Origin of the sequence: Paenibacillus uliginis N3/975, from assembly GCF_900177425.1 — a bacterium.
GTDB lineage: Bacteria > Bacillota > Bacilli > Paenibacillales > Paenibacillaceae > Paenibacillus_AQ > Paenibacillus_AQ uliginis.
In genome coordinates, this window is the sequence record NZ_LT840184.1 from 2437681 (window position 1) to 2553023 (window position 115343).

General features: G+C 43.7%; 111 protein-coding genes, 2 pseudogenes and 3 riboswitches (2 of these 116 only partly in view). Of the genes and pseudogenes, 83 read left to right on the forward strand and 30 right to left on the reverse strand.

Translation table 11 applies throughout. From position 1 onward, the window contains the following. The 4 genes from B9N86_RS11600 to B9N86_RS11615 all read right to left on the reverse strand — a co-directional run. Nucleotides 1-187: the start of a spore germination protein gene (locus tag B9N86_RS11600; RefSeq protein ID WP_208920249.1), read on the reverse strand. Its footprint begins 1196 nt before the window's first position; 187 of the gene's 1383 nt are visible here — the first part of the coding sequence; its start codon is at nucleotides 185-187; its stop codon lies off the left edge, out of view. A 297-nt stretch (nucleotides 188-484) separates the two neighbouring features. Beyond that, nucleotides 485-1303, reverse strand: a complete 819-nt coding sequence (locus B9N86_RS11605) for a MerR family transcriptional regulator (protein WP_208919359.1) — start codon at nucleotides 1301-1303, stop codon at nucleotides 485-487. 268 nt (nucleotides 1304-1571) lie between these two features. Next, the gene (locus tag B9N86_RS11610; RefSeq protein WP_208919360.1) at nucleotides 1572-2759 is read right to left on the reverse strand and encodes a cytochrome P450 family protein; all 1188 of its coding nucleotides are present in this window, start codon (nucleotides 2757-2759) and stop codon (nucleotides 1572-1574) included. 92 nt (nucleotides 2760-2851) lie between these two features. Beyond that, entirely contained in the window at nucleotides 2852-3559 is a 708-nt protein-coding gene (locus tag B9N86_RS11615) for a TioE family transcriptional regulator (RefSeq protein ID WP_208919361.1), read from the reverse strand. A gap of 380 nt (nucleotides 3560-3939) precedes the next feature. Between B9N86_RS11615 and B9N86_RS30235 the strand changes: the two genes are divergently transcribed. Beyond that, nucleotides 3940-4185 carry a GNAT family N-acetyltransferase gene (locus B9N86_RS30235; RefSeq protein ID WP_244563039.1) on the forward strand — a complete coding sequence of 82 codons (246 nt, stop codon included), beginning with the start codon at nucleotides 3940-3942 and terminating at the stop codon, nucleotides 4183-4185. A gap of 150 nt (nucleotides 4186-4335) precedes the next feature. Beyond that, entirely contained in the window at nucleotides 4336-6786 is a 2451-nt protein-coding gene (uvrA, locus tag B9N86_RS11625; protein WP_208919362.1) for an excinuclease ABC subunit UvrA, read from the forward strand. 171 nt (nucleotides 6787-6957) lie between these two features. On the opposite strand, the gene B9N86_RS11630 is transcribed toward uvrA, so the two are convergent. The 3 genes from B9N86_RS11630 to B9N86_RS11640 form a co-directional block, all read right to left on the reverse strand. Further along, nucleotides 6958-7659 carry an HAD family hydrolase gene (locus tag B9N86_RS11630; RefSeq protein ID WP_208919363.1) on the reverse strand — a complete coding sequence of 234 codons (702 nt, stop codon included), beginning with the start codon at nucleotides 7657-7659 and terminating at the stop codon, nucleotides 6958-6960. Nucleotides 7660-7694: 35 nt separating this feature from the next. After that, nucleotides 7695-8477, reverse strand: coding sequence for an arylamine N-acetyltransferase family protein (locus B9N86_RS11635; RefSeq protein ID WP_208919364.1), 783 nt, complete (start codon nucleotides 8475-8477; stop codon nucleotides 7695-7697). Between the two features lie 358 nt (nucleotides 8478-8835). Beyond that, nucleotides 8836-9492: a cupin domain-containing protein gene (locus B9N86_RS11640; protein ID WP_208919365.1), complete on the reverse strand. Its 657-nt coding sequence runs from the start codon at nucleotides 9490-9492 to the stop codon at nucleotides 8836-8838. A gap of 182 nt (nucleotides 9493-9674) precedes the next feature. On the opposite strand from B9N86_RS11640, the pseudogene B9N86_RS11645 reads away from it, so the two are divergent. Both B9N86_RS11645 and B9N86_RS11650 read left to right on the forward strand, forming a co-directional pair. Beyond that, a pseudogene (locus tag B9N86_RS11645) lies at nucleotides 9675-9860 on the forward strand (PEP-utilizing enzyme); the annotation flags it as partial. A gap of 305 nt (nucleotides 9861-10165) precedes the next feature. Further along, nucleotides 10166-12232: a stalk domain-containing protein gene (locus B9N86_RS11650; RefSeq protein ID WP_208919366.1), complete on the forward strand. Its 2067-nt coding sequence runs from the start codon at nucleotides 10166-10168 to the stop codon at nucleotides 12230-12232. A gap of 331 nt (nucleotides 12233-12563) precedes the next feature. On the opposite strand, the gene B9N86_RS11655 is transcribed toward B9N86_RS11650, so the two are convergent. Further along, a complete protein-coding gene (locus tag B9N86_RS11655) occupies nucleotides 12564-13433 on the reverse strand; it encodes a LysR substrate-binding domain-containing protein (RefSeq protein ID WP_208919367.1) in 870 nt (289 codons plus the stop codon). A 128-nt stretch (nucleotides 13434-13561) separates the two neighbouring features. On the opposite strand from B9N86_RS11655, the gene B9N86_RS11660 reads away from it, so the two are divergent. The 14 genes from B9N86_RS11660 to B9N86_RS11725 all read left to right on the forward strand — a co-directional run bounded on the left by B9N86_RS11660 (nucleotide 13562) and on the right by B9N86_RS11725 (nucleotide 25184). Continuing rightward, nucleotides 13562-14236, forward strand: coding sequence for a VOC family protein (locus tag B9N86_RS11660; protein ID WP_208919368.1), 675 nt, complete (start codon nucleotides 13562-13564; stop codon nucleotides 14234-14236). Between the two features lie 193 nt (nucleotides 14237-14429). Beyond that, the gene (locus B9N86_RS11665) at nucleotides 14430-14636 is read left to right on the forward strand and encodes a sporulation protein Cse60 (protein WP_208919369.1); all 207 of its coding nucleotides are present in this window, start codon (nucleotides 14430-14432) and stop codon (nucleotides 14634-14636) included. A 39-nt stretch (nucleotides 14637-14675) separates the two neighbouring features. Then, nucleotides 14676-14984, forward strand: a complete 309-nt coding sequence (locus tag B9N86_RS11670; RefSeq protein WP_208919370.1) for a 50S ribosomal protein L25 — start codon at nucleotides 14676-14678, stop codon at nucleotides 14982-14984. Between the two features lie 218 nt (nucleotides 14985-15202). Continuing rightward, a complete protein-coding gene (locus B9N86_RS11675; RefSeq protein ID WP_208919371.1) occupies nucleotides 15203-16684 on the forward strand; it encodes an aminotransferase class I/II-fold pyridoxal phosphate-dependent enzyme in 1482 nt (493 codons plus the stop codon). A gap of 36 nt (nucleotides 16685-16720) precedes the next feature. Next, nucleotides 16721-16909: a hypothetical protein gene (locus B9N86_RS11680; protein WP_244563040.1), complete on the forward strand. Its 189-nt coding sequence runs from the start codon at nucleotides 16721-16723 to the stop codon at nucleotides 16907-16909. Between the two features lie 224 nt (nucleotides 16910-17133). Further along, nucleotides 17134-18120, forward strand: coding sequence for a DUF4179 domain-containing protein (locus tag B9N86_RS11685; RefSeq protein WP_208919373.1), 987 nt, complete (start codon nucleotides 17134-17136; stop codon nucleotides 18118-18120). Between the two features lie 259 nt (nucleotides 18121-18379). Continuing rightward, the gene (locus tag B9N86_RS11690) at nucleotides 18380-19309 is read left to right on the forward strand and encodes a COX15/CtaA family protein (protein ID WP_342193812.1); all 930 of its coding nucleotides are present in this window, start codon (nucleotides 18380-18382) and stop codon (nucleotides 19307-19309) included. Nucleotides 19310-19473: 164 nt separating this feature from the next. Then, nucleotides 19474-20388, forward strand: coding sequence for a ubiquinol oxidase subunit II (gene cyoA, locus B9N86_RS11695; RefSeq protein WP_208919374.1), 915 nt, complete (start codon nucleotides 19474-19476; stop codon nucleotides 20386-20388). A 36-nt stretch (nucleotides 20389-20424) separates the two neighbouring features. Beyond that, on the forward strand, nucleotides 20425-22407 hold the full coding sequence (locus B9N86_RS11700; protein ID WP_208919375.1) for a cbb3-type cytochrome c oxidase subunit I: 1983 nt from the start codon (nucleotides 20425-20427) through the stop codon (nucleotides 22405-22407). Beyond that, nucleotides 22407-23006 (forward strand): cytochrome o ubiquinol oxidase subunit III, encoded by a 600-nt coding sequence (gene cyoC / locus B9N86_RS11705; protein ID WP_208919376.1) that lies wholly within the window; start codon nucleotides 22407-22409, stop codon nucleotides 23004-23006. Before B9N86_RS11700 ends, cyoC begins: the two co-directional genes overlap by 1 nt. Before the next feature lies 1 nt (nucleotide 23007). Further along, nucleotides 23008-23334 carry a cytochrome o ubiquinol oxidase subunit IV gene (gene cyoD, locus B9N86_RS11710; protein WP_208919377.1) on the forward strand — a complete coding sequence of 109 codons (327 nt, stop codon included), beginning with the start codon at nucleotides 23008-23010 and terminating at the stop codon, nucleotides 23332-23334. A gap of 11 nt (nucleotides 23335-23345) precedes the next feature. Continuing rightward, nucleotides 23346-24209, forward strand: a complete 864-nt coding sequence (gene cyoE, locus B9N86_RS11715) for a heme o synthase (protein ID WP_208920253.1) — start codon at nucleotides 23346-23348, stop codon at nucleotides 24207-24209. Between the two features lie 47 nt (nucleotides 24210-24256). Then, nucleotides 24257-24595, forward strand: a complete 339-nt coding sequence (locus B9N86_RS11720) for a c-type cytochrome (RefSeq protein WP_208919378.1) — start codon at nucleotides 24257-24259, stop codon at nucleotides 24593-24595. Between the two features lie 13 nt (nucleotides 24596-24608). Then, a complete protein-coding gene (locus tag B9N86_RS11725; RefSeq protein ID WP_208919379.1) occupies nucleotides 24609-25184 on the forward strand; it encodes an SCO family protein in 576 nt (191 codons plus the stop codon). Between the two features lie 77 nt (nucleotides 25185-25261). On the opposite strand, the gene pdxR is transcribed toward B9N86_RS11725, so the two are convergent. Next, nucleotides 25262-26707 carry a MocR-like pyridoxine biosynthesis transcription factor PdxR gene (pdxR, locus tag B9N86_RS11730; RefSeq protein WP_208919380.1) on the reverse strand — a complete coding sequence of 482 codons (1446 nt, stop codon included), beginning with the start codon at nucleotides 26705-26707 and terminating at the stop codon, nucleotides 25262-25264. Between the two features lie 247 nt (nucleotides 26708-26954). Between pdxR and B9N86_RS11735 the strand changes: the two genes are divergently transcribed. The 5 genes from B9N86_RS11735 (at nucleotide 26955) to B9N86_RS11755 (ending at nucleotide 30903) form a co-directional block, all read left to right on the forward strand. Next, entirely contained in the window at nucleotides 26955-27902 is a 948-nt protein-coding gene (locus B9N86_RS11735; RefSeq protein WP_208919381.1) for a carbon-nitrogen hydrolase family protein, read from the forward strand. 95 nt (nucleotides 27903-27997) lie between these two features. Then, nucleotides 27998-28453: an RrF2 family transcriptional regulator gene (locus tag B9N86_RS11740; protein ID WP_244563041.1), complete on the forward strand. Its 456-nt coding sequence runs from the start codon at nucleotides 27998-28000 to the stop codon at nucleotides 28451-28453. Between the two features lie 124 nt (nucleotides 28454-28577). Beyond that, entirely contained in the window at nucleotides 28578-29216 is a 639-nt protein-coding gene (locus B9N86_RS11745; protein WP_208919382.1) for a nitroreductase family protein, read from the forward strand. A 119-nt stretch (nucleotides 29217-29335) separates the two neighbouring features. Then, complete coding sequence (locus B9N86_RS11750; protein ID WP_208919383.1) at nucleotides 29336-30028, forward strand: helix-turn-helix domain-containing protein; 693 nt, start codon at nucleotides 29336-29338, stop codon at nucleotides 30026-30028. Nucleotides 30029-30042: 14 nt separating this feature from the next. Beyond that, complete coding sequence (locus B9N86_RS11755) at nucleotides 30043-30903, forward strand: IS3 family transposase (protein ID WP_210190665.1); 861 nt, start codon at nucleotides 30043-30045, stop codon at nucleotides 30901-30903. A 664-nt stretch (nucleotides 30904-31567) separates the two neighbouring features. On the opposite strand, the gene gcvPB is transcribed toward B9N86_RS11755, so the two are convergent. The 3 genes from gcvPB to gcvT are packed head-to-tail and all read right to left on the reverse strand — an operon-like array spanning nucleotide 31568 to nucleotide 35477. Continuing rightward, entirely contained in the window at nucleotides 31568-33025 is a 1458-nt protein-coding gene (gene gcvPB / locus B9N86_RS11760; protein WP_208919385.1) for an aminomethyl-transferring glycine dehydrogenase subunit GcvPB, read from the reverse strand. Beyond that, nucleotides 33022-34371 carry an aminomethyl-transferring glycine dehydrogenase subunit GcvPA gene (gene gcvPA, locus B9N86_RS11765; RefSeq protein ID WP_208920257.1) on the reverse strand — a complete coding sequence of 450 codons (1350 nt, stop codon included), beginning with the start codon at nucleotides 34369-34371 and terminating at the stop codon, nucleotides 33022-33024. The genes gcvPB and gcvPA overlap by 4 nt, the downstream gene beginning before the upstream one ends. After that, complete coding sequence (gene gcvT / locus B9N86_RS11770; protein ID WP_208919386.1) at nucleotides 34371-35477, reverse strand: glycine cleavage system aminomethyltransferase GcvT; 1107 nt, start codon at nucleotides 35475-35477, stop codon at nucleotides 34371-34373. Before gcvT ends, gcvPA begins: the two co-directional genes overlap by 1 nt. 102 nt (nucleotides 35478-35579) lie before the next feature. Further along, nucleotides 35580-35691, reverse strand: a riboswitch (glycine riboswitch). Nucleotides 35692-35694: 3 nt separating this feature from the next. Further along, nucleotides 35695-35792: riboswitch (glycine riboswitch) on the reverse strand. Nucleotides 35793-35963: 171 nt separating this feature from the next. Further along, nucleotides 35964-36079, forward strand: a riboswitch (glycine riboswitch). Between the two features lie 167 nt (nucleotides 36080-36246). Here gcvT and gcvH point away from each other — a divergent pair. Continuing rightward, nucleotides 36247-36636, forward strand: coding sequence for a glycine cleavage system protein GcvH (gcvH, locus tag B9N86_RS11775; RefSeq protein ID WP_208919387.1), 390 nt, complete (start codon nucleotides 36247-36249; stop codon nucleotides 36634-36636). A gap of 625 nt (nucleotides 36637-37261) precedes the next feature. On the opposite strand, the gene B9N86_RS11780 is transcribed toward gcvH, so the two are convergent. Together B9N86_RS11780 and B9N86_RS11785 are read right to left on the reverse strand one after the other, a co-directional pair. Further along, entirely contained in the window at nucleotides 37262-38776 is a 1515-nt protein-coding gene (locus tag B9N86_RS11780; RefSeq protein ID WP_208919388.1) for a response regulator, read from the reverse strand. Beyond that, nucleotides 38773-40509, reverse strand: coding sequence for a cache domain-containing sensor histidine kinase (locus B9N86_RS11785; protein WP_208919389.1), 1737 nt, complete (start codon nucleotides 40507-40509; stop codon nucleotides 38773-38775). Before B9N86_RS11785 ends, B9N86_RS11780 begins: the two co-directional genes overlap by 4 nt. A 190-nt stretch (nucleotides 40510-40699) precedes the next feature. Between B9N86_RS11785 and B9N86_RS11790 the strand changes: the two genes are divergently transcribed. The 4 genes from B9N86_RS11790 to B9N86_RS11805 all read left to right on the forward strand — a co-directional run bounded on the left by B9N86_RS11790 (nucleotide 40700) and on the right by B9N86_RS11805 (nucleotide 47881). Then, entirely contained in the window at nucleotides 40700-42019 is a 1320-nt protein-coding gene (locus B9N86_RS11790) for an ABC transporter substrate-binding protein (protein WP_244563042.1), read from the forward strand. A 179-nt stretch (nucleotides 42020-42198) separates the two neighbouring features. Then, nucleotides 42199-43038 (forward strand): carbohydrate ABC transporter permease, encoded by an 840-nt coding sequence (locus B9N86_RS11795; RefSeq protein ID WP_244563135.1) that lies wholly within the window; start codon nucleotides 42199-42201, stop codon nucleotides 43036-43038. Then, on the forward strand, nucleotides 43035-43841 hold the full coding sequence (locus B9N86_RS11800) for a carbohydrate ABC transporter permease (protein WP_208919391.1): 807 nt from the start codon (nucleotides 43035-43037) through the stop codon (nucleotides 43839-43841). Before B9N86_RS11795 ends, B9N86_RS11800 begins: the two co-directional genes overlap by 4 nt. A gap of 38 nt (nucleotides 43842-43879) precedes the next feature. Then, on the forward strand, nucleotides 43880-47881 hold the full coding sequence (locus B9N86_RS11805; RefSeq protein WP_208919392.1) for an Ig-like domain-containing protein: 4002 nt from the start codon (nucleotides 43880-43882) through the stop codon (nucleotides 47879-47881). 125 nt (nucleotides 47882-48006) lie between these two features. Here B9N86_RS11805 and B9N86_RS30760 read toward each other — a convergent pair whose 3' ends face one another. After that, a complete protein-coding gene (locus B9N86_RS30760; RefSeq protein ID WP_342193817.1) occupies nucleotides 48007-48201 on the reverse strand; it encodes a hypothetical protein in 195 nt (64 codons plus the stop codon). On the opposite strand from B9N86_RS30760, the gene B9N86_RS30955 reads away from it, so the two are divergent. Both B9N86_RS30955 and B9N86_RS30765 read left to right on the forward strand, forming a co-directional pair. Next, nucleotides 48133-48435 (forward strand): glycosyl hydrolase family 95 catalytic domain-containing protein, encoded by a 303-nt coding sequence (locus B9N86_RS30955; RefSeq protein WP_425298609.1) that lies wholly within the window; start codon nucleotides 48133-48135, stop codon nucleotides 48433-48435. The two genes, B9N86_RS30760 and B9N86_RS30955, sit on opposite strands and share 69 nt — an antisense overlap. Further along, nucleotides 48348-48626 (forward strand): glycosyl hydrolase family 95 catalytic domain-containing protein, encoded by a 279-nt coding sequence (locus tag B9N86_RS30765; protein WP_425298584.1) that lies wholly within the window; start codon nucleotides 48348-48350, stop codon nucleotides 48624-48626. Before B9N86_RS30955 ends, B9N86_RS30765 begins: the two co-directional genes overlap by 88 nt. Here the strand turns inward: B9N86_RS30765 and B9N86_RS11815 are convergent. Next, nucleotides 48567-48848, reverse strand: a pseudogene (locus tag B9N86_RS11815) (ABC transporter permease subunit); the annotation flags it as partial. The gene B9N86_RS30765 and the pseudogene B9N86_RS11815 sit on opposite strands and share 60 nt — an antisense overlap. Between B9N86_RS11815 and B9N86_RS30240 the strand changes: the two are divergent. The 7 genes from B9N86_RS30240 to B9N86_RS11845 all read left to right on the forward strand — a co-directional run bounded on the left by B9N86_RS30240 (nucleotide 48790) and on the right by B9N86_RS11845 (nucleotide 52796). Beyond that, nucleotides 48790-49020, forward strand: coding sequence for a hypothetical protein (locus tag B9N86_RS30240; protein ID WP_244563043.1), 231 nt, complete (start codon nucleotides 48790-48792; stop codon nucleotides 49018-49020). The pseudogene B9N86_RS11815 and the gene B9N86_RS30240 overlap by 59 nt on opposite strands. Before the next feature lie 48 nt (nucleotides 49021-49068). Beyond that, nucleotides 49069-49269 (forward strand): AraC family transcriptional regulator, encoded by a 201-nt coding sequence (locus B9N86_RS30245; protein WP_244563044.1) that lies wholly within the window; start codon nucleotides 49069-49071, stop codon nucleotides 49267-49269. Nucleotides 49270-49347: 78 nt separating this feature from the next. Next, nucleotides 49348-49980 (forward strand): FMN-dependent NADH-azoreductase, encoded by a 633-nt coding sequence (locus tag B9N86_RS11825; protein ID WP_208919393.1) that lies wholly within the window; start codon nucleotides 49348-49350, stop codon nucleotides 49978-49980. Between the two features lie 132 nt (nucleotides 49981-50112). Further along, nucleotides 50113-50565: an NUDIX domain-containing protein gene (locus tag B9N86_RS11830; protein WP_208919394.1), complete on the forward strand. Its 453-nt coding sequence runs from the start codon at nucleotides 50113-50115 to the stop codon at nucleotides 50563-50565. A 145-nt stretch (nucleotides 50566-50710) separates the two neighbouring features. Further along, a complete protein-coding gene (locus B9N86_RS11835; protein ID WP_244563045.1) occupies nucleotides 50711-51109 on the forward strand; it encodes an LSm family protein in 399 nt (132 codons plus the stop codon). 288 nt (nucleotides 51110-51397) lie between these two features. Further along, the gene (locus B9N86_RS11840; RefSeq protein WP_208920263.1) at nucleotides 51398-52276 is read left to right on the forward strand and encodes a M15 family metallopeptidase; all 879 of its coding nucleotides are present in this window, start codon (nucleotides 51398-51400) and stop codon (nucleotides 52274-52276) included. 4 nt (nucleotides 52277-52280) lie between these two features. Next, nucleotides 52281-52796: a VanZ family protein gene (locus B9N86_RS11845; protein ID WP_208919395.1), complete on the forward strand. Its 516-nt coding sequence runs from the start codon at nucleotides 52281-52283 to the stop codon at nucleotides 52794-52796. Nucleotides 52797-52909: 113 nt separating this feature from the next. Here the strand turns inward: B9N86_RS11845 and B9N86_RS11850 are convergent, their stop codons facing one another. Then, on the reverse strand, nucleotides 52910-53794 hold the full coding sequence (locus tag B9N86_RS11850; protein ID WP_208919396.1) for a pentapeptide repeat-containing protein: 885 nt from the start codon (nucleotides 53792-53794) through the stop codon (nucleotides 52910-52912). A 569-nt stretch (nucleotides 53795-54363) separates the two neighbouring features. Between B9N86_RS11850 and B9N86_RS11855 the strand changes: the two genes are divergently transcribed. Both B9N86_RS11855 and B9N86_RS11860 read left to right on the forward strand, forming a co-directional pair. Then, nucleotides 54364-55005, forward strand: a complete 642-nt coding sequence (locus tag B9N86_RS11855; RefSeq protein ID WP_208919397.1) for an NAD(P)-dependent oxidoreductase — start codon at nucleotides 54364-54366, stop codon at nucleotides 55003-55005. Nucleotides 55006-55188: 183 nt separating this feature from the next. Next, nucleotides 55189-57621 carry a WG repeat-containing protein gene (locus B9N86_RS11860; RefSeq protein ID WP_208919398.1) on the forward strand — a complete coding sequence of 811 codons (2433 nt, stop codon included), beginning with the start codon at nucleotides 55189-55191 and terminating at the stop codon, nucleotides 57619-57621. Between the two features lie 82 nt (nucleotides 57622-57703). Here B9N86_RS11860 and B9N86_RS11865 read toward each other — a convergent pair whose 3' ends face one another. Both B9N86_RS11865 and B9N86_RS11870 read right to left on the reverse strand, forming a co-directional pair. Continuing rightward, entirely contained in the window at nucleotides 57704-58495 is a 792-nt protein-coding gene (locus tag B9N86_RS11865) for a cytochrome c oxidase assembly protein (protein ID WP_208919399.1), read from the reverse strand. Further along, a complete protein-coding gene (locus B9N86_RS11870; RefSeq protein WP_244563046.1) occupies nucleotides 58488-58994 on the reverse strand; it encodes a DUF2243 domain-containing protein in 507 nt (168 codons plus the stop codon). Before B9N86_RS11870 ends, B9N86_RS11865 begins: the two co-directional genes overlap by 8 nt. Nucleotides 58995-59251: 257 nt before the next feature. Between B9N86_RS11870 and B9N86_RS11875 the strand changes: the two genes are divergently transcribed. Then, nucleotides 59252-59869 (forward strand): uridine kinase family protein, encoded by a 618-nt coding sequence (locus B9N86_RS11875; RefSeq protein ID WP_208919400.1) that lies wholly within the window; start codon nucleotides 59252-59254, stop codon nucleotides 59867-59869. A gap of 87 nt (nucleotides 59870-59956) precedes the next feature. Here B9N86_RS11875 and B9N86_RS11880 read toward each other — a convergent pair whose 3' ends face one another. Then, a complete protein-coding gene (locus B9N86_RS11880; RefSeq protein ID WP_208919401.1) occupies nucleotides 59957-60823 on the reverse strand; it encodes an alpha/beta hydrolase in 867 nt (288 codons plus the stop codon). Nucleotides 60824-61091: 268 nt separating this feature from the next. On the opposite strand from B9N86_RS11880, the gene B9N86_RS11885 reads away from it, so the two are divergent. From B9N86_RS11885 to B9N86_RS11945, 13 genes are all read left to right on the forward strand, one after another. After that, a complete protein-coding gene (locus B9N86_RS11885; RefSeq protein WP_244563047.1) occupies nucleotides 61092-62774 on the forward strand; it encodes a PucR family transcriptional regulator in 1683 nt (560 codons plus the stop codon). Between the two features lie 169 nt (nucleotides 62775-62943). After that, nucleotides 62944-64176 carry an allantoate deiminase gene (gene allC / locus B9N86_RS11890; protein ID WP_208919402.1) on the forward strand — a complete coding sequence of 411 codons (1233 nt, stop codon included), beginning with the start codon at nucleotides 62944-62946 and terminating at the stop codon, nucleotides 64174-64176. Nucleotides 64177-64230: 54 nt separating this feature from the next. Further along, nucleotides 64231-65475: an MFS transporter gene (locus B9N86_RS11895; RefSeq protein ID WP_208919403.1), complete on the forward strand. Its 1245-nt coding sequence runs from the start codon at nucleotides 64231-64233 to the stop codon at nucleotides 65473-65475. Nucleotides 65476-65531: 56 nt separating this feature from the next. Next, complete coding sequence (allE, locus tag B9N86_RS11900) at nucleotides 65532-66296, forward strand: (S)-ureidoglycine aminohydrolase (RefSeq protein WP_208919404.1); 765 nt, start codon at nucleotides 65532-65534, stop codon at nucleotides 66294-66296. Between the two features lie 43 nt (nucleotides 66297-66339). Next, nucleotides 66340-67389, forward strand: a complete 1050-nt coding sequence (gene allD, locus B9N86_RS11905; RefSeq protein WP_208919405.1) for an ureidoglycolate dehydrogenase — start codon at nucleotides 66340-66342, stop codon at nucleotides 67387-67389. Nucleotides 67390-67431: 42 nt separating this feature from the next. Further along, nucleotides 67432-69174 carry an acyl-CoA synthetase FdrA gene (gene fdrA, locus B9N86_RS11910; RefSeq protein ID WP_208919406.1) on the forward strand — a complete coding sequence of 581 codons (1743 nt, stop codon included), beginning with the start codon at nucleotides 67432-67434 and terminating at the stop codon, nucleotides 69172-69174. 48 nt (nucleotides 69175-69222) lie between these two features. Continuing rightward, nucleotides 69223-70488: a YlbE family protein gene (locus tag B9N86_RS11915; protein WP_208919407.1), complete on the forward strand. Its 1266-nt coding sequence runs from the start codon at nucleotides 69223-69225 to the stop codon at nucleotides 70486-70488. 33 nt (nucleotides 70489-70521) lie between these two features. Continuing rightward, on the forward strand, nucleotides 70522-71442 hold the full coding sequence (locus B9N86_RS11920; RefSeq protein ID WP_208919408.1) for an oxamate carbamoyltransferase subunit AllH family protein: 921 nt from the start codon (nucleotides 70522-70524) through the stop codon (nucleotides 71440-71442). After that, entirely contained in the window at nucleotides 71424-72383 is a 960-nt protein-coding gene (gene arcC, locus B9N86_RS11925) for a carbamate kinase (RefSeq protein ID WP_208919409.1), read from the forward strand. The genes B9N86_RS11920 and arcC overlap by 19 nt, the downstream gene beginning before the upstream one ends. Nucleotides 72384-72632: 249 nt before the next feature. Then, nucleotides 72633-73058 carry a DMT family transporter gene (locus B9N86_RS11930; RefSeq protein WP_208919410.1) on the forward strand — a complete coding sequence of 142 codons (426 nt, stop codon included), beginning with the start codon at nucleotides 72633-72635 and terminating at the stop codon, nucleotides 73056-73058. Nucleotides 73059-73112: 54 nt separating this feature from the next. Then, nucleotides 73113-73811 (forward strand): Crp/Fnr family transcriptional regulator, encoded by a 699-nt coding sequence (locus B9N86_RS11935; protein WP_208919411.1) that lies wholly within the window; start codon nucleotides 73113-73115, stop codon nucleotides 73809-73811. Nucleotides 73812-73892: 81 nt separating this feature from the next. Continuing rightward, nucleotides 73893-74354, forward strand: a complete 462-nt coding sequence (locus tag B9N86_RS11940; protein ID WP_208919412.1) for a DMT family transporter — start codon at nucleotides 73893-73895, stop codon at nucleotides 74352-74354. Further along, nucleotides 74351-75064, forward strand: coding sequence for a YjjG family noncanonical pyrimidine nucleotidase (locus B9N86_RS11945; RefSeq protein ID WP_208920269.1), 714 nt, complete (start codon nucleotides 74351-74353; stop codon nucleotides 75062-75064). Before B9N86_RS11940 ends, B9N86_RS11945 begins: the two co-directional genes overlap by 4 nt. A 60-nt stretch (nucleotides 75065-75124) precedes the next feature. Here the strand turns inward: B9N86_RS11945 and B9N86_RS11950 are convergent, their stop codons facing one another. Then, nucleotides 75125-75613 (reverse strand): hypothetical protein, encoded by a 489-nt coding sequence (locus tag B9N86_RS11950; protein ID WP_208919413.1) that lies wholly within the window; start codon nucleotides 75611-75613, stop codon nucleotides 75125-75127. Between the two features lie 491 nt (nucleotides 75614-76104). Here B9N86_RS11950 and B9N86_RS11955 point away from each other — a divergent pair, with 491 nt between their 5' ends. The 5 genes from B9N86_RS11955 to B9N86_RS11975 all read left to right on the forward strand — a co-directional run bounded on the left by B9N86_RS11955 (nucleotide 76105) and on the right by B9N86_RS11975 (nucleotide 79704). Further along, nucleotides 76105-77778 carry a ribonuclease J gene (locus B9N86_RS11955; RefSeq protein WP_208919414.1) on the forward strand — a complete coding sequence of 558 codons (1674 nt, stop codon included), beginning with the start codon at nucleotides 76105-76107 and terminating at the stop codon, nucleotides 77776-77778. Between the two features lie 127 nt (nucleotides 77779-77905). Beyond that, on the forward strand, nucleotides 77906-78163 hold the full coding sequence (locus B9N86_RS11960) for a hypothetical protein (protein WP_208919415.1): 258 nt from the start codon (nucleotides 77906-77908) through the stop codon (nucleotides 78161-78163). Nucleotides 78164-78165: 2 nt separating this feature from the next. After that, nucleotides 78166-78705 (forward strand): hypothetical protein, encoded by a 540-nt coding sequence (locus B9N86_RS11965; RefSeq protein WP_208919416.1) that lies wholly within the window; start codon nucleotides 78166-78168, stop codon nucleotides 78703-78705. Between the two features lie 72 nt (nucleotides 78706-78777). Beyond that, nucleotides 78778-79134, forward strand: coding sequence for a hypothetical protein (locus tag B9N86_RS11970; RefSeq protein WP_208919417.1), 357 nt, complete (start codon nucleotides 78778-78780; stop codon nucleotides 79132-79134). A 21-nt stretch (nucleotides 79135-79155) separates the two neighbouring features. Beyond that, nucleotides 79156-79704: a GrpB family protein gene (locus B9N86_RS11975; protein WP_208919418.1), complete on the forward strand. Its 549-nt coding sequence runs from the start codon at nucleotides 79156-79158 to the stop codon at nucleotides 79702-79704. 104 nt (nucleotides 79705-79808) lie between these two features. Here B9N86_RS11975 and B9N86_RS11980 read toward each other — a convergent pair whose 3' ends face one another. After that, complete coding sequence (locus B9N86_RS11980) at nucleotides 79809-80480, reverse strand: DUF4097 family beta strand repeat-containing protein (protein WP_208919419.1); 672 nt, start codon at nucleotides 80478-80480, stop codon at nucleotides 79809-79811. Between the two features lie 221 nt (nucleotides 80481-80701). Here B9N86_RS11980 and B9N86_RS11985 point away from each other — a divergent pair, with 221 nt between their 5' ends. From B9N86_RS11985 to B9N86_RS11995, 3 genes are all read left to right on the forward strand, one after another. Continuing rightward, nucleotides 80702-80845: a hypothetical protein gene (locus tag B9N86_RS11985; RefSeq protein ID WP_208919420.1), complete on the forward strand. Its 144-nt coding sequence runs from the start codon at nucleotides 80702-80704 to the stop codon at nucleotides 80843-80845. A gap of 89 nt (nucleotides 80846-80934) precedes the next feature. After that, nucleotides 80935-81714 (forward strand): MerR family transcriptional regulator, encoded by a 780-nt coding sequence (locus B9N86_RS11990; RefSeq protein WP_208919421.1) that lies wholly within the window; start codon nucleotides 80935-80937, stop codon nucleotides 81712-81714. Further along, on the forward strand, nucleotides 81711-82367 hold the full coding sequence (locus tag B9N86_RS11995; RefSeq protein WP_208919422.1) for a GAP family protein: 657 nt from the start codon (nucleotides 81711-81713) through the stop codon (nucleotides 82365-82367). The genes B9N86_RS11990 and B9N86_RS11995 overlap by 4 nt, the downstream gene beginning before the upstream one ends. A gap of 140 nt (nucleotides 82368-82507) precedes the next feature. On the opposite strand, the gene B9N86_RS12000 is transcribed toward B9N86_RS11995, so the two are convergent. Next, a complete protein-coding gene (locus tag B9N86_RS12000; RefSeq protein ID WP_208919423.1) occupies nucleotides 82508-82876 on the reverse strand; it encodes a stalk domain-containing protein in 369 nt (122 codons plus the stop codon). 262 nt (nucleotides 82877-83138) lie between these two features. Between B9N86_RS12000 and B9N86_RS12005 the strand changes: the two genes are divergently transcribed. From B9N86_RS12005 to B9N86_RS12045, 9 genes are all read left to right on the forward strand, one after another. Further along, nucleotides 83139-84509, forward strand: coding sequence for an amino acid permease (locus tag B9N86_RS12005; protein ID WP_208919424.1), 1371 nt, complete (start codon nucleotides 83139-83141; stop codon nucleotides 84507-84509). Between the two features lie 148 nt (nucleotides 84510-84657). Beyond that, nucleotides 84658-85449: a hypothetical protein gene (locus B9N86_RS12010; protein ID WP_244563048.1), complete on the forward strand. Its 792-nt coding sequence runs from the start codon at nucleotides 84658-84660 to the stop codon at nucleotides 85447-85449. A gap of 150 nt (nucleotides 85450-85599) precedes the next feature. After that, nucleotides 85600-86790 carry a phosphoenolpyruvate hydrolase family protein gene (locus B9N86_RS12015; protein ID WP_280174984.1) on the forward strand — a complete coding sequence of 397 codons (1191 nt, stop codon included), beginning with the start codon at nucleotides 85600-85602 and terminating at the stop codon, nucleotides 86788-86790. Between the two features lie 143 nt (nucleotides 86791-86933). After that, nucleotides 86934-88145, forward strand: coding sequence for a Tm-1-like ATP-binding domain-containing protein (locus B9N86_RS12020; RefSeq protein ID WP_208919425.1), 1212 nt, complete (start codon nucleotides 86934-86936; stop codon nucleotides 88143-88145). Nucleotides 88146-88217: 72 nt separating this feature from the next. Further along, nucleotides 88218-89042, forward strand: coding sequence for a phosphoenolpyruvate hydrolase family protein (locus B9N86_RS12025; protein ID WP_208919426.1), 825 nt, complete (start codon nucleotides 88218-88220; stop codon nucleotides 89040-89042). 150 nt (nucleotides 89043-89192) lie between these two features. Continuing rightward, the gene (locus tag B9N86_RS12030; RefSeq protein ID WP_208919427.1) at nucleotides 89193-89360 is read left to right on the forward strand and encodes a hypothetical protein; all 168 of its coding nucleotides are present in this window, start codon (nucleotides 89193-89195) and stop codon (nucleotides 89358-89360) included. Nucleotides 89361-89389: 29 nt separating this feature from the next. Then, entirely contained in the window at nucleotides 89390-90460 is a 1071-nt protein-coding gene (locus B9N86_RS12035; protein WP_208919428.1) for a hypothetical protein, read from the forward strand. A 202-nt stretch (nucleotides 90461-90662) separates the two neighbouring features. Then, complete coding sequence (locus tag B9N86_RS12040; protein WP_208919429.1) at nucleotides 90663-91622, forward strand: AAA family ATPase; 960 nt, start codon at nucleotides 90663-90665, stop codon at nucleotides 91620-91622. A gap of 12 nt (nucleotides 91623-91634) precedes the next feature. Beyond that, nucleotides 91635-92270, forward strand: coding sequence for an RNA ligase family protein (locus tag B9N86_RS12045; RefSeq protein ID WP_208919430.1), 636 nt, complete (start codon nucleotides 91635-91637; stop codon nucleotides 92268-92270). A gap of 66 nt (nucleotides 92271-92336) precedes the next feature. On the opposite strand, the gene B9N86_RS12050 is transcribed toward B9N86_RS12045, so the two are convergent. Further along, entirely contained in the window at nucleotides 92337-92771 is a 435-nt protein-coding gene (locus tag B9N86_RS12050) for a DUF4259 domain-containing protein (protein WP_208919431.1), read from the reverse strand. Nucleotides 92772-93064: 293 nt separating this feature from the next. Here B9N86_RS12050 and B9N86_RS12055 point away from each other — a divergent pair, with 293 nt between their 5' ends. From B9N86_RS12055 to B9N86_RS12095, 9 genes are all read left to right on the forward strand, one after another. Continuing rightward, nucleotides 93065-93214: a hypothetical protein gene (locus B9N86_RS12055; RefSeq protein WP_244563049.1), complete on the forward strand. Its 150-nt coding sequence runs from the start codon at nucleotides 93065-93067 to the stop codon at nucleotides 93212-93214. An 82-nt stretch (nucleotides 93215-93296) separates the two neighbouring features. Further along, entirely contained in the window at nucleotides 93297-94871 is a 1575-nt protein-coding gene (locus B9N86_RS12060) for a HEAT repeat domain-containing protein (protein WP_208919432.1), read from the forward strand. A 110-nt stretch (nucleotides 94872-94981) separates the two neighbouring features. Further along, on the forward strand, nucleotides 94982-96646 hold the full coding sequence (locus B9N86_RS12065; RefSeq protein WP_208919433.1) for a DUF6138 family protein: 1665 nt from the start codon (nucleotides 94982-94984) through the stop codon (nucleotides 96644-96646). Nucleotides 96647-96674: 28 nt separating this feature from the next. Further along, the gene (locus B9N86_RS12070; RefSeq protein WP_208919434.1) at nucleotides 96675-97211 is read left to right on the forward strand and encodes an SMI1/KNR4 family protein; all 537 of its coding nucleotides are present in this window, start codon (nucleotides 96675-96677) and stop codon (nucleotides 97209-97211) included. Between the two features lie 84 nt (nucleotides 97212-97295). Further along, nucleotides 97296-97715 (forward strand): ubiquitin family protein, encoded by a 420-nt coding sequence (locus B9N86_RS12075; protein WP_244563050.1) that lies wholly within the window; start codon nucleotides 97296-97298, stop codon nucleotides 97713-97715. A 19-nt stretch (nucleotides 97716-97734) separates the two neighbouring features. Beyond that, a complete protein-coding gene (locus B9N86_RS12080) occupies nucleotides 97735-102726 on the forward strand; it encodes a DUF4132 domain-containing protein (protein ID WP_208919435.1) in 4992 nt (1663 codons plus the stop codon). A gap of 58 nt (nucleotides 102727-102784) precedes the next feature. Further along, nucleotides 102785-103249 carry an SMI1/KNR4 family protein gene (locus tag B9N86_RS12085; RefSeq protein WP_208919436.1) on the forward strand — a complete coding sequence of 155 codons (465 nt, stop codon included), beginning with the start codon at nucleotides 102785-102787 and terminating at the stop codon, nucleotides 103247-103249. Nucleotides 103250-103555: 306 nt separating this feature from the next. Continuing rightward, complete coding sequence (locus tag B9N86_RS12090; RefSeq protein ID WP_208919437.1) at nucleotides 103556-104038, forward strand: SRPBCC family protein; 483 nt, start codon at nucleotides 103556-103558, stop codon at nucleotides 104036-104038. After that, nucleotides 104035-105510, forward strand: coding sequence for a protein adenylyltransferase SelO (locus B9N86_RS12095; RefSeq protein ID WP_208919438.1), 1476 nt, complete (start codon nucleotides 104035-104037; stop codon nucleotides 105508-105510). Before B9N86_RS12090 ends, B9N86_RS12095 begins: the two co-directional genes overlap by 4 nt. A 101-nt stretch (nucleotides 105511-105611) precedes the next feature. Here B9N86_RS12095 and B9N86_RS12100 read toward each other — a convergent pair whose 3' ends face one another. Genes B9N86_RS12100 through B9N86_RS12110 form a run of 3 tightly spaced genes read right to left on the reverse strand, consistent with a single transcriptional unit; the run spans nucleotide 105612 to nucleotide 109229 of the window. Then, entirely contained in the window at nucleotides 105612-106748 is a 1137-nt protein-coding gene (locus tag B9N86_RS12100; RefSeq protein ID WP_208919439.1) for a glycoside hydrolase family 18 protein, read from the reverse strand. Nucleotides 106749-106751: 3 nt separating this feature from the next. Next, nucleotides 106752-107843: an acyltransferase gene (locus tag B9N86_RS12105; protein ID WP_208920277.1), complete on the reverse strand. Its 1092-nt coding sequence runs from the start codon at nucleotides 107841-107843 to the stop codon at nucleotides 106752-106754. A gap of 33 nt (nucleotides 107844-107876) precedes the next feature. Further along, on the reverse strand, nucleotides 107877-109229 hold the full coding sequence (locus B9N86_RS12110; RefSeq protein WP_208919440.1) for a glycosyltransferase family 2 protein: 1353 nt from the start codon (nucleotides 109227-109229) through the stop codon (nucleotides 107877-107879). A 521-nt stretch (nucleotides 109230-109750) separates the two neighbouring features. Here B9N86_RS12110 and B9N86_RS12115 point away from each other — a divergent pair. Next, nucleotides 109751-110731, forward strand: coding sequence for a phosphotransferase family protein (locus tag B9N86_RS12115; protein WP_208919441.1), 981 nt, complete (start codon nucleotides 109751-109753; stop codon nucleotides 110729-110731). Nucleotides 110732-110903: 172 nt separating this feature from the next. After that, nucleotides 110904-111068: a hypothetical protein gene (locus B9N86_RS12120; protein ID WP_208919442.1), complete on the forward strand. Its 165-nt coding sequence runs from the start codon at nucleotides 110904-110906 to the stop codon at nucleotides 111066-111068. Between the two features lie 53 nt (nucleotides 111069-111121). Here the strand turns inward: B9N86_RS12120 and B9N86_RS30630 are convergent, their stop codons facing one another. Beyond that, nucleotides 111122-111310 (reverse strand): hypothetical protein, encoded by a 189-nt coding sequence (locus tag B9N86_RS30630; protein ID WP_280174985.1) that lies wholly within the window; start codon nucleotides 111308-111310, stop codon nucleotides 111122-111124. 272 nt (nucleotides 111311-111582) lie between these two features. Here B9N86_RS30630 and B9N86_RS12130 point away from each other — a divergent pair, with 272 nt between their 5' ends. Together B9N86_RS12130 and B9N86_RS12135 are read left to right on the forward strand one after the other, a co-directional pair. Further along, nucleotides 111583-112329, forward strand: a complete 747-nt coding sequence (locus B9N86_RS12130) for an ABC transporter ATP-binding protein (protein ID WP_208919443.1) — start codon at nucleotides 111583-111585, stop codon at nucleotides 112327-112329. Beyond that, nucleotides 112326-114299, forward strand: coding sequence for an ABC transporter permease (locus tag B9N86_RS12135; protein ID WP_208919444.1), 1974 nt, complete (start codon nucleotides 112326-112328; stop codon nucleotides 114297-114299). The genes B9N86_RS12130 and B9N86_RS12135 overlap by 4 nt, the downstream gene beginning before the upstream one ends. Here the strand turns inward: B9N86_RS12135 and B9N86_RS12140 are convergent, their stop codons facing one another. Together B9N86_RS12140 and B9N86_RS12145 are read right to left on the reverse strand one after the other, a co-directional pair. After that, nucleotides 114300-115292 (reverse strand): sensor histidine kinase, encoded by a 993-nt coding sequence (locus B9N86_RS12140; protein WP_208919445.1) that lies wholly within the window; start codon nucleotides 115290-115292, stop codon nucleotides 114300-114302. It lies immediately after the preceding gene. Then, nucleotides 115289-115343, reverse strand: the 3' portion of a protein-coding gene (locus B9N86_RS12145; protein ID WP_208919446.1) for a response regulator transcription factor. 620 nt of this gene lie beyond the right edge of the window; the window shows 55 of its 675 coding nt (coding positions 621-675); the start codon falls outside the window, past its right edge — the gene reads right to left on this strand; it ends in the stop codon at nucleotides 115289-115291. The genes B9N86_RS12140 and B9N86_RS12145 overlap by 4 nt, the downstream gene beginning before the upstream one ends.

Consider the following 115343-nt stretch of genomic DNA (forward strand, 5'->3'; position numbering starts at 1 on the left):
TTGTAAAAAGCTCGTCCAGTTCTTTGTCTTCTACACTTCTGCTCAATGGTGTAATAACGTTTCGCTCTATAAGTTCAGCATCTGCTACGGATTCGAGATACAGAAGTATTCCGGAAGTTCCTTTAAAAGCTTGAGTTCTAGTTTTTAGATCACTCGTTTGAAACAGGGCGTTTTGGATGTACTGCATATTTTGATTTATAGAGGAAAATGATACAGCGGTTTGAGTATTCATAATTAGATCGCTCGCCTTCCGATGATTAATACCCAATAAATTCCCCTGAACATTTGAAAATTATTCCGAGAACAGGTCATATTATCCTGGGACATCCCTTTGTGTGTTGTAGGGCACTACGAGCCTGAACGAATGAGCGAGTTTGAAGTAACTAATGAAGATACATTGGTTACAAAACCAAGTAAGCCACCCAAGGATGATGATTCATCGGGTGGCCTCTCCATGGATATAGTAAGTGTGGAACACAAACTCTTATTGCTTCCTCACTGGATAACATATCTCTGTTACCCACTGGTCGGGGTTGGCTTCTGTGCCAGGTCCGACATGATAAATGGTAGACATAGGCCCGTTCATTTCATATTGATTGCCCGAGATCCAAGCTGCAATCACCTCATTCGCAGCTCCCAATTGATCGTAGTTTCCCTCAATGATTGTAGAAGTCACGAGCAATTGAGGAACATGCTTGAAACGGACATGTTCCGTGTCCTGATACTTGCCAGTGACAGAAATCTGAATCTCAACGTCAACATCAGCTTCCTTATAACCTTCATCGTGAAAGACCGCAAGGCTCATGCAAGGTTCTGCAAATTGCAGTTTTTGTGCTGCCGTTTCTTCCATCAGTTGGTTCCATAAGAGCCCTTCTTGATTGTACGAAGGTATGATTTGACGAAGGCTCGCTACATATCTTGAACTAATCTCTTTTAGGGTGACATTATATTTCATAGGTAAACAGTCCTTTCCAAGTTGTTGGATAGTTGTTTGAAGCAGTGAGAGCTTGTTCTGTAACAATTGCTCTTGTTCTTTCATTTGTGCGTGTTGAATCATGAGATGCTTTCGCAAACTCTCCTCATCGCCGTATTCCTTCAGAATTTGCCCGATTAACGTAAGACTAAAGCCCATATCCTTTAAGGAGTTGATTCGGTTCGCAAGCGAGAGCTGCCCTGGCTTGTAATAACGATAGCCCGTCATTTCATCAACGTATTCGGGAACAAGTAAACCTAAATCATTGTAGTGTCGCAGCATCCGTATACTGATCCTGGACAGCTTGGAGAAATCACCTATTCGAAACATTGTTATCTTCCTTTCACCGCGGTGTTATTGAGCTCATCTTGAGTATGGGGTATACCATAGTGGTAGAGTCAATAACGATGAACATCTTTTTTTAAGCCTGATTATTGAGGGAAACTCGGCATCGCATGTAACCTATGAAAATTATTGATTCATCGCTATGCTGAAACCTTACTTGACGAAAGGTAGCATGTCTAAGAAGTATAAAAAAACACAATCCCATAACAGTAAAACTGCTGTAAGATTGTGCTCTGTTATGAAAAATATTAGGTCATTTGATGGAAAGAGGAATCTCTTTCACACCCCGAACAATCATGCCGGGTCTCCATTCGAGTTCTTGAATGTCACTACGGAGTTCGATATTCGGAAATCGCCGCAATAGCGTGTTTATTGCAATTTCACCTTCCAGACGGGCGAGCGGGGCGCCAAGGCATAGGTGAATGCCTTTACCGAATGCCAGATGCTTGCTTTTATTCCTTGTAATATCAAAAATATCAGGATCGTTAAATTGTTCTGGGTCGCGGTTGGCGGAATCCAATGCTACGATGACCAGATCACCTCTTTTCATCATCTGGCCTCTAAATTCAAAATCTTCAGTTGCCCAGCGGGATGTACTGAATTCGACAGGGCCGTTGTAACGGAGCATCTCCTCAATCGCGCCATGAATAAGGTCTGGTTGTTCTTGCAGTAATTTGCGTTGTTCTGGATGCTCCAGAAGTGCAAGCACACCATTGCCGATCAGATTGACCGTCGTTTCATGGCCGGCAATGATCATCAAGGTGACGACACCGTACAACTCCTCTTCTGATAAGCGGTCTCCTTGTTCTTCGGAAATAATCAACTGACTGATCATGTCGTCTCCGGGATTTTCGCGGACATTTGCAAACCATTCTCCCAGATACTGAACGAATTCGTTCATATGTTGATTCACTTCTTCTCCAGTTTCCTGATTGGAAGCTCCGATAATGGAGTTGGACCAGATCCGGAATTTATCCCGATCCTCGAGAGGAACCCCGAGTAATTCACTGATCACGATAATCGGTAGGAGGAAGGCATAATCATCGATAAGATTCATGCTGTCTTGTGAGGACACAGCGTCAAGAAGTTCATCAGCAATGTCTTGAATATGGTCTCTCATTCCGGCAATGATTTGCGGAGTAAACCCTTTTTGTACAAGTCCACGAAGTCTTTTGTGATCTGGTGGGTCAGAGAATAGCATATTACTTGTAAAAACGCTTGCATATTCGTTACCGTATATTTTCGTTATGTCTTTGATAAATCTAGGATCCTTTAAGACCGCTACTGCATCTTCATAACTGCTGACAAGCCAGCCGTAAGAACCGTCCGGAAACATCAAATTAAGCAGGGGATCGCTTTTCCTTAATTTTTCGTATACCGGGTATGGGTTCTGGGTGAATTCATTCGTAAACAGATTTTTCGGGGATTCGCTAGCGGTCATTGAAATGGTCTCCTCTCGAAAAAAAAGATTTGATCTAATTATACGACAGAAAAACATGAAGTATGAAATGTTCAATAATCGAACTGTCTAAATCAATCGATTAATTCCAATACATCGCAAAGCTCAACCAATTGTTGAACGCCTCGAAACTGCTGGCGATTACGCTGGTTAATGCTTATCAGAGCATCTTCAGTAACTTTTTTTGCTTTTTCGATGCTGTGATGTTCCACAGCCTGAACAATCTCCTTCATATTTTCCAAAAAGTAAACCGTTCTTCGCAATGTACGAATGAGTAGGATTTGCCGAATGTGCATGGATGTGAAAATCCGGTATCCATTCTCGGGGTCTCGCAATGGCGAGATCAGTCCTTCCTTTTCCCAATGCCTGATGGCTGAATCCTGTACATCGGTCAGGGCTGCGACTTCGCCAATGGTCATATGACTTTTCAGTTTTTTATTTGGGATGAGAGGTAGCTCCGGGTCCTGAAGTAGCGCAAGCGTCTGATCCGCAACCATTTTTTCATGCTGAAGTTTGGCTTGCTCATGATTAACGATCCAAAAGGCTTTATCCACTTCAGCGTTTTGTATATGCCGAAGCACATCACATGTGATGCCTACACCGAATCCAGGAAACAAGGCTCGAAGGCAGCGAAAGTAAGCTAAATGTACTTTTGTATACAGACGGTAGCCATTTTCTGCACGAGCGGGTTTCGGGATGACTCCCCAATCCTCGTAATGTCGCAAAGCGCTCGTACTGATGTTAAGTTCTTTGGCAATCTCAATCGGTTTGTAATAGCGCATCTCGGGCACTCCTCTTAACCGTAGTAGGTTCCAGGTTACCACTATACCAAATGCGTTCCACACAGACAAACATTAAATAAAAACCCTAAAGTGCATAGACATACTTTGCATCTTATAGAGCTTCTATTCTAAGTATCGTGGAGCAACACCTTCTCACTTGCATCAATGTTATAAAATGATTGTGAAGGTCTTGATTTCACTCCCAATAGAGGAATAGGTGATTGAATGAACATTTCGCATGAGACTCCTAACAGCAATGAGTATATAAAATTGAGAAAAGCTGTAGGGCTTGGTTCCATGGATAACTCCGTGGCCGATGTCGCACTAAAGAATTCGTTGTTTCGGTAATTGTACGAGGAGAGGACTCTAGGCTTAATGCAATGGGCAGAATCATTGGTGATGGAGCTTGTTATTTTCAAATTGTAGATATCGCAGTTCATCCCTCGTATCAAGAACAGGGATTAGAGGAAATGATCATCAAAGAGTTATTAGCTTATTTGGCTAACAAAGCCTCAAAGGATGCTGACATACTAGTGATTGCAGATGTGGCGAAAATTAAAATGTATCAAAGACTGGGCTTTAAGCTCATCTATCCTGAATTTTATGGCATGTCCATCAAGATGTAAAACATTCTAAAAAAACATTAAAGTTTCATGACGGATATCAAGCTCTGATTATGCTTCATATTAACAAATCTTTATCTGAACCTTATCACTTGCATCAATGTTGTAAAGTGGTTGATGTAGTACAATTTTCATTCAATATTGGAGGGTTATATGACAGATTTCATTCGTATTACTGGAGCGAGAGAGAATAACTTAAAAAATATAACGCTTAACATTCCCAAACATCAGCTCGTGGTAGTTACAGGTCCATCAGGATCGGGAAAATCCACACTTGCAATGGATATTTTGCAGCGGGAATGCCAACGGCAATATATGGAGTCGAGCGGGATGTCATCAGAATCGATATCAAAGCCTAAAGTCGATTCCATTGTCGGGCTATCCCCGTCCATCTCCATTGGTCAGCATGTGACAAACCGGAATCCACGTTCAACGGTCGGAACAGTGACGGATATGTACACCTATCTGCGTTTGGTGTTTCAGAAAAAAGGCGAACGAAAGTGTAGGCAATGCCAACAGGTGATCCCACCGGCATCTGCTGGAGGAGAAGAAGAGGTTATTTATTGTTCCGCTTGTAAATTTGCTTATCCCCCTTTGACCAAATCGGATTTTTCCTTTAATACACCAAGTGGTGCTTGTCCAACCTGTAGTGGGCTTGGGACTGTAGTTGATATCGATGTCGAGGCTGTGTTTGATAAAGAGAAAAGCATTCGCGGTGGGGCCGTAACCTTTTGGTATGACGCAATCAATGAATATTACTCGAGTATTCTTAAAGCTGCGGGTAAGCATTATGGTTTTGAAATGAATTCGGATCAGCCGTTGAATACCTACAGTGAAGTCCAGTGGGACTTACTCTTTTATGGTGTTGAAAGTGAAGCCTTCTCACGACATTTTCCGGATATGAGTCCACCTAAAACGGCGGGAAAAGGGAACTTTAAAGGTGTTTTGACTGGCATGTGGCAGCGTTATAAAGAGAAGGAAGGTCAGTCCAGTGAAGCTGCGTATTTTCAGACCCAGACCTGTCATGATTGCGGAGGAGAAAGACTAAAAGAAGAAAGCCGCCAAGTCACTGTAGAAGGGAAAACACTGCCGTCTTTATCAAGATGTTCGTTGGATGAGTTATGCGATTGGTTAGAGGGCGTTCACGCCAAGTATCAGCAAGAAGGAGATACACTCTTTGATACGGTTCTAAATGATTTATTGATTAAGATAAAAAGGGTAATCAATGTAGGACTCGGCTATTTGTCTCTGGATCGACAGACCATTACCCTGTCCGGAGGAGAATCACAAAGGTTAAGACTTGCTTCTATTCTTGGTTCTGGACTTACTGGGGTGCTGTATTTGCTGGATGAGCCTACTTCGGGACTGCATCCGAAAGACACAGACGGTCTGATTCAAGTTATGAAGGAACTGCGTGATCTCGGCAATACAGTCCTTCTTATTGAGCATGATGAACGGGTCATTCAAGAGGCTGATCATATTATTGATGTTGGACCGGGTGCAGGACGTTTTGGGGGAGAGATCGTTGGACAAGGAACGCTTACTGAACTTATGAATCAAGAACAGTCTGTCACGGGACGATACATGAAGGAAGAGGGAAGTATTCCATCATCCGGGCGTAGGGGCGATGGTGACGTCATCACCATTCATGAAGCAACACGCCACAATCTGCAGAACATAACAGTCGAGTTCCCGCTCGGATGTTTGACGGCAGTTTCCGGTGTATCGGGTTCAGGTAAATCCACACTTGTCTTTGACCTGCTTGCTTCTGCGAACCAAACCGTTTCAAAGATCGAAGGATGCCGGGACATCACAGGACTGGAACCTATCCAAAGTGTGATCAAAGTGGATCAATCACCGCTTTCTCGCATGCAACGCTCCAGTGTTTCCACTTACGTGGATTTGTACACTTTACTACGAAAGACTTTTGCAGCATTGCCCGGAGCTAAAGAGAGTGGTCTTGAAGCTAAACATTTCTCATTCAATACACCGGGAGGAAGATGTGAGAGATGTGAAGGATTGGGACAAGTCATGGTGGATATGCATTTCTTATCTCATCTGCAAGTTGTCTGTCCGGATTGCAAGGGACAAAGATTCAATCAAGAAGTGCTAGAAGTAACTTATAAAGATCATTCGATTTCGGATATCCTCGAGCTGGGGATTGAGGAGAGTCTTTCTCTGTTCGCTGAACATAAGAAGATGAAAAAACTGCTTGAGTTATTATGCGAAGTGGGGCTTGGATACTTACAGTGGGGACAGTCTGTAACAACACTCTCCGGTGGGGAAGCGCAGCGGTTAAAGCTTGCAAAAGAGTTAAGCGCAACTTCCGGAGGCCACACTTTGTACTTGCTCGATGAACCGTCTACTGGTCTGCATCCGCTGGATGTTCAAAAGCTGCATGTGCTGTTGAACAAACTTGTTGATGCTGGGAATACGGTCATTATGGTTGAGCATAACACGAGTTTAATTGCAGCTTCCGATTGGGTAATCGATATGGGTCCTGGTGGTGGAACTTCCGGCGGACTGGTGGTTGCTTACGGTAGCCCACATGACATCGCATCTAATCGCGAGTCACACACAGGGAAATATTTATTTACGAAATAACTAGTAATATACTAGTGTTCTTATAAGTATTAAGATAACTAAAAAAAGCATCTGCATCGTTTAAACGGTGTGGATGCTTTTTCGATTGGGGGGCTTTCCGTTAAGTACAGCTCAGTCAGCTGTCATTCAATACTGAGGTTTTTGGTAGGGAAGTGAATCTCCTCTTCGTATTTACCCTAAAAGTTTTTGCGTTATTTCATAAAAGTCATGTACTTGATCAATATCATCTCTCTTTTCATGAAATTTATTTAACCATAGTGAATTCATCCCAGATTTCCTTGGAGCAACGTAATCGTTCTCATAATCATCACCAATGAAAAGAATCTCCTGCGCCTCACATCCAGAGTTATCAATAGCGTACTTATATATCCTAGGATCAGGTTTTCTCCATCCAAATCCAATGGATGACACAATGAATTCAAAACTGTTTCTCATATTGTTTTTGTTCAACAACTCTTCAATTCCGTTCATGACCATGAAGTTAGACACGATTGCTAAGCGATACTTCTCTTTAAGTTGTAATACCGCATCCCTAACTTCTTCCTTAATAAAACACTTAGATTTATATGTATTCCAGTAGTTATCATATAAACGATTTGTAACTTCTTTCTTATCCTGCTTGATTGATTCTGTGGCGTTAACAACAACCTCAATTCTTTGTTTCAGTTCATACTCCTGATAAGTATCATAACTATCGTTCATTAATTTCTTTGCGATATTATATCTTTCTAAATAGTCATCAAAACTCTGCCAATACTGTTCAACTCCAGAATTCGCGTAAGACCAAAAAGCATAGTCACTTGAAGTCGGGAGCTCAAATAAATCAATTATGGTCTCCATACAATCAAAAAAAATGTATCTGATATTTTTCATTGTTTGAATCTCCCAATTCTCCATTTAAAAGAACGTTATTGTTTCAATTCAAAAGGTAACTTGATTCCGAAGTGAACATATAAAGCATCTGCATATTCTTGTGGACTGGAAGGTGAAAATGTACGTACCTCATCGGATGTAAATATACGAAACTCATGACCATCTACGGTGTTCCGTCCGTCTTTGGTACGAATGAATACTTTGGCTCCTTTATTAAATACCGATTCAGGGGAATACTGGCACCAGTAAGACGTCGTAAAATAATCTTGAGGTAAATTGGCTTCCTCCGTGAAGGAATAAACAGGGTCCAAAATTTCATTCTTTCGTTCGTACAACATCCATCCGTAAGATGATGTTTTATTAACCTGGTAGATTTCAGTGCCTTGTATTTGTTCGGCGTCCTCAATAAGTTCGATCGGTAGTCGAGGTGCCATGCCCGCTCCAACATCAGCGATAAATCGTCTATCATGTATGTCAACGTGAAGGATATGGTGACGTCGTTTGACTGGCGTATGGGACTCACCCCGCCAAAACCGGCCGAAATAATTAGTAACCTTGAATCCGAGTTCCTGCAGAAGCCATCCGAACAGTGCGTTCAGTTCAAAGCAGTAACCTCCCCGGCGCTCAATTACGATCTTATGAAACAGATCCGGGATTTCAAGCGATAAGGGGATGTGTCCGAGTATATCCAAGTTCTCGTAAGGGACCGTGTGAACATGTTGCTCCTGTAATTTAGCCAGCACTTCTGGACTGTTGTTGATGGGACCGTTAAACCCGATGCGATCCAAATACAGTTGTACATCCAATTGGTTATCCATGAAATTTGATAGCACCACATCTCTAATTAGTATATATATGTTTATAACATAATAATTCCTATTTGGAAGAAAGAAAAAAGAAGAAGAGCAAGCGCGAAATGCAGCTTGCTCTTCTTCTTTACATGGATTTGCTTCTTCGTGATCGGCGCTTCCGAAAGAAACCATAGAGGATATCTACTAAATAGCGCTCTGGACGCAGAATCAGACGATTCCGTTACCTATGAACCTCAGAGTCAAACATTCAAGTTAAGCACCCATGATGGTGTTCGATATTATCGGATAGGGAAAGGAATGAACCAACTTGTTCAGGTAAAAAAATAAACGGTAAGAGAGTTTTGAAGCAGTTAAACCTTGCTTACTATCGAGTAGGATACTGCCATCCATTTCCTATAACTTGTGGCGGTTGCTGTTGTATTTTTGTGTATCCATATGTGTTACACTGCCCTTGATTATTTTGCTGTGTTGGTGCACAGTTTTCATTACCATTCTGAACGTTATTGCAATTGCACGGTGGTCCAATGACAACAGTTTCTGTAATAGGAGCGAGCGTTTCCTCGACCTTCGCCTCATCCAAGCAATACGTATGTGCCAAAATGTCAGCAGGTGTTAGACGAAGCAGATCTGATCCCGGTATGAATTCCGGAACAGGGGCATCAAAGACGGCTAATAAGTGAGTATTGTCCACAGTAGCAATTTCGTAATGCCACCAACCCTGTGGAACGTTTGCTACTTGCCCAGGTGTAATGGGGATGTTAACCAGCTTTTTAGTAAATGGGTTGATTAATGAGACGACTGCGGCTCCTGATATACAGTAGACTAGTTCTGATGCATTTTGATGAGTGTGTGGCTCGACTACGTTCGATTTACTAAGATAAATATCTAACAAAGAGACGTTTCCTAACGTATTAAGCTGATTGACGGAAAGAGAATTAATGTAATTGCGTCTGTCTTTTTTAAAAAATTGATTTTGGCTTAGATCATAAAAATACTGCACAGATGGTGATGTGAAATCCATATAAGATATCATCGTTTTATTATTACCTGCCTTTGTTGTAAGATGGGTGTTTGACCCGATGACGTATCATATGACGATATCCAGATGGGCGTCACAATAACGGTCAGCGAAAGCTTTTCTTTTGTCAGTAAACGTCATCACTTTAAAGTAAGTATGCTGAAGTATGTAGTGTTCTCTTCCCGAAGGGGCTTATCACAGAGGTCGGAGGGATGATGACGCATGGCGCGGTCGTTGCCCGTGAATATGGAATACCGTCCGTCGTCGGGATCGAGCAAGTGACGACGCTCATCAGAGATGGCGAGATGATTCGATTGGACGGCACAAGAGGACATGTACTGGTGCTGCAAGAAGCGCATCGTTTTAATTAATCATTCCGTATAAATGAAACAAAGTTACCTTTAACTGGTGAGTTAAGGGTAACTTTGTTTTTTTGTTTTCGGTAGACAAGAACATGTATTCATAGTTGATGTACCGTTATTTTGTGGACAAGCTTGCCAAACGGTCAGTTTTTTGCAGGAAATTCGACATTTTCAACTGATGGAAACTATTAAAAATTCTTTTTTTAGACAAGAATCAATATTTATTGGACAATTATAGAAACTATTTACACAGAACGGCGTCTAATACTATGACTAATTGGAAAATAAAAACTAGAGATTGAAGGAGTCTGAGAATGAAACTGAAGAAATTATCGATTTTGTTAACCGTGCTAGCCCTTTCGCAGGTAGCAACAGTTATCCCTGTAGGAGCGGAAGCGGGTAACACGGATATTCCACAAGGGACAGTTACTCAAGAAGTTTATGATCCGAACGCTACGATGCCTATTATTGACGATATTGAGGAACCTGAGGAACCTATTACTCCGGTATCATCAAATATGAATGAACTGATCTTATACTTCAATAGCACTAAAATGGAACACGGCGGTAAAGTCTATAATGCACCCCAGCCTATGCAAGTTAAAAATGGAGTCTCTTATGTTCCGATTCGTGCCCTTGTAGACCGTGTTGGCTTCAAGGTCACTTATGATAAGAAAACAAAGGAAACGATTATCCTTAAAGGCAGCAACGAGCTTCGTTTCAAAACAGACAGCAGTAAATATACGGTAAATGGTGTGACAAAGACCATGAAAGGTACTTCCTATCAGACAAACAGCACGTTCATGGTTCCGTTAACAGCAATAACTCAAGCTTTAAATATTCCATACAAAGCAGACAATGTGGGTAAGCGAGTTATTATGAATTTGGAGACTAAACCGACAGCTAAATTTACGGTGGCGCCTAAAGAGATTTTTGCGGGTGAGACAATCGTTACATATAAGACAGAATCGGAGTCATCACTTGGACTTCCTATTGTTGATGAACGGTGGGAAGGCAAACAAGAAGTGTTTGATACTCCAGGAGAATACAAAATTAGTTATTCTGTGCAGGATTCAAGTGGATCATGGAGTGATCCTTATACACAAACCATAACCGTAATTCAGCCGAATCAACCTCCTGTGGCTTTTTTCTCAACAGATAAGGCTGAGTACATGATGGGTGAATTGATTACTTATACAGACGAGAGCACTGATGATGGAGAGATTAAGACTACGAAATGGGAGAACAAGGAGTTTGCCTTTTTTACTCCAGGTCCCAAAACAATCAAACTCACTGTAACTGATAATAAGGGTCTGAGCTCTACTTATGAAACAAGTATTAATATAACAGGTGATTCACTCTATTCCCAAGATGATTTTAATATGCTCTTTATACCTGCAGGTGAAAAATTCTCTTTCATTTCAAATGTTTCTTCTCGATCCAAGCTCAATTACACATTTAATGACAAACCGAGTACTTTGATTCGAAGCAATAGTCCAGAAACGGTAGATACTGAAGGGATTGTATATCAAGAGACGGCCGTCGGCGATATGCGATTTATGATTCACCATGTTAACAATCTCGATAAAAATGTAAAAATGTACGTAGTGGCTACAAATAAGAACAGTACAGCAGCAACCCTTAGAACGGATTACTTAGGATTTGCAGGGCCATCATATATAGCGACGGCTGCGGGTAAAAAGTCAGTTCTGAATTATTTCCAATCGATGAAAGATGGATCCAAACAATCTTCGATTACACTTGAGCCGGGTGAACGTAAAATCGTCATGACAGAGCTCAATAAACAAAAAATGAAAAATGGGGATGTTATTTCTCTGTTTTCGGATATGTACAGTGATTTGCCTGTACAGTTTGATGTAATCATGATTGATGAGAAATCGGAACCATTAAGCGTAATTGACCAACTGCCTGTTCTGGATAGTGATGGGGTACACAACCGGGGAACGTATCCCAACTCTACTCGCGTCATCCAATACTCAGATCAGGTAGGGGGAGAACCACAGCGCCTCATCTTGGGTGACAACCTAGATGATCCCAATTTGTCCGGGATGGATCCTATGTATGAAGAGGTAACATCCAATGCTGGTAACTTCGGAGTTCTTTACAAAATCACCTTTGATAATGTAGCACCCAATACACTGATTTCCTTTAATCCACGTGGAGGTAAGTATTCCGGGTATGCTATGGTAAATGGGGATATCGTCCCTATTTATTCCTTGGGTCAGGTAAAGCCTGATGAACAATCCGTGTTGTATCGTACAGGCGGATTTGAACAAAAGGTTGAAATTCTGTTAACGGCAGCTCCAGGCAGTAATCTTCCGGTTAACTTGCTGTTCACCCCGTTACCACAGAAAAAATAAATTAAGTCTGACCTGTTAATTTCTTAGCAGAAGAAATTCGGGGACAAGAGAGCTTCAAAACATAGACAAAAACCAAGCAGGCAACTCAAGGATTCATCCTTGGGTTGCCTGCTTTTTCTTTATTAGTCCAATTGTGCCTCTCTGATGACCCTGCAGACCATGCGCATCATTTTTCTATGGGCATTTGGGAATAATTGAAAAAAGACGAGCCAGACGATGATTCGTCAATCGTGTTGTAATTAAATTTTGCCGTGAAATACCACACAGTTTAGAGGGTGTTATTGACGATTTTTTGAATGAAATGATACAAATTTGTGGCTTTCTTTAATCTCTAAAAAAACACTTCCAACCTTTTCATGAATGTTAATGCAGCTCGGTTTAAATATTTATCATTACGATAAATAATCTCCAATTCTCTGATGGGGGAATACTCAATTGGAATGGCACGAATATTTGGTGACTTGAGAATTTCATTCAATTGGCTTGGTTGAATGGTAGCTCCAATGCCTTCTTTAACCAGTTGAAACAAGGAAGTGGCAGAGCCCGTTTCCATTACGGTGTGGATCGTAATTTTTTGCTCTTTACACCAGTCATCAATTAAATCTCGCCCATAAAAACCCTTAGGGTACATAACTAAAGGTATATTCGTCAAATCTTCAGGTGAAATAATTTCCCTCATCGCTAAGTCATGTTCATTATCTACATAAAGACTATACGTTTCCGTATAAAAGGGGATGTGATTAAGACGTGGATCATCTTGAATTGCTAAACCAACGCCAATATCTACTTCATTGCTTAACACTTTATTCAAAATATCTATGGATGGAATCATTTTAACTTTGGTATTAGGTAAATCCTTGTGGAAATCGATGAGTAATGATGTTAGTCGATAATCCAGATCCGAAGGTAATACAGCAATACGCACTTGTCCGGAGTTCAAATTCCTGAGATCGGCGATAGCATTTTTTGCGTTTTCTAATTGTTGAACAATTTGTAAAGCATAGCCCTCCAGAAGCTCTCCCGCTGCAGTTTTAACTGTCTTTTTGCCAATCCGGTCGAACAAAGGCACGCCTAACTCATCTTCGATCACCCGTATTTGTTGACTCAATGTTGGTTGTGAAATCCCTAATTTATATGCAGCTTCAGAAAAATGCAATTCATTACATAACATAAGAAAATATTGTAGTTGTCTGATTTCCACTGAAGAAATCTCCTTTTATCATAGTCTAATACTATTACTATAATAGAATATATAGTATTGATCTATTATATGAGTAAATCTATAATGAGGGCAAGGATAGAGAAAGAACAAAGTGGGAGGTACACCGAATGAAATTTTCGAAAGTCTTATTAAGTACTCAACAATTCGAAGCGATTAAGGGATTTTACGGATCTCTATTGGGACTGGATGTTCTGGAGGATCAACCGTCCCAGTTATTATTTCAGGCTGGGAGTACAATTCTCGCTTTCCGTAAGGCTTCTTCACAGGATCAACCATATTATCATATTGCTTTCACGATTCCTGCAAATAAGTTCTCAGAAGCGAAGCAGTGGGTGAGTGAACGAGGAATCGCATTATTCTCCAAAGATGGTCAAAATGAATTCCTATTCGAGAACTGGAATGCATCGGCATTTTACTTCTACGATCCAGACGGCAACCTAATCGAATTCATTGCTCACCATACGCTCAACAATACGACAGATGAAGCTTTTGGGTCAAAAAATTTACTATGTATCAGTGAGATCGGCCTTCCTGTCGATAATGTCTCGCAAGTCGTTAAAGAACTAACCGAAACATTCCGACTTCGTCTGTGGAGCGGAGATGGCCAGCAATTCGCTGCGCTCGGTGACGCAGAAGGTAGATTAATTGTTGTGGACAAGCACCGGCCCTGGTTTCCAGACGGCCGCATCCCTGGCGTATTCGACACCAGGGTTTCCATTGAAGGTACCGATTCCGCCCGTGTTGTTCTCCAAAACGGTCTGTACGAATTAAGATCGACCTGATCCTATTGTCAAATAAAGAAGATAATTGATTCATAATTTACTTTTAATGGATACATCAGGCAATGTTGACAATGTACACCAATCTTGATACAGTATAAGCAACGAGGCATTTCGCTCCCTCACGGGCGAAGTGCCTTTGTGTATAGTTAGAATGAATTTACATTAAATGGTCAAGTGAGAAAGGATGGATGCCATGATTCAGGTGAAAGAGTTTCTAGATAGGGGTTCTGTAACGGCGGAGAAGAAAGCGAACGAATTTCTGGCAACGTTACAGGACGAGCAAGTGATTGACATTAAGTATTTCGCGGGATATCGCTCGAATCGCGATACGTCCGAGCAACTAAGCAGCATTCTGGTCGTGTACCGGACGAATGATCATACGGGGATGCATGAACCCTAGTGACGACTAATTATGATAACCTAGAAGGAGTATGTTGATATGACACATCATTTAGAAGCGCTTACAAGAATGAATGAGAAACGTTCCGATTTGCGGAATCTGCGTAAAGAGGGCAGACTGCCTTGCAATCTGCTCGGGAAGAAGGGGACCATTGGTATGGTTCATGTAAACGCACGGGAATTCTCGCTATTGATGCGGGACGGATTAACCAAGACATTAGAGTTGTCGATTGACGGAGGGACGTCCGTATCTGTTGAACTGAAAGAAATCCAACGCAATCCGGTAACAAAAGATATAATCCATGTTGACATGCTGATCGCAGGCGGAACTGCCGCTGCCGGTGCATAGAGCCATTATACGAATGATGAACTTTATAAACATATGAAAATAACCCCCGGGCTATTCAATCGAATGGCTTTGGGGGTTATTTTTATCTCTTTCAAAGTGGATGGTATACAAAATTGAAAATTGGATGGTTACGATTGGTATTGTAGCCAGTATTATTTGATTGATATGGCTTCTTGAAGTCACTTGATAAGGAATGTTCATTGAAAGGAAAGATCACCATGAACCAACATAGAACTCCATTGTTTGACGCTTTAGTACAACATGCAATGAGCGACCCTTTGCCTTTTCATATACCCGGTCATAAAAAAGGTAAAGGGATGGATCCGCAATTCCGATCCTATATGGGTGACAATGCTCTAGCCATTGATCTAATCAATATTGTCCCACTCGATGATCTTCATCAACCGTCAGGGGTTATTTTGGAAGCGGAGCGCCTCGCGGCTGAAGCTTTTGGCGCAGACTATACGTTGTTTTCCGTACAAGGGACCACTGGGGCAATTATGACAATGATCATGTCTGTTTGTGCGCCAGGTGACAAGATTATCGTGCCTCGCAATGCCCACAAATCCATTTTGTCGGCCATTATTTTTGCTGGAGCGATTCCGGTATGGGTAACGCCTGAGCGAGATCACAAGTTAGGGATCGAGCATGGAGTGTTGAAAGAATCGATCCAGCAAGCGATAGAGCAGAACCCAGGTGTGAAAGCGGTTCTACTCATAAACCCAACCTACTATGGAACGAGCGTGGACTTGACCGAGATGGTCGAGTTCGTTCACGGCTATGGGATACCGGTTCTGGTGGATGAAGCACATGGAACACTTATTCACTTTCATGAGAATCTGCCTGTGTCGGCTATGCAAGCGGGCGCAGATATGGCGGCAACCAGTGTCCATAAACTTGGAGGGTCATTGACTCAGAGTTCGATCCTCAATGTGAAGGGCAAATTGGTAAATATAGAACGGATTCGCACTCTTATGAGTATGTTGACAACCACTTCAACCTCGTATATCCTTCTAGCCTCCCTGGATACTGCTAGACGGCATTTAGCTATAAATGGGCGACTGCTTGCGGAGAACGCTATTAATTTAGCGAATCAAGCCAGAAGTCACATCAATGTCTTTCCTGGGCTTTACTGCTATGGCGAAGAAATACTCGACCTGAAAGGTGTATACAATTATGATCCAACGAAGCTGTGCGTTCATGTTGGACAACTTGGCATTACGGGATATGAGGCGGAACTGTGGCTACGTGAGCAATATAACATCGAGGTAGAGCTAAGCGATCTGTCGAACATTTTGTGTCTCATCACGCTTGGGGACACCGAACATGAAGTTAAGCAGCTTATACTCGCTTTGAAACACATGGATGATACGTTCAGGAAAAAAGAGAGTGCAGTTGCTCTTACGCCTGCCACCATTCCTGATGCTTCACCATTTTTAATGTCACCAAGAGATGCTTTCTATGCAGATACAGAAACCGTTTTATTTGAACAATCATCGGGGCGGATCATCGCTGAGTCCATCTATGTTTATCCCCCGGGTATTCCAATTCTTATGCCTGGACAGATTATATCCCAGGATGTTGTTGACTATATTATACGGCATGTAGAGGCAGGACTACCGATTAAAGGACCTGAGGATTCAACAACAAAAGAGGTTAAGGTTGTTGTTGAGTTGCATAAGAATAGACATACGAACTAAAAGATTACCTTTAAAAAGGGGTTGATAGCGATGGTCATGTACATTATCGTCATTACATTGGCATTAATCGGGGGAGTTTCAACATTACTTGTCGGTCACTCTCAAGAGAATAAGAAAGCAAACCCCAATTATGAACGTAAAACTAGAGCGAATGTCACAAAATTAACCTTAATTTATGTGTTTTCATTGATTGCATTTATTGTGATTTGGATGATATTTAAGTAAAACAGGTTATCGTGCCGTTACTCCCTCGGTAAAGAAGTGGAGTGACACTCAGATAACAGACCATCTCGGCCCCATTGGAATATCTGTTCAGAGGAACAGATATTCCAATGGGGCTTTTTGTTGTTTTCAAAGCTCTGGAAATCATCTAAATCGGCATGAATTCGTGTCACATTTACGAGCTAGTCGATTGTTATATAGATATAACATTAGAATGGAGTGAGAAGATGTACTTATTAAACAAACACACGTTCAAAAAAACTATTGCCGTGACCGCTGCTTCAGCAATGCTAGGTCTTGGAATCTTAGGGACAAGCCATGTTCTCGCCTCTCCGGCAGCTGCGGCTTCAACGAGTCAATCCAGCAGTAGCTTATTCTCCCGTTCCGAAGAGAAAGGGCTTCAGAAGGCGGCTGAACAGGGGTTGACAAAGAAAGTGAATTACAGCGCTACTCATGGGGGAGTGACGTTAAAAGCCGTCGAATATTTTTACGACGGGACGCGTGTCAACGTGTTGCTGCAGCGGGAAGGGGCCAAATTCCCGTTACCCATGACCGCCGAAATTCCAGGGATCCGTGAAGGTGTCGTGATCGGGGACGTCAAGGAAAAGGGAATTTACGTGGGTTCGGACTTTTTATACAATGGTAAAAAACTGACAAATATTGGATTTAACAGTGTTAATTTCGGGCCAAATGACGATTCCATGTTTTTGGAATTCAACGATGCGATCCGTAAAGCAAACAGGCCCGCTTCCCCGGACAAGTTCAATTTGACGCTTAAGGTTGGATTATCCGGAGTCAAAGAAGTCTTTGAACTTACTTTTCCCGTCGTCAAAACTACGGGAAAAAGCAATAATATCGTTATGAGGCCGGCTGCTAAAAAAAGCTTCGGCTCTTTCAGCTACCAAGTTACCCGGCTAGAGGTAACACCGTTTACGAATCGTCTGGAGTTGAACAGTAACGGGAAATACAAAGGGGCGGAAGTATATTATGACCTTGCGGATGATAAGGGGAAACTGTCCAAATCTTTGATGCCATTACCTCATGCTTACTATGATTCGACTTACAGCCAATTTTCACAAATACCTGCATCCATGACCATAAAGCCATATATACTAACCAAAAATAAAGATGGAGCGTTGGAAATGGACGACCAAGGCCATCCGAAAAAAACGTATATTAAAGAACTTGAAATGAAAATTCAAATCAAAAAATAGACATGCGGAAAGACTAGCCGTCATGTAAAAAGATATTGAGGACCTGGATGTACTTCAGACCCATTGGAATGCCTTATCAAACCGGCATTCCAATGGGTCTATTTTTATTGCATAAACCGTTTAATTCTGTATTTCCACCCCCCCCCTTTAAATAGAAATGTGTCCAACGGATGGGGACTCAAATTAATAATTGGAGGGTCACGATTGTAGTGTAAGTCATTATATTCGTTGAGGGTGACTTATAAAACAGACATAAGAGGTGATTCATTTGTTTTCGTTCCGTTATCGACTACTGACGTGGTCCTCATTTATCGGTATGTTCTTCGTATTACTTGCTGGAGCGATAGTAACCAAAACGGGATCAGGCCGAGGTTGTGGTGACGATTGGCCATTATGTAATGGCAAATTTGTCCCCGCCTATACGCTGGAATCCATGATCGAATATTCTCACCGCATGATAACAGGTGTAGTGGGACTGCTGGTTCTTGCAACCTTCATTGCGACATGGCGTTATTACAAGTCGCATAAGGAAGCGTTGTACTATGCCGGAGGAACACTGTTTTTTACAATTATTCAAGCTTTAATGGGAGCAGCCGCTGTCATGTGGCCGCAACAGCCTGCTGTAATGGCCCTCCATTTCGGCATCGCTCTGCTTGCAGTTGCCAGCAGCATGCTTCTAGTCGTATGGATGTATCAGATGCAAAAAGAAAAAGTGAGCTATCGTGCGGTTCCTATTCCAACCCATATTAGAGTCATCGTATGGGGAACATGGGTGCATAGCTGTATCGTCATATATCTTGGCGCGTACATTCGTCATACCGAGTCGGATGCTGGGTGTATGGGGTGGCCGTTGTGCAATGGACAAGTCATTCCTTATATGTACGGCGCGTCAGGGATCGTATTCATTCATCGGGTAGCAGCTGCGCTTCTATTGGTTTTGGCCATTATTCTGTTTATTCTTGTTCGGCGGCACGAAGCGAAGAGTGATCACTCAGAGCTTACATTCTCGACAACCGGCCTGCTTGTTTTTGTGACGGCACAGATTTTCAGTGGAGCATGGCTCACATTCGTAATGAATGATCCAGACGCATATCTGTTTGCCAGTCTCGTTCATAATGTTTTGGCCACCTTCTTGTTCAGTATACTGACTACTTTGTCCATTCGGTCGTGCAAGAGGAGACACTTGTAAATCGAAGTGTTCAAGAAAACGGAATATCAATCGCCTTCTTTGTGACATTTGTTACAGAAAGTTGAACATGGACTGTTCTTATTTCTGAAAGAGCGGCTGGTGACACTCCACCTGTTCTCTTATACAGTAATTCAGGAATAGCAAGTGGAATGGAGCTGAAGGAAATGAAGCGATCTAAAGCGCTGCGATACATGATGTTGTTTGTCATGTCGATCATGACGGTGCTAGCAACAACCGGATGTGCAGAAAAGATCATTGTATTGAATCCCAAGGGGCCTATTGCAGAGCAGCAGCGAGATTTGATGGTGATTACACTCTTGCTGTGCAGTATTGTAATTGTTCCTGTACTCATCCTTACTGCGTTTATTATCTGGCGATACCGTGACAAAAAGGGAAGAAAGGCGCGTTATACACCGAATTGGGAGCACAGCACCAAGCTGGAGCTCATTTGGTGGGGAATACCAATCGTTATTATTTTGGCGTTGGCCGTAATAACCGTAAAAGCTACATATGCATTGGAACCCTCAAAGCCGCTGGCTTCAGATAAGAAGCCTTTGACCGTTCAAGTAACTTCCCTCAATTGGAAGTGGTTGTTCCAGTACCCGGAACAGGGGATTGCAACGATAAATGAGTTGAAAATTCCGGAGGACGTGCCGGTTCGGTTTGAAATCACCGCCGACTCTCCAATGAACTCGTTTTGGATTCCACAGCTTGGAGGACAAATGTATGCCATGTCCGGCATGGCGATGAATCTTCATCTGCAAGCCGATGAGGTGGGGCATTACTGGGGGTCTGGGGCTAATTTCACCGGCACCGAATTTGCTCAGATGTATTTCGATGTAGAAGCGACCACTCAGGAACAATTCGATCAATGGGTGGATGATGTTAAAACAGGATCACCGAAGCTAACATTGGACGGATATAAACAGTTGGTTGAGCCCTCGACTTCAGAAGTTCAGACATTTTCCGAGTTTCCTGAAGGGTTGTTCGAGATGACCGTTACGAAATACGGAGCCTCTCACAACCATGGGTTGTCGTCGAAAGAGGCTCAAAAAATCAAGCCAGATGAAGCAAAGTAGGTATATTTGGATCATGAAGTAAGGAGAGATTTATCCATGTGGGAGAAGGTAAAAGACTTCGCCTCCGAGTTTTTTGTAACGGGCGATCCGTTAATATACGGAGCCGATGTAACTATCGTACTAACCATGATAGCAATCATATTCGGGTTAACTTATTTTAAGAAATGGAAATGGCTGTGGCGAGAATGGCTCACTACGGTTGACCATAAAAAGATCGGAATCCTGTATATTCTAGCTGCTTTTCTAATGTTGTTCCGTGGGGGAGTTGATGCTCTTCTCATGAGAGCACAACTGGCCATGCCGGGGGTCGATTTCCTGACACCGGATCACTATAATCAGATTTTTACAACGCATGGCGTCATTATGATTCTATTTATGGCCATGCCATTCATGTTCGGTTTGTTCAACATCATGGTACCGCTTCAAATTGGAGCAAGGGATGTCGCGTACCCATTTTTGAACTCGTTAAGCTTCTGGTTGTTCTTCTCAGGTGCGATGTTGTTTAACCTATCATTTGTAATCGGGGGCTCACCCGATGCGGGCTGGCTCGCGTATCCACCTTATTCTGAGCTTCAATACAACCCTGGAGTTGGACAGGATTTCTACATTTGGGGTATACAGATCTCAGGTATCGGTAGCTTGATGACCGGGATTAACTTTATTGTAACGATCCTGAAAATGCGGGCGCCAGGAATGAAGTTGATGAAAATGCCGATGTTTTCATGGTCGGTGTTATCCAGTTGTATTGCGATCATCTTTTCGTTTCCAATCTTGACAGCAACTCTGGCGCTGTTGTTCCTAGACCGTTATGCCGGCGCACATTTCTTCACCCTGGATGGCGGCGGAAACCCTATGATGTATATCAACTTGATCTGGATGTGGGGTCATCCTGAGGTTTACATTATTGTACTTCCCGCATTTGGTATCTTCTCTGAAATTGTGTCAACTTTTGCGAAGAAAAAGTTGTTTGGATACAAATCCATGGTGTATGCCATGATGATCATCAGCGTATTGTCTTTCCTCGTTTGGGCGCACCATTTCTTTACGATGGGATCAGGAGCTGACGTAAATGCATTCTTTGCGTTAACGACCATGCTAATTGCCATACCAACTGGTGTTAAAGTGTTCAACTGGCTCTTCACCATGTTCAGAGGAAAAATCACGTTTGAAACTCCTATGTTGTGGACGATCGGATTTATCCCGTGCTTTATTGTCGGTGGGCTGACTGGAGTACTTCTGTCGGTTGCACCAGCTGACTTTCAATTCCACAACAGCTACTTCCTGATCGCTCACTTCCACCAGGTCATTATCGGTGGTGTAGTGTTCGGTTATTTTGCTGGGCTGTACTATTGGTGGCCCAAAATGTTCGGCTTTAAGCTGAATGAACGTATCGGAAAATGGGCGTTCTGGGTCTGGAACATCGGATTTTACTTCTGCTTCATGCCACAATATGTTCTCGGTCTCATGGGAATGACCCGCCGCGTCGTCACTTACACCTGGGACAAAGGCTGGTGGGAATTGAACGTCGTTTCAACGATTGGGGCAGTATTGATGGGGATTGCATTTCTGTTCCAGGTATGGCAGATCGTTGATGGGTTCAAGCATCGCAAAAATAATCTGGATACAACAGGAGATCCGTGGAATGGACGCACACTGGAATGGTCCACCCCATCTCCGGCTCCGGTGTACAATTTCGCGGTCCTACCGCAAGTTACTCAGCAGGATGATTGGTGGGAGCGTAAGCAGCGCAAAGAACAGGGACAATCTGGACCTACTCCGGTTCAAAAATTGGAGCCCATTCATATGCCTAGAAACTCCGGTACTCCTATTATCATGTCGGGTTGCTGGTTCATAGCCGGTTTCGGATTTATATTCCATTGGGAGTGGTTTGTTATAGCTGGTTTGGGTGGAGTAGTCGCTTGTTTACTTTACCATTCCTTCAACTATGATACGGATTATTACATCCCTGTCGATGAAATTGAACGTACAGAAGCCGCCTTAAGGAAGGTGAATATTTAATGGCACAATCCCATTTGCAGGAGTCTCACCATGACCATCCGGATATGGAGGAGGTACGGACATTCGGTTTTTGGATCTATTTAATGACCGATGTTATTATTTTTGGAACTTTATTTGCAACGTATATCGTCCTTCAGCATAACACCGATGGAGGACCGGGAGCTGCCGATCTGTTCCAGATAAACGGTATTATTGCAAGTACTTTCATATTGCTTACGAGCAGTTATACATGTGGACTTGCCGTACTCGCCATGCATAAAAAGAAAGTAAAGGCTCTGATGGGCTGGCTAGGTGTTACTGCATTGCTCGGTGCAACTTTCCTAAGTCTAGAAATTACTGAGTTTGTTCACTTGGTGGATCAAGGTGCTACGATTGGCACGAGTGCATTTTTATCAGCGTTCTTCACGCTGGTGGGTACTCACGGTATCCACGTATTGTTTGGATTAGTATGGATTGTCGCTTTAATCATTCAGTTGTCAAGAAGAGGTATTACACCGGTGACAACGCGTAAAGTCAATATCATTAGTCTGTTCTGGCATTTCCTTGACGTTGTTTGGATATTTGTGTTCACGATTGTGTACTTGATGGGGGTGAGCTAACATGACGGATTCGAACTCGGCTCATGTACAGGAAGAGCATCATGGTTCCTTTAAATCGTATACGATCGGATTTATTTGCTCCATTATTTTAACGGTGATTCCGATTGCAGTGGTCTTGAATGAATGGCTTCAAGGAACAGGGTTAGCACTCGTGCTGATGATAGCCGCCGTATTGCAGCTGTTTGTTCAACTATTATTCTTCATGCATTTACGTGAGGAAAAGAACCCTCGCTATAATTTGATCTCCTTGATCCTCGGTCTGGTGATTCTGGTCGTTATTGTCGCAGGATCGATATGGATCATGCTTAACAACATGGTGGCATTATGAAAAAAAAGAGTATGCTGGCGGACTGGCTGCACTTAACCAAGCCACGCATACTTCAGCTTAATCTCATTGCTACATTCGGAGGCTTCTGGCTGGCCTCTGAATGGGTAATAAATGAAAGCTTGTTGCTGTGGACACTGCTCGGTACGGTCCTCACCATGGCATCCGCCTGCGTCGTTAACAATGTGTGGGACTATAAGCTGGATCGCAAGATGAATCGAACGAAAGATAGGCCGCTGGCAGAAGGGCGATTAAAGCTGGCATATGTAGTCTTGTACGCCTTTGTGCTCGGTATTGCCGGAGAAACGATTTTGTTTTGGAAGGTTAATACGCTTTGTGGCTGGCTCGGGTTGCTCGGCATGTTCGTCTATATTGTTATTTATACGATGTGGCTGAAAAGAACATCGACCTGGAGCACGGCAGTTGGCGGTGTTTCGGGGGCGATGCCGCCCGTTATTGGATACTGTGCGATTACGAATCAACTGGATGCAGGGGCTTTTCTTTTATTCTTATTGTTGTTTTTATGGCAGCCTGCCCATTTCTGGTCACTTGCCATACGCCGTGTTGAAGAGTATAAAGCGGCTGGATATCCACTTTTGCCTGTGAAAAAAGGGATAAGACGCACGAATTTGCAGATGATTCCGTATGTCGTGCTTCTGGTTCCTACCGTTATTCTGATGTATGTATTACAATACTCAGGCGTCATTTTCCTTATCGTATCCTTGATTGGAAGTGTGCTGTGGTTGTGGCATACCGTACGCGGTATAACGAAATCTCAAAATGACCGATGGGCTAAAACGAATTTTTTCATTTCGGTCAATTATTTAATGATTGTGTTCGTCATCATGATCTTGGATACAGCAGGACGGTCATTTTGATACGCTAATGAAACTATTATGAACTTTACGGTTAGGGAGGGTAAGCAGTGACAAGAAAACGCGGCTTAATTATTGCCATATTAGCAGTACTTCTCCTAAGCGCCTGCAACCAGAAAGCGGTGGATGATTCAACACTACGGGCAACGATTATGTCTCCCGAGGATGAAGAAGCTGTCGCATTGTATAAAAATCAATGCATCTCCTGCCATGCAGTAGATTTAAGTGGCAAAGTGGGGCCGGCCTTGCAAAATATCGGCTCAACAATGACGGAGGAAAAAATCAACGAAATTATTCGGGATGGCTCAAAGGGCATGCCTTCTTTTAAAAAGCTGTTAGAGGATAACGAGATTGAGATTTTAGCTGGGTGGTTGGCTAATATGAAATAAGGGGGAGTATGTTTTGAAAAAGCTTGCTATAGTTACTTTACTCATCATGATCCTTGGAGTGGCAACGGCATGTGGAAATTCCAAGCCAAACCAGTTTAGCATCCCAGTTGAACCATTTGAATATATGAACCAAGATGAGGAGACCGTATCCTTATCGGATTTAAGTGGTAAAGTATGGGTTGCGGATTTTGTCTTTACACATTGTATTACGGTGTGTCCAACAATGACAGCCAATATGGCGGAACTTCAGAAACGATTAAAAAAAGAAGGGGTAGAGGCTGAACTGATTTCATTCTCTGTTGATCCGGAGCGTGATGACCCTGCGGCATTAAAAAGCTATCTAGAGAAGTTTGATGCTGATTTTACGAACTGGCATGCCTTAACTGGTTACGAATACGAAGACATCAAATCGTTTGTTCTGAAATCTTTCAAGACGCCCCTTATCATGGATACTGCTTCAGATCAAGTAATACACGGCACTTCTTTTTACTTGGTTGATCAATCTGGAACGGTCGTTGCAAAGTATGATGGAACTACGGATACTCCATACGACAAAATTATTAAAGATGTGAAAGCTTTACAGAAGTAAAGGACGAGAAGAAGATATACAAAAAGGTGCATGGTAGAGATTCTTTACGAACATTGAATCGTATCATGCACCTTTTTTTAATTTTCTATTTCTAATGTTGAGCGAAGCGCTTCCGCAAATCTGGATATGCCAGTATGAATATCTTCAGTTCTTGCACGGGCAAATGTAAGCCTAACGTAACTGGAATCCGATCCATATACACTTCCAGGTACGAAGATTACCCCTCTTTGAATAGCGGCATCCAGTAATTTGGTGTCATTCACCTCAGGTACAATTTTGCACCACAGATGCAGTCCTCCATCAGGAATATGATACTCAACAAGATCTGGCATCTCTTTTTGAATGACCTCAATGATTAAATCGCGCTTGTAAAGAAGAGTTGACCGCAACCGATCCATATGGGGATCAAAAAACGGTGATTCCAGGAATGTAGCGGCAACCTTTTGCGGTACAACACTAAGGCCAAAATCCATTTGCTGTCTGGCATCAGCCAGTCGTTCGACAACGGAATGAGGAGCTACCATCCATCCAACACGCAAGCCGGATGCGGCAATTTTGGAAAAAGACCCGATATAAAGCACAGACCCGATCGCATCAGACGATTTTAACGGTGAAGGGGGCGTACCTTTGTATGCCGTTAAGCTAAAAGGGTCATCCTCAACGATGGGTAGTCCGAGTTCGCTTGCAACATCAAGCAATTTTTTTCTTCTCTCTTCAGCAAGTAAAGTACCCGTTGGGTTCTGAAAGTTGGGATTAATAAACATCATTTTGATTTTATGTTTTTTGAATAGAGAACGAATATCTTCAGGCTGCACACCCCGCTCATCGACGGGAAGCCTGAACAATCGAAGACCAGCAGACTGGAACATGGGCAATGAATAACTGTACGATGGATCTTCAATGGCGACTGCGTCCCCTGGAGATAACAAACATTGGGTTATCAAGTATAAAGATTGCTGTGAACCGGATGTAATCAGTATTGACGATTCGGTCGTATGGATACCTCGATACTCTTTTAGAAACGATACCAGTGCCTGTCTCAAAGGCATATAGCCTTGGGGGTTGTCATAACCCCAATACGACGTATTTTGTTTTTCGTTCATTATTGCATTAATCTCGTCAATGGGTGCCAAGTCTCCGGCGAGTTCACCACTGGCAAAATCTATGATGGATGGATCCTGCTCCAGAGCGACACGAATACGGCGCAAAAAAGGCAAGTTAGGCAAGAAATTACCACCTTCCGCATAACGATGCCAATTCGGTGTATGTTTGGGTGTTGCTCCCCATTTTGTTCTGCTGACCCGGGTACCGCTTCCAGATCGGCTTTCTATGATTCCAAGCGACCGAAGCTCTGCATATGCAAGCACAACGGTGCTACGATTTACCCCCAGTTGGTCTGCTAATTTACGTTCGGAAGGAAGCAAACTTCCAGGTGGAAACTCCCCGTAGGATATTCTTTGTTCGAGATCATCTGCGATTTGTTGATAAAGAGGCTGATTGCTTTTGCGATCAGGTTTCCACACATTTTTCATCCTTTCTGTCTGTATGTAGAATGAACAAGCACTGTGATTTTTATCATATCACTATTCGTTTTTTAGAAAAGTCTGAATTTTCATCATATATATGACAAAACTCTATCAATCTGTTGAACATGGATGGGAATATTGTCGAATTAATTGGATGGTTAAATTCATTCATTAATGGACGGTTTGAAATGAGGGTTCGTCATATATCATATATCATAATATCGCTCGAGAAGGGAAGGATGACATGAACAGTCAACATATTCGTGTAGCCGTTGTACAGGACGCTCCTATTTTGTTTAACAAACAATCAGCTATGGACAAGATTGATGGTCATACGAGAGATGCTGCAGAGCAAGGAGCCGACCTGGTTGTGTTTCCCGAAGTTTTTTTAGGGGGGTATCCTAGAGGCTTGAGCTTTGGAACCCGTGTCGGAAGCAGAAATACTGATGGCAGAAAAGACTGGGAACGATATTGGGAAAGCGCGATCGATATTCCTGGAACGGAGACAGACACATTAGGGGAACTTGCTAAGGAAACGGGTGTTTATCTTGTCATCGGAGTAGTTGAAAGAGATCAGGAGTTCAGCAGAGGGACCTTATACAATTCTATGGTATACATCGGACCAGACGGGAAGGTTCTCGGTAAACACCGGAAGCTCGTACCTACGGGTTCGGAGCGCCTGTTGTGGGGACAAGGTGATGGAAGCACTCTTACGGTTATCGATACGCCGTTCGGAAGAATAGGCGGACTCATCTGTTGGGAAAATTATATGCCGCTTGCTCGGACGTCTATGTACGCACAAGGAATTGACATTTACATCGCTCCAACAGCAGATGCACGCGATACATGGCAGGCTGCACTGCGCCATATTGCCTGTGAAGGCCGCTGTTTCGTCATCTCTTGCAATCAGTATTCGACCAAAGACTCATATCCCGCTGATTTAGCTTGTTATGAAGATGTTGAACAAGATCCCGATATATTAAGCAGAGGGGGAAGTGCTATTGTAAGTCCTCTTGGAGAATATGTCGTTGAACCTTTGTATAATGAAAAAGGCATTCTGTTCGCAACGCTGGACCTTTCTCAAATCGTTCAAAGTCGTTATGATTTTGATGTGGTTGGTCACTATAGCCGTCCTGATGTATTTCAGTTAGTAGTTAACCGGAAAAAGCAGGATATTACACAATTCTTATAAATTGAGTATTCAAACCTTTTTGTTACCTTGCTGGAGTGTTAGGTTTTAAGTTACAATATTTTAATGAACTACGATAAAAGGGGAGGTGCATCAAAGTGGATAAAGTATCGTCTTCTAAGAAATCGGTCATGGCCTGCCCATCCACCCATAAAACTTTTAGCTTAGCACTCCAAGCACTTGTTGTTCTTGAGAAACACTCAGGCGGTAAATGTTCCAGCGGTGATATCGCAACTCATCTGCATATCGATGCGACGCTTATCAGAAGAATTTTAAAGGCGTTGGCCTTAGAACATATTATCGAATCCCGTGAAGGAAGAGACGGGGGATACCGATTAGTTAAGGGCGCAGATAACATATCGCTTGCTGATATTTATTCGGCGCTCCAGATTCACAATACCATCGCCGACAGCATGTTGGAGGCTGCAAGAGATAACTGCTTAGGTGGTCAGATGAAGAACGCTTTTTCTGATATTTTATCTGAGATTGAGGAAAGTACACTAAATGTACTGAAATCCTATACTATCGCTGACATCGTCGAAAGAATGATGTAACGATTGATGTTGTGTATTGACAAACGAAATATATTTGCATTATACTGTGCAATTATCGGCACAGTATAATCGTGATCTAAACTGTGCATTATTTTGCACAATAATTTTTAAGGAGTGTTCAACCATGTCAACTTTGACAAAAAAGGATTTTCTTAGTGTTGTAAGAGAGCGCCATTCTGTACGGCAGTATGATCCATCGGTAAAAATATCGCGGGAAGAGATGCAGGAAATGCTGACGGAGGCTACATCTGCACCATCCTCAAGCAATCTTCAGCCTTGGCGATTTCTCGTCATTGATGATCAGGCCTTGAAAGAAAAGCTGTATCCAATTGCCAATAACCAGGCACAAGTATTAGATGCATCCGCCGTCATCGCTGTATTAGGTGATATGGAGTGGTATGACAAAGCGGAAGATATTTATACACAATCGCAGGAAGCGGGATATATGCCAGAGGAAGTTAAACAGAAAATGATCGCAACTGCGAATCAAGTGTATCGCCATTTGGATGATTCCAAAAAGAGAAGCATTGTGGATATCGATTCAGGTTTAATTTCCATGCAGCTTATGTTAATCGCTCGCGAAAAAGGTTACGATACCGTACCTATGGGTGGATTTAACCATGAAAAATTCAAAGAGGCGTTTAACCTTCCAGCCAACTATGAGAGCATCATGCTGATTGCGATCGGTAAAGCGGCTCAACCGGCGCGCCAAACTGTAAGACTTCCTCTGAATCAGGTGGCTTTTTGGAATGAAATAAACTAAGGGGACAAATTGACCCTAAAACCAAACAGGTCACCCAGGGATTTATCCTTGATATGCTCCCATCATAGTAGACAGTAGAAAAAAACAAAATTCTACTCTACTAATGATGGGAGTTTTTTATGATGTCCAAAAGGAATTCAATTTCTTTTGATGTAAAGTTACGTATCGTGGAGCGATGCCTTCAGCATGAGACGACCCCCAGTTATGAAGCCAAGCAGTTGGGGGTAGATAAAAACACGGTTAAAGATTGGATAAGAAAATATAAAGTAGATGGTTATGAAGGATTAAAGAAATCCAGAGGACATAAAGCATACTCAAAGAAACTGAAGCTTGCTGCCATCAGGGATGTTTTATCCGGAAATCATTCTATACGAGAGGCGACAAAGAAGTATCATATTTCGAGTATAAGTGTTTTGATGGGATGGATTTCCAAGTATACTTGTAGGAAAGAAATAAAACCTACTCGTAAAGGAAAGGGACTATCTCGTATGAATAAAGGACGTAAAACCACTTTCGAAGAACGCATTGAAATCGCGCAGTATACGATCGCCAATGATTTGGATTATCAGAAATCCATAGAAAAATATAATGTTTCTTATACCCAGGTCTACTCATGGGTGCAAAAATATAAATCTGGCAGCGAGGAGTCCCTCAAGGACAATCGTGGTCGCAAAAAGCCTGTAGAAGAGCTAGATGACCATGAACGACTCAAGCTTCGGATCAAAGAACTGGAAGCACGGAACGAATATTTAGAAATGGAGAACGCCCTCGCAAAAAAGTTGGCAGAGATCAAGCGACGAAATTCACGCTAACGTTAGTCCGGCATGTGGACTTGTACCAAGCTATCCAAGAACTGCACGCTGAGAAAGGCTATGCCCTCACGAAGCTGTGTGAGATAGCCGGAATCGCTCGATCTGCCTATTATAAATGGTTAAAGTGGAAGCCATCCCACAAGGAACTTGAAATTCTTTCGCTGGCAAAGGAAGTAAAGCTTCGTTATGACAAGCGGAAGGGAGTGCTTGGCTATCGCCAAATTAGCATCCAATTGAACCGTAAACTTAAAAAAAATTACAACAAAAAGCGTTATTATCGAATTATGCGTGCTCTTGGATTGAAATCGGTGATTCGCAAGAAACGGCCGAACTACGTGAAGGTATCTGAAATACATGTGGCTGAAAATGTGATGAATCGTGAATTTTACGCGGATTCTCCAAATATGAAGTGGTGCACAGACGTAACAGAATTGAAGTACGGGAATGGCCGTAAAGCCTATTTGAGCGCTATCGTTGATGTATACGATAACTCCATTGTTTCATGGGTTCTAAGCCACTCCAACAATAATAAACTCGTTATGGATACGGTGAAGAAGGCTTACTGGAAAAACCCAGGTGTGACTCCACTTCTCCATAGCGACAGAGGCTTCCAATATACTTCATATGAATACAATCGACTTAAGGATAAATACGGTTTTACTAAAAGTATGTCTCGTGTAAGCCGATGTCTGGATAACCAACCCATTGAACGCTTTTGGGGGACATTTAAGGCAGAAAGCTTTTATCTGACGAAACACGACACCTATGAAGATGTCCTCAAAGACGTGAGAATTTATATCCGCTACTACAACAATTACCGCTATACAGAGCGATTAAATGGCTTGTCTCCCAACGAGTATCGACGAGCTGCTTAACGATGAGAAAAGAAAATAAACCCTCAGCTCTGTTAACTTGAACTGAGGGAAATAATCTAACCATTTTTTGTTTTTTACACTGTCTACTTGACAGGGGGCACTTCACCTTGGGTGACCTGTTTGGTTTTGGGAATTACCTGTTGTTATTGCGCCTCATCAGCAGAAACATGCACCGCGCTCTGGGAGTTGTTGCACACGGTGTGAATAATAATCGGTGCTTGGAGAGAGGCACAAGCCCCAAGGTACACGGCAGAAGCAAAGAAAATGCTCGCACAAACACTCACTGGCGGACAGAGAATCCGTTATTTGTGAAATTCAGCTGTTTTAGGAGTTACTCGCGGACTGAGGTTCCGTTATTTGCTTGTAAAGTCTCCAAATTCCTTGGTTTGACGGATAATAGCGGATCTCCTGTCCGCGTACACACCAAAACAGTCAAAAATGGAAAAATAGCGGAACGTCTGTCCTTAAGAATCTGCAAAAATAGTGTGTTTATGCGGCTGCAGGCCACCGACCGGAAACTGTTGCAACCTCACCATGGTATCGACGCCAGAAGAAGCACGCGGAGCAAAAATAAATTAGTATAGAGTAGAGTTTTTCGTACTATGCTCAAATCCAGCGTGCGGTACGGCATTGCATGACGTCGGTCGAATTACCTCTTATTCCACTAACCGCAAGTACAATTCAAGACCGGTTTGCGAGCAGCTGTTGTCTCGTCAAGACGCTTCACGACCGTTGTATACGGTGCATTGATGACTAGCTCCGGATTCGTTTCGGCTTCCTGTGCGATTTGAATCATTACATCAATAAAACCGTCTAGCGTTTCTTTACTTTCGGTTTCAGTTGGCTCGATCATGATACACTCCTCGACATTCAGCGGGAAGTAAATGGTTGGCGGATGATAGCCAAAATCGAGTAATCGTTTCGCAATGTCGAGGGTTCGTACGCCGTATTCCTTCAGCTTTTTGCCGGATAATACGAATTCGTGCTTGCATAGACCGGGATAAGCGACTTCGTAATAAGGCGCCAGCCTATGCATCATATAGTTGGCGTTCAAGACCGCAAGTTCCGAAACCCGGCGAAGACCGTCCGGCCCGTAACTACGGATGTACGTATAGGCACGTACCAGAATACCGAAGTTACCGTAAAAAGCTTTCACACGGCCAATCGACTGCGGACGATCGTAATCCCAGTAAAATGTTCCGTCCTGACGTTTGGAAACAATCGGTTTGGGAAGGAAGGGGATCAACTTATCTTTCACCCCGACGGGACCAGCTCCTGGACCACCGCCGCCATGCGGCGTGCTCATCGTCTTGTGCAGATTGAGGTGGACAACGTCAAAGCCCATGTCTCCCGGGCGTGTAATTCCCATGATCGCATTGGAATTCGCTCCGTCATAATAGAGAAGACCGCCTGCTTCATGTACGATCTCAGCAATTTCCACGATTTGTTCTTCAAACAGACCAAGAGTACTCGGGTTCGTCAGCATCAATGCTGCTGTGTCGCTTCCAACAACAGCTCTGAGAGCATCAAGATCGACCATACCGCGCTCATTGGATTGAATTGTAATCGTATCATATCCTGCCACTGTAGCACTGGCCGGGTTCGTTCCGTGTGAGGAGTCCGGCACGATCACTTTGGTCCGCTGCTCACCACGGCTCTCGTGATATGCACGAATCAGCATCAGTCCAGTCCATTCACCGTGAGCGCCAGCCGCTGGCTGCAATGTCACTTGATCCATCCCGGTCAAAGCGGCGAGATCGTCTTGAAGCGTATAGAGCATTTCCAGAGCTCCCTGAATGCTTTCCTCGGGTTGATAAGGATGAATCTTGGCAAAACCCGGAAAACGGGCCACATCCTCGTTGATTTTTGGGTTGTATTTCATCGTGCAGGAACCAAGGGGATAGAAGCCGTTATCAATGCCGAAGTTACGACGTGACAACTCCGTGTAATGGCGAATGACATCCACTTCGTACACCTCTGGCAGTTCCGCCAGTTTGGAACGAAGCATGCTTTCTGGAATCCATTCTGATACATCCGTTTCCGGTACGTCACAATCAGGTAAGGAATAGGCCACTCGGCCCGGTTTACTTAGTTCGAAGATCAGCGCTTTTTCCGGTTTCATACGATTGCCTCCAATTCTCCGATGAATCGCTCAATTTCTTCTTTAGTTCGCCGTTCCGTAACGGCGATGAGCATGCGACCCTGCAGCTCCGGATAGGCTAGCCCAAGATCGTAGCCGCCGATGTAACCAGCCTTGAGGAGTTTAGCATTAACTTCTTTTAAATCAACCCCATCTGGCAATTTCACGACAAATTCATTAAAGAATGGCGAAGCGAATTCTATATCTAGGGAGCCTTTCGTGATGCATTCGGAGGCGTAATGCGATTTACGGACATTAAGCAATGCGACCTCCTGCATACCCATCTTTCCAAGGGTAGACATATACACAGAGGCGCAAAGTGCCAATAATGCCTGGTTGGAACAAATGTTCGATGTCGCTTTTTCGCGTCTGATATGCTGCTCACGGGCTTGCAGCGTAAGAACGAAGCCGCGCTTGCCGTCCCGATCGACGGTCTGGCCGACAATCCGGCCTGGAATACGGCGCATCAACGGCTCGGATACCGCGAAGAAACCGCAGGTCGGACCGCCAAGCGAAGCTGGTATACCTAGGGGCTGGGCATCGCCGACAACGATGTCAGCACCTAGTTCTCCAGGTGATTCAAGCAGGCCAAGGGAAAGCGGGTTCACACTAAGCACGAGCAGTGATTTTTGGGCATGAACTAGCGGCTCGATGGCTTTTACGTCCTCAATGCATCCGAAGAAGTTTGGAGATTGGATAAGGACTGCAGCCGTATCATCTGTAATAGCAGACGCCAAAGCATCGGTGTCGGTAACGCCGTTTTTGAAGCCTACCTCTACAACTTCAAGGCCAAGGCCGTGAGCAGAAGTAAGGACTATTTCCCGAGCTTCCGGATGAACGGTACGGGAAATGACAATCTTCTTGCGCTTCGTAGCGCCTGACGCAAGTGCCGCCGCTTCTGCAAGAGCAGTGGAGCCGTCATACATACTGGCATTGGCTACCTTCATCCCGGTCAGCTCACAGATATAAGATTGAAATTCAAAGATCGCTTGCAGCTCACCTTGACTGACCTCCGCCTGGTAAGGCGTATACGCTGTGTAAAATTCGGATCGTGAAATGACATGATTAAGTACAACAGGAATATGATGATCGTACAACCCTGCACCCAGAAAGCTGGTGTAACGTTCAAAATCAGCATTGCGAGCGGCAAGTCCGTTCATATACTTTAGAAGTTCAGGCTCACTTAGTTTTTCGGACATGGGCAGAACTCCGTCGTAACGCACCTCAGCAGGAATATCTGCAAATAGATCCTCAATGGATTCCGCGCCAACAGCGGCAAGCATTTCAGATTGATCCTGCTCAGTCATCGGTAAATAACGATGCTTCATCATAAGGTTTCTCCTTTTTTATAAAATGGTGTCTTTACTACGATCGCTTTAAGTCGCTTACCGCGAATTTCAATCGAAACCTCAGTCCCTACTGGAGCATATCTGCTGTCGATCAGTGCAAGGCCGAGATTTCGCTTCGACGTTGGTGACTGCGTACCGCTAGTGATTTCACCGATTAGAGAATCGTCCACATACACCAGGTAATGAGAGCGGGGGATCCCGCGATCAATTAGTTCAACACCAACAAGCTTACGGGATACACCTTCGTTCTTTTGCAGAGCTAATGCATCTCGTCCAATAAAGTTGCCTTTGTCCAGCTTTACGAAGTATCCAAGACCTGCTTCAAGCGGAGAAATGGTGTCTGACAGTTCTTGGCCGTACAGCGCGAGCTTAGCTTCGAATCGAAGAGTATCACGCGCACCAAGCCCTGCCGGAATCAGGCCGTTCGGCTCGCCGGCAGCGAGCAGCCCTGTCCATATGGCCGAAGCAGATTCAGCTGGGCAATATATTTCGAAGCCGTCCTCGCCGGTGTAACCGGTACGGGAGAGGAGAACGGAGGTACCGCATACATCCGCGTTTTGAATAAAATGAAAAGATGACAGTGTATGAACAGGTTCATCGCTCACCTTAGATAAAATAGCCGCGGCTTCAGGACCCTGCAGGGCAATGAGAGCGGTTTCTATCGAGATGTTTTGAAGGTCAACGCCATCGATGAGATGGTCCTTTAACCACTGTAAATCCTTGTCGATGTTAGATGCATTCACAACTAGCATAAATTGATTATCTGAGAGCTTGTAGACTAGCAGATCGTCCACGGTGCCGCCGTTATCATTGCACATAGGAGCATATTGGGCCTGACCGACAGACAACCGCGAAACATCATTAGTAACCATTTGCTGCAAAAAAACCTCGGCGTTTGGCCCGGTTACCAGAAATTCACCCATATGGGAAACGTCGAACAGACCGGCTTGTCGGCGTACAGCTTCGTGTTCTCGAACAATTCCGTGAAACTGTACAGGCAGCTCCCAGCCTCCAAAATCGATGCAGCGGACGGATGGGAAATCCGAGTAAAGCGGGTAAAGCGGCGTTCGTTGCAATGAACTCATTTTGAGCACCTCTTTAGCATGAAATTGGGACTACACAAAAAAAGACAGGCAAAAGGAATAACATACGCGCAAAGCAAGCTTTGCCGTATCATTGTCCTTCTGCTCTGTCCTTTGTACCTGAGAGTTACCTCTACACAAATTATGTAAGCAAGATATGAAGCGCGTGTGAGTTTCCCCTTTGGTGATCCTATATGTATCAGGATTCTCTCCAGAGGTGCGTCCAGTAAAAGTCCTTTTGCCTGAGAGATTCACCGTTGTTTCGGTTTACTCCTTCGGCGTTACCCGTTAGTCGGTAATCTCTCCCAATACCTTCATCCGCTTATTCAGCTCTATTATGCTTTTTGTTCTTCACATCATTATAACCGTCGGTCTCTGTAACGTGTCAACCTTTAGTTCGTCAAAAAATATTATTTTTGTCAGCTATATTGACATGATCTGCTAAGTGCTTTATCCTGTGGAAGAAATCAATCAAATTACATATTGTGGATGACGATGGACGGGAGAGACCGCAACGCCAATTAAGGTGGCGGCACCGAAGGAGCAATTCGTTACACCTGCCGGTTAACGAGTAATCTCTCAGGTAAAAGTACCGCTGTCTGACGCAACTCTGGAGAGAGCGAAAGCCGCCAAAGGGGAAACGAAGGGCCGTAAAAGAGACGGTCGTTCATAAACTCTCAGGTACCGAGGACAGAGAAGAGGCGCGAGTCTTTTCCTGTCCTTTTTTTATTTTGTTTGAATCCATTTCATATTAAGAAAAGAGGAAATTCAAATGAGTGAAATCAGAGAGCAATTGGTGTACAGTGAAGATCATGAATGGGCGTTGAAGGTGGAAGGCAACATCGTACGTATTGGAATTACCGATCACGCACAATGCCAACTGGGCGATATTGTTTTTGTGGAGCTGCCGGAGGTTGGATCAGACGTAGCTGCAGGGGATAGCATAGGATCAATTGAATCCGTAAAGACGGTATCGGAGCTTTATTGTCCGGTATCCGGTAAAATAACCAAGTTGAATGGAGATCTTGAGTCGCAGCCGGAGCTGGTGAACAGTGAACCGTACGAAGGCGGTTGGATTGTTGAGATCGAAGTTGAAGGCGATCTGGAGGAAGCACTTGCCAAGCTGCTTACTGCGGAAGCATATCGGGCTAAGGTGGATTAATTTAAATAAATTTAGATAAGAATGTTTGATGAAGAACGCTCTTAAATGAGTATTGTCCACGATTAGATCGTGGACTTTTTTATTTGCTGGATTGTCAAGGGGGCACAATAGTACAATTCAAGAGTTGGAATTATGTGGATTAGTCTAAAACATATCTCAATTTGACGGTGCCGCGAAATCAGTGGTTATAGATAAGGAACCAGTGATTTTGGTGTAATGGAAGAACGGATAGCTATACGAATCCTCCTTTCTGAACAACAAAAACAACGAAGGCAACAATAAGATTGCATGACAAATAATCCTTTTGTCTCATGAATCTTTAAAGTTGTCTTGTATCTGCGTAAGCTGGTTACTGATTGTTTCAAGGATTGCATCAAATCCAGACGGAAGCGTCATCCGTTTAAGCCCTCTACCGAAAGCCAAAAGATGTCGAGTGAAACACTGTTATCCCATATTCATTACCCCCGCTTTATTCCATATGTCTACATCAGGTTTTACTATGTTTGGGTACAAGTCGTTTTACGAATGATAAAAACACATAATTGTTACTTGATACTCACCAAGACTTCGGGTTTAGTATTTCTATACCGGAACATTGGAGAGAGCTTAATATCATGAACGGGTTCTACAAAAACGTGTGCACCTTATTCCTTTCACGGAACTCTGACGGATAGCATCCGGTATATTCTGTGAACAGCTTCGTGAAATGGCGCGGGCTGTAATAACCAACGGCTTCGGCAACCTCCTGCACTTTGAGATGGGGCTCCTTAAGCAGGAGCTCCTTCGCTTTCAGCATTCTCGTTTCGGTTACGTATTTTAGAAAGGTACTGCCGTGCTTTTTATGGAACAAAGAGCTTAAATAGTTAGGCGTCACATGGAACATATCCGCGATTTGCTTGATTCCGATGTCATGCATATACTGCTGCTCCACATAAGCGATCACTTGCTGCACGATATCTTTGGACGAATTGTCGTGTCGCGAAGCCTGGGATAACATGCGATCGCCATGATTTTTCAAAAGAGCAAACCAGCTTGCCTGATCCACGCACGTTCCCGGCTCTAACGTGATGCCGAGCGAACGTGAAATATATTCATGAATACGGCGCCATAGGTGTTGATCCGCAGAGAGTGCCCCGTTCCATTCTTTCTCCATGCAATCGACAGCTTTTAGGTATCCAAGATAGTCTTCCCGGCGGAATAATCGGCGTAGATTATCTACGTGAGTGCTTATAGGAAGACACTCGGCTCGTTCAATTATTGTGCTTAACTCACTTAGCGGATAGACTCCTCCAATCGGGAACAGCACGCGTAGGGAAGAGACTCGCTGCAGTTCTTCGATCTGCCCCACCATCGTTTGCAGATTCGAACACTCCTCTAATTGTATCGTCGTAATTGCACGGGAAGCGGCAAGCTGATCCTGAAGCAAATGCTTCACGGTTCTCTCCATCTTCTGCTGCAGCTCTAGCGCTTGATGATGGTGCAAAGCCGGCCATGCCCACAATATCGCGGGTTGGCCGCCCGGAAGCGACATTGCCAAGGAATAAAGACTGTTAGTAAGAGATTGATTATGGATCAGGCTGCGCAAGGTTTCGATGAATCGTTGTTGTCGTTCATGTTCTTCATGATCGCATAGGAAATCATCGAAATAGAACACACTTGCTTTGCAATGCAGCGTTTCAAGTAAATGATCGCCCTGGCTGACCCCACTTCTGCCCTGAATACTCGAAACAATCGCATGTTCGATCTGACGGCTACGTTCCATGATGTGCGCATCATGCAGCTCTTGTACGTGGGTCAAGCTGTCGTGGACTTCTTCCAGACTGATCGGCTTTAGCAAATAGTTGCACGCCCCAAGGCGTATCGCCTCTCGCGCATATTGGAACTCCGAATAGCCGCTTAAAATAATCCATTTGGTATGAGGGGACACTGTTTTGCCATGAGCGATTACTTCCAAGCCGTTCAGCTTCGGCATTCGAATATCAACGAATACAAGATCGGGCTGCCGCTCGGTTACGAAACGAATCGCTTCTTCACCGTTACGGGCTTCCCCGATGACGTGGACAGGCATGCCCAGTTCGTCCAGCATGCTTCTCAGGCTGGCTCTGATCAAGCTTTCATCGTCTGCAACTAAGATATTCATGATGCATTCTCCTCCTTAGGGATTTTGATTGCAATGCATGTGCCGATTCCGAGCTCGCTGTTCACGGTTAATGTTGCTTTCGGGAAGACTTGCTGCAATCTTGCCCTTACGTTGGCGAGGCCGACATGCGATTGAGAATGTGACGCGTTCGGATCGAAGCCGACGCCGTCGTCACGCACTTCGATGCATATTTGCGCGTTGCCGTCCTCGCTTGCTATCAATGCGGATATATAAATGGCATGCTCTTGATCATCGGGTTCAACTCCATGGATAATCGCGTTCTCCAATAGAGGTTGAATAAGCAATTTCGGAATACGGAACTGGGCAGTCTCCGTGTCATGATGAATCTGGATCGTCAGCCTATCCTGGAAGCGAAGCTGCTGCAGTAATGCATATTTTGTTAAAAAATTGAATTCCTGTTCGACCGTTGTCCATTGATTCTCCTCCAGGATGTAACGAAGCATGCCGCTCAGCGAAATAATGGCGCTCTCCAGCTTCTTTTTGTCTCCAATGCGGTTCAACCCGATAAAGCCGGACAGCACGTTGTATAGAAAATGGGGCTGAATTTGCGATTGCAAGGCTCGATATTCTGCATTTCGCTGTGCCAGCACCGCTTTATATTCCCGGTTGATTAATTCGTCCAGTTGCATGACCATCTTGTTTAATGACTGTCCGAGATAGGAAAGTTCGTCCGATCCCTCCCCTTCGTAGCGTGCTTGCATATTCCCATTGCGTACTTTGGTCATTACTGCCTTCATTTGAGCGATCGGCTTGACGATCCATTGCGAGGAGTAAAGAAAAATAAAGAAAGTGACGAAGAGTCCTCCAATCGATATCAAAACCGCCGTGATGTACATCCAGCGTACTTTCTGTTGTATCTCCTCATTGGATAAAAACACGGTAATTTCCCAATTTGCCGGTTTGATGGTTTGAGAAACGGTAACGTATCCGGTTTCTTGTGCGTTGGGGGTTCCTCTCGCTCGAAGCTGCTTGATCATTTCATCGGTCAGCGGCTTGCCCGCATAGATCACATTTTTTCTTTCATCTACGATCGCGACAACTGAACTGACGTTAAATTGAATATCCTTCGTTATTTTCTCGAGTACATTCGTATCCGCATCGGCCGATATGACGGCGAGCGGTTGTCCGGAATCCGGATTTTTGATTAAACGGGATACGGAAAACACTTGGATGTCTGAGGGGTTGGTCAAGTAAGTTTGCGGGTGGGAACTGATGAACGCGACTTTCCCGTTTTTTTCTATGGCTTGTTGATACCATGATTCGTCCTGGAATGGAAAGTTCGGTATGAGGTCGATGCTATTGTTTTTAGTCGTTAAATATGGCTTTCCGTTCATCGTAATCATGAGCGTACTGAGAATATCTTTGCGAGTGTTAATTAAATAGTTGGGCAGCGTTCCTTTTAAAGCACGATCCGTCTGCAGTTTCGTGTATGCGCTTGCAGAATCGTATACATTGTCGGCAATGATTTTAAGCGACTGAATGACATTATCGTTCAAATAGGGAGAGGCCGTCAACCGCTCCAAATCATCCAAATAGGTTTCAATATTGCCGGCTACGGCATGGAGTGTTCCTTCGGTTAGCTTCTCCGTATCTTTGGTGAGCACATATTGGGCGTAGAAGGGGAGTGCAAAAGCCAAGATGGAAAATGGAGTGACAATGGTCAGAGCATACACTAGCGTGAGCTTCGAGCGTAGAGACTTGAACGTGACCATAACGGATCAACCTCCTTCATTCTTGTATAAAGGATAGGTACACTCCGCAGGTAAGTCAATACGAAAATCGATAGTGTAGAAATGAGCGGTGCAATCGTAGGTTTGCAGCATATGAAAGCGCAATCATTAATGATATCGTTAGGACTGAAATGATGGAATAACATACAACTTTATAGCAAGGGGGATACGGATGAGACAGATGAATGGGTTCAAAATGCTTACGATTCTTGTTATCGCTGCATTTCTGCTCGCAGCTTGCGGTACATCGAGTACAGGGGGCGACGCGGCGGGAGGAAAGACATCCAATAGCGATTCGGGTCAAACAACGGGGAATGATGGAAATGCCAAGGTAAATCTAACCGTCATGACCAACGTTGTCGGTGAACCCGCGAAAGTGCTGCAGGATATTGCAAACAAATTCATGCAGGAGAATCCGGAAATTAAAGTGGATTTCAGCGCGCCGGGTGCCGAGTACGAGAACATTATGAGGATGAAGATGGCGTCCAACGAGCTGCCGGATGTGTTCGCTACGCACGGCTGGGCCAAGGTTCGCTACGGTGCGTATTTAGCCGATCTGAAAGACGAGGAATGGGCAGGCAAGTTGAGCGCCACAATCAAGCCGTCCGTGACCGACGAGCAGGGGAAAGTGTTTGTGCTGCCGATGGACGAGGACAAGGGGAGTCCCGTATACAATGCTGCAGTGCTTGAGAAGTATGGCATACAGGTTCCAATGACATGGGACGAGTTGATGAAGGCTGCTGAAGATATCAAAACGAAAAGTGGCGGAGAAGTGGTCCCTATTCATATTGGAGGAGCGGATTCATGGCCGATTGGGCAATTTTTCGATTTCTATGCGACATCGGTCTTTATAAGCCCGGAGAAGAATGATGCTGCGCAGCTGCTGGACGGCACATTCGATTGGAATCGCTTCGACGCCCTGCCGCAAATGTTCTTATCCTTGCAGGAGAAGGGGTACTTAAACAAGGATGTCCTGACAGCCAAATATAGCGATTCCGCGAAGGCTTTCGCCGAAGGAAAGGCGGCATTCGGCATCTATGGCCCGTTCCTTATTGAAGAAGCGAAGAAGTTCAACCCTGATTTGAAAGCAGGCTTGATGCCGATCCATTCAGTCGTGGCGGGCGATGCTCCAACCTTGGTTGGAGGGGAGAAGACGACATGGGGAGTATGGAAGGATTCCCCGCACAGTGAAGCGGCCCGGAAATTCGTCGCTTACTACGCCAAACCGGAGAACGTCGCTTTAGTTTCGGCCTCGAATGCGCTTCCTCCCGGAATTGACGGCGTATCGATCGCTGCAGGCGACTTAACGGCCGACTTTGAAAAGTATAAAGATTTGCGAGTGTTCCCGTACTTTGATCGAGTGTACTTGCCGAACGGGATGTGGGATGTCATGTGCAAAAATGGCCAGGATTTGTTGGCAGGAGGCATTACGCCTCGCGAATTTTCGGAAAACATGAAAAAGGAATACGAAAGATTGCGGGCTGCTCAATAAAGCAGAATGATAAGGAAATGGCCTGCGGGTTGCTTGCCTTCCTGCGGGCTAATTTAACACCTAGGAGGGAGCGTATGGCTAGAAGTCTGTCAGGGGTTGATTCCTCGCGAGGAGGAATTGCGCAATCGCAATCCAACTTTGTAGTCAGATGGATTTATTCTGCCGGAATACTCAATTTGATGTACGTCCCGGCATTACTGTTATTCGCCGTTTTCATCTTTTACCCGCTTATTCAAGGAATTAAAATTTCCTTCACCAACTGGGATGGCTACTCCCAGAGTTACGCTTGGGTAGGATTGGAAAAGTACCGGCTTATGTTTTCGGACCAAAAGATTCTGCAGACGATTCAGAACACGTTCATTTACGGATTCGGCAGCACTCTATTTCAAAATGTGATGGGCCTGGCTTACGCCTTGTTTCTGGATCAGAAAATAAGAGGGAAAGGCCTTGTCCGAATGATCGTGTATCTCCCCGTCATTATCAGCCCTTTAATTATGGGTTATATCAGCTACTTCTTCTTCCAATATGACGGCGGCGCATTGAATGATGCAATGGGTCTGTTCGGCGGGGAGGCCGTCGATTGGCTGGCGAACGGATCGCGTGCCGTATGGATGATCACCTTGGTCAACACCTATCAGTACATGGGAATCGCGATGATTATTTTTTTAGCAGGGCTGCAATCCATATCAAGGGAGTACTACGAAGCGGCCAATATCGATGGGGCTGGCTGGTGGAGCCGATTCAGGGGGATTACCCTTCCGCTGCTGATGCCGGCGATTACGATCAATATCGTGCTCAACCTCATCGGAGGCTTGAAACTATTCGATGTCATTGTGGCCATGACGAACGGTGGGCCGGGTTATGCGACGCAGTCTCTGTCCACGATGATGTACAATTTGTACTTCGCCCGTCAGGATGCAGGATATGCGGCAGCGCTTGGGAACTTCATGTTCGTCATTATCGCTGTCATCAGCATAACGGCTCTCGTGCTGCTGCGTCGAAAGGAAGTGGATGCATGAAGGCTATTAAATATATCGCTGCCTTGATCATCCTGATCATCCACAGCATCCCTTTTTACATTTTAGTCAATCTGTCCTTTAAGCCGATCGAGGATACGAGCAGTAAATGGATGCCTTCGTCGTCTCTTCATTTCGAGAATTTCATTCATGCATGGAAGGATGCCCAGCTGGGTCGAGCCGTATTGAACAATGGGATCGTTACGCTGCTTGCGGTCATTCTCGTGGTGCTTATCGGAGCGTGTGCTTCCTATCCGCTTGCCCGCCATGCAACGAGATGGAACCGGTTCGTTTATACGCTCTGTATCTCATGCTTGATCGTACCGGCGCTGACGATTCTCGTACCTTTGTACAAATTTATCGTAGACGTCGGCGGGATCAATACATACTGGGCAATCATACTGACGCAAGTTACGTTTTCGCTTCCGATGACGATTTTCTTGTTTACCGGCTTTGTGAGCACCGTTCCGAGGGAGCTGGATGAAGCAGGGCTGATCGATGGCTGCAGCCGGTACGGCATTTTTTTGAGGATTATATTTCCTTTGTTGAAGCCGATAACGGCTACTGTCGTCATTTTGATCGGGGTTCAGGTATGGAACGACTATCAGTTCTCCGTATTCTTCTTGCAGAAAAAAGAGATGATGACGATTCCGGTTGCTTTGTCGGGGTTCGTCTCGCAATTCCACAGCAATATTAGCTCAGTCGCCGCAGGATGCTTTATCGGGATGCTGCCGCTTACCGTCGTTTATCTGTTTCTGCAAAAGTATTTCGTGAAAGGAATGGTAGAGGGAGCAATTAAGGGGTAGAGGACAATATCAATCATGATCGAAAAAGGGGGCGTATTATGTTCAGAAATAAATCGGGTTCACTGTTCATATCATTATGTCTTGTTATTTCAATGATGCTAGGGGTGTTTGCAACTGGTGAGGCAGTTCAAGCGCAAGTTGCAAGCGGGAATGACAATCCGCTCGTGTCTATTCGGCTGACGGCTGCTGAAACGAATATGCCATTGGACGGCGTGACGCAATTACAGGTGATTGGTAAGTTGAAAGACGGCAGTGAGATTGATTTGAGCCATGATTCGAAGGCAACGATCGAATATAGTGCTCCTGCTGAAATGTTCACGATTGGGAAAGATGGCGAAGCAAGGGCGGGAACGCATGATGTAGGCGATGTCGAGATAGGGGTGAAGGTATCGAGAGAAGGCGGTATTTTTACGGATAAGCTGACGATGACCATCAAGCCTAAACCTGCACGGCCATTTTTGCGAGATTATGCAAGCACTCTAACGATGAAGCTCTACTTGGGGGACAACGGAAATATTGAACTAACATTGGATGAAGCACTTGATGCAATTAAGGAGATGGATCAATTGACGCGCGGCATGCCGAAGATTATTTATTTGGTTGGCTGGCAGCACGACGGTCATGATTCGAAATATCCGGATTGGAATGTCGTAAACCCCAAGTTAAAGCGAGCTGGGGATGAAACGGCGCTGGACAGCATGAAATGGTTTATGGATGAGGCTGAGAAGTATAATACGACCATCAGCTTCCACATTAATATGACGGATGCGTACATGGACAGTCCGCAGTGGAAGGAATTCGTCGACAAGGATTTGATCCGCAAAGAAGAGAACGGGGATTTAATAAAAGGCGGCCACTGGGTAAGCGGCCAAAGCTATCGTATTAATCTGACGCGCGCATGGGAGGCAGGCGTGTTTCAGCGCAACATTGATGATTTGCTTGCTGGAATTCCGCAGCTGCTGCGCGGAAGAACGATCCACATCGATGCATTCGTAACAAGCCCGACGGAGCTGCAGGTTCCGGATGGGTATGCGGACCCTTATCATAAGACTACGTATCGTCAGGAGACGGAGACACAGAAGGAGATTATGCGATACTGGCGCGAGAGTGGAATGGACGTTACGAGTGAATATTTCCATGCCTACCGCGTCGATCCGCTTTTTGGTCTGCAGCCGATGGCTTGGTGGGCGGATTGGCGGTCGATCGATAGCCAGTTGAAGCTGCCGGCCGCTTTAGCTGTAGGCGGTAAAGGAGGGGATGAACTGTTCGGCACGAGCATGCATGGCGAAGATATTGTGAGAAAAGACAAGGTGAAGCTGACGGGATTTTTGCGGGAATTCAGCAATACGACATTGATATGGCAATATCTTAATCAGTTTGATCGCCTCTCTTATGATAGCAGTACCAACACCGTGCATTTTTCAGATAATGTTACAAGCTCTAAGCAGGAAGGCAAACGGATCGTGAAACAAGGCGATGTCCTTATTGCAGACGGAACAAATATGTTCGTGCCTGCGTTATGGCGCAATGATAAACTGGAAATCATGGCATACAGTCAGGATGGATACACGGACAAAAGTTGGAAGCTACCGGCGGATTGGGCTGCCGTGCAAGCTGTCGATGTATATGAAATCGGGTTGGGACTGCCCAGATTAATGACAAGAGGTATGACTGTTGTCGACGGGACAGTTACATTATCCATGCCACCCGGTACGGGGGTATATATCGCACCAGCATCTACCGATCCTTTGGATCCAATACAGGATATCGCTGCGGGAATCAAGACGGTTCCGGCCCCTGCGAAGGATGCGATCCGCTTAACGCTCCCTACGGTTCCCGAAGGCTATGAAATTCAGCTACTCGAATCCAAACGCCCGAACATCATTGATCATACCGGAAAAATAACGCCGACGACGCAAGAGGAAGAAGTCCTCCTCGTATTCCAAGTGAAGCGTACGGCAGATGGCGTTTTTACTCATACGGCTGCAATACCGGTCATCGTGCCGCCGGGAAGCGCAACGAATATAAAATATGTATATGATCCGAAGGATGCTATTTTAACGGGGAATACGCTGCTGAGAAGCAATGACCGTTTTATGACGGGAAGTGTACTCGGATTTGTTGGCGGCGAAGCTGGAAATAACAATACCGCAGTGTTTCAAAATATAAAAGTGCCTGGCGATGGTGTCTATGATTTGCAGATCGAATATGCAACTGCGGAACCCCGTTCCGTGTTCGTCCGCGCGAATGAGGAAGAAGGCATTGAAGTGCCGCTGACGGGAACGAATTGGAATACAGCGTTGCATAAAACGATCCAGATTGAGCTTAAGAAAGGTCTGAACACGATTACCTTGTATAATCCTGCAAAATATGCACCAGATATGGGAGCCATTACGGTGATGTCCATCAGTCCGCATACGATTGCCGAAACGATCACTGCGATTCAACCTCCGGCGAAGAACGACAAGGTGTTAACACTCCCTGCTGTACCGCCTGGTTTCACCATCGCGATCAAGTCAACGGATAACGAAGCAATCATTAATTCAGATGGAACCATAGTATCTCCAGCCGCTGATGAGACGGTGCATCTCATTCTGGAAGTGACAAGGAGCTATGACGGCACGACAGCTGAGACTCCACCTATCCCCGTGCTCGTGCCAGGTAAGTCTCGCATTACAAGTCTAGCGTCGGTAAGTGTAAGCACGGTCGTCGGAATGCCACCGGTTATGCCTTCGGTCGTGACGGCCACGTATTCTGATCTAACAACAGCAGAAGTACCTGTTGTATGGGACGTGATTGATGCAGACCAGTATGCAAAGGCAGGGACATTTACGGTAAGCGGGGTGGTTGCAGACACCGATCTTCAAGCAGTGGCTACCGTTACTGTAACGAACGAACCGGTAGAGACGCCTTATATTACGAAGCTTGCGCCGGTATTTGTGAATACCGTCGTCGGTACGCCACCGGTCATGCCATCAGTCGTGACGGCCACGTATTCCGATTTGGCGACAGCAGAAGTGCCTGTCGTATGGGATTCGATTGATTCAAGTCAGTATAGCAAGGTTGGTGCCTTTAAAGTGAAGGGAACTGTGGGAGGTACAACCATACCTGGAGAAGCCCAAGTTACCGTCAAGGCCAAAGAAGAACCGGGAAGCGGGAATAACAATGGAGATCATGGCGGTAGCAATAACGGTTCAGGAAGCAGCAGTAATTCTGGCGCGAGTACCTCTATTCCTTCGACTATTAAGGAACCCGACAAACCTAAACCGGAAGGACAACACGGTTCTGAACCTAAAATCATGGAGCTACCGTATGAGCTGACTGCCGAACAACTCAATAATCCGGGCTTTGTATCCGTTATACGGGTGAATAAGGATGGCACTACAACACCAATCATATTCAGTTTCTATGACCCGGCTGCGAGGAAAGTGAAATTCATAGGTTCTCCCGAAGAAAAATATGAAGTTGTGCATACGGCGAAAAAGTTCACGGATTTGGCCAAGTATTCATGGGCAGAGGAAGCCATTGAAACGCTTGCCTCACGCGGTGTGCTGCATGGAGTGTCACTGAATCGATTTGCCCCGGAACTAGAACTAACGCGTGCCGAGCTGGTGGTCATGCTTGTGCGTATGTTCAACTTCGCTGTTGAAACAGACTCTAACTTCGATGATGTAAGCCGGTCGGCAACCTATTATAAAGAAATCGCGATAGCGAAGAAGTTGGGCCTTGTTAACGGAGTTACGGATACGGAGTTTCATCCCGAAGCGAAGGTAACCCGTGAGCAATTGATAACGATTGTTGAACGAATCTTGCGTCAAAAGAAGCTTATCGCCATAACGGAAAACGTAAATGAGTTGACTGGATTTGCAGACCGCGAGCAAATCGCGGATTTCGCGCAGCATAGTGCAGCAACGCTTGTGAAGCTGAAGTTGGTAGTAGGCGCTAACAAGCAATTGTTCCCGAAAAAGACGACGAGTCGCGCCGAGGCTGCAGTAGTGCTGTATCGTATCATCCCATTAGTCTTACAAGATAAAGAATAGAATACACGAAAACAGCCTTCTCCTCGTGATTGGGGGAAGGCTGTTTGTCATTCACGTGACTATTCTACGAGTATCTGAAAGTACGATTGTGTATATATGAGTTCTTTGCTTTTGTTTCTCCCGAATTAAGGCTTTATCAGAATGGCTTCATGCCAAGCGTATTGATTTTTTCCTCCCGTAATATCCACGCCCATTCTGCTCGTAATGTCACGATAATGGAGCACTATGCGTACAGTCGCGATGAGACTTTCTTGGCGGATGTCGCTTATCCGGTTATGAAGGAAGCGGCGGCCTTTTTCATGGATTACATGACCGTACATCCTAAGTATGGCTGGCTAGTTACAGGGCCGTCGAATTCGCCAGAGAACAGCTTCTATACCGATAACCGGGAGGAAGGGCACCAGCAATTGTCCATGGGACCGACCACATGCATAAGGTATTGGTCTGGGATCTGTTGGAGTTCTGCGTGCAGACGGCACAGACGCTCGACACGGATCACGAGCTGCAGCAGACATGGCAGTCGGCGCTGGATCAGCTGCCCCCGCTGCTGGTAGGCAAGAAAGGACAGCTGCAGGAATGGCTTGAGGACTACGAGGAGGCGCAGCCGGAGCACTGCCATCTGGCGCACATGTTTGCCCTATATCCAGGCAGCCAGATCACACCGCACCACACGCCGGAATTAAGCATCATTGCCAAGCAGGAAGTGCTGGTCAAAGCCGGCGTTCAGGATGCCGCCAAGCGCTAGAATCAGCAGAATGACAATCGTTGGTTTCAGGTGAGGCAGGGTGATGTACCGGATTTGCTTAAAGCGGTTCGCGCCATCCACCTTGGCTGCTTCATACAGCTCCGGATTGATCGACGAAATGGCCGCCAAGTACAGATGGAGCTGTACCCCCATATTCTTCCACGTGTTGCCCAGCGCGACGATCCACCAGAAATACTGTCCGTTCTGCAGTAATAAAACGCTTCAACTGGCATCGGAACAGGCCGCGCAGAAGTTGCGGGAGTATTTCAACCGTCTGGTCATGCTTCGGATTATGAAATCGGAGGTGTGCGATTGGGCGATCGGGGTGATTGAACGCCTGCTGGTGCAGACCCACGAACCGATCACGGAGAGCCATAAGCGGGCCGAGTTGTAACACTCCGTCTATCAGTGCCGGACCATCATTGAAATCGAAGGCATCATCATGGATATTGCAGAGCATGCGATCCATACGCTGGAACACCGGTTTATGGATAAGAACGCGAGATTGGTGCACCAGGTGTGGACGACCGTCGATCAGACCTATCACCAGGCCATCACGATCAACAGCTTGTCTGACCAAGTATACCTTTCACCCAATTATCTGCGTTCCATCTTCAAAGAGAAAACCGGGATAAGTGACTAAGTAAGATAAAGATGCTATACTATTGTCAGTGAGTGTTGAGAACTCATCTACTACAACATGATGGGAGAAAATGAACGAATGAATATTTTAGTAGTAAAAGCTAATAACCGCCCAGCTTCTGAAGCAGTATCTAGCAAAATGTATGAAACGTTTATGGAAGAAGTAAAAGATCTGAATGTTACGACTTACGACGTATTTGAAGAAGACATGCCATACTTCGGACAAGATTTATTTAACGCTTTTGGTAAAGTACAAGCTGGTGGAGAATTAACAGATGTGGAAGCGCGCATCCTTGCTGCCAAACAAAAAGCGATGGACGCTTTAACTGCTGCTGACGTGGTTGTGTTCGCATTCCCACTGTGGAACTTAACGATCCCAGCTAAATTGCAAACGTTCATTGACTATGTTTATCAAGCTGGCTTCACTTTTAAATTTAATGAACAAGGTCAAATGATGAGTTTAATGACTCACAAAAAAGCGATTTTTCTATCCGCACGCGGTGGAATATATTCAACTCCAGAAACAGCTCCTATGGAAATGGCCGCAACTTATATGCGTAATATCGTTGGCGGTGTTTTCGGTATGGAAATCATCAATGAAGTCGTTATTGAAGGCCATAACGCGTTTCCGGACCGTAAAGATGAAATCATCAACGAAGGTTTGGCTAAAGTAAAAGAAGCTGCATCACAGCTTACACACCAATTGGCATAATATTACAAGTATCTACACACGAGGACCCGCAATAGTGGCGGGTCCTCTTTTCTATTGGTTATGCGAACAAGAAGGAATTAATCTGAATGATGCCGTACTAATAATGATAAAACTGGTTTTAGGGGGATTAATTTGAACCAATCATTGCTCAGAGCTGAGGCAATCATTATAGGGAATGATGGAAATTCTGTATTCGTTCAATGTGATAACGAAGAATCATTTTATCGCTTTCCTGGTGGGACTGTTGAATTCGGGGAAACCGCGGCAGAAGCAATTAGAAGAGAACTGATTGAGGAGTTCGATTTACAATCAGAAATAGGCTCACTGGCATGCCTTAATGAGAGTATTGTTGAATATGATGGTAAGAAGAGACATGATTGTACCATCTTACATTGGGTTTCAATTGATGATTCTCTAATTCAGGACTCATTAATACATAACGAGCGACAGGGAATAAAATTAATCTGGCGTACTTTTGAACAATTGAAACAAAAGCCATTATATCCAGAAGGTATATTAGATTTTCTCATAGTAAGACAGGAACCTGTATCCCATTTAGTTATAAGAAAAAATTATGATGAATAAAGGAGAAACGAAAACCGATTATTAGGGGAACAAGAGGTGACTTCGGGTATTTATCCGGAGTCATCTTTTTTTAGCCCTATTTACATCGTAAGTTTAAAAGACACAAGAATACGAACATTAGCTGAATAAAATGATATTCAAGAAAATGAAAAGTGAGGTGAATAAAATGCCTTCAAAAAAGAAAACAAACCATAAATCAACAACGCAATGGTTAGGAAAACCTGTCATGGTTGTCTTGAAAGATGGAAGTTATTATATCGGAACAATGAACAGTATAGAAAAAGATAAATTAACACTGTCCGGCTTGCGACCTGAAAAGAAACTTCCAGCTTCCGTTATCGAGAGTAGAGATAAAGCTCAAATTTCAGGCTTCTTAAGTGCCCTTTTTGGTGGCTTCAATAGTGCACCTGGAATTGCAGGGACGGAAACTGGAAATAAAGGGCCAGGCATATTTGAGTTTTTCGGTCAAATGATGCCTCATATTCAAGTAGGTATGAATATGGTTAAAGCGATTATGCCATTAATGGCTTTCTTTAAAGCTTAACGATATATGTTCGGAAAATCAGAGATGATCGATTTTGGCGCTTGGGATATGCCAAGCGTTTTTTTTATAAAAATGAGGGGATGTAAACTTTACGGATGATGTCCACCGCTGTAAAATGAACATTGCGCAAAAAATGATGAGAAATTCGCTTGAAGTGCAGAATGAAATATGTTCCTCAGAGAACACTGGATCATGCGGTTTATAGCCAACTTTAGAAAATCTTTAACTTTTCCACACTTATTTTTAAAGATTTTATACTATCTTAGATGAACAAAGGTTAAGGAGATGTTGAAGTTGAAGAAGTGGTTAGTATGTTTATCTTTTTTATTGCTGATGGGTTGCGAATCCGTTCTACCTAAGCAAAACAATGACATTAATGTTCAGGAGAACACGAAAGATCAAGCTTCGGAATCCGTTCCCGAAGTTACCAATGATACAATTATGATCCCCAAGGAACAGGTACATAAAGGAAACTTGGTGTTGGTCAATAAGGAGCACCCAATCCATACGGATGGCATTCCTACTGACATCGTTAACTTGTATAAAAATAAAGAACTGATTCAGGGGTATGCTTTGCTGGACAATACGATACGGTTATCGAGAAGCGTGGCACTAAACTTTGGAGAAATGATGCATGATGCCGGCAAGGAAGGTGTCAATCATTTTATGATAAGTAGTGGCTACCGAGATGCTTCCGAGCAGGAAAAGTTATATCGTGATAAGGGTGCCGATTATGCTTTACCTGCGGGCTACAGCGAACATAACATCGGTTTTTCACTTGATATCGGATCAACCCTGAAGCCAATCGACCAAGCTCCCGAGGGGGAGTGGTTACAAAAGAATGCTTCGGAATATGGTTTTATTCTTAGGTATCCCAAGAATAAAACGGAGATTACGGGCATTAAGTTCGAGCCTTGGCATTTTCGATATGTAGGCTTACCTCACAGTAAAATCATGAAAGAAAAGAATTTTACATTAGAGGAGTACCTGGACTTTCTGAAGGAACAAAAGAACTTTATCACAACAATAGATGGCGAGAAATACGAAATTTCATTTGTACCTGCTTCTAAAAATATGACGCTACAGGTACCCATTCAGCAGCACTATGAATTATCAGGTAATAATGTGGATGGCGTTATTGTAACCATTCGGCAAAATGAGGGATAAGGCCATGAAGTCATGGAATAAACTTATCGTATTGACGCTGTTTACCCTTTATTTATTTGTGCTACTTAAAGTCATCTTGTTTAAATTTGGTTCAGTAGATATCCCGTTTCTATGGCACCAGCTTCAAAGAGCTATTGAGAATCCAGAATATATGATGAATCGATTGCAATCAGGTAATTTTACTGCTTTCAAATCGATCAAACAATACCTGCACAGACTTTCAAGCGGCCATAACCTGGTTAATTTCATCGGAAATATCGTGATATTTGTACCTAACGGAATATTCATCAGTTTATTGACCAAAAACAAATTTTTAAGTGTATTGATGAGTTCCTTGGGTCTTAGCTTAGGCTTGGAATGCTCACAGGTACTATTTTCAATGGGAATCTTTGATGTGGATGATCTCATCCTAAACGTATCCGGAGGTTTACTAGGCTATGGGTCTTTTCAAATTATGAAGTGGGTGTATGGAGGAGTAAGTGTTGCGGGTTCTGCATTGGTAGGCATAAAGGACTCTTAATATAATCCAAGTTGGCGACCGGATATGCCCTTCAACGGTAATCGTATTATAAAAAAGGTGATTCCGAACTTCTTCGAAATCACCTTTTAGCTTGTCTTTAAATTTTTTTGGATTCAACGTTGCTTGCCTGGTGAGAGCCAATGTATCGGGTGAGAGAGTGATGGAGGCAGTTTTGTGTCAGCATTACCCTTCGCTGAGTTGAGCTGTGCTTGGGTGAGAAAAATACTTTCAGTGAGGTTGGCGCCACTAAGATCAGCGTCTCGAAAATCAGCCCCGATTAGATCAGCATATCTCAGATCTGCGCGTCTGAGATCAGCGGCAATAAGGTATGCTCCTCTCAGGTTGGCATATCTCAGATCGGCTCCTTTGAGGTTGGCGCCGATGAGATCAACGCCCCTGCCTTGAGCTTTCTGTCGTACTGGTGGGCCTTTGTGCTTTCGGCGGGCTTCATCTCTTACAAGTTCGCTGGTTCGTAAGAGTAGAACATTAACGTCTGCCCGGTGTGCTGCCACGTCCAGTTCTATGATAGAGTCTGGACTGAGGTAAGTCAGGCGTGTCGTCTCGTTAAGCGCTAATCTAAGATCAGCATGGATCTGACTGGCCGATTCCAACGTTAGTGCTTCTGACAGATACCAGATTAGCTCATGAAGCTGACGCATAATCGGGAAAACCTCAAACATTTGCTTCGCGGACTCTGGAGCTTGCCGCCAGTCTTGTCCTCGATAGGTAACCTGTGAAACCTGTTGTCCCGCGCCGAAGCAGTCATAAACCGTGCAACCACGAAAGCCCAGCTGTCTTAGGCTGTCGTGAACGCCGCAGCGGAAGTCCGCTTGCAGGTTTCGGCAAGGCTGCCCAGCATCCTTATCTGTCGCGAAATCTGAAGAAGCAGCGTAGGGAAGTGCGACACAACACAAGCCGAAGCAGTTCTCACAGTTAGCTTGCATGCTTAGAGGATTTTTATCGGATAAAGATTCTGAATATTCTAGATTCTCAAACATAACTTGCACGATCTCCTTTTCGATTTTGCGTATAGTTATAGATTGTTATAGTTATTTTAAAGCAAAATGATGGTAGTTTATAGAGGTTTTCTAGATTTCTAAGAATGTTTATGAATTTTCTAATGCTATTGTCTATGTGAAAATTACGACGAATCGTTTTGAAAGTAATGGATTTAAAGGTACTCCATGTGTGAAAGTGCTGAATCCCCAATAAGGATACATACAACTTATCCTACCTTTGAAATCATATACCCCATAATATGGTTAATTAGCCCAATGTGTTCACGGTGAAATCAATTTTTTAGATGTAGAAGCTGTAGATGTACAGCAGAGATAGGTATGTGGTTCAAAAAAATAGGAAAACATTTAAGGACCGACAATAGTCAGTCCTTTTTTTCTTGAACTAACTAACAAAAGTATTGACATAACGAACAATTGTAACTATTATAGTTACATGTAACGAACACAGTTACATCTAAGAGATGAGTCACGCTAGATCTAGAATTGGTGATGCCTATGAAATATTTGGTACATACCATCAAAATACGAGGAAAAGGAAGGGTTCAACTATGAAAATCGGAATTATCGGAGCAACTGGTAAAGCTGGAGTAGCTATTCAAAAGGAAGCAGTAAGTCGTGGACATGAAGTCACTGCGATTGTGAGAAATGCTTCTAAAATCGGAGAAACTCAAACAGCCATTTTGGAAAAAGATATCTTTGATTTAACTTCTAGCGATCTTCAAGGATTCGATGTTGTCATCAATGCGTTCGGAGCTGTTCCTGGTCAAGAGCATCTTCATGTTGAAGCAGGAAGAGTGCTGATCAACGCAATTAAAGGAGCTCCAGAAACTCGATTGATCGTCGTTGGCGGAGCAGGAAGTCTCTATGTTGATGAAGCAAAAACCGTCAGACTGATGGACACGCCTCAGTTCCCTAAGGAATATTTAGCTACAGCGACTAACCAAGGTAAAAATCTAGAAGATTTGCAGAATGAAAGTGAAATTCAGTGGACATTTGTGAGTCCAGCAGCGTTCTTTAACCCTGATGGTAAGCGAACAGGCTCTTACCAAAAGGGAAAAGATAACCTGATCGTGAATGCAAAAGGTGACAGCTATGTAAGCTATGCAGATTATGCAATCGCGATTATGGATGAGATTGAAAAACCTCAGCACATTAAAGAACGTTTTACTGTTGTTTCTGAAGCTGAATAATAATCTGAGCCTCTCTCAGAAAATAGCCGAAGCAGGCCACCCGAGATTTTTTTTCCTTGGGTGGCCTATTATGATTCTGATTCGAGACAAATAAACAACATCGACAAGAAATTAAGAAGTCATATCTTCCTCAAGTTTGCATACGATTAGGCGAAGAATGCGGGTAAAAAGGGTGATGCTGACATGTCCACTAACGAACCGCAGCTAACGCAGCTAGTAAGGGGGCTTTTGCCGAGCGGTGCGGAGCTGGTGATGATCAATAAGCCCGCTGAGCTTACGGCCGTTTATGCAGCGGACTTAAACGGAGATCAGGTGCCGGAAGTTACGGCAGTGTATCGCTTAAACGGTGAGCTTTACTTGCTTGTGCTGCAATACCGGGATGGCATCTGGGAGGTGGCGGAAAATGAAAAAGGACCGGGATACGGCGTCACGCTGTTGACGGCAGCGCCAATTATGAAACCAGGCAAGAACAATTTAATTGTCGGTTGGCAAATCGGTTCGATCTGGTCAAAGTTATCGGTTTACACGTACACACAGGATGGGTTAATCGACATAGCCCCACCAGATATGAGCTACAGCTATATTCGAGTGATGGATATGCCGAGCCCTGCCGGGAGAGATGGAATAACGGAAATCGCGCTCTGGATTCACGATACGGGGAATGCCTATCGGGTTGAGGTGCTAAGGTGGAAAAATGGAAGATTTGTGCCTGCGCCGGACGTGTATCAATATTATTTTCCGACAGTTGTCCGTTATTACGAGCAAATGACGCAGCAGCATTCGGATTATTCATTCTATTGGTATTATCTTGCTGACGCACAGTATCGCGCTGGCATGCCGCAGGAGGCACTAGCATCCGTCGATAAAGCACTCAGCTTCGAACATCCCTATCCTTCCCGCGAGAGGCTGCTTGAGCTTGAACGGAATATCAGGCAAATGCTTGATATAATCGGTATGCCTCGTGTGGTAGGGTTATTCCCCGCTTCATTGAAAACAACAGAAGGGATGAAATGGGGTTATATCAATAACCGTGGCAAAATGGAGATCCGGTCTCTCTATGATGATGCGCGTGATTTTCAGGAGAACGGCCTCGCAATCGTTGGAGTAAATGGTAAATACGGCATCATCGACATATCCACTAATTACGTCGTTCAGCCTGTATATAATATGATCAGCCCTTTTTCAGAGCGCCGGGCAATCGTCATTGACGGGCAGGGATTCAAACTTATAGACGAAACGGGAACGGTGCTGACAAAGCGGGCTTACCCGTTCATCGCTAATATGCAGGACGGGAGATCGGTCTTTAATGTCACAAACGTCGGAAATGGAGGAACTAGCAGATACGGTTATCTAAATTCGCAGGGGAACGAGGTTATTTCTGCGCAATACGAGGAAGCAAACGATTTCGAAAATGGCAGGGCAGTCGTTAAAATCAAGGACAACGAATATGCTCTCATCGGGCGGGACGGTCGCAAACTCGCTACATACCCATATACATATGTAGGGCCTCATGGCGATGGGCTGCTTGCTTTCAAACGAGAAGCTGCCGGAAAGTATGGCTACGACGGCCGGGCTGTCGTCAATACTGCCGAGGATTACAAATCAAATTATGGCGTTATTAACAAGCAAGGGATGTTCGTCGTCAAGCCGGAATACAACGACATCCGGGATTTAGGTGATGAGCGTTTGGCACTTGGAAGGGCGGTTGACCCTGAGCAGCCGTTCCTCGGTTCTAAATACGCTATCGCGGACTGGAAAGGTACGGTGCTGTCAGAATTTGTATACCAAGACGTTTCCAACTTCCAGGATGATCTGGCATCGGTGTCCGATACGAAACAAACGTATTTTATCGATCGCAGTGGAAAGCCAGCGCCGGGCTTTCCGCGCTTTAGCGGTAGTGGGACCCTTACACTGGTACAGAAAGATTTAATCAAAGCATTCATAGATCAGCGACTTTCTTATGTGAATCGTGATGGAGTCGTGATCTGGCAGCAAAATACAGTCATTCCGTTGAAGTCACCTTTCCTAGTTAAAGAAGAAAAATACAAACCGAACCCTGATTATCTTGTCTATTATCCTCAGGTTGAAGGGATGACGGACAAAGCAGCACAGCAGATGGTCAATTCGAAACTGAAAGAGATGTCGCAAGTAAAACCGATCCCCGGAAAGCTCGATTATTCGTATTCCGGTGATTTCGAGGTCGCCTTTTACAAGCAGAACCTGCTTGAGTTAGAACTGAACGGATACCATTATCCATTCGGCGCAGCTCACGGCATGCCAACGAAAACGTACGCAATCATTAATTTAGTCAACGGTCACATGTATACGCTGAAAGACCTTTTTAAACCTGGCAGCGATTATGTGAAAGAACTTAGCAGCATCGTCGGTAAACAGATTAAGGAGGACCCGCAATACTCCTATGTATTCCCGGGCAGCTATACCGGCATTCGGCCAGACCAGCCGTTTTTTGTTACCGAAAATGCGATACATCTGTACTTCTCGCCCTATGAGATTGCTCCGTATGCTGCTGGGTTCCCGACCTTTACCATTCCTTTTGTGGAGATTAGAGACATAATTAATACCGATGGAGAGTTTTGGAAGTCATTCAAAGTTTGATTCAATCTCATTTGTTACGTTTGAAAAAATATAAGAACACTCACTGTGTCTGAGGAATCTTCCAGAGAAATAGTGAGTTTTTTTAATTATAATTCATTGGCAGTGTTGACCGTGGACGTGCAGTATGGAACCATTGAAGACAGAACACGAAGATAAGCACGAAATCGATTGCATCTCCTCCGTAATACATCAACAAGCCGCCGATTTTTCCTTGTACTGAAGAAACCCCATCTGGCGGATGAGCATAGATATATTTTGATAGCATACCATGACCTGCAAATGCCAACACCATCACAACAGCACGGTACATAAAGCTATGTCTATGAGGTATCGGTTCTGTATAAATCATAGAAATCGTGAACAGGTAACCTGCAAAGAAGATGTGAAAATGCACAATAACGTGCAGAAGGAAATCAGAATGCATGGCCGTAAACAGATCAGTCGTATAGAGCAGCCACAATCCCCCGATATTCAGCGTGGTCGTAATTACAGGATGAGTGAACCAACGAATGGTTCTCATCTTTAGAATTCGTGTAATACGTCTTGCCCAAAGCACATTCAGTGATCGAAGAGCTAGAGTCATAGGCAATGATAGGGCAATAAGAAGCGGACCTAACATTCCTAATAACAAATGACCTGTCATATGTGCTCTGAAATCATAATGTGCCCATTCAGCAAGAGGACCTGTGATCGCAAAAGTAACGCAAAGGACACCTAAAATAAAGAATCCATAGCGGTAGACGGGCCATTGCCGATATCGCAGATTCGAATGCCTTGCAGCATATATGTAAAGATACACTACGAATAATACAATTATAATCAACAGGAGATTGTTAGACCCGCTTCCCCCATGATTAATATGATGATTAATCATTTTGAGTCAATCCTTCCGGTGATCTATACTTTGGATTCGTACGCATCGTTAAGAGAACACCGGCAATTAACAGCGCTAAAGCAATCAAATTCCAAATCCAGTCGTACGGCAAAATATCCACGTTATAGCGAATTTGGTGTAACCGCATGAACTTATGCTGAACAATACCGTCATACAGCTGAAAGGAACCCGCTCCTAATAAAATGCCTCCTAGCCACCTCGCCGGCCAGAAAGCGTTTCGACGATTGAGGTCAGCAAGCATAAACGAAGAGCCTATGGTCGCAAACCAACTGAACGCGTGAAAAAGTCCGTCCGATACCAATCCTATATCGGTTGTGGATTTGTCATAGAAATGGTGCCAATGGAGCAGTTGGTGAAACACGACCTCATCAATGAAGGCTACCGTACCAAAGCCGAATAAAAGTCCAGCCCACAAGTTGCGGCTAGAATACTTCTTTTGTGCGGTTATATTCATACTTGGAGTATTGTCGTTAATCATAGTTCTCCTTTCGACCATAAGCAGGGGCTCTCAGTAGAGCCCTTGGCAGTGTTTTATTCATAGTCTTCCCTTCTTTTAAATTGTGTAAACCATACATAGAGCAGATAACAAGGTATATCCTTTGTAGTTAGGAGAATTGTGATGACAAATAAGAAAGCAGGGAAAAAGAGTAAAGGAGGGTTAGCCACAGAATTGAGATATTCGGTATACTATATAGAAGGAGTTAGTCCATTCTTTGATTGAGAGAGGTAGTAGTCGTGGAAAATAACCATTTAACACATAAATCACAGGAGGCCGTTCAGTCCATTGTATCTGCAATTAACCATCATATGATAAGTCGAACCAATCCTTTGGTGGTGTCGTTAGATGGAGGGAGTGGTGCAGGCAAATCTACATTGGCTGCTGAGGTGGCTTCGCATTTGGGATCAACAGTTATTCAGTGTGATGACTTCTTCGCGTCAACGATCACTGATGATGAATGGGATACCTACACAACAGAGGAAAAATGTCGTCTTTGTATCGACTGGCAGCGTATGCGTACTGAGGCATTGTTACCACTGCTAGCAGGTGAGAACGCTCGTTATTGCCCGTTTTCCTTTTCGTCTAGTAACGGTTTAGCGTCGAACTTGGTCGTTAAAGAGCCTTCAGAGGTCATTATTCTTGATGGAATTTATAGCTCGCTCCTTGAACTAACCGATGTTGTTCATTTTACGATTCTAGTGGATGTGTTACCCAATGTCCGCCGCCATAGGCATAATCTCAGGGAGGGGAATGAAGACGTAGCGTGGCACCGTCGATGGGACCCGGCTGAAGATTACTATTTCTCAGTCCTGCGTCCACGAACATCATTTGATTTAATTGTGAATAACCAGTAGTGAATTATTCAATACGTAATTGAACAAACGGAGGGCACACGATCCTATTTCCGAAATGTGAGTCCGCTACAATTAAAAGCTGCTATATTAAACTAAATGACGCTGCAAAAACACCAGAACCTGTGCAAATGCCTGCCGAACATTTTCTTTGTTCAGCTGTATGTCAAACAAGTGATCCTCGCCTGGAAGGGTAAGAAGCGTATGCTCAACTCCCGCACTTTGCAACCGCTGCGCCATACCGATAGATTGTTCACAAGGCACATCCTGATCATCCTCCCCATGCAGCAGCATAGTAGGTGGGAAAGAGTCACTCACAACTTGTACCGGACAAAGCAAGTCCAGCTGCTCCTTATCCTTAAGAAGTTCTAACCCTGTAACCTCCTGAGTCCAGATTCCTTGTTGACGATAGTATAAATAGAGACCAAATCTTTGCTGAATGGAACTTTCAGCAATTGTCCGCTTCGTGATCAACTGATCGGCCAGTTCCTTTGACACAGTAGGTTTTTGCAGATAGAACGAGCTTGGGCTCGAATACCAGCTGGCTTGAATATCTCCATAACCATAAAAAGACACGACCGCTTTCAAAGCAGGCTCTCTGGATCCGACAAGAAGAGAAAGGTATCCACCTGCCGAACTGCCTACGACGGCTATAGCGGATGGCTGAAAGCCAAGTTCGGTGAATGCTTGCTCGCGTAGCCAACGAAGAGCATCCTGAATATCTTCAATAATAGCTGGAAGCCGCGTTTCAGGGGCTAGTCGATAATCAATGGACAGAACGTGCAGACCAGCCTGATTATACTGCTTCACCTGTTCTTGCAAAATATCTTTTCTTGAACCCCATATCAATCCGCCTCCATGAATATAGACGATAACAGAGGAACTAGTCTGACAAGCGCTGTAAAAGTCTCCTAGCAACTCAACACCTTCAACTGTTTTATAACAAATCGTTCTCATCGTTATTCCCCCTAATTTTGACTTCATTTTCTAGATTGTTTATCCTTTATACATACATATAAAGGAGATGATCCATATGCATCAAATTCAAAACAATTTCGCCCGTTTTCGCTTAAAAATAGTGTAGTTTGTACATCAATTTTAAAAGTGACCCATCGGGCATTAAGTGAAAACGCATACAAAGAAGTGCTATGCTCCCCCCTTGCTCTTGCTCCGATACAATAACAATGAAAAGACATCAGATTTGCATTCATAAGGAGTTAAAAATATGGAATTCAGAGTAGAACATGTATTGAAGATGGCTCGACTGCAAAATGCAAAAGTGCTAGGGGGCAGCCAAGGGCTCTCTAATATAATAAAAGGTATCACAATTATGGAAGCACCCGATATCGCAGATTGGCTAAAAGGCGGAGAGATGTTGCTGACCAGTCTATATCCGATCCTCAATTATACAGAAGCAGAACAACGCGAATTTATGTTCCGCTTGGCTGACAAAAGCGTCAGTGCCATAATGATCAAAAACCATCGTTTTGTCAAGAAAATTCCCGAGGTTATCATAGAAATAGGCGAACAGACGGGGCTGCCTATTATCCAAATTCCACAGGACATCCCTTATGTAGATGTGCTCTATCCGGTTATGGAGGAACTGTTTAATAATCAGGTAATGAAGCTCAAATATTTTAAAGAGGTGCATGATCGCTTCACTACACTCTCCTTAACAGATACCGGTATGGAACCGATTATCACTACATTGGAACAATTAATCGGAAACCCTGTTGCCATCTATGATCGGAATTTTGTCTGTATGACACCCACTTCCTTGTACACGCTTCCCATACTACAACAGGAGCACATTATAGAACGTGAGAAAATATTCGAAACCAAATTTCCTTATTATTGGATAACCACGCAAGTTACGGAACCGGAGAAGAAATCAGTCTACCAGGTAGTCGTGCCTATTCGGACAGTAAACCGTATTAAGGTGCATCTCGTCATCACTGAAATTCATAAAGAATTAGAAGAATTAGATTTCATTGCAATAGAGAATGCGGCTACTGCTCTGTCCCTAGAACTGGTCAAACAGTTTGCTGTAGCGGAGGTCGAGCGGGAATATAAAAATGACATTATTGATGACCTGCTAGCTGGAAAAGGTCAGGTGTTGGAGTCGGTGTATCAACGAGCTAATCTGATCGGCTGGGATTTAGATCGTTCATATGCTGTGCTTTTGTTTCATGTGAAAGAAGAGTTCACCTCGTTCAACCAACAAGAAATGAATAAACCTAAAAACTTGCGCAGACTGCAGAGTAAAACGTTTATTTACTTACATGAAGCTATTGACGTTCATTTTTCAGACGCAATTATGCGTAGCCGGAGCGATACCATCATTCTGCTATTACCTGTTGATTCGCAGGAAGGGAAAGAGAAAAACTGGTTGCCTGCAGTTAAAGATAAAGTCCACGGGATTCAAGACAACATCCGCGCGAAAACCAAAGATATTGTAGTGCAGGTTGGCATCGGTAATGTGGCGGCCACTGTCATGGATATTGCGAGAAGCCATCAAGAGGCGCAAGAAGCCCTGAACCTCGGCGGTACACTCTATGGCAGCGAATCGATTACCGCCTTCGCCGAGCTTGGTTTATTCCGCCTGCTCTGTCAGTATCCAGATCCTGCCGTACTGACCTCGTTTATTCCCGCTTCTTTAAACAGGCTCGTTCAAAGCAAAAGCGCCATCAAAAAAGATCTGCTGCATACGCTTGAGGTCTTTTTGCAGCATAACCAAAATGCTGCGAAAGCAGCTCAGGATTTGTTTGTCCATTACAAAACGGTAATGTACCGACTGGAACGGATCAAAGAAATTAGCGACATGGATTTCGATAATTCAGAAGAGATGCTGGAAACCCGGGTTGGTCTAAAAATTCTAAATTTAATAAATAACGAAGAAGAACATTAAAAATTTAAACTAAATAAACCCTGTTTTTAGCCAAGGTGGATAAAGAAGCTGTTATTCTTTTATCCACCTTTGTTAATGAAGACATATCAGTAAGCGTTTACAATTAAGATGCAACAAGTTAATCAGCACTTTTGAAGTACCTTTATCATCGTAGAAAGGAACGGTAAGTATGGGAGAACTAAGTAAAGATATCATGCAGATGTTAGAATGGCTCGGGTATTTTGGAAATGATCCTGAAGGAGGTATTACCAGACTACTCTATTCTAAAGAATGGCTCAACGCTCAGAAAGCTTTAGAAGATTGGATGAACAAAGAAAGTTTCAATGTTCACTTTGATGAGGTGGGCAATCTGTTTGGAGGTCTACAAGGAACGAAGTATCCAGATGAAACGATTATGACCGGTTCTCACGTGGATACAGTAAGCAATGGCGGTTTATACGATGGACAATACGGTATTGTCGCAGGTCTGCTTGCGGTTAAATACTTGAAAGAGACCTATGGGCAACCGCTACGCAATCTTCAGGTTGTATCGATGGCTGAAGAAGAAGGAAGCCGTTTCCCTTATACATTCTGGGGGTCCAAAAACATCGTAGGTACAGCAGAACGTAAAGAAGTAGAGAGCATTGTAGACTTTGACGGCGTAGCTTTCGTGGATGCGATGAGAGAGTGCAACTTTAATTTCCGTAAGGAATCTAGAGAACTTCGTAATGACTTGAAAGCGTTTGTAGAAATCCATATCGAGCAAGGTAGTGTGCTGGAAACAGAGCAAAAACCCGTTGGTGTAGTCCACAGCATTGTAGGCCAGCGCAGATTTACCGTGGAAGTGATAGGTGAAGCTAACCATGCAGGTACGACTCCGATGAGTTACCGTAAAGATGCTGTTCAAGCTGCAAGCGCTATGATTAATGACGTCATAAACAGAGCGGACAAACACGGAGATCCGCTAGTGGCAACGATCGGCAAAATCGAAGTAAAGCCAAATGTAGTTAACGTAGTTCCGGGATATGCCTTATTCACTATGGACATCCGTCATACCGAGAAAGACGCACTTGTTCAATTTACTGAAGAAATTACAACTTCCTTGAAGAACATTGCAGAAGAACGGAAAGTAGAACTGAAAATCGATATGTGGATGGATGCAGATCCGGTTCCTATGGATAAACATGTTGTAGAAGTCATTGAACGCGAGTGCCTGGAACAAGGCTTGAATTATAAGTTGATGCATAGTGGGGCAGGGCATGATGCCCAGATTCTGGCTCCTTTTGTTCCATCGGCCATGATCTTTGTACCAAGCAGACAAGGAATTAGCCACAATCCGGCTGAATATACCGAGCCTCATGATTTAGCCGAAGGTGTGAAGGTTCTGATCGGAACTCTATATAATCTGGCATACAAAGAATAAACGGCATCTTGGCAAATAACTTGCCTACAACCTTATCATAAGGAGCAGAAAAAGATGAAGGTACAAACCCCTACTACAGCTAAACAAGGTGGACTTGAATATTGGAAAAAGGTCGTCATTTTATTTTGCCTTGGTTGGACTGTCATGTGGATATACAGAACAATACTGAATCCGATTTTACCAGAAATCAAAATACAACTTGGCGTTGAATCGGATGCCAGCATGGGTCTGATCTCCAGTTTATTTTTTCTAGCATACACTTCAATGCAGATTCCATCCGGCTTTATGGCTGATAAATTCGGAAGAAAAATAATGCTGATTCCGGGTTTCCTTATCTTTGCTTTCGGAGTTTTTACCGTCGGAATCGCACCGTCCCTGATTTTCCTACTGGTAGGAAGCTTCCTGGCAGGGCTTGGACAAGGAACGTACTACGGACCTGCTTATTCGATCTCATCGTCCACAATCCCAGCCGAGAAGCGGGGCTTCTCTACCGCCATTATCAACAGCGGTTCAGCGCTCGGAATGGCCATCGGGTATATCGGTTCCTCTTACTTGGTGAAAGGGCTCGGTTGGGACTGGAGACCGCTGCTATTTGTCACAACTGGCCTGATTATTATTATGGTGATCGCCTTTGCCAAAGTCATTAAGGAAAAACCAGCAGCGAATAACGTTGCAACTAACATGGAAAAAGATGCAAATGATAAAGCAACGATGAAGACGCTCTTTGGCGATATCCGAATGATTTCGGCTTACGTTATTTACTTTGCAATATGTTACGGGTATTACATGATTGTGACTTGGCTGCCAAGTTACCTGCAAATGGAGCGAGGATTCCAAGGTGCTGCTATCGGTTTTGCCTCAGCTCTGGTTGCCTTTGCATCTGTGCCAGGTGCGCTATTGTTCAGCCGGCTATCCGACAAGTTCAAGGACAAGAAGATTATGGTTGTTATTATTCTGCAAGTTATTGCCGCAGTTACCTTGTATCTGACAGTGGCTATTCAAAGTAACGAACTGCTGATTTTGTTCCTGATTATGTACGGTTTCTTCGGTAAACTTGCTGTTGACCCGATCATGATCTCCTACGTAGCAGACATTGCGCCTAAGCAAGGGTATAGTACAACATTCGGCGTATTTAACTTCTTCGGAATGATGTCCTCGGTCATCGCTCCGTTCGTAACTGGCTTGATTTCAGACTCTACAGGCAGCAAGGTCTTGGGCTTTTACCTTGCTATCGGCATCATTATTCTAGGTACTGTATTCCTGTTCTTCGCAAATATAAGGAAGCGCCCTGCATTGTAAAAGAACAACAGCATTTATTTCACACACAAACTTTAGAGAAAAGGGAGAGACACACAATGGGTTATGCAACTGATCTGCTGTCCAGCCGTTCTATCATTAAACATGGCAAATATGCCTTAATCACTCCGGAAGGTCTGGTTAATAACGTAGTTCCGGGCTTTGACAACTGCACTATATCTATTCTGGCAACTCCAAAGCTTGGAGCAAGCTTTGTCGATTATATAGTTACAATGCACAAAGGCGGCGCAAATACGGATGGTTTTGGTGGACAAGAACAGATCGAAACTTTCGTTTATGTGCTGGAAGGTGAAGTCGAGGCATCTGCTGGTGACAAGACGTATAGGCTGACAAGCGGCGGCTACCTGTACTGTCCGCCAGGAACGAAGATGTATCTGAACAACATGATGGACGGTGACAGCAAACTGTTCTTGTACAAACAAAAGCATAAACCGTTAAAGGACTTGAAACCATGGGTCGTCTCTGGTCACTCAGGCAACATTCCAGAGGAAGATTATGACGGAATGACAAATATGCGAATTCAGGATTTACTTCCTAAAGATCTTGCTTTCGATATGAATTTTCACATATTAACCTTTGATCCGGGCGCATGCCATCCATTCATTGAAACGCATGTACAGGAACATGGAGCCTACCTGCTGTCTGGTGAAGGACTATACAATCTGGATAACAAGTGGATTCCGGTAAAACAAGGCGACTATATCTTCATGGGTCCGTATGTGCAACAAGCTTGCTATGCAGTTGGTCGTGAGAAACTTGCTTATGTTTACTCTAAAGACTGCAATCGGGATGCGGATCTCTAAGCTCTTGTTATATAGCAAATCGAATTAAACAGAGGTGTTTAAATTGAAAATATTCAGACAACAGTTACAAGAGCTAATCACAACCAAGCTGCACAAGGCGGGTTTAACTGAAGAGCATGCCGCCGGCGTAGCAGACGTTTTGGTCCATGCCGACATAAGAGGCATTCATTCTCACGGCGCTATGCGAGTGGAATACTATGCGGAACGAATCGCCAAAGGCGGATTAAATACAAATCCCGAGTTTAAATTCAACAAAACGGGCCCCAGCACAGCGACATTTGATGGAGATAATGGAGTAGGTCATGTCGCTGCCAAACTAGCTATGGATGAGGCCATCGAGATGGCCAAGGAACACGGGATAGCAGCTGTTGGCGTCAGAAGAATCGGACACAGCGGAGCCCTCTCTTATTTTGTACGGCAAGCAGCCAAATCAGGAATGATCGGTATTTCGATGTGTCAATCAGATCCGATGGTGGTTCCCTTTGGCGGTTCAGAACCTTATTACGGGACGAACCCGATTGCGTTTGCCGTTCCTGCCCATGACGGGCGGATCATGACACTGGACATGGCGACGACGATACAAGCTTGGGGCAAAATCCTTCATGCCAGATCAAGACACGAGTCAATCCCGGATTCATGGGCAGTCGATAAAGAAGGCCATTCGACGACAGATCCTTTTAAAGTGAACGCCCTACTCCCAATTGCCGGTCCAAAGGGATATGGTCTGATGATGATGGTGGATGTGCTCTCAGGTATTTTGCTTGGCCTGCCATTTGGTAATAAGGTTTCATCGATGTACCATGATCTAACCGAATACCGAAATCTTGGTCAGCTTCATCTTGTAATTAATCCAGCATTTTTTACGGACCCGGACATGTTTAAACAACATATTTCGAACACCATGGACGATTTGAACCACATTAAACCGGCGCCTAGCTTTGAGCAAGTGCTGTTCCCCGGACAAAATAATGATCTGATTCAAGAACAATACGAGAAAAACGGTATTGAAATTGTAGATGATATTTATGAATACCTGGTATCAGACGTCGTTCATAGAAATCAGTATGACAACAAAGATCCATTTGCCAAGTAACTTCACCAATTGTCTATTCTGACCGAAGAGGAGCTTGTACTTATGATATATTCCATCATTAAAGAAAATTCCTATCAAGATTCAGTTAATCTCATGCTCTTAACTAACAAAATTTCCACGATGGACGGAGTAGAGCAGGCCTCCATTATGATGGGGACGCCAGCGAATAAAGATATCTTCCATAATACCGGCATGTATACGGATGAACTCGACAAAGCGGGCCCTAACGATATGTGTATCGTAATCAAGACCAATAGTAAAGAATACGTTTCCGAAGTGTTAGCTACCATTGAAACGGAACTGAAAAATCAGGCGGTAAGTAGCAACAAGCAGGAATTCCAATCCGTACGGACTTGGGATAAAGCGCTGCAAGCGCTCCCTAATGCTAATCTTGCTCTTATTTCTGTCCCTGGCCAATATGCAGCGGAAGAAGCGGAACAAGCACTTGACCGTGGGTTGCACGCCTTTATCTTTAGCGATAACGTTGACGCCCAAGACGAACTGCGTCTAAAACAAAAAGCGCATGACAAAGGCTTGCTGGTCATGGGTCCAGACTGCGGAACAGGAATCGTATCCGGTGTTCCGATAGCCTTTGCCAACGTAGTACAACAAGGCAACATTGGCGTTATCGGTGCTTCAGGGACAGGTATTCAAGAAGTTACCACCCTCATTAACCAGCTGGGTTGCGGCGTGAGCCAGGCTATCGGAACAGGCGGACGCGATCTGTCTGAATCGATTGGAGCAATTACGATGTTGGATGCTATTCAAGGGCTAGAGCATCACAAAGCTACAGAAGTGATTGTCGTTATTTCCAAACCGCCTGCCACCGAAGTACGAAATCAGGTAGTTCGACTTTTACAACGTATATCCAAACCGGTAGTCGCTATCTTCGTCGGTGAAGAGCCAGAAACACATGAAGGCACGGTATATTATGCCTCTACGCTGGAAGAGACTGCCATGATAGCTGTGGACCTGTCTAAAGGCAGAGAAGTTAGGGCGAACTACAATAAACTGAACATTAAGGCTCCACAGACTAAGCTGACACCGGAGCAGACAACGATTAAAGGTCTATATTCCGGTGGTACACTCGCTTATGAAGCTGCGGTTCTTATGTCCAAAGGTTTGAAACTGGGACAGTTGATTCATGAAGATGGATACATGTTAAAAGCTAAAGGTCATGAAGTAATTGATCTGGGAGATGACAAGTATACACAAGGTAAACCACACCCGATGATTGATCCGGAAACGAGAATCCACTATATCGAGCAGGCAGCCCGGGATAAATCCACAGCGATTATTATGCTGGATGTCGTTCTAGGGTACGGTTCACATGAAGATATGGCTGGGGCACTGTTGCCTGTCATTGAGAAAACACAGAGTGAAGCTGCAGCACAAGGCAAAAGCTTGTATTTCGTAGCAACGGTGTGTGGAACCGAACAAGACCCACAAAATTATCAAGAGCAAAAGGCTAAACTTGAACGAGCAGGCGTTATTGTTAAAGACAGTAACAATCAGGCTGTGCGGAGCGCTCTGGCGATGATGGGAATAGAGCTTCAGGATAAGGATAAATCATTCACTCCTGCAGTGCAGACCGAACAAGGAAACATCGACGTTTCTGAATCCATTATTAAACTGCTGAGCGGAAAGCCGGAAGTTGTGAATGTGGGGCTCAAAAAATTTGTAAATGCAGTAACCAGCCATGGCGGAAATGCCGTTCACTTTGACTGGCGCCCGATAGCTGGAGGCAATGAGAAGATGCGGAAAATTCTGAGCTTGCTCAAATAAATTAAAGTTTGAACTACCTCTTAAATAAACAATAAGGAGAAATGCAGCATGTACGGATCTTATCAAACAATCGATGAAGCAAATCAGGCAGTCATTCAAAAAATTGTAGCCGGTGCCCCTTTCCTGGTAGATGTCGTTCCTGCCAAATCAGTAGTAGACCAATTAAAAGGACAAGTGCTTCTGCACGCTGGTCCACCCATTGAATTCGCAGACATGACAGGCCCCATGCAGGGCGCTTGTATCGGGGCGGTCTTGTTCGAAGGTTGGGCAACGAACGAAGAACAAGCGATGACCATGCTGGAGCAAGGAGAAGTAACCTTCATTCCATGTCATCATGTCAAAGCTGTGGGGCCTATGGGCGGAATCACTTCCGCCAACATGCCGCTTCTGGTTGTTGAAAATCAGACAGATGGTAACCGCGCCTTCTGTACCATGAATGAAGGAATCGGAAAAGTACTGCGCTTCGGAGCCTATTCCGAAGAGGTCATTCAGCGTCTGCAATGGATGAGAGATGTGCTGGGACCTACCCTTTCTAAAGCTCTGCAACAGACTGAACAAGGCTTGAATATTAATGTGATGATCGCGAAGGCAATCACAATGGGTGACGAATTCCATCAGCGTAATATCGCAGCTTCTCTCGTATTTTTAAAAGAAATAAGTCCTTATATTTTGCAAACAGATTCAACCGAAACAGACAAATTGGCTGTAGTGAAGTTCCTTGCAGATACCGATCAGTTTTTCCTGAATGTTGCCATGGCAACTTCTAAAGCGGTACTGGATGCTGCAAGAATGATTGAGCACGGTACTGTCGTAACGGCGATGTCTAGAAATGGCCAAAACTTCGGAATACGAATCAGCGGCATGGGAGACGAATGGTTTACCGCACCAGTTAATACACCACAAGGTTTATTCTTTACCGGTTACTCCCAAGAAATGGCGAATCCTGATATCGGTGATAGCGCCATTACGGAGGCATTCGGTGTAGGAGGCATGGCCATGGTGGCAGCTCCTGGTGTGACCCGCTTCGTAGGTGCGGGCGGTTTTGACGATGCATTGGCAACCAGCAATGAAATGGCTGAAATTTGTATTGGTCATAACCCTAACTTTACGATCCCAACTTGGAACTTCCAGGGAATCTGTCTCGGTATTGATGCAAGAAAAGTTGTTGAAACAGGCATCACACCGGTAATTAATACCGGGATAGCACACAAAGAGGCTGGAGTAGGTCAAATCGGGGCAGGTACAGTTCGCGCACCTCTAGCTTGTTTTGAAAAAGCGCTTGAAGCGTATGCCCAAAAACTAGGTCTCATTTAACAACACGAAGGAATAGAGGAGAGTGGCAGTCGCATGAAACATTTAATCCAGGCAGATGGAGTATACAGCGCAGCTGTTCTCCCTCTCCTTCAAGGCGGTAAGCCTGGATATGTGCATAGTATATTTAACAATGGCTGGAATATCCTGATGGGAGATGGGCTTATTTTTATAGGCAGCACGAAGAACGGGCGGCTTCCTTTCGGTATCCATCTGGAAGACAAACAAGTGCCAAAGCTTATTTCTATGCTCAAGCAAGATGGAGATCAAATGATTCATTATGACAGCGATACATCGTCTCTTCTCTTTTCTTCATTCTGTATTAAATTAGACCCTCAGGCAACTTATCAATCTGGGATAGGACCGACAATGGACCGGCCGGAATCGCTGCTCCATCTTCTGAATGCGTTTGCAACCGAGCTATTAATTCATAATCAGCCGACAGGTGCAGGTATTTCGATAGATCATTTCATCGAATGTTTCTTTAACGAAGCTCATGTAACTTGTTCGGATAGTGAGCGAAAAATTATACAGTTAATAAATACAGCACGAGTTCGGAACTTATCACAAATAGACGAAATACTCAGGTACTGGATTGGACGGGGAAAAGGCCTGACCCCTGCCGGAGATGACATGCTGGCGGGAATGCTCGCGGTGGATGCAACAGCATGGATATTCACGGATACGTTTCGCTTACATTTATCTGAACTGGTGGAGAAAGAAGCACTAACTACCGATATCAGCCGGGAATACCTAAAGTATGCGCTGAAGCGAAACTTCAGTTCAACAGTGACAGATGTCATGAATGCTCTTCTGCAACAAGATGAAGACAGCTTGATTAAGCGGACCAGGGAATTGATGCGTGTAGGACACAGCTCAGGTCTGGATACAGCATTCGGCATACTGATCGGTATGCTGATTATTAGGAGGAATTCAAATTGGCACAAAAAGTTGTGATTGCACTTGGCGGCAATGCTATTCTACAACCTAAACAACAGGCAACCTATGAGAATCAAATTGCAAATATCCAGAAAAGCTGTGAAGTGATTGCCCGCATTGTGAAGCAAGGTTACGAAGTGATTATTACGCATGGGAACGGTCCTCAAGTAGGGAATATATTGCGTCAGCAGGACGAAGCTAAAGAAGTGGTTCCGCCGTTTCCACTTCATGTGTGCAGTGCGGAATCCCAAGGCTTTATCGGGTATATGATGGACCAATGCTTGAAAAATGAACTACAAAAACTGGGATTAAATCAGGCTGTTACAAGCATCCTGACACAAACGGAAGTATCTTTGAAAGATCCTGCATTTCTAAATCCAACTAAACCTATTGGTGTGTTCTACAGTGAGGAAGAGGCCAAGCGTCTTGCTGAAGACAAAGGCTGGGTTGTCAAAGAAGATGCAGGCAGAGGCTGGCGTCGTGTAGTTCCATCTCCAATGCCACAATCCATTATTGGGGCGGATGTAATCAAGTCTCTGACTAGCCAGGGAGCCATTGTCATAGCTGCAGGTGGTGGAGGTATTCCTGTATCCCGGCAACCAGACGGGACTCTTATCGGTGTGGAAGCCGTCATCGATAAAGACCGCAGCGGATATCAGCTGGCCCAGGATGTGCAAGCAGATATCTTTATGATTCTGACTGATGTTCATAATGTATATGTGAACTACGGAAAGCCGAATCAAAAATCACTGGAAACGATATCACTGGAAGAAGTTAAGCGGTATGCGGATGAGGGCCAGTTTAGTGTCGGAAGTATGGGGCCTAAGATGGAATCAGCCATAGGCTTTGCAGAAAAGGGCGGCATTGCTATCATTTGTTCCCTGGATCAGGCTGATCTTGCTCTGGAAGGAGCAGCGGGTACCCGCATCATCCAGGATGATCTGGTACGCTGTAAGTAAAGAAGGATTGATAAATCAATCTTTTCAAGATAGGATACAGGGTTAGAATAAAAATAGGAGCTTGTCACCATTACCAGTGACAAGACTCCTTTTTTTATATCAAATACAAGTATGCTTGCCCTTTGCGGCAGTACCATAGTAATTGGAAACATAATAGTAGGTAGGTTTGCTGTCCTTGAGGACATATGTCCTTTGCAAATACATGAGTTCGTTATGTAATAAAGGAAACATCTACACGAGGGAGAACAAATGAGAGGATTTTTATTCGCTTTTTTTGGTGGGGCCTTCATTACGCTGCAAGGTGTCGCCAATGCTCGCATAAGCCAAGATATCGGTACCTGGCAAGCGGCGACAGTTACTCAATTAACAGGATTTATAATCGCATTGCTGGTCCTGATGTTCGTCCGAGATGGAAAATGGAAAATGCTCAAGAAAGTAAAGCCGCTATATTTGACTGGCGGAGCCTTAGCGGCGATTATTATTTTTAGTAACATTACAGCTATGCATCAGATTGGTGCTACCCTAACGATTTCCGCTGTACTGATTGCCCAACTGTGTCTAACCTTTTTCATTGATCGAAATGGATGGTTCGGTGTGGTGAAGCAGAAACAGAGACTACCACAGTTCATCGGCATTGGGATGATGATTGCTGGTGTTGTAATATTAGCTTTGTGATCGATTGATTAATTCCGGAACGGAATAGGGAAGGGCTGGAGGTGTATCCGAGTAATGAAAGAAAGTAACGACCGTGAGCAACTTAATCTATACTTGCATGCTCACCAGATTCAATCTATTTTTCCTGAACAATTGCTACCGTATTTAACGTTGTACAGCTATGAGCAAGGGGAACGCATCTGTTCCCAAGGAGAGCCTTCAGAGCATGTATACGTTCTGGTTAAAGGTAAGATCAAAGTCTCTACAACATCTCCGGAAGGTAAGAAACTTATTCTCTCTTTTAAGACGCCACTTGAGGTAGTGGGTGATATTGAATACGTACAAGGCATGGATATGATCAATACGGTTGAGGCCGTATCGCCTGTCTGTATGATCGTTGTTCGTCATCATTGGCTGAAAAAATACGGAAAAGAATATCCTCCGTTGCTGCAATTTTTGTTAGATATTATTACGCGAAAATTTTGCGTCAAATCTAATTCTATGAGCTTCAACTTGATGTATCCGGTAGAAGTACGATTGGCAAGTTATTTATTATCTGTCTCCTTTGATGAATCCAATTCTGAATTTAAAGGACAGCTCTCTACAGGCAGTTTAATGGATGCAGCCGATTTAATTGGAACGAGTTACAGACATCTGAATCGAGTAATTCATCAGTTAAGTACAAAGGGACTGATTGAACGCAACAAGGCGTTCATCCTTGTCAAGGATCGGGAAGGATTACAAGCGCTCGCCGGTCACAATATTTACGAATAAACGCATGTGTTCAAGCAGCAAGTCAGTATTGCTATAACGATATGCATCTGAATGTAAACTACTATTGGGAGTGCAAAGGTTATGATTCAAGGACTCTTACTTGCGATGATTGCAGGTTCGTTAGTCGGTTTGCAAAATATTTTTAATAGTAAAGTCAATGAACGTGCAGGCACTTGGACCACGACAACTATCGTATTGGGCATGGGGTTTTTGGCATCACTTATGACGGGTCTCCTTTTTGAAGGAGGACATTTATTTACTTTGCAAAATATGAAGCTATGGTACTGGTTCAGCGGTGTCATTGGAGTAGGTGTAGTCATTTGTTTGACACAAGGAATAAAGCTGCTAGGTCCTACGCTTGCTACTTCGATCGTGCTGACCTCACAGCTGGGATTTGCTCTATTATGGGATTCCTTAGGTTGGCTAGGCTTGGAGCAGGTACCTTTTTCATTTCAGCAGTTACTAGGTGTGTTGGTTATCGTTGGTGGCGCTATTGTATATAAATTGGGCGGTGTACGTAAGGAGATGGAGAGATCATGTTGAAGAAATACCGGACTTTATTATTTGATGTAGATGATACACTATTGGATTTTGGTGCAGCAGAAAACGCAGCGCTGAGTATGCTTTTCGAGGATCACAACATTCCCTTAACCACAGAACTGAAAGCTCATTATAGAAAAATAAATCAAGGTCTTTGGAAGTCGTTTGAAGAAGGAACATTGGATCGTGATGAGGTAGTGAACACACGTTTTTCGATCTTGTTTAAGGAGTATGGTCAAGAGGTAGATGGAGTCCTATTGGAAAAGAAATATCGCAGCTACTTGGAAGAAGGGCATCAACTTGTTCATGGGGCGTTCGAATTAATAAAGGACCTGCACCATAAATACGACTTGTATATTGTAACGAATGGCGTTTCCAAGACTCAGTATAAACGCTTGCGCGATTCTGCATTATTTCCACTATTTAACAATATTTTTGTTTCTGAGGATACGGGCTTCCAAAAGCCAATGAAGGAATATTTTGATTATGTTTTTGCACGAATTCCTAACTTCTCTGTGGAACAAGGATTAATTATTGGAGATTCTTTAAGCGCGGATATAGCAGGCGGACAGCTAGCTGGTCTAGATACATGTTGGTTCAACCCTGAGATGAAGCCGAATAACATGGATATTGTTCCAACCTACCAAATACAAAGGCTTGATGAGCTATATCGAATTTTACACGTTGAAAGAGAATCATTAGTCAGTGTTTAATGGCGATCTCGATTTAACTCCGGCCGCCCCTAAGGGCGGCTATGATACTCTCTAAAAAACCTATCCGTCATAACCCATCGTTTCAACTTCTTTTCCATTGAATTCGATATCTAGTAGATGATCGGACCATATATTATCACCACATGTAATTTCCGCAAAAGTATCGCCTGTCTTGATTACAGTTACTTTAACACGATACACTTCTAAAGATTCGTACCATTCATCATCAGCTTCATCTTCAAATTTTTCATTGTAGAATTTTTGTAAAACATCTTTACAGTGACCAAGCCAATCGATGTACTCCGTGAGAGTATTTGTACTGTTTGTTAACTCTACATCATTATGAACTGTAATTCCTAACGATTTCCCGTCAAATAGATACCCAAAAATAATGATCGATTTATCAATTTCATAGTTTTGCCAATCACTACCTTGTTCATCCTTCTTCTTAACATTTTCCATTGTTAATTTCTCTATTTTTTGAACAACTTTAGCCTTTAATCTTTTTATAACAAAACGATCTCCATGAGAATCTGCCAGTTTCTTCATTTCAAAAAGTTTACTCTGATCTTTTCGATTATTAGAATCGGCAACGGTTAAGAAAATATCATAAGCACTTTTATGGTAACCAAGTAGAGAGTAGACATAGGATAAAATAAGTCTCGCTTGGTTATCTTCCTCAGCAGTCTTTAATGTATTTGAAAACTCGTACAGTTTTTCGACGCTTTGAGGAGACTTGTTACTAGACTTAAATTCCTTTGATAACTCTATGTACTTATTCTAATATTTATTTTCCATGTTATACCTCACTAATATTAAATATCTTCGTAATTCAAATACAACAATTATACCAGAATGTTCACGCCTTGAAACTTTGTTTCAAGGCGTTTTACATAAATAAAGAAAGGTGCATAAGTTTTGTGATGAATTAAATAATAAGTACAGGAAAGTTTCCAATTTTATATTTTGGATTCATTAGACGAGTAAATTTAACATCTTAATACTCGGCTTAGAGAGAATCACTAGGAGGTTTCATAAACTTGAAGCTCGCTGAGAACAAATTGCTTATTGCTGCTCTAGGCGGCGTGAATGAAATTGGGAAGAACATGTATCTGATCCAGTACGATCAGGATATAGTTGTTATTGACTGCGGGTCTAAATTTCCCGATGAAAGCCTGCCGGGTATCGACCTCATCGTCCCTGATATTACTTATTTACTCGAAAATCGTGATAAAGTCAGAGCGCTAATCGTGACACACGGTCATGAGGACCATATCGGGGGAATCCCATATCTGCTGAAGCAATTGAATGTTCCCGTGTATGGGACACAGCTCACGATCGGATTGATAAAAATTAAGCTTAAGGAGCATGGCCTCCTAAGAAATGCTGAATTGCAAGTAATAAATGTAGATTCAACTGTTCATGTTGGTGCCATCCAAGCGTCTTTTTTCGCTACAAGTCACAGCATCCCAGACTGCGTGGGTATCTTTTTTCAGACACCAGAAGGAAATGTGGTTCACACGGGCGACTTTAAATTTGATATGTCTCCCGTAAGCGGCCCCTATCCCGATCTACACCGAATGGCTGATATCGGTAAACAGGGGGTTAAGGTGCTTCTATCTGAGAGCACAAATGCCGAAAGGCCCGGATTTACTCCTTCAGAACGGTCGGTTGGTGGACATATTCTGGATGCGTTTGCGAGGGCTGAACAGCAGGTATTCATATCCACGTTCGCTTCCAACGTAAACCGAGTCCAGCAAATCATCGATGCAGCTATGGAGACCAATCGCAAGTTGGTTCTGCTCGGTCGGAGTATGGTAAATGTTGTATCGGTGGCAAAAGATCTCGGTTACTTGAAATTACCCGATGATCTTCTGATTGATGCAAAAATGACAGAGCAATACCCGCCGGAGAAAATCGCGATATTGTGCACAGGTAGTCAGGGCGAACCCATGGCCGCACTGTCACGACTGGCTAGCTCCAGGCATCCCCATATTGAAATTTTACCCGGTGATACGGTTATCATCGCTGCAGGAGCTATCCCGGGGAATGAACGAAATCTTGCGCATGTTATCGACAACTTATATGTGCTGGGTGCAAATGTGATTTATGGATCAGGTAGTTCAGCAGGTATGCATGTCTCAGGGCATGGTAGCCAGGAAGAACTTAAATTAATGCTGACTTTGATGAAACCTGAATACTTAATTCCCGTACATGGTGAATTTCGGATGCTGTACCAGCACCGCTTGCTGGCAGAATCAGTAGGGATACCTAATGAGAATGTGTTCATTGTTCGTAATGGTGAGACGGTTCAGATTGAAGCTGGAACAGCCCTCCTTGGACCAAAGATACCAGCTGGTAACAGCCTGGTAGATGGGTTAGGGATAGGCGACATAGGTAATATCGTGCTGCGTGATCGGAGACACCTGTCCTCAGACGGCATGCTAATCATCGTTACAACCTTGAGTAAAAATCAGAGGCAGATGCTTGTGGCACCAGAGGTTATTTCTAGAGGCTTTGTGTATGTGAGAGATTCTGAAGCACTCATGAACGAAATTCATGAGAATGTAAAGTCCATCATGGATAACTTAACGGAATCAGAAATGAGCCAGTGGAACGTGATTAAGCAAACATTAAAGGATAATATCGGCCGGTTAATTTATAGTCAGACAAAGAGAAGACCGATGATTTTACCAATCATCATTGAAATATAACACCAACAAAAAGGATACCCAATGGCTCATTGGGTATTCTTTTTGTATATTATTTATATAGAATGCGAAAATATTTGAATTGATTCATCGATTAGTTGAATGTTTTGATTAAAGGGGATGAAGTAAATTGAAAAACAAAAGACAGAGGCTGCAGGCAATTGAATTGGCAAAGCAATTTGAAATAGAATATAATTCAGACCCCAACAATAATAAGTTCACAATTGAATTTTTAGGTGTGACCGGTGTTCCTGGGGAATGGTCAGTCGACTATAATGTTTACTCTGAAAATGCTTGTATTATAGATGGACCGTTAGCCATGATCATTGATGATAAAGGCAATATCGTAAGTTTAGAAGAATACATTATGAGATTGAGGAATAGTTAAGTATGGACAAAAAAATAATAGATTCAACAACGATAACAAGTTTGATAAGTTTAGATGATGAATTGAAGAAGGAACATGATCTAACCTTAGATCAATTCATAGGTATTTACATCTGTAAAGAAGAGGGAATGAAATATGAATGTACGCCCGAGGATGCAATTGTTTTTGCGTTTACTGGAACGGGAGGGGATCATTTTGCGTTTAGTACAATGAACGGTCTTATTAAAGATTTAGATACCGCTCCAATTTTATTCATCCAACCCATGATCTTTAGCAATCCAGTTAAGCTGGTTGCCAATAATATTCGTGATCTTTTTTCTGTTTTTCTAACACTTAAAGAGTTCTACATTTTAGAAAGATTCGATTGGTACGAATCCGAATCAGACATGTTACATGATATAGAAGAACATTACCAAAAAGCTATTTCTTCGCGTCAAAAAGAATTGAAATTCATTTCAGAACTCATACAGAATCAACTTCAGATCACACCAATTAAAACTGTTTTTAAGTATATCTCTAATATTAGAGAAAAGACTACGTAATCATTACATGAGAATGTGCACGCTTCATCTAACAACATCCTAAAAATACAACTACCTAAAGAAGGAACGATTATGTCAAACCTAAATGAAAAACAATCAAAGTTTCTTGAAGAATTAGTCTCAATAAAAGAACATTATGTTGACTTCTCTCTATTGAGCTTAAATAAGGATTTGAAACTAAACTGGAGCAGTTATCCAAAAGAGTATATTAAATTAGGTGAGCACATAAATACGGAAGAACAAGTAAGAGATTTTCGATTCATACAAAATGAGTTGGTTGACGAGATTATTTATCGAATTTTAGAAGTTGTAGATGGCTACGGTAATTTAGATTTTGAAATCGACTTAATCGATAAAGAAACGAAAGAATCATTAAAGGCAGGTATACAACTACATGATCAATATGCAACAAGGATAAGCGAGAAATGATCCAAATCAAAGGAGGTAAACATGACAGAAAGAAAAAGAATCATTGAAGTTATTCCATATAACCCTGAATGGAAAACCGAATTTGAAAAGATTAAGAAGATGATATCGAGTTATATCGGTGATTTAATTCTAGCTATTGAACATGTTGGAAGCACCTCAGTGGAGGGTTTATCTGCTAAACCGATTATTGATCTTGATGTCGTCATTGAGAGTTATGATGTATTTCCAAGCATTGTTGAACGATTAGAACAAGAAGGATATGAACATGAGGGGAATTTAGGAACAGAGGGACGAGAAGCATTTCGGAGGATTTTTAACGATGGATGTATGAAATATCATCTTTATGTATGTCCTAAAGTCGGAAGAGGATATTTAGAGCATATTGCATTTCGAGATTATTTGCGGTCAAATGAACAAGCTCGAAAAGAATATGAGTTATTAAAAATACGACTTGCTGAAACATATCGTTTCGATATTGATTCATACAGCAATCACAAGACTGAATTTGTAAAAGATATTTTAAAAAAGACCTTATACAATGCTTCTTTTAACAACGGGCAAAAGGCGTGAGCGAAAAGGGGAGAATAGCCCCCAATTACATGCCTATAGCAAGTGCTGAGTTTGTTCAATTTCAATGGAGGGAAGCGTAGAATCGCTTCTCTCCATTTTTATGTCTATTGTACTGATATTTTTCCCGAACCTGTTTTGAGATTAACCTTATATAATCCACTACCCGATTGACCTTCCGTCTTTCTATTGCTCTGTTGATGATCCTCCAAAGGAATGGAAATTGATCGACTTCCACTGCCTGATTGCAGGAGCCAACTGGCATCCGGAGTGTCATCATTTAACGATAACTTCACATTACCGCTTGAAACTGAAACAGAAATATCGCTATGGAATTTCGCGAAATCAAGAGAGATGTTGCCGCTCTTGCCTTTAACCACCAGTTTATGGGTTTGTAACTCACTTCCCGCAACATTACCAGATGAACCATCAATGAGCACCTCTCCTTTATAATCAGACGGAATGCGTACTTTAATCTGGGGCATTTTCCCAATTTTTAATATGCGAGTGACATCGCTTTTTAATCGAATTTTGATTTTTTTCTTACTCTTATCCATAACAATCCCCGGCCCATTGTCATCAAAGAGCAAGGAAGCTTCTAGCGAGTCAATATCTGCCGATTCCACATTTAATTTGACGCTACCATGATCGATTTGAAGAACATCTACATCTTTAAGGGAGACACTTTGTATATTTTCGGTTGCCTCACCACTTTCGTTCCCACAAGCGCTTAGTAAAAACATGACGAGAACTAGAAGCATAATAAATCGGAATTTCATTTTAACCACTCCTTATGTTTGCTAGATCTCATTGTATTAGATGACGTAACGTCACCTTCAAGTGGTTTTTCAAGAAAAACACTTGTAAGTGACGCGACGTCATCTTGTATGATGAAAAAATCCTGCCAAACCAGCGTAAAATAACTCTTTATTTGCTTCCGACAATGGTATTGGTGATCAGATCTGATCTGCAGAAGGATAGAAAAAAAGGGGGAGTTAAGATGAAGCAAGAAGATATCGTTATTTACGCATGTGTAATTATTGGTGCCGGTATAGGGCTAATGCTTGGCAGTGCATTTCCAGGTGTTCTAGTCGGTTTGGGGATTGGGTATTTAATTAAATTTTCTTTTAAAAAAGAGGATTAATGTTGCTTTATATTTATTTCACGTAAAAAGGCTTGAACATGACGTAACGTCACCTTGTATAGTCGGTTTATACGATAAAAAGAAAGCAGGTGTTTGAATCGATTCCTATTCAAAAAATAACAAAACAGACGGGTATCACCGTTAGAACGCTGCGTTACTATGATCAGATCGGTTTATTGATCCCTTCAGCGAGGACAGAGGGGAAACATCGGATGTATAGCGATCAAGAATTAAAGAAGCTGCAGCAAATTCAATTTTTAAAAAGCTTAGGCTTCAGCCTCCAAGAAATTTCAGACATGCTCAAGAACCGAGAGTGGAATTGGTCAACTAGTTTGAAAAATCAATTAAACTATGTTCTTAATGAACAAAAAAAGTTAGAACAAATAGAGTCTGCTTTGCGAGGGTTGCTTCATAGTATCGCGGTGGAAGGAGAAAAGAGTTGGACAGTTATTCAACAACTTATCCAGCTATCGGGAAGTGATACGGCGTTAAGGCAAGCGTTCCGTAATCAAATGTTTGAAGAGCACGAAAAGGAATTGCTGAGTCTACTTCCTAACATGAATAGAGACGATCCTGACTCTCTGGAATGGATCGCTTTGCTGGGACAGCTCAAAAGACATATGAACGACGGACCGGAATCGCCTGATGTTCAACGAATCGTAGGACGAATGGATGAGAAACGATTGGAGAGTTTTGGGGAAGAAGACGCCTTCGTAGAAAAACTATGGGAGATCAGAAACTCGCCGGATCAGTCTGAGCAAATGGGTTTATACCCAATAGAACAAGAACTTCTTGAACTGATGGACCGAGCATTTGATATATATTTGGCTCGCAAGAAAGAACACCCTGAACAGGAGGAGAGATTTTGACCATAGAACTGCTTCTTTCCGTTGGGGCTTTGTCACTGTTAGATATGCTAAGCCCAGCCACGATAGGAGTCACCGTTTATTTACTACTTGCTGAGAGGGACCGGCTTGTACCACGTTTACTCGTTTACTTGATAACAGTAGCAGGATTTTACTTCTTTGTTGGCGTTTTGCTTATGCTCGGATTAGATGCCGTTTTTGAAACAATGTCCGGCATGTTTCAGAATCGGACGGTAAGCTGGATCATGGCTATAGTTGGTGGAGCCCTATTTATCGCCAGTTTCTATGTCCCTACAAATAAGCCGTCTGAACCACGTCGTCCAAAATCAAAAAGCATCGGTGCGATGATCGGGCTCGGACTTACCACTGCATTGATTGAGGTGGCGATGGCACTGCCTTATTTTGCGGCGATTGGGCTTATGACCACTGCGAAATTGCCAATCGTTCAGTGGGTTCCCATATTGGTTGGATACAATTTCATCATGATTCTACCTCCTTTATTGCTGTTTGGATTTCACCTCGTATTTGGTCGTTTGATGCAAAGACCATTAGAGAAGCTTAGGGTAAAAATCGCCAAAAGCTCCGGATCGGCACTTTCCTGGATCATGTGTATTGCCGGACTTATTCTGCTGCTGAACAGCGTAGATAATTTGTAATTATTTAACGAGATCAGAAGAGGATCGTAGTTTATATACATAGGACTGGTTTACGATAAAGACACGACCCCAAAGGTCGTGTCTTTATCGTTCGTTTATTTTGATAGTCACGGAGCGAACGATGATAAACATGTTGCGTGCTATTTGCTGCTGATGCTAAGCTCTGAAAGTTTGCTATTCCATGTAACTTCTAAGCCCATTTGCTTTAGCAGGGAGACGGGAATCATAATCGCTCCGGGAGTGATGTAGGGTGGACTTGACAAGGTCACTTTTTTCCCATTGACCTCCCCTTGAAGTTGATTAATACGGAAGGAAGCTGAAGTTTGATTATGTTTAATCGTGTATAGGGTTTTGGCTGTATCGCTGCTTGAAGGGGTAATCACAAGTTCTGCTCTCAGTGCTTTTGCAGTGTCCTTTAGTGGAATGGTGATTTGACTGTTACTCATAATAGAGGGGAAAGAAGATGTCAGCAATTCACCGTTGATGGTTACATTTATTGGAGTCTGCATACGTTGAGGTGTGTATACTATTCCATCTATCGAGTTTCGTGGTACGCCTAGCGCAAAACGTTTATTGCCTCCCCAGCCCCACACTTGTCCCTTTGAATCAGAAGACGTTTAAAAGAAGTAGGAAGTTTCATTGCATCTGTCCAAAAATTGATTGTATTTATTGTCCAACATTCAGCATATTCACAAATATGCATAATAGGTTATACTGATATATGCATTTAAAATACATAGTCAGTCATGAATATACATCAGGAGGATATGGATGGGACAAGCAGAGGGATCATTACAGAAAAAATTAAAACCTAGACATATCAGTTTTATGGCTATGGGCGGCGTAATCGGAACAGGGATTTTTAAAGGTAGTGCTGAAACGATTGGTTTGGCTGGACCTGGGGTTATCATGTCCTATATATTTGCAGGACTGTTGCTTCTGGTCGTAATGGCAGCCATGGCAGAAATGGCGACCGTATATCCAAACCGGAATATGAAGGATTTTGTCCGTGAAGCTTTCGGGGAAAAGGTCTCATTCATCATGGGCTGGATGTACTGCTTCATGTGGCTGTCTGTATGTGTTATAGAGGTTATTGCTGCGGGCAGTTTTCTGCAATATTGGTTTACAGAAGTACCGTTATGGCTGCTAAGTTTGGCCTGTGCCGCCTTTATTGTTCTCATCAATTTGATGAGCGTAGGTACCTTTGGAGAATTTGAATTTTGGCTGGCAGGAATTAAAATTGCCATGATCATCATTTTTATCGTACTGGGAGTATGTCTGATATTCGGTGTCATTCCAAGTGATCATACGCCATACCTGCAAAATTTCACGAATTCCGGAGGTTTTTTACCGAATGGCTGGACTTCAGTATTCTCTGCATTGCTCGTAGTGATGTTCTCCTACGGTGGCTCTGAGCTTATAGGATTAACACTGACTGAAACAGAAAATGCTGAACGTATATTACCCAAGGTGGTCGGTAACTTTATCTTACGAATCATTCTGTTTTTCACCCTGCCAATTCTGATTATTTGCGGATTAATTCCTTGGAATCAGCTGGGACCGGAGAGCAGTCCGTTCGTACAGGTATTAACAGCGACCGGACTGTCGGGTGCAGCTCATATTATGAATTTCATCTTGATAACGGCTGTTCTGTCAGCTGCCAATTCAGGTATTTACGGTGCATCGCGAATGCTTTATTCCATGGCAGCGGCAGGTGAGGCACCCAAGTCTTTGGCTAGAACTAACCGTAAGGGGAGTCCGGTAAATACGCTTTTGCTGTTAGCGGTCATTTTGCTTGCTGGCTCTTTGCTGGGGCTATTCGCACAGGATCAGCTTTTCCGTATACTAATGGCTGTTCCGGGATTCGTTGTAATTCTGGTATGGATTTGTATTGCTCTATCCCAGCTGAAGCTACGCAAACAGTATCCTGTTAAACCTGCCTTCAAAGTGTGGGGATATCCCTATGTGACAGGATTTGTAGTCGTATGCCTCACAGTTATTGCAACCATGTTCCTCTTTGACAGTCAGAACCGATTCAGCATTGGGACTTGTCTTGGGGTGCTGCTCATACTTATCGTTTCGTCCTTTGTCAAATTCCGTCCCAATCGGGATCGAAACGAGAACGAATGTTCTGAAAAGTGATTGACATCCTATTTGATCCAATATATACTATTATCAAATCGAAAGAAGTGCGGGAGAAGCACCTCGCAGGACAGGCTATGAAGCCTTTCTTGTGGGGTGCTTTTTTGCGCTTCCTTTGAAGATGATATGGATAAGGGAGATGATTGTTTTGTTGCAACGAAGAAGTAAATATAACCGTTATATAAGTGTTCTAGTAATTCTAACCCTGTGTTCCCTGCTGCTTGTGGCTAGACCGCCCTATGTAGAGGCTTCAAATACTGGATGGGATGCTGCGTTAACAAGCATTGACCAGTTGCATGACAGCTTTACCGCATTGGAGTTAGCCAATAAACAGGATAAGCAGCAAATACAGGTGCTGCGCAAGCAAAACAATGACAAGCTTAAAGAAATTAATTCAAAAGTACAGCTCATTGACAAGGTAAAGCTCGACAAGTTAAAGACAGAAGTAGACCAGACTCAGAAAAAATACGCTCCTTTGCTTGCGGAATACACTGATCTCGGCAAGAAAGCGACAGAAGCGAGGAAACGCAAAGATCGAAAATCTGTTCTTCTGTATGATCTCAAGCGAAACCGTATTAAGGCTTCTGCTAATGCGGCGAGACAGGAGATCAAATTGAAAAGGGATGCTTTAACAGCTGCGAAGAAGCAGGCTGCCGCAAAAGCCAAAATCGTTAAAGATGCCTTAGTACCTGTGCAAACGCTAAAGAAACAAATTACAGCCGAAAACAAAAAAATAACAGACATAAATAAAAATAAAATTGCAGCGAATAAACGTTATAAAGCAGCTGTCAAGCAGGGAGACGCTGTGAAGGCTGCTGCAGAATTGAAACGGATCGTTGATGATGTTAACCAAATCCATGCTTTGCAGAAGAAGATATTTGAATGGGAAAGGAATATTCGGAGTACAATTCATTCTGCAGAGGTCAAGCTCTCAAAATAAGTGTCTTTATCGATGCTCTTACCTAACAATATCCTTACCAACAATAAACACATTAACAGAATCAACAAGTTATCCCTTATAATAATAGGTAATGAACTGCCAGGGTAAAATATAGTATGGCGGTCTAATTGATCGAAGGGGCTCATCAAATTGGCAACAAGCAGAAAGCAAATTGTAGAACGGATGCATCAACAAGCTATAGCTGGAGAGCATATCATTGGCGTTGCGGCAGGAGCGGGAATATCAGCCAAGTATGCGGTAAAAGGCGGAGCAGATCTTATTTTGGCATTGAATTCGGGACGGTTTAGACAAATGGGGCTGGGCTCCATCGCAGGCTTGATGCCTTATGCGAACTCTAATGAAATGGTAATGGAGTATGGATCACGTGAGATATTGTCCGTTGTTGGGGATAAACCTGTTGTATTCGGACTTTGCGGAACAGATCCTACCATAGAACTGTCATCGTATTTGGATACGATTCAAAGTAGCGGTTTTTCCGGCATCATCAATTATCCGACGGTCGGCCTGATCGACGGACAGTTTCGTGAAGCATTGGAGGAAGAGGGGATATCTTACCTTCAGGAAGTAGAGGCTGTCCGGCTCGCACACGAAATGGATATGTTTACGATGGCTTTTGTATTTAATGCAGAGCAGGCGGCTTATATGCTGGATGCGGGAGCTGATGTGATCTGCGCCCACTTAGGGGTTACGGCAGGTGGATTGATGGGTACAAAAAAAGTATATTCCCTGGAAAAAGGAGCGGACATCGCGAGACAGATTTTTGCTGTATGTGATGCTTCTAATCGGAATCCTATAAAACTCGTATATGGCGGACCTGTCCATACTCCGATTGATGTGCAGTATATGTATGATAATACATCCGCGATGGGATATCTCGGCGGCTCCAGCTTCGAACGGATTCCAACAGAAGAGGCTATCGTGGATACGACGCATCGGTTCAAGGTTACTGGTTATCTGGAGCAGGACCAACAGCTGATGAATAAGCTGAGCGCTTTAGATGAGCCGTATGATTATGTGGCTTTTGTTAAAGAGCATATTGCCCATAACTACATGAACAACATCTCACTGACAGAGCTTGCAGACCAGATTCACGTTTCGCGGACGCATTTAAGCGCGCTTTTTAACAAGGAAGTGGGCTGCACGTTTCCGGAATACCTAGCGAAATACCGCATACATAAAGCGCAGGACGTGATGAAGCATACAAAGCTTTCATTATCAAGGATTGCGGAGTTGGTCGGATATCCTGATTATGTGCATTTCAGTAAAACGTTTAAAAAATACGCCGGTGTTACCCCGCAAAACTTCCGTAAACAAACATAAGACAAATATACATAAAAATCATACAACCATACGATTACTTTGACTTGAAAGCGCTGTATTATTGGGTTGTAAAGGTTCACGGCGGTGGTCCGGCAGGGCTGGCGGCGGATCCTGATAGCATGTTTAACGAAGGAGGTTATTCAGTGAAAACGATAGCCATTGCAGGAACATTTGATTCAAAAGGTGCAGAGTTTTTATATGTGAAATCGGTCATTGAAAGTCTCGGCTTAAACGCATTTACAATACACAGTGGTGTGTTTGAACCCATGTTTACACCTGATGTATCCAACACCGAAGTTGCAGAAGCTGCGGGTATCGATATTTATGAAATAGCTGCCAGAAAGGACCGGGCTGCCGGGACAGAAGCTTTGGCAAGAGGAATGGAAGTAATCATTCCGAAGCTGTATGCAGAAGGGAAATTTGACGGTATCCTGTCCTTCGGAGGAACAGGGGGAACGTCCATTGTCACCGCAGGCATGCGAGGTTTGCCGATCGGAGTTCCCAAATTGATGGTATCAACCGTGGCTTCTGGCAATACAGAACCCTATGTAGGAACTAGTGACATCATCATGTTTCCGTCCATCGTTGACGTATCCGGGCTAAACTCGTTTTCCACCAAAATATTTACCAACGCAGTACATGCCATGGCGGGTATGGTGCAGTTTGAATCGACACCGCCTCAGGATAAAAAGCCGTTGATCGCAGCTACCATGTTTGGCGTCACCACACCATGTGTTAATTATGCTAGAGAATATCTGGAGGATCAGGGCTACGAGGTGCTGGTGTTCCATGCAACTGGCACGGGCGGAAAAACGATGGAAAGCCTGATTGAAGGCGGCTTTATCGATGGGGTGCTGGATCTCACGACAACCGAATGGTGCGACGAGCTTGTCGGAGGTGTGTTGGCTGCCGGACCTCATCGACTTGAGGCAGCCGGACGCTGTAAGGTACCGCAGGTCGTATCGACTGGCGCACTGGATATGGTCAACTTCGGTCCCTACTATTCAGTACCGACAGCTTTCAAGGACCGCAATTTGTATAAGCACAACCCGTCCGTAACCTTGATGCGGACAACGGTAGACGAGAACCGTCAACTTGGCGAGATTATTGCGGATAAATTGAATCAGGCAAAAGGCCCAACGATGTTAATGCTTCCTTTGCAAGGTGTCTCCATGCTCGATGTAGAAGGAGAGCAGTTTAGGGGTACCGAAGAGGATGAAATGTTGTTTAATACACTAAGACAGAATATTGACCGCCAGTCGGTTGAACTGATTGAAGTAGACACAGATATTAATGATCAAGCTTTTGCTATCGCAGCTGCCAAGAAATTGGTGGAAATGATGAAGCAACATTAACCGTAGAATATCATGAACTAAACTTATCGCTGAACACGACGAACTAAATGACCCCAAGGAGGCAATCATACAATGAAGACTAGAACAGAGATTTTGGCCCAATTAAAAGCAGAGGTAGCGGCCGGGAATGTACTTTTGGGTGCAGGTGCGGGAACCGGGATATCGGCCAAAAGCGCCGAAGCGGGCGGAGTTGACCTCATCATTATTTATAACTCGGGACGTTACCGGATGGCTGGTCGCGGCTCACTCGCCGGACTCATGGCGTACGGGGATGCCAACCAAATCGTAGTGGATATGGGGAATGAGGTACTTCCTGTTGTTAAGGAGACACCAGTACTGGCTGGAGTCTGCGGTACGGATCCGTTCCGGATCATGGATATTTTCTTAAAACAGCTTAAAGAGCAGGGATTCGCAGGTGTTCAGAACTTCCCTACAGTCGGCCTGATCGACGGCGTGTTCCGCGCAAATCTTGAAGAGACCGGAATGGGGTATGATCTGGAAGTTGATATGATTCGAAAAGCCCATGAGCTAGATCTGTTAACAACACCTTACGTGTTTGATGTGGATCAAGCGAAAAAGATGGCCGAAGCCGGAGCGGATGTCCTGGTCGCTCATATGGGACTGACTACAAAAGGAACGATTGGCGCTAAAACTGCGCTGACACTCGATGACTGTGTGGACAAAATCCAGGCGATTTGTGACGCAGGCAAAGCAATCAATCCGGATATCATGATCCTGTGCCATGGCGGTCCGATTGCCGAACCGCAAGATGCTGAGTATGTGTTGTCAAAAACCAAGGGAGTTGAAGGATTCTTCGGAGCATCCAGTATTGAACGTTTTGCAACGGAAGTCGGTATCAAACAGCAAACAGAAGCTTTTAAAAATATATTGAAATAGGATTTTACTGAAAATTCTGAAACGATCGCATGCCATAGCTGTAGTTCCACCTGGAGACTTGGATTTGTCGAAGGGGGAGCCAGCTATGGCTTTTTGCGTTATATTAATTATAGGCATTTTTTGCAAGGGGAAAGAAGGGGGATGATCAGCATGAACGGCGAGGTGTATCAACTCATTCAATTGACTGCTATGGGTAATGGTTATATCCTGGGCGGGGCAAAGCCTGAAGACAATGTTCATCCGGATCAAGAACATTATGAAGTGATTTTGCAAGCAGCCAAGGGAAATGGACATGGTCAGCGTGGCTGGATCATTTAATAACGTTAGGATGCCAGGGACTTTCACTGGTGACCAGCCAAAGTTCGGGAGAGACCTGGAAAAGTAGTGGTTTTGTAGGTGGGGGACAACCGGCGGGTATTGCAGCGATTGGAATTCCTAACGAACCTGCTTGGATGCCGTCTTGGCAAGTGGTGAGTAACCCTCAGCAAGCAACAAAATGGAGAATTACATATACAGAGCATATTGATCCTACCGGGATTAATAGAGAATATGGAACGGTTCCTATAAGTCATTATGCAGCGGAATTAAGAGGAATACTGAAGCGGATTGGACAGCTAGCGGTCGATATTGATGAAGAGTTCTGGAACAACGATTTTTTTAAACCGGCTATTGAAAGACTTGAAGGTGTTGTAACTAATATGCCGATGGAACTGCCTGAAATCTATTCGGACGAGGCTCAAAGGCTGCTTAATGCCGTATATAAAGCTTGGGTATTCGGAGGCATGGGGTCGTGGAATGACAGTCCACCTTATTCCGCCCACCTGCATCAACTGGAAAAAGAGTACAATGACTGCACGGGGGATTTATATCATACGTTGCTGCAATGTGCCCAAGGTGCGGTCAATTCGGTATTTCATCTGCAACAAATACAGCAGCTAAGCCTAACCAAAACGGAGCTTGCGAGCTTAAAGCATAATTTGACGGAGCAATCGCTGCCTTTTAGCCATCAGGTTGAATTTCAAGAATGGAATTATCCAGCTGGAGAAGCCGGAGCTTACTTTCTCAAGCTACCGAGGACAGAAGTCCGATCCGATTTGGAGGGACTTGCATTATTACTACTAAGATTGGAATTCCGTGAACAGGAATGGAGCTGGGATGAGAAGGAAGTAAGAGAAGTTGGCCCTAACGCTTTGCGTACGGCACTAACATATCTTTTGGACAACGGAGAATGCACTTCACTGCGTTGGAAGGAAATATTGGACAAAGCCGAGCTGTATACGGAAGGACATTTAGAATTAAAAAATGAAGTCACTTTCAGATCAAGCAATGTGATGCTTTATGATGATTGGAATTTGCTGCAATTTTTTGGAGTTAATGATGAGCATTATTATTTGTACCTCTGGTATACGACAGCCTAAGGTTTTGAGATTTTATCGTGACAAGGGAATTTACATTGGAGAGATGATTACGAATTTAAGAAGGTCTATTATTATAAAAGAGAAAATCTTCAACAGAATGAAAGTCTGGCTGAATGGGTAAGGGATCAATAAAAGAACAAGAAGTCGCTGAATTTGTGGACATTTTTATGTATAGTAGAAAGAGTGAAAGGAGGTGATCAATATGAGCACTGTACACATGCTCGTCGGTATTCCTGGCAGCGGCAAAAGTCATTACGCAAAAGAATTGTGCAAACGACAAAGGGCTGCGCACGTTGCAACCGATTCGATTCGAAACAGGTTATTCGGAAGCGAATCTAAGCAAAAAAATACGTATGCGGTATTTAACGAAGCTTTTGCGGAAATCGATCATGCTTTGCAAACGGGCCGGAATGTCGTGTTTGACGCTACAAATGTGAGCCGCAACCGGAGGTTTAAATTTTTGAAGAGATTCAAGGATGTACCTGTCGAATGCCATGTATGCATTACTCCTTACGAGATCGTAAGAGAACGAATACAAGCGAGAAAAAGGCGGATCGACGACAAGATAATAACCAAGTATGCTAAAAACTTCGAGTTTCCTGTCCTTGGAGAAGGCTTTCATGCCGTGCATATCGTCCATACACCAGGCGAAGTCATGATTGAAAGGACAGAGCTAGAAAAACATCTTGCTGGCAGTTCGGATCATAATGAGCTGTTTGATTATTTATCCAAATCCCCATATTTCCGAGTCATGCTGGGATATGATCAGGAGAATCCCCATCATTCAAAAACCTTGTCAGAGCATACCTATGCGGTTCTGGAATACATCAACGTCTGTTATGAAGGTGAAGATTTGCTCGCGATGCAGTTAGCAGCCTTGTTTCACGATGCGGGTAAACCGTTTTGCAAGGTATGGAAAGAGAACCGGGGATATTATTCGTATTTTGGACACGAGCACGTATCCGCTGCAATGGCCTGTCATGTCCTTAAAGAGCTTGGTTATGACCAAGATTTTATCTTGAAGGTTGTGAATATAGTAAGTTTCCACATGGAGATTTTACACGGAGGGGACGCGGGAGCGTCTAAAATTTATCATTTGCTCGGAGAGGATTTACTAGCCCAAATGTACTTCTTCGCTGAAGCAGATACTTTTGCAAAATAAAGAGGTGATACTATGAAAGTGAAATATCCGAAAACGATGCATCTGCCATGGTCGAGGGGATATACGGATGATGACAAAATCTTGCGGAATACCGATCATTTTGCAGGACAAGAGGTGGTCATAACGGAAAAAATGGACGGGGAAAATACGACGATGTACTCTGATTTCATTCACGCAAGGTCCCTTGACAGCAAGGACCATCCCTCCCGGCATTATGTCAAGACGCTGCATGGTAGTATACAGCATCTGATACCGGAAGGATATCGATTGTGTGGGGAAAATGTTTATGCCAAACATTCATTGTTGTATACATCTTTGCCCAGCTATTTCATGCTGTTTTCCGTTTGGAATGAACATAACGTTAGCCTATCTTGGGATGAGACCGTAGAGTGGGCGTCCCGCCTTGGAGTTGCTATAGTCCCTGAGTTGTACCGGGGGATTTGGAACGAAGAAGCCGCCAAAAAGTGCTATACGAAGCAATCCTGCTGTGGCGGAGAGCAAGAAGGCTATGTGGTGAGACTGACATCTACATTTGCATATGAAGAGTTCAAGCATTGTGCGGCCAAATTTGTCCGTAAAAATCATGTGCAAACCGATGAGCATTGGTTAAGTAAACCGATCGAGCCCAATAGAGTAGCCCGTTGTTAATTTAAATAAACAGGAGAGGACTGAGTATCATGTAATCCCGAATAATGAAACCAATATAAAATGACATTACGCGCCAACACTCAATTGCTCTAGCTGATGGAGTATGGCTTGCCCCGTTTGCTTCCACTTTGCAAAATCCTCAGGATCAGCTTCCGCCCAAAGTTCGTACACTTCTGACCGGTCGCTATTGTCCATGTTTAAGGCAATCTGGATTAATCCGATGACCTTTTGAAGCAACTCCAATGTGATCTGTGATTTCACGGCAGTCAGATCGACTTTTTCTGAGAGCCGCTGAACTGGATGAACACCATAGGCTTCGAGAATCAATTCTCCCGCTGCGAGAATGCAGCTTCCTTCATCGACTTCCATATATTCATCTTCAGACCATGTAGTTTCCACATATTCTATCTGGTTAACGATAGCAGAGTAGTCACGTTCTACGATGATTAAAAAATCACCCGCACCATCATTATCAAATACACCTGTTTCCCATGCTCCCATATGTAACAACCTCCTTCAGAATCAGTGTAACGACAATGGAAAAGGAATTGAATAGGAAAAACATACTATATAATTAGGACGAAAGAGGTTTTCAGACGTATATATCATGATCACAATTGATAATTGTTGCCATAAAGCTTTATAATTTATTCAGTAATCAGGCTCTTGGACCCCTTCCTTCTGATTCATCTTATCAATGGACAATAGGGATTCCAATCTCCTGATTTTTTTAGTTTTTAAAGATTACATAACTTTTAAGAGCATACATGGGAGGCAACTGTAAATGACCGAAAATGTTACTTCAACTGGCTGGGATGCCATTGATAAGGCTACTTCCAAAAGAAAGTGTGTTTGAAATTCCTTCTCTAAAAGGAACCGCCATTCAAATTGTAAAAACCAATATTACAGATAATGAGGGAAACGTCGTAAAGGTCATCGGTTAACAACTTATTGTCACATTCGACGGTACGACGCTATCAGAAAGTCCGCGTACAAGTAGTCCTCTAGGTGAAAGGAGTAGATCTCATGAGGAAGCTGTCACCTTACCTTGGCTCCTTAATTGAAGATCTGGATACGCCAAATAGAATTAACGTGCTTGATCAAATAGGACAGTCCGGTGAATATTATGCCATTCCATATCTACTACCTTTGATGGAAAGCGAAGATGCCAGGGTAGTGGAATCTGCCGAAATGGCTGTTTCTAAGCTGCTTGATTTCTGCCCTGCACTTGAACTGGCTTGGATGAATGAGCATATTCGAGCCTGGCATCCATCTCCGACGGAGTGGAAAAGAGCAACCGAACGCATGATGAGAGCCTTGGAGCAAGCCAGCTTTACTCGATTGTCTATAAGCAGCATGCATTGGAGCGGATACGTCCGAGAGGCGGCTGTTAAAAGATTAGCAGAGGTGGATAATGGAAGGGCTTTTCCGTTTCTGCTCCTGCGAATGAACGATTGGGTACCGGAGATCCGCAATATCGCCAGGAAATCTCTGGAACAACGGCGCACTTCCAATAATGCATGGCACTGGATTCAAAACATATCACTTGTTGATCGGCTTCTAACATGCGGCCGAGATTCTTTTGAGCCGTTTGTGAAGTCGATTCATCAGCTTCTGCGGGGGAGTGAATGTACGGAGGCACTGACCGAAGCACTTACTTCGCAGGACAACAAAATTCGCAGGTTTGCATATCGGGCATCTGTTGAAGCCGAGGGCGCTGATGCTGCAGCTGTTATCGAACAGGCGCTCATGGATTGTGATACAGAAATACGCCGCTGGGCATCGCAAAAGGTAGAAACATGTCTTGAAAATGAAAGCCTGTATAAGATGTTGCTGCGAATGAAAAGTGATCCAGTACCTTCCATCCGAAGGGAAAGCCTGGCTTTACTCGCGGTCTATTTCCCCAATGCTGCTAAGGAAATATTAATAGACAGGCTTCTGGATTACAATATGACGGTTAGGGAGACGGCACGGCGTTATTTGAATCGTCTTCATAAGATGGATTATTCCGAGTATTATCTGGACGTCATCTGGAATGGGCAGGAGCAGCACCTTGCAGTAGCAATCGCAGGTTTGGGAGAAACAGGTCAGGATTTTGAGAACGAAGTGCTGTTTGAATATTCAGACCATCCGAGTGTCTCCGTACGGAAGGCTGTTCTGCGTGGTCTTGCTAAGTTAAACCCTGAACCGTATGCATCTTTATTTACTGACTCGCTCCAAAGCGAGCAGCCCGGTACTTCACGTGAAGCTTCTCGTGCACTCCGACGATATCCATACTTAGTCAATCCAGATGAACTGGCCTCAATGATGTCACAGGAGCAGCCGGATCATGTGATGCGGAATGCACTGCGCCTGTTGCCTGCTTTTGATAGATGGAAACAGCTCGAGATTTTGCTAGACCTACTTACATATACGAGAATAGACAGGTTAAAAGCTAAAATACGGGAGCAGCTTGTAACTTGGGCGGAGTCTTCAAACCGCAAATTTACAGGTCGACCTAAGGAAAATGACATCACGCGTATACATAATAAACTGGATCACAGCAGGTCTGAAATGGACGACGCCGTTCATGCAAAGATAGAATGGTTTATAAACACATGAAATACATAAAAGAAATCTGGGGGCAACAGTGATCGTAAGAATAATCCGCATTCGTAGTGATGCCCAGGCTAAGAACTTAATTACTTATTTTTTGATAGGAGGACAACTCATTGAACCAGGCTGCAGAAGCATTTTTGAACGATATATGGAGTCATATTACAGCTATTTACGATAAAGAGAGTCAGAGAATTAGTGAGTTTAAAGACCGAAGTCGGCTTCAGGCGGGAGTATATGACTACCTGAGAGTGGTTTGGAGAAAAGGGAAATTCAACTGGGCCCAGGGCAAAATCCATATCGACATTTATGAACCACTCTCCTGGAGTGACAGCTCTTATAAATTCGAAGCGGGTACTTACATAGTAGAATTGACGGATGAAATTTTAATTCATGATTTTTTCCCAGCTCTGTGTGACCGGATGGATAAACTATTCCAATCGGACGATTATGGCCCCAACTTTTTTGATTACCGGTTTGAAATCGTGTTTGAGTTTGAGTGGGAGCAATCTAAACTGTGCCACTCCCAATTTTTATTAAACGAAGAAAAACTCCGGGGTCTTAAACAGACGCTGGATATCTTTATTGACACAAAAATCTTGTCAGAGCTTCCAGTACTTCCGAAAGAAAATGACGGGTCTTTCTTTGCTCGTCATCTAATGAATCCCGATCTAATGGAACAGAGACAGGAAGAAATCGAACCGCTGATTCGGCATCTTAGTGACAAGCTGCGTACAAATAGAGAGCGAAGTGATAAGTGGGCTTACCAGTATACTTCGGCTTTCAAGAACTGGGCGAAGGAGCGGTTTTTAAATCAATATTTTGACCGATCCGGAAACTTCGGATTGGATTGGGTTCTGAAAAATGAGTCGGAGCGTAATGAACTAAATGTTCAAGAGCTGGACTTCTTCATTTATGCCGCCTTGCAGATCGGTCCCCAGGAACCAGACACTCGAGAAAAGTACTTGAAACTCGCCGTTGAGCTCGGATCGAAGCAAGCAACGGACTATTTGAAACAAGGAAGCGGTCTCTTTGAATGTGTGTATAATAGCAATCTGATTCAAGGAAAAGCCAATGATATTATACAAACCATAGAAATTCGTATTGTATCTGAAGAAGAAGCCGCCTACCGTGAAGCGCTTGACTTTATCAGTAATCTTCTGCGGCAAGGTTTTCCGAAAGGGTACAAGCTTAAGCTGAAGAGTAAAGAAAAGCACTACTTACCGTTAAAAGAGCTGGCGAAGTCAGGTCATCATCGGTTTTTTGCTAATGCAGTGCGTTATCCAGCGTTATTCCCTCAACTTGCAGCATATGCGGGGCTTGCTATGGAGGAATTCGCCTGGTACCAGGATGTGGAGCCTAGTGAGAAATCTGTCATGCCCGGAACCTATGCGGTATTCGGTCTCGGCTTGTACAGTGACGCCTATTTTCCGTTAGTTCAGCGTTATATGGAATTGGTTGATGAGGAGCATCAGTCTGCACAAGACCGCTATGCTGAAGCTTTTATCGAAGCTCATGGCGTTACAGCAGAGCATATGCCTGTATTAGTCTCTATTCTGCTTGGTGGAAACCAATCGGCGAAACCTGTAAAAAACATAGCAATTGATACTCCTGAACTTGGAGATGCACTTATTCGGGAGCTTGAGACAAAAGAAGATTATGAACGTGAAGTTGTAATATACCGCATTTTCGGAAGCAACAAAAAGCTGGCGCAGGCCGCAAAAAAGGAGTCATCTCCTTTAAAGGAACAGCTTGAGCAATTGTTGGTACTGTTAGGGTAAGGGCTACCCAAAATGGAGGTTAATCATCATGTGGACTATTCGTTTTGAACATGAATTTATCAAATATCCAGGTGTGACAGAGGAACAAATCACCTGTTTTCTGACTACGTGGAACAAAGACCTATCGGGGCAGGAGATCAACGAAATAAAGGAGCGGCAGGTTAACCCTTTTCCGAAATCGTCTCCATATTTTGATCAATACAAACCGCTTGATCCTACAGGCTGGAAGCTGCCTCAAAGAGCTTTTCCTGACAGCTATATCGATTTTATGAAATATTCCAATGGTGGAGAATTCCAAAATGGAGAGCGTTATTTTCAATTTTTTGATACGGAAATTTTCCGGGAAATGAACTTCGCTTATGAAATGCCAGAGTATATGCCTTTTGCCGTATCATTTGCGATGGATGGCAGCGGGAATCACTATTTATTTGATATGAGAGAGGCAGCAAGAAACAACGAATATCCTATTCTCATTGCTCACTCCGGCAACTTGGGATATGAAGACTGTACCCTAGCTGCTATTTCTTTTATGGAGCTGTGTACGGAGAGATGGGAGCTTTGCTAGATAGCAAATGGAATCTAGCACAATATTAAACGGATTTCTTTAAATAGTAGGTGCTTCCTTACACTTTAAATAGGAAGGGGGATTATGATGAAGCTGAATGTGATGGTGAAAAAGCCAGGAAAGCGCAAAGAACTCATGACACAGGAGCTTCGGCTGAACAAAGTGCCATATACCCTTCGTGAAATGATTACTGGAATTGTGCATCATAGCGTAAACGCCTTTAAGGACAAGCAGGCTGAACAAAGCCTGATTCCTTACTTGACAGAAATGGATATCGCGGCAAGAGCCAGTAGCGGGAAGGTTGGGTTTGGAACGATTCATGATGACCGACAGCCCGATGAACATCAGGCGGTTGAGTCGGCTCTGTTGGCTTTCACGGATGGACTATACCGGGTATTCGTAAATGAAGAGGAAATTGAGCAACTGGATACGCCGCTTGTACTCACGGATGGTGATAAGATCGTATTTATGCGATTTACGATGCTGGCCGGAGGCATGTGGTAAAGAACAGGGGGATAAGGACATGTCATACACTGATCAAGATGAACAAGCTTTTTGGGAAAGTGTTGAAACGAAATTAAAAGAATTGGAGGCAGGCGGGAATACACTGATTCGCAAGGTTTACGATCTGAGCCGCGAATCATACATCGATCGTGATAGTCATGAATATCAGACGCTGTACGAGGATCTGAAGATGTTGTCTGTAGAGCAACCGGAATCTTTTTACACTCCCCTTGTGGAAGCTGTATCGGCATTTGCGGGCGAAATGACAGGAGCCATCGTCCGATATATGACAGAGCATATCGCGGAATATCCCTATGCACAAGGTTATTACCGCAGACCGTTTCGGACGCGAAGACACGCAACGCATCTCGGTTCTTTGCTATTTAAATTAAATAGGCTGTTAATTGCACAAGCTAATAACTTTTCACTGCAGGAATATTTGACCAAGCCGGATTACCATGTTGAGGGGCTTCATTGGTTCATCCATGTTATTCCTGATTTGGTTGCATATGAGCTGGATTGCGGTGATAGTTGGGCTGAAGCGGCCCTTAAAGAAATCATATACGGTGAGAATCAGACAGCGCTGCTGAAGCGTGAGATGATCAAGGGAATTCTGATGAGTCACCGCTCCGAACTGTACGAGATGATTGGTGAACTGCTGGTTGCAGCCAGGCTGCAGGAGGGGCTACGTCAGTCAATCACCGAGGAGATGGATGCCGGTACTCTTCAAGCTAATTTACATATACTGAGAGTTATTTTGGATCATGATCTGATTAGGTATAGCTCAATTGTCCGAGCCCTCGGCACTTGGACGGGAATGGGTCTTGAAGCGGTAAATCAACGTGTAGCCGGTCAGCTTGTGGAACAAGCTTACACGGTTCTTACGGATGAACAACAGCGCTCAGCATGGCTGTCTTCCGAGAATGCGAACCAGGTCTACCTGAGCTTGTGGGCTAGCGCCGTTTATGAGGAGGATGATCTACCAGAACGGATTCAGTTCTTGATGGAGAACGGGGAGCGTTATCAGAAGGTCGTTGCCCAATACGTGTTGTCCAACAGTCAGAATGATACAGTAAGATTTGAAATCGCGCGGCGCTGTCTGGATGAAAGTGATCTGGAGCTGCTGTATTTGATTCTGAGTAACTACACATTCGATTATGAATATGATTGGCAGGTCGGTGGGATACAAGACCGTCTCTTGAAAATCAACCGTACACCGGCTCTGGAAGATAAAGATGTACGAAGAGAGGAATTCGAGAATTTCAAAGATATTCTCACACGAGTGCCTGTAAGAGAAAAGTCAGGCCAATCCGGAGTGCTTGATTTTATACAATTCCATTACCAGGCAGACCTTGTTTTGCGCAAAATGATGTATTTGACCGCATATGACATGGATGATGCCTGGATCACCGATCTGATTAGGTTCTCGGGTCAAATGAGTTCAGACCTACGGGGAGACCTGATTAGCTACTACACTGATGATTCCAAGTCAACTGTGCAGCGTTCTTTCATCTTTGCAGCTCTGTCGGACAAAAGTTTGCCGAACCGTGAGCGTGCGCTTCGTCAGGTGAAAAAACTGAGCCTGAATGACAGCGAACGGAAACAGGTTGAAGACATGCTTAAATTGAAAACAGGCTCTTTGCGTCAGAGCGCAATCGACATTCTTCTGGATCAGCCGGAGGAAGAGCTCGCGATAAGTCTTGAGCGGCTTCTGAAGGCAAAAGGTGAGTTGCAGCGCCTTGCAGGCCTTGAGCTGTTAACCGAGTTGAAGCATGATCAGAACCGAGAGACTCAATATGAGGCCCTTCGTCCCTTAGCAAACAAAATCTCCAGCCCGTCACCAAAGGAGAAGCAACTGCTGGATAAATTGGAACAGCAGGGCGGCTATACCGCCGAGAATGGTTTTGGCCTTTATAACCCACAGGAGACTGAAGAGTGGTTGCTTGAGCGGTCTGACACGTCTAATGTTAGCTTTGAGCAAATCTTCTCACTAACTGAAGAACGAGCTTCGGAATTTCTAAGCGGACTGGATGATCTTGTTCATGAATGGCGTGATACCGAGTATGAAATCGAAAATTACATTGGCCAGAAAGAAACTCAGCTTGTTGGAGTCAAACTATGTACTGTTTCGTATGAGAAGCATGAAGATCCAATTGAACACGACAACTTTGAAATGGCGAACGTTCTGAACAACTATCCGTTGACTGAACACTGGCAGAATTACCTCATGAACAGTGGCTTGGGATCACGTGAATTGATGCAGCTCTACTACTGTATTTTGATAGGAGATTTAAGCGGTACGCTGTATGAGTTCTATTATAGTTTCTCTGATTTTGTGGATTATGACTTCATGAGACGGACCAAATTGCTTGAAAACGAACGAAAAAGGTATTTGGAGCGCATGATTCCCCTAGAGCGCATAGTAAAGATACAGAAATTGTATGACGGTCTCCGCTATTCAGAACAGGTTGAGACACTGGTTAAGGCCTTCTTTTGGGACAGCGAACGTAGTGACACTTTTGAAGTTGCAAGTGAAGCCCTTGCCATGGTAATAGTCAGTGATATCAATGAATTGTCTGACAAGGATAAGCCGACTTTATTCGTCCTTGCAAAGCCTTGGTTTTCTATTTTACGTAGCCGTGTATATAACAAGGAATCATTCCGCTCTTTCTTCCATACTGCCTACCAGTATGATTTGCGGATAAAGGAAATCGAGAATTCGGAATATTCAGTCATGCATTGGAATCAGTATTTCAGAGCGTACACACTAGGTATGATCGGAGACAACGAGCTTTGTAAAGAACTGCTGGGCAGAGATGTCCGCAGTCACATGAGGGCGCTAACTTCTCCACAAGATTCTTTAGTTAATAGAAGTGAGAAACTGCTGGCTTTGCGTGAGCGGATTGTTTCGCGCTTGCTTGATATCGAACTCGTGCGCGGAGATCTGACGACAACAGCTACTCCATATACGATGTCATTCGAACGTATTCACGGGCTGGAATCATTTATCCGCATTCTAATCAGTTTAGGCGGCGAAACGTTCGTGCGCGGTTATATTTACGGCTATGGCGACCAGATCACGAAAAAAGAATCGCTGAGTCATCTTTTGAAAGTTTGTTATCCGCAGGAGGGTGACGACGAACAGAAACTTGAACAGCTGCTAAAAGGTACGGGGATTTCGGAAAAACGTCTGCTTGAAGCCGCCATGTATGCACCGCAATGGATAGAAATTATTGCAAAATATTTGGGCTGGGAAGGGCTGCGCAGTGCCGCCTGGTATTTCCATGCCCATATCAACGAGACCTTTTCGGCGGAAAAAGAAACGATTGTTGCTCATTACTCGCCGATTACACCGGAGGATTTCAATAATGGCGCATTTGATGTGAAATGGTTTGAAGAAGCATACCATTCGCTCGGTGAGGAGCGCTTTAAGCTGCTATACGATTGTGCCAAATATATTTCGGCCGGTGCCAACCACCGGCGCTCTCAGATGTTCGCCGATGCGGTGCTCGGTCAACTGCGGCTTGAAGACATGAAGTTGTCCGTAACGGATAAGCGTAATAAAGACCATCTGCTAGCCTATAGCCTTATTCCACTTGGACCAATTCAAGAGAATGATTTGCGGGAGCGCTTTGATTTCATTCAGTTGTTTCTCAAGCAAAGTCGGGGATATGGAGCACAGCGCCGGGCCAGTGAGGGTATCGTTTCAGCAATAGCACTTGGCAATCTGGCTCGAAGCGCAGGATATGCTGACGTGACTCGGTTGACCTGGGATATGGAAGCTCGTAGGCTGGAAAAGCTGGAAAGTCTGTTCGAGCCCCGTCCACTGGATGAGGACACGAATGTACGCCTGAGGATTGATGAGGAAGGAAATACAGAGCTTGAAGTGACAAGTAAAGGTAAGGCGCTGAAATCTGTGCCTGCAAGGTTTAAGAAAGACGAATATATTGCCGAATTGAAGGAAGTAAAATCCGATCTTACCGAACAGTATCGCCGGGCCAAGAGGGAGCTGGAGCGTTCGATGGAAGTGGAAAGCTGCTTTACCGTCAGTGAGTTAGCAGCTCTGCAGAACAATCCGGTCATCCAGCCGCTGCTGCGTACACTTGTGTTTAAAGCAGGGAATCATCTCGGTTATTTCATGAAAACAGCAGACGATTTGTATCGACTGGAAGAGCCGACTGGTGCAGAACACCTGATTGCGGATAAGGATGAGATTACGATCGCCCATCCGCTGCATCTGTATGAAAGCGGCCTTTGGAGCGAATACCAGCGGGATTTGTTTGAACGTGGAATCCGCCAGCCATTTAAGCAGGTGTTCCGTGAGTTGTATCTTGCCAATGCCGATGAACGAGAAGGAAGAATTAAATCGCGGCGTTATGCTGGACATCAGGTGCAGCCAAGTAAGACGGTAGCGCTTTTGCGCAGTCGCGGTTGGACGGTCAGTTATGAGGAAGGTCTGCAGAAGGTGAGTTATCAAAAAAATGTAATTGCCACCGTGTATGCTATGGCAGATTGGTTCTCGCCTGCTGACAGTGAGGCGCCAACGCTGGAGACAGTGGAATTCTTGGATCGTAAATCTTATAAATCGATACCGATGGATCAGATCTCGCCAATATTGTTCTCAGAAACAATGCGTGACATTGATCTTGTCGTAAGTACGGCACATGTGGGTGGAGTCGATCCAGAAGCGAGCCTGACTACGATTGAATTGCGGAGCGCTATCATGCGCGAATCACTGCGCCTACTCAAGCTGGACAATGTGAAACTTGAAGGTAATTATGCTCGTATTGATGGAAAGCTTGGAGAATATGCTGTAAATCTGGGCAGTGGAATTGCCTACAAACAAGGAACAGGTGCGTTGAATATCATTCCGGTGCATTCACAGCACCGTGGTCGATTGTTCCTTCCGTTTCTCGATGAAGATCCGAGAACGGTTGAGGTCTTGTCTAAGGTTGTGCTTCTGGCTGAAGACAACAAGATCAAAGATCCGCAGATCTTGATACAGCTCTAGATCGAAGAAAGAATCACTGAGCTATCTCTTTAAGGTGTGTAGAGGAAGAGGGGGAACGATGAACAATAATTCTATTAAAGAAATCGAACATCACTATGGAGTAGTCTTCCCGCCGGAGTATTTGAGCTTTTTGGAAGATGCAGCAGGTAAGAGTTTTAATTTTACAGAATCCGAAGATTTTACAGACTGGGAAATCTGTTTTTCTGATCTGGATGAAAATTTTGTTGCAACAAACCAGCATTTGGTGGATGACGCAAATCCCGATCCGATGAAGCTGATTCCCATTGCATGGAGTGTTAGTAGCGGGAATAACTATTTGCTCGATTACCGAAAGAACTCTTTGTCGCCATCGGTGGCTCTAATGGACCACGAGGAAGCAATCGTACGTGAAGACGCGGAGAATGAAAGTGCTACCCCGGAAGAGGCACAGCAACTTATGGAAGATAACGTTAGAGAAGTAGCAAACCATTTTGCAGAATTTGCTGCCCGGCTTGTTGTTGCGGAAGAATCAGAAGAAGATTGAAAAGTTTGCTGAGGACATTAATAATTTAGGAATGAAATTGTTAGTGTAAACATCTGAATATAAATATGACAAAGTCGCTCCGAATGATCCGGTAGCGACTTTGTTTATAATTCTATTGTTATATTTCCAATGGTCAGAAAGAATCAAGAAGGAAACGGGTATGTGATTGACTATAGCTGAGGTTAAATTAAAAAATCAATAAATATCGAGAGGTAGTGGTATGCTATTACAGAAAGTAGGATTATGATTTGCTTTTACGGTACAATACTTACGAAATGTGACAAAAGATAAGTAAGGAGAATTTTGATGCTCCAATGGAATGAAGAGACAATAATTGAGGCTAATATAGAGACCATCTGGAACTTGTTTGCATTGGAGAACATCCAACGAATTATGCCACAGGTAGTGGAGAATGAAGTTATCGAACGTAAAGAGGGCGTTGTTGGAACCAAGTATAGACAAAAGTTTAAGGAAGGAAAGCGAATTGAAACCTATATTGTAGAAGATCTTGAATATGAAAATACACCGCACAGAAAACATAACAAAAGCGGGTTTACTTTAGCCAGAATCTTTGAGATTGAAACAACATTTACTCTTCTCAAAGTGGATGACAAGCATACCCGATTCATATATAGCGGTCAGAACAAAGGAGTCAACTGGTTGGGCAAGGTGATGTTGAAGCTAATGGGTTTCAAAAATAATCAGAAGGTTGTATTCGAATTTATGGAGCGTGTTCGAAGCGAAGCTATGAAAGATCAAGATAATAAGCGAAATGAGGAGATACGATGACAGAGAATAAAGCAATCATAGATGCAGGATGGAACTTCGACAACAGTTATGCTCGTCTGCCGAATTCATTTTTTACCAGGCAAAGCCCTACCCCTGTGCGCTCACCAAAGTTGATCCTTCTTAATGATTCGTTGGCAACATCCCTAGGGTTGAACATCCAAGCGCTGAAAAGCAAAGATGGCACAGCGGTGTTTGCCGGTAACCAAATTCCCGATGGAGCCTTACCGCTTGCCCAAGCTTATGCGGGACATCAATTCGGGTATTTTACGATGCTAGGGGACGGTCGGGCTCTGCTGCTTGGTGAACAAATTACTCCCCTGAGTGAGCGGGTTGATATTCAGCTTAAGGGTTCAGGTAGAACACCATACTCTCGCCGAGGCGATGGTCGAGCGGCACTTGGACCGATGCTGCGTGAATATATCATCAGTGAAGCCATGCATGTGCTTGGTATTGCTACCACCCGCAGCTTAGCTGTGGTTACAACCGGTGAGTCCGTCATTCGTGAAACCGACCTGCCTGGTGCAATTCTCACCCGCGTGGCGGCGAGTCATCTGCGCGTCGGCACGTTTCAATACGTTTCGAATTGGGGTACAGCCCAGGATGTCCGGACTCTTGCGGATTACACATTGCAAAGGCATTTTCCAGAAGTTGATCCTGATGAGCACCGCTATCTTTTCCTTCTGCAGCAAGTGATCAAGCGTCAGGCCGAGCTGATTGCCAAATGGCAGCTTGTTGGTTTTATTCATGGGGTGATGAACACGGACAACATGGCCCTTAGCGGAGAAACCATCGACTATGGCCCTTGTGCCTTCATGGATGCCTATGATCCAGCAACGGTGTTCAGTTCGATTGACCAACAAGGTCGCTATGCCTATGGCAATCAGCCGAATATTGCTGCGTGGAATCTTGCGAGATTTGCTGAAACCTTATTGCCTTTGCTGCATGAAGACAAGGCGCAGGCTATCAAACTAGCCGAGGATGCGATTTCGGAATTTTCCGATTTGTATCATCATCATTGGCTCGCGGGGATGAGGGCAAAGCTGGGAATCTTTAACGAAGAGCTACAGGATGAATCCCTTATTAAAGATCTTCTCGGTATGATGCAGAAGAATCGTGCGGACTATACCAATACCTTCCGCGCATTAACGTTTGATAAGTTAGAGGATACGGGCCTTTCTGGCACCGCGGAATTTGCTCAGTGGCATGAGCTGTGGCAGGCAAGATTAGGCAGGCAACAGGAACCAAAAGACTCCTCGCATCAGTTGATGCGTAGCAGTAACCCTGCTATAATCCCGCGCAACCACCGGGTAGAAGAGGCACTCGAAGCAGCGGTACTACGGGAAGACTACAGCGTGATGGAGCGACTACTTGATGTTCTTTCGAGACCATACGCGCATTCCCCCGAGCAGGCTGATTACTCCACACTGCCTGAGCCATCGAACTGTTCTTATCGAACCTTTTGCGGCACTTGATAATAAAGCAATACAAGAAAAATTTAACCGCCTTATACACAAAAACTGACCAAGCTAGATAACTCTAGTTTGGTCAGTTTTTGTATTAAAGACTTATTTTCTCACTCATTCAAATGCTCCGTCAGAAATTTCACAATTCCATCCTCAGCATCCTGTGCGTACTGCCAGACCATCGCACCAGCGAGATCCTTGCTCTTGATGTAATTGACCTTCTCCTGCAAGGCTTCTTTATCCTCGTAACTGATGAAGGTATTGCCATTATAGAGGTAGGCTGCCTTGGCTTTGTTGTCATAATAACGCTTGTAGTCTTTATTGTTCAAATAGTCTTTCTCAAGCTTTCTATAGCTTAAATCCACTTTGTTGATGTCGATGGGCTTTCCTGGTTTAAATAGGCCGTCTTTATCGCTCTTCACATTCTTCCAGCCGTAGGAATAAGCAGGGACACCGAGCAGCAGCTTCTTGCTGTCAATATCATGATCCAGATACATCGTGATGATCTGATCGATGCTATGCTTGGATTTACCCTGGCTATCCCGATACAGATTGGCGTTAAAGCCAGTCGTGTCTGACCATTTTCCAGTCAGGTCATAGGCCATGATATTGATGTAGTCAACGTATTGTTCGACTTCTTTAACTTCTACATTTTGAAAATACCAGTCCTGCGTGCCTGAAGCGAAGCTCAACAAATACTTTTTGTTGTTCTTGTGAGGCAGCCTGTACAGCTTCTCTCTTAATTCCTTCATCAGATTTGTAAAATTCCTTGTATCCTCAGGGCGTGCTTTTTGCGTATTCCAAGCATGGAATGCCGGATACTCCCAGTCAATATCAACCCCATCCAACTCCAGCTCCTTAACCATATTGACGATGCTCTCGGTGAACAGATAGCGGTTTCCGTCCAATGAAGCATCCGAGAAGCCATCCGCGCCATAGCCGCCTACCGCTAATACCATTCGGGTGGTCGGATTATGCTCTTTTAGCTTTTTAATGTTTTCTTTAATCTGGTCATTGGTCGTACTGTCCTCATGAAAATAAATATCCGTTCCCTTGATTTTGGCAAACGCGATAAAGGCAATGTCAACACCCTTCTCAGACAGCTTAATGTTCTTATAGTCTTGCCAAGCTTCCACGTATACCGCCGTAATTTTACGGTCGTCTGCTGCTGATACTTGGTAGAAGTAAAGACTCATGCCTGCGAGCAACACAACGATAAACATCTTCGTAAATTTATTTATTCTCATTGGTTAACCCCTCCCACCAAATAAGATGTAGGTTGCAGTTTTACTTAAGTTGAGCACCTTGACGGTGATGTAACTGATGGCAAAGATGATGCCAATATTCACGATAAGACTGAGGGTCGCCTCCAGAAATGTTGCCTCTAATTCCGTTCTGCCTGAGAGCATCATCTCAACTAATAAGTGAATGAGATAAATGCTGAAGCTGGCTCTGGAGATCGAGCTGATTAATTTTTGGATTTTGTGATTCACTTTATCACTGATCCGGGTTTCGTTTTCTTTGAAAAAAATAAATAAGCCGACTGCCATGAAAAACGTGGTGATGGAATAGTTACCGTAGAACATCTCATCCAGTACGCCGCTACGGAGTGAGACAAAGTATGTGGCTACAGGAGTCAGAAAGAACGATATGATGCCTAAGTTGTACAATTTATTTTTCACTTTTAGCGGTAGCTCGTAATGGAAGAGATAGTATCCCAGAATAAAGTAGCCCAGAAATCCCATGAAAAAAGGGATGTTCATAATAGGAATATTGATGTATTGATCCGTTGTACGGAATACAACATCCGAGATGAAACGGTACGCAATGCTCACGATGAACCATAAGAGCAGGTAATATCGGAGATCCCTCTCGCTGCACGATTTTATGAATTTGCTGATCAGCGGCACCGTTATATAAATCGCGATAATGGCATACAGGAACCATAGATGGATATAATTTCTGTCGGTAAGCAGCCGGTAACCGAAGTCTATAACGAACTCATAGGCATTCATCTGGCTTCTCATAATATAGTATTGATTGTATAAACCATAAATGAGTGACCAGGTCAAGAGGGGAATGACCAGCGGAAGCACTCTCTTGGTATAGAATTCCCGGTAGGACGTGATCTTCGTTCTAAGGATCATCGCCCCGCTAATCATGAAGAATACCGGCACGGCAAAGCGCGAAATGGAATTAAATCCATTGCTGATCCACCACGAGGAGGTATTGAAATCATTCGTGCTGGTCAACACCTCTGCCGTGTAATGCAAAATAATGACGGCAACGATAGATAGGATTCTTAGAATATCTATATATATAATTCTTTTATTTTGAACCATGCTGCTGTTCATGGAAGCCTCCTTCATCATACCTTAATTCGATCCTACCGCGATGTTCTGGCTGATGGTGGCAACGCCTTTCCGCTCCACGAAGCCCCAGCCTTCATCATTGTCAAAATATTTAAACGTTCCTGCAATATTGATGTAGACCAGTAGATTCCGGTAGGTCAACAACTCAACTTGGCTGAACAGGAACATTCTCAGATAATCTGCAAAAGTATACGTGCTGCCGTATTTACGGCATAAGTATAGGGAAATGATAATTTGCGCCGCATTGAGCAGCACACTAATGAGCAGAAAGATGATTGCTTGTATAATATTTCCGCCGGAAATCAGCGCTTGGCCCAGATAAACTAAAGTGGTAAATGCCGAGAGCGTCCCTAACATAAATCCGTCGATGGCAAAAAACAGACTCACACTGACACTGAATTTCTGAGAGAGCCTGGACCAATAGATCAGGACGCAATCGACAAACGCTTTTTGCCAGCGAATGCGCTGCTTATAGAAGTTCGGAAGATTCTCGGGACATTCGGTATAACATACCGCTTCGGGTGCGTATACTAGCTTTTTCTTTAAGCGATTCGCTTTTATGTATTCATGAATTTTAAGGGTAATATCGATATCCTCGCCTACCGTGCTACGGAAGCCGTTTACTTGAACCAGAACATCTTTGTAAAAGGCCCCGAAAGCGCCTGAAATAACAACAATGGAATTAAAGAACGATTGCGTTAATTTCCGGACATAGAAGCCGTGTGTATAATTGATGATTTGGCTCTTGATTAGCCCTTTTCCACGAAATTTCTCCACAATAGCACCGTTTTTTTTCCTCTCAGCACCCTGCACAATCTTGACTGTACCGCCAAGCGCAATGATGTCACTATTATGAAAATATTGATTTACATACTTGAGTGAGTTGGTCTCCAGCATACTGTCCGCATCAAGCGTAATAACGATATCCGAGGCAGCATAATCGATACCCGCATTCAGCGAGTCGGCTTTCCCGCCATTCAGTTTATCGATAACATAAATGTTGTGATATCGGTTCGAACGGTAAAATCCTCTTATCGTTTTATAGGAGAGCTTGTGGTCTGGCTTCCGGTAATCCGACTCTAATTCCAGCAGCTCGTGAAGCGCAGACAAGGTACCATCCTTGGAACCGTCGTTGATAATCATGATCTCATAATTGCTGTAATGCAAGCCTGCCATGGCATCAATGCAATTTCGGATCGTAAGCTCCTCGTTATAAGCAGGAACGAGCACCGATATTGATTTTTCGGCAAGATCCGGATTCAGCTTCTTCACCTTGCTGCAGAATAACGGAATAATCGTGTACAGGGCTTGAAACACAAGAAATACACCTGCTATTCCATAAAAAAAGTACTGCAAACTTCTCACTCCTTTTTCTCTATCTCTCTTTCTTGTAAAACCAGTATGGCTGCGCTTCTGTCCATTTCATCTACATTTCTATCTGAAATGGCTTGATGAAACACACTTTCTATAGAAATCGATGTCAAGGGACAAAAAATCATTATCGGGGGATAAATACACCCAGTTACAACCTTTCGTTCCATATAAACCCAAATAACATCTTATTTAATAAACTACATATTCCGCACTCAGATGTAAAATCGCGCTAGGGAGCAAGAAAACGAATACATAGTTGTTTTTCGAATACTGCCTCTGTTATAGTTCATATTTCTATATTTCAGGAGACTAAAGCGATTTAACAAGATTGTCACACTGAAGTGGAGTGAGCGATTGCAGACAATTGGATAAGCGCACCAACCTCGACACGCTGTTAGGGATGAGTACCCGCTACAAAAACACCAATACATCGTCTATGATTGGTTAGAGTAGCTGACGAAATATCTAATATCTAATAAGATTTGCAAACAGGAGGCGCGATCATGAAAGAAGGCTGGGAACGAAAAAATCTGCCCATTACTCTTAACCTTTCAGAGTTAAATGAAATCATCAGACCTGCCTTACCGGGTAAAAGGGTAATCACAGCTGAACGAATCGGTACCGGACTCAGTAATTCGAACTACAAAATTCATCTGGAAGGGTGCGTCAAACCTTATGTGGTTCGTTTTTTCAGGAGCGGTAAGGAGATTGCAGACAAAGAGCTTGCTATAACTCAGCTTGTGCAACAAACCGTGCCTGTCGCCGACTTCATATATGTCGATACAAGTTGCAGCAGGTTCGATAAATCTTGGGCAGTGTTGGAGTGGAAGGAGGGCTTCCTATTACGCGATGTGTTCAGAAGCGGAACTCTCCAGGATATTACTTCAGCTGCAGTTTCTGTCGGCAGAGTTCTTGCAAATATACATAGCTACCACTTTACTGAATCAGGTTTTTTCGGCAAGGATTTGAAAATCAACCATCCCTTAATGATGGACGGTGATCGATTTCTCTCATTCATGGAACAAATTCTTTTTCATGACCAATGTGGTAAATGGCTGGGTAAGGAACTCACACAAGAGTTATGGTCTTTTTGCAAAACATATGGCCCTTTATTGTCGGAAAGCAGCAAAATGCCTGTCCTCGTTCATTCGGATTTCAACGGATTAAATATACTGATGAAGTATGGTCCAACCGGGTGCTCGGTATCGTCTGTTCTTGATTGGGAGGAAGCGTTTTCCTGGAGCCGGCACGTTGATATTGGCAACATGCTGCGGTATGAAGAAGATGGTTCAATCTTTGAAGAGCATTTTATTCAAGCTTATCAGGAACAAGGAGCGATTCTTGAAGACAATTGGAAACTTCTCTCCAAGCTTGAAGATCTCGTTGCTTTGTGTGATATGCTGAACAATTCCACCATAGACACCCCAAACCGGATGCAGGATCTTCAGCGCTTGGTCGCAAGAACGGTTCAGACCTTTGGATGACTAGAGAAAGGGGCGCAGCTACTTTATAGTAGTCTGCGCCCCAATTTTTTTAAAATCTGATTGGACATGTGGAGTCTATTTTTCTGTCTCGGTCAAGGCTTATTTGCCTAACAACATTTTGTTGTCCGTTTCATAATTTAAAGAAAGGTTAGAGAAGTGGGAGGTCGGTTAAATGGCCCAGGCACGGAAAAGAAAGAGGGCAGCAGAATCATCAAAGACTACAGCTAAGCAGCTCGCATTTTTTGCAGCGTTATTAGTTTTAATCGGTTCATCAATAGGCCTATACCTGGCTTATGAAGACTTGATTGGGGAAAGCGACGTAGAAGTTATTGTATGAAACAATTATACCGTTAACAGAGCCTGTAATTAAAAAAACAAACGCTATCCGGGTTATATACTCAAGATTGCGGGCGCTCCCTCATGCAACAGCGGACTTGAAGTCCAGTTAATCGGAACTTTGCCCCGATTCGGATCATCCCACATTACGCGCATGCGATGCTGATTGTACTGAAAATTATCACCCTCGGTAAACGTGTAGCTAACATAAATTTTAATTTCTAGCGCAGGTCGCTGAGGCATTTTCACGGGCGCATAATTAGGCTTCGTCCTGGAAAAGACGGTCAGATTACTGAACCAATCTGCAGCAAGTACATAATCCCTGTTAGTCCTCTTTCGATCAAACGTTATTAAATCCTTAGGTAATCCTTCTTATTAATGAGTTTTAACAAAACTAATAAGAAAATGTTCGAATCTTCACTCAACATGACAAAAATGTCACTTTAGATGTTGTTATATCTATGGTTGGCGGGCAAATTAGTCAGTATAGTATGGTGGTGAAGGAGGGCGAAACAATGGCTAAAATTATACAAACAAAGAACTTATCGAAATCTTACGGAAAAACACAAGTCTTAAAAAATATTGATTTGACAATTGAACAAGGGGAATTCACTGCGATTATGGGGCCATCCGGCTCCGGGAAAACGACCTTATTGAATACCCTCGGGGCGATTGACGCCTTTAACGGAGGGGATGTTTGGATCGAGGGAAAATCGCTGTTAGATTTAAAGAAGAAAGCCATACGAGAATTCCGCCAAAAACGAATGGGATTTCTTTTTCAGGATTATAACTTGCTGGATACATTAACGGTGAAAGAAAATATTCTGCTACCGCTTTCGCTGCAAAAAACACCTGTCACGGAAATGGAGCAGCGATTAGCGAAATTGATTGAAGCGTTAAATATTGAATCGATCTTGCATCAATATCCGTCTGAAATTTCAGGCGGCCAGAAGCAGCGCACGGCTGCAGCGCGGGCGATCATTACGAATCCGGCGATTGTGTTTGCCGATGAGCCGACGGGTGCGCTTGATTCCCGGTCCGCCACCCAGCTACTAGAACAAATTCAATTGCTCAATCAAACATTTAAAACCACGGTTCTGATGATTACCCACGATCCGTATGCAGCGAGCTATTGCCAGCGCGTCATTTTTCTCCGTGACGGAAAAATCGTCAATGAAATGTTCAAAGGCGAACAATCGGAAAAAGAATTCTTTGACCGAATCTTGACCATTCAAAGTGCTATTGGGGGCGACCGACAATGAGTTTGCTCGATTTATCATGGCGGAACATTAAACGTGATTTTCGTCTGTATTCGATCTATTTCATTTCCATGCTCATCGGGGTAATTATTCACTTTACGTTTTCATCCCTAATGTTCAACGACGATATTTTAGCGGCTATTAAAAATAAAAATAATTTTCAAATTGGCGTGTCCATCACATCAGTTGTCGTATTCCTGTTCATTATTTTCTTCATCCTTTATGCGAACTCGTTTTTTATGAAACAGCGTAAAAAGGAATTTGGAATGTATTTGCTTTACGGAATGAGCGAACGGCAAATTACCTTGATGGTTTTCCTCGAGACCTGTTTTCTCAGCGCGATTTCACTCGTCAGCGGGATTTTGATCGGCGGGTTGCTGTCCAAGTTCTTCGGTATGCTGCTCATGAATCTGATGCAATACGATGAGGTGATTTCATTTGCCTTCCCGATCGAGGCCGTGGGATCGATCATTCTTTTATTCGTAGTACTAATTGGCATTATTAGTATCCAAAGCTACCTAAGCGTGCGTAGGGTCCAATTGGTGGAATTATTTCATGCAAAAGCAAAAATGGACAAGCCGCTTAAGTTTTCCGCGTGGCTTGCGTTATGTTCCATCCTGTTGTTAGCAACAGCCTTCTTTCTCATTACCCAGAAGGGAGATTCGGTTTTCTGGAAAGATTACACCATGGCTAGCATGATTGCCGTAACAGTCGGAATAATTGGGGGGACATATTTATTTTTTCGTCAATTTTTCGGCTGGATACTGGAAAAGATTAGCCGCGGGAAAAAATATTATGAAGGCAACAAGATGTTATGGATTTCCTCGCTGCGTTTTTCGATTCGTGGAAATACCTTGAATCTTACCTTAATTTCATTATTCAGCGCGTTAATCATTTTCTTAGTCGGGTTCATTTCGATTAACTATACCGTACAATTTTACTCGGCGGGGAGAGAATTTCCGAACCACATTGCGTTTGCGTCGCAGGATGAACACACGCAAAAGCAAATTGAACAACTGATTGAGGAAGATCATCCGATTACTGGGCATGAAAGGATCGAGGGACTATCTGCAATACCGGTTACAGACAGGGGAATCGCTTATGGCGCAGGTACAGATAATTTTATGGAAGAATTCCTTCTGTTCTCCGAGTCGCAATTTAATGACATCGTCAGCATGCGCGGTGATGATGGGCAGGTAAATTTGCAGGAACAAGAAGCGGTTGTCCTTTCAGTTCCAGGAGCCAAACCAATAAAGTTTACGGAAAGCAACCAGCCCAAATTTACAGTAAACCTTAAGGAAGAAACGACATTCAATCTTGTTGAAATAAAAGACTATACATTGCTTAGTAAGGCTACGGACTCAAGCGGCGACGTAGGTTTGAATCCTTCTGTCCTGATCATTTCCGATGAAGCGTTCGAAAGACTAAAGCAAGGGGAAGCCCTTGCCTCGTTCGACATCTATCAAATCGAAGATGCCAGAAATTCTAATGCTTTATCGCATAGAGTTCATGATCTTGTTTCAAAAACGCCGGGAACGTACTACGCTGCGTTTGTCGATCTCTATTCGATTGATATTGAAACTTCATCCTTGCTGCTATTTTCGACTGCCTTCCTTGCAGTTATCGCATTATTTGCCTTAGGAAGCATCATCTATTTCAAACAATTGCGAGAAGCGACGGAAGAACAAAGGCAATATTCGATTTTACGAAAAATCGGAGTCGATGACAAGGAGATGAAAAGGGTCATTCGCAAACAGCTGCTGTTTGTGTTCTTGCCTCCGATTCTCCTCGGTATGCTGCACAGTTGGTTTCTTTTAGTTTATCCAAGCATGGAGGAAGTAAAAGATTTCCCGCAAATCACATCGATTATTTCAGCTGTCCTGATCCTGTATTTTGCCATCTATACTCTGTTTTATTTATCTTCTACGAGTGTTTATTATAAAATTGTTACAGCAAAAAACGCAATGAGCTAGTCATTGCGTTTTTTGCTGTAACAATAAATACGGATCGTCATCCTTCGGAAAATGAATGATAAATTGGGTATATACAGAGGCCTCTGACGTACAGGTAATATAATGGCCGAGCTTGTTCGATAATTGCTGCGCCAAATACAAACCCATTCCGGTCGACTTCGTATACGTTCGCCCCGTTTCTCCGGTAAACCCGCGATTAAAAATTCGCGGAAGGTCTTTTTGGCTGATGCCGATCCCGTTGTCCCGAATCAAGAGCTGTTTTTCTTGCGGGGTTTCAAATGCTGAAATGGTAATCTCCCCGCCATGCTCCGTATATTTTAAACTGTTCGTCAATAACTGATTGACGATAAACTGCAGCCATTTAGGATCGCTTTGAACCGCGAGTGTTTCTGCCTGTATGTCCATGCGGATTTTTTTTGAAAAAAAGGTTTTCGAATGAGCCTTAACGATCTCTTTTGAAATCCGGATCATGTCACAATTTTGAATATCGTAATCCTGGTTAAAGCTATCGAGCTTGGCGTAATAGAGCGCTTGATCGACGTAATTTTCAATCTTCGTGATCTCTTCCCTTAAACTATCCGCGTCCATATCGGTTTGCTGCAGTAAGCGAAGAACCGCAATCGGCGTTTTGATCTCATGGAACCAGGAAACGATAAAATCATAATGCTCGTTCTGCCTGTCCCGGTTCCGATTCATTTCACGGATATGCTGCTTCTTCAGCTCATCGACATGTGCTTTAGCGAATTCTCCTTCTAGCGATAAACTGTCATAATCCTCACTTTTCATTTGTCGGATCACACGTACATTTTGCTGGTAGCGAAATAATAAAAATCCGAGTAACACCATCGAAGACAGGGCAAAGGCATAGAAGAATGTCCCCCATGCCCAGGCCCCATTGCTATCGGTAAAAAATACCGCGGCCGAGATCAGGAAAACGGCTAGATATAGATAAATATAAGGCTTTTCATAGGTTAGATAGCGCAGGAAGGTCATTCGATCAAATACCCCATTCCTTTTCGGGTGACAATGAACTCCTCCAGTCCA

Bases quoted from the DNA above. Each gene is read 5' to 3' on its own strand.
- B9N86_RS11605 (WP_208919359.1), bottom strand. From the start codon at position 1,303: ATGTTTCGAATAGGTGATTTCTCCAAGCTGTCCAGGATCAGTATACGG.
- B9N86_RS11610 (WP_208919360.1), bottom strand. From the start codon at position 2,759: ATGACCGCTAGCGAATCCCCGAAAAATCTGTTTACGAATGAATTCACC.
- B9N86_RS11615 (WP_208919361.1), bottom strand. From the start codon at position 3,559: ATGCGCTATTACAAACCGATTGAGATTGCCAAAGAACTTAACATCAGT.
- B9N86_RS30235 (WP_244563039.1), top strand. From the start codon at position 3,940: ATGGGCAGAATCATTGGTGATGGAGCTTGTTATTTTCAAATTGTAGAT.
- uvrA (WP_208919362.1), top strand. From the start codon at position 4,336: ATGACAGATTTCATTCGTATTACTGGAGCGAGAGAGAATAACTTAAAA.
- B9N86_RS11630 (WP_208919363.1), bottom strand. From the start codon at position 7,659: ATGAAAAATATCAGATACATTTTTTTTGATTGTATGGAGACCATAATT.
- B9N86_RS11635 (WP_208919364.1), bottom strand. From the start codon at position 8,477: ATGGATAACCAATTGGATGTACAACTGTATTTGGATCGCATCGGGTTT.
- B9N86_RS11640 (WP_208919365.1), bottom strand. From the start codon at position 9,492: ATGGATTTCACATCACCATCTGTGCAGTATTTTTATGATCTAAGCCAA.
- B9N86_RS11650 (WP_208919366.1), top strand. From the start codon at position 10,166: ATGAAACTGAAGAAATTATCGATTTTGTTAACCGTGCTAGCCCTTTCG.
- B9N86_RS11660 (WP_208919368.1), top strand. From the start codon at position 13,562: ATGAAATTTTCGAAAGTCTTATTAAGTACTCAACAATTCGAAGCGATT.
- B9N86_RS11665 (WP_208919369.1), top strand. From the start codon at position 14,430: ATGATTCAGGTGAAAGAGTTTCTAGATAGGGGTTCTGTAACGGCGGAG.
- B9N86_RS11670 (WP_208919370.1), top strand. From the start codon at position 14,676: ATGACACATCATTTAGAAGCGCTTACAAGAATGAATGAGAAACGTTCC.
- B9N86_RS11675 (WP_208919371.1), top strand. From the start codon at position 15,203: ATGAACCAACATAGAACTCCATTGTTTGACGCTTTAGTACAACATGCA.
- B9N86_RS11680 (WP_244563040.1), top strand. From the start codon at position 16,721: ATGTACATTATCGTCATTACATTGGCATTAATCGGGGGAGTTTCAACA.
- B9N86_RS11685 (WP_208919373.1), top strand. From the start codon at position 17,134: ATGTACTTATTAAACAAACACACGTTCAAAAAAACTATTGCCGTGACC.
- cyoA (WP_208919374.1), top strand. From the start codon at position 19,474: ATGAAGCGATCTAAAGCGCTGCGATACATGATGTTGTTTGTCATGTCG.
- B9N86_RS11700 (WP_208919375.1), top strand. From the start codon at position 20,425: ATGTGGGAGAAGGTAAAAGACTTCGCCTCCGAGTTTTTTGTAACGGGC.
- cyoC (WP_208919376.1), top strand. From the start codon at position 22,407: ATGGCACAATCCCATTTGCAGGAGTCTCACCATGACCATCCGGATATG.
- cyoD (WP_208919377.1), top strand. From the start codon at position 23,008: ATGACGGATTCGAACTCGGCTCATGTACAGGAAGAGCATCATGGTTCC.
- cyoE (WP_208920253.1), top strand. From the start codon at position 23,346: ATGCTGGCGGACTGGCTGCACTTAACCAAGCCACGCATACTTCAGCTT.
- B9N86_RS11735 (WP_208919381.1), top strand. From the start codon at position 26,955: ATGAACAGTCAACATATTCGTGTAGCCGTTGTACAGGACGCTCCTATT.
- B9N86_RS11745 (WP_208919382.1), top strand. From the start codon at position 28,578: ATGTCAACTTTGACAAAAAAGGATTTTCTTAGTGTTGTAAGAGAGCGC.
- B9N86_RS11750 (WP_208919383.1), top strand. From the start codon at position 29,336: ATGATGTCCAAAAGGAATTCAATTTCTTTTGATGTAAAGTTACGTATC.
- gcvPB (WP_208919385.1), bottom strand. From the start codon at position 33,025: ATGAAACCGGAAAAAGCGCTGATCTTCGAACTAAGTAAACCGGGCCGA.
- gcvPA (WP_208920257.1), bottom strand. From the start codon at position 34,371: ATGAAGCATCGTTATTTACCGATGACTGAGCAGGATCAATCTGAAATG.
- gcvT (WP_208919386.1), bottom strand. From the start codon at position 35,477: ATGAGTTCATTGCAACGAACGCCGCTTTACCCGCTTTACTCGGATTTC.
- gcvH (WP_208919387.1), top strand. From the start codon at position 36,247: ATGAGTGAAATCAGAGAGCAATTGGTGTACAGTGAAGATCATGAATGG.
- B9N86_RS11780 (WP_208919388.1), bottom strand. From the start codon at position 38,776: ATGAATATCTTAGTTGCAGACGATGAAAGCTTGATCAGAGCCAGCCTG.
- B9N86_RS11785 (WP_208919389.1), bottom strand. From the start codon at position 40,509: ATGGTCACGTTCAAGTCTCTACGCTCGAAGCTCACGCTAGTGTATGCT.
- B9N86_RS11790 (WP_244563042.1), top strand. From the start codon at position 40,700: ATGAGACAGATGAATGGGTTCAAAATGCTTACGATTCTTGTTATCGCT.
- B9N86_RS11795 (WP_244563135.1), top strand. From the start codon at position 42,199: ATGTACGTCCCGGCATTACTGTTATTCGCCGTTTTCATCTTTTACCCG.
- B9N86_RS11800 (WP_208919391.1), top strand. From the start codon at position 43,035: ATGAAGGCTATTAAATATATCGCTGCCTTGATCATCCTGATCATCCAC.
- B9N86_RS11805 (WP_208919392.1), top strand. From the start codon at position 43,880: ATGTTCAGAAATAAATCGGGTTCACTGTTCATATCATTATGTCTTGTT.
- B9N86_RS30760 (WP_342193817.1), bottom strand. From the start codon at position 48,201: ATGTACGGTCATGTAATCCATGAAAAAGGCCGCCGCTTCCTTCATAAC.
- B9N86_RS30245 (WP_244563044.1), top strand. From the start codon at position 49,069: ATGGATATTGCAGAGCATGCGATCCATACGCTGGAACACCGGTTTATG.
- B9N86_RS11825 (WP_208919393.1), top strand. From the start codon at position 49,348: ATGAATATTTTAGTAGTAAAAGCTAATAACCGCCCAGCTTCTGAAGCA.
- B9N86_RS11835 (WP_244563045.1), top strand. From the start codon at position 50,711: ATGAAAAGTGAGGTGAATAAAATGCCTTCAAAAAAGAAAACAAACCAT.
- B9N86_RS11845 (WP_208919395.1), top strand. From the start codon at position 52,281: ATGAAGTCATGGAATAAACTTATCGTATTGACGCTGTTTACCCTTTAT.
- B9N86_RS11850 (WP_208919396.1), bottom strand. From the start codon at position 53,794: ATGTTTGAGAATCTAGAATATTCAGAATCTTTATCCGATAAAAATCCT.
- B9N86_RS11855 (WP_208919397.1), top strand. From the start codon at position 54,364: ATGAAAATCGGAATTATCGGAGCAACTGGTAAAGCTGGAGTAGCTATT.
- B9N86_RS11860 (WP_208919398.1), top strand. From the start codon at position 55,189: ATGTCCACTAACGAACCGCAGCTAACGCAGCTAGTAAGGGGGCTTTTG.
- B9N86_RS11865 (WP_208919399.1), bottom strand. From the start codon at position 58,495: ATGATTAATCATCATATTAATCATGGGGGAAGCGGGTCTAACAATCTC.
- B9N86_RS11870 (WP_244563046.1), bottom strand. From the start codon at position 58,994: ATGATTAACGACAATACTCCAAGTATGAATATAACCGCACAAAAGAAG.
- B9N86_RS11880 (WP_208919401.1), bottom strand. From the start codon at position 60,823: ATGAGAACGATTTGTTATAAAACAGTTGAAGGTGTTGAGTTGCTAGGA.
- B9N86_RS11885 (WP_244563047.1), top strand. From the start codon at position 61,092: ATGGAATTCAGAGTAGAACATGTATTGAAGATGGCTCGACTGCAAAAT.
- allC (WP_208919402.1), top strand. From the start codon at position 62,944: ATGGGAGAACTAAGTAAAGATATCATGCAGATGTTAGAATGGCTCGGG.
- B9N86_RS11895 (WP_208919403.1), top strand. From the start codon at position 64,231: ATGAAGGTACAAACCCCTACTACAGCTAAACAAGGTGGACTTGAATAT.
- allE (WP_208919404.1), top strand. From the start codon at position 65,532: ATGGGTTATGCAACTGATCTGCTGTCCAGCCGTTCTATCATTAAACAT.
- fdrA (WP_208919406.1), top strand. From the start codon at position 67,432: ATGATATATTCCATCATTAAAGAAAATTCCTATCAAGATTCAGTTAAT.
- B9N86_RS11915 (WP_208919407.1), top strand. From the start codon at position 69,223: ATGTACGGATCTTATCAAACAATCGATGAAGCAAATCAGGCAGTCATT.
- B9N86_RS11920 (WP_208919408.1), top strand. From the start codon at position 70,522: ATGAAACATTTAATCCAGGCAGATGGAGTATACAGCGCAGCTGTTCTC.
- B9N86_RS11930 (WP_208919410.1), top strand. From the start codon at position 72,633: ATGAGAGGATTTTTATTCGCTTTTTTTGGTGGGGCCTTCATTACGCTG.
- B9N86_RS11935 (WP_208919411.1), top strand. From the start codon at position 73,113: ATGAAAGAAAGTAACGACCGTGAGCAACTTAATCTATACTTGCATGCT.
- B9N86_RS11940 (WP_208919412.1), top strand. From the start codon at position 73,893: ATGATTCAAGGACTCTTACTTGCGATGATTGCAGGTTCGTTAGTCGGT.
- B9N86_RS11950 (WP_208919413.1), bottom strand. From the start codon at position 75,613: ATGAAGAAACTGGCAGATTCTCATGGAGATCGTTTTGTTATAAAAAGA.
- B9N86_RS11965 (WP_208919416.1), top strand. From the start codon at position 78,166: ATGGACAAAAAAATAATAGATTCAACAACGATAACAAGTTTGATAAGT.
- B9N86_RS11970 (WP_208919417.1), top strand. From the start codon at position 78,778: ATGTCAAACCTAAATGAAAAACAATCAAAGTTTCTTGAAGAATTAGTC.
- B9N86_RS11975 (WP_208919418.1), top strand. From the start codon at position 79,156: ATGACAGAAAGAAAAAGAATCATTGAAGTTATTCCATATAACCCTGAA.
- B9N86_RS11980 (WP_208919419.1), bottom strand. From the start codon at position 80,480: ATGAAATTCCGATTTATTATGCTTCTAGTTCTCGTCATGTTTTTACTA.
- B9N86_RS11985 (WP_208919420.1), top strand. From the start codon at position 80,702: ATGAAGCAAGAAGATATCGTTATTTACGCATGTGTAATTATTGGTGCC.
- B9N86_RS12000 (WP_208919423.1), bottom strand. From the start codon at position 82,876: ATGCAGACTCCAATAAATGTAACCATCAACGGTGAATTGCTGACATCT.
- B9N86_RS12005 (WP_208919424.1), top strand. From the start codon at position 83,139: ATGGGACAAGCAGAGGGATCATTACAGAAAAAATTAAAACCTAGACAT.
- B9N86_RS12025 (WP_208919426.1), top strand. From the start codon at position 88,218: ATGAAGACTAGAACAGAGATTTTGGCCCAATTAAAAGCAGAGGTAGCG.
- B9N86_RS12030 (WP_208919427.1), top strand. From the start codon at position 89,193: ATGAACGGCGAGGTGTATCAACTCATTCAATTGACTGCTATGGGTAAT.
- B9N86_RS12040 (WP_208919429.1), top strand. From the start codon at position 90,663: ATGAGCACTGTACACATGCTCGTCGGTATTCCTGGCAGCGGCAAAAGT.
- B9N86_RS12045 (WP_208919430.1), top strand. From the start codon at position 91,635: ATGAAAGTGAAATATCCGAAAACGATGCATCTGCCATGGTCGAGGGGA.
- B9N86_RS12050 (WP_208919431.1), bottom strand. From the start codon at position 92,771: ATGGGAGCATGGGAAACAGGTGTATTTGATAATGATGGTGCGGGTGAT.
- B9N86_RS12055 (WP_244563049.1), top strand. From the start codon at position 93,065: ATGTTACTTCAACTGGCTGGGATGCCATTGATAAGGCTACTTCCAAAA.
- B9N86_RS12060 (WP_208919432.1), top strand. From the start codon at position 93,297: ATGAGGAAGCTGTCACCTTACCTTGGCTCCTTAATTGAAGATCTGGAT.
- B9N86_RS12070 (WP_208919434.1), top strand. From the start codon at position 96,675: ATGTGGACTATTCGTTTTGAACATGAATTTATCAAATATCCAGGTGTG.
- B9N86_RS12075 (WP_244563050.1), top strand. From the start codon at position 97,296: ATGATGAAGCTGAATGTGATGGTGAAAAAGCCAGGAAAGCGCAAAGAA.
- B9N86_RS12080 (WP_208919435.1), top strand. From the start codon at position 97,735: ATGTCATACACTGATCAAGATGAACAAGCTTTTTGGGAAAGTGTTGAA.
- B9N86_RS12085 (WP_208919436.1), top strand. From the start codon at position 102,785: ATGAACAATAATTCTATTAAAGAAATCGAACATCACTATGGAGTAGTC.
- B9N86_RS12090 (WP_208919437.1), top strand. From the start codon at position 103,556: ATGCTCCAATGGAATGAAGAGACAATAATTGAGGCTAATATAGAGACC.
- B9N86_RS12095 (WP_208919438.1), top strand. From the start codon at position 104,035: ATGACAGAGAATAAAGCAATCATAGATGCAGGATGGAACTTCGACAAC.
- B9N86_RS12100 (WP_208919439.1), bottom strand. From the start codon at position 106,748: ATGAGAATAAATAAATTTACGAAGATGTTTATCGTTGTGTTGCTCGCA.
- B9N86_RS12105 (WP_208920277.1), bottom strand. From the start codon at position 107,843: ATGGTTCAAAATAAAAGAATTATATATATAGATATTCTAAGAATCCTA.
- B9N86_RS12115 (WP_208919441.1), top strand. From the start codon at position 109,751: ATGAAAGAAGGCTGGGAACGAAAAAATCTGCCCATTACTCTTAACCTT.
- B9N86_RS12120 (WP_208919442.1), top strand. From the start codon at position 110,904: ATGGCCCAGGCACGGAAAAGAAAGAGGGCAGCAGAATCATCAAAGACT.
- B9N86_RS30630 (WP_280174985.1), bottom strand. From the start codon at position 111,310: ATGCCTCAGCGACCTGCGCTAGAAATTAAAATTTATGTTAGCTACACG.
- B9N86_RS12130 (WP_208919443.1), top strand. From the start codon at position 111,583: ATGGCTAAAATTATACAAACAAAGAACTTATCGAAATCTTACGGAAAA.
- B9N86_RS12135 (WP_208919444.1), top strand. From the start codon at position 112,326: ATGAGTTTGCTCGATTTATCATGGCGGAACATTAAACGTGATTTTCGT.
- B9N86_RS12140 (WP_208919445.1), bottom strand. From the start codon at position 115,292: ATGACCTTCCTGCGCTATCTAACCTATGAAAAGCCTTATATTTATCTA.